The 115,343-nt window shown below is 66.7% G+C and carries 85 protein-coding genes; 46 read left to right on the forward strand and 39 right to left on the reverse strand.

The features are described 5' to 3' along the window. Nucleotides 1–5 precede the first annotated feature (5 nt). Nucleotides 6–683, reverse strand: a complete 678-nt coding sequence (locus ACLIMP_RS23665; RefSeq protein ID WP_324699275.1) for a response regulator transcription factor — start codon at nt 681–683, stop codon at nt 6–8. A gap of 148 nt (nt 684–831) precedes the next feature. Between ACLIMP_RS23665 and ACLIMP_RS23670 the strand changes: the two genes are divergently transcribed. Then, entirely contained in the window at nt 832–2,061 is a 1,230-nt protein-coding gene (locus ACLIMP_RS23670) for a CDP-glycerol glycerophosphotransferase family protein (protein WP_324699274.1), read from the forward strand. Between the two features lie 63 nt (nt 2,062–2,124). Here the strand turns inward: ACLIMP_RS23670 and ACLIMP_RS23675 are convergent, their stop codons facing one another. The 4 genes from ACLIMP_RS23675 to ACLIMP_RS23690 form a co-directional block, all read right to left on the reverse strand. Next, complete coding sequence (locus ACLIMP_RS23675) at nt 2,125–3,528, reverse strand: efflux transporter outer membrane subunit (RefSeq protein WP_324699273.1); 1,404 nt, start codon at nt 3,526–3,528, stop codon at nt 2,125–2,127. Further along, nucleotides 3,518–4,735 (reverse strand): efflux RND transporter periplasmic adaptor subunit, encoded by a 1,218-nt coding sequence (locus ACLIMP_RS23680; protein ID WP_054437337.1) that lies wholly within the window; start codon nt 4,733–4,735, stop codon nt 3,518–3,520. The genes ACLIMP_RS23675 and ACLIMP_RS23680 overlap by 11 nt, the downstream gene beginning before the upstream one ends. Continuing rightward, a complete protein-coding gene (locus tag ACLIMP_RS23685; RefSeq protein ID WP_324699272.1) occupies nt 4,728–7,925 on the reverse strand; it encodes an efflux RND transporter permease subunit in 3,198 nt (1,065 codons plus the stop codon). The genes ACLIMP_RS23680 and ACLIMP_RS23685 overlap by 8 nt, the downstream gene beginning before the upstream one ends. A gap of 260 nt (nt 7,926–8,185) precedes the next feature. Further along, on the reverse strand, nt 8,186–8,968 hold the full coding sequence (locus tag ACLIMP_RS23690; protein ID WP_443478483.1) for a helix-turn-helix domain-containing protein: 783 nt from the start codon (nt 8,966–8,968) through the stop codon (nt 8,186–8,188). An 82-nt stretch (nt 8,969–9,050) separates the two neighbouring features. Here ACLIMP_RS23690 and ACLIMP_RS23695 point away from each other — a divergent pair, with 82 nt between their 5' ends. Both ACLIMP_RS23695 and ACLIMP_RS23700 read left to right on the forward strand, forming a co-directional pair. Further along, nucleotides 9,051–9,836 (forward strand): class I SAM-dependent methyltransferase, encoded by a 786-nt coding sequence (locus ACLIMP_RS23695; RefSeq protein WP_443478484.1) that lies wholly within the window; start codon nt 9,051–9,053, stop codon nt 9,834–9,836. Between the two features lie 97 nt (nt 9,837–9,933). Continuing rightward, entirely contained in the window at nt 9,934–10,563 is a 630-nt protein-coding gene (locus ACLIMP_RS23700; RefSeq protein ID WP_132469516.1) for a LysE family translocator, read from the forward strand. Between the two features lie 44 nt (nt 10,564–10,607). Here ACLIMP_RS23700 and ACLIMP_RS23705 read toward each other — a convergent pair whose 3' ends face one another. Then, complete coding sequence (locus tag ACLIMP_RS23705; protein ID WP_324699269.1) at nt 10,608–12,245, reverse strand: Na+/H+ antiporter; 1,638 nt, start codon at nt 12,243–12,245, stop codon at nt 10,608–10,610. Between the two features lie 262 nt (nt 12,246–12,507). Here ACLIMP_RS23705 and ACLIMP_RS23710 point away from each other — a divergent pair, with 262 nt between their 5' ends. Next, on the forward strand, nt 12,508–13,212 hold the full coding sequence (locus ACLIMP_RS23710) for a glutamine amidotransferase (protein ID WP_292636528.1): 705 nt from the start codon (nt 12,508–12,510) through the stop codon (nt 13,210–13,212). On the opposite strand, the gene ACLIMP_RS23715 is transcribed toward ACLIMP_RS23710, so the two are convergent. The 3 genes from ACLIMP_RS23715 to ACLIMP_RS23725 form a co-directional block, all read right to left on the reverse strand. Beyond that, nucleotides 13,195–13,854 (reverse strand): OmpA family protein, encoded by a 660-nt coding sequence (locus ACLIMP_RS23715; RefSeq protein WP_324699268.1) that lies wholly within the window; start codon nt 13,852–13,854, stop codon nt 13,195–13,197. The genes ACLIMP_RS23710 and ACLIMP_RS23715 overlap by 18 nt on opposite strands. Beyond that, nucleotides 13,851–15,689 carry a cation:proton antiporter gene (locus ACLIMP_RS23720; protein ID WP_132469517.1) on the reverse strand — a complete coding sequence of 613 codons (1,839 nt, stop codon included), beginning with the start codon at nt 15,687–15,689 and terminating at the stop codon, nt 13,851–13,853. The genes ACLIMP_RS23715 and ACLIMP_RS23720 overlap by 4 nt, the downstream gene beginning before the upstream one ends. 84 nt (nt 15,690–15,773) lie before the next feature. Further along, a complete protein-coding gene (locus ACLIMP_RS23725; protein ID WP_443478485.1) occupies nt 15,774–16,643 on the reverse strand; it encodes a LysR family transcriptional regulator in 870 nt (289 codons plus the stop codon). 98 nt (nt 16,644–16,741) lie between these two features. On the opposite strand from ACLIMP_RS23725, the gene ACLIMP_RS23730 reads away from it, so the two are divergent. Beyond that, entirely contained in the window at nt 16,742–17,767 is a 1,026-nt protein-coding gene (locus tag ACLIMP_RS23730; protein ID WP_324699267.1) for a bile acid:sodium symporter family protein, read from the forward strand. On the opposite strand, the gene ACLIMP_RS23735 is transcribed toward ACLIMP_RS23730, so the two are convergent. From ACLIMP_RS23735 to ACLIMP_RS23750, 4 genes are read right to left on the reverse strand one after another with little or no spacing between them, the layout of a single operon-like run. Continuing rightward, complete coding sequence (locus ACLIMP_RS23735; protein WP_324699266.1) at nt 17,724–18,641, reverse strand: hypothetical protein; 918 nt, start codon at nt 18,639–18,641, stop codon at nt 17,724–17,726. The two genes, ACLIMP_RS23730 and ACLIMP_RS23735, sit on opposite strands and share 44 nt — an antisense overlap. Beyond that, nucleotides 18,638–19,993: a lipopolysaccharide biosynthesis protein gene (locus ACLIMP_RS23740; protein WP_443478486.1), complete on the reverse strand. Its 1,356-nt coding sequence runs from the start codon at nt 19,991–19,993 to the stop codon at nt 18,638–18,640. The genes ACLIMP_RS23735 and ACLIMP_RS23740 overlap by 4 nt, the downstream gene beginning before the upstream one ends. Then, a complete protein-coding gene (locus tag ACLIMP_RS23745) occupies nt 19,990–20,715 on the reverse strand; it encodes a nucleoside/nucleotide kinase family protein (protein WP_324699265.1) in 726 nt (241 codons plus the stop codon). Before ACLIMP_RS23745 ends, ACLIMP_RS23740 begins: the two co-directional genes overlap by 4 nt. Nucleotides 20,716–20,749: 34 nt before the next feature. Continuing rightward, nucleotides 20,750–21,523, reverse strand: a complete 774-nt coding sequence (locus tag ACLIMP_RS23750; RefSeq protein WP_324699264.1) for a nucleoside/nucleotide kinase family protein — start codon at nt 21,521–21,523, stop codon at nt 20,750–20,752. A gap of 237 nt (nt 21,524–21,760) precedes the next feature. On the opposite strand from ACLIMP_RS23750, the gene ACLIMP_RS23755 reads away from it, so the two are divergent. The 3 genes from ACLIMP_RS23755 to ACLIMP_RS23765 all read left to right on the forward strand — a co-directional run bounded on the left by ACLIMP_RS23755 (nt 21,761) and on the right by ACLIMP_RS23765 (nt 24,266). After that, nucleotides 21,761–22,429: a response regulator transcription factor gene (locus ACLIMP_RS23755; RefSeq protein WP_054437353.1), complete on the forward strand. Its 669-nt coding sequence runs from the start codon at nt 21,761–21,763 to the stop codon at nt 22,427–22,429. After that, on the forward strand, nt 22,426–23,799 hold the full coding sequence (locus ACLIMP_RS23760; RefSeq protein ID WP_324699263.1) for a sensor histidine kinase: 1,374 nt from the start codon (nt 22,426–22,428) through the stop codon (nt 23,797–23,799). The genes ACLIMP_RS23755 and ACLIMP_RS23760 overlap by 4 nt, the downstream gene beginning before the upstream one ends. 155 nt (nt 23,800–23,954) lie before the next feature. Then, the gene (locus ACLIMP_RS23765) at nt 23,955–24,266 is read left to right on the forward strand and encodes a hypothetical protein (protein ID WP_324699262.1); all 312 of its coding nucleotides are present in this window, start codon (nt 23,955–23,957) and stop codon (nt 24,264–24,266) included. Nucleotides 24,267–24,360: 94 nt separating this feature from the next. On the opposite strand, the gene ACLIMP_RS23770 is transcribed toward ACLIMP_RS23765, so the two are convergent. Further along, nucleotides 24,361–25,065, reverse strand: a complete 705-nt coding sequence (locus ACLIMP_RS23770) for a murein L,D-transpeptidase catalytic domain family protein (RefSeq protein WP_443478487.1) — start codon at nt 25,063–25,065, stop codon at nt 24,361–24,363. 108 nt (nt 25,066–25,173) lie between these two features. On the opposite strand from ACLIMP_RS23770, the gene ACLIMP_RS23775 reads away from it, so the two are divergent. After that, nucleotides 25,174–25,626, forward strand: coding sequence for a hypothetical protein (locus ACLIMP_RS23775; RefSeq protein WP_054437358.1), 453 nt, complete (start codon nt 25,174–25,176; stop codon nt 25,624–25,626). Nucleotides 25,627–25,765: 139 nt separating this feature from the next. Then, nucleotides 25,766–27,094: a replication-associated recombination protein A gene (locus ACLIMP_RS23780; RefSeq protein WP_324699259.1), complete on the forward strand. Its 1,329-nt coding sequence runs from the start codon at nt 25,766–25,768 to the stop codon at nt 27,092–27,094. 7 nt (nt 27,095–27,101) lie between these two features. Here ACLIMP_RS23780 and ACLIMP_RS23785 read toward each other — a convergent pair whose 3' ends face one another. Beyond that, the gene (locus tag ACLIMP_RS23785) at nt 27,102–30,395 is read right to left on the reverse strand and encodes a PAS domain S-box protein (RefSeq protein ID WP_443478488.1); all 3,294 of its coding nucleotides are present in this window, start codon (nt 30,393–30,395) and stop codon (nt 27,102–27,104) included. A gap of 290 nt (nt 30,396–30,685) precedes the next feature. On the opposite strand from ACLIMP_RS23785, the gene ACLIMP_RS23790 reads away from it, so the two are divergent. The 10 genes from ACLIMP_RS23790 (at nt 30,686) to ACLIMP_RS23835 (ending at nt 39,034) form a co-directional block, all read left to right on the forward strand. Beyond that, on the forward strand, nt 30,686–31,345 hold the full coding sequence (locus ACLIMP_RS23790; protein WP_054437360.1) for a TetR/AcrR family transcriptional regulator: 660 nt from the start codon (nt 30,686–30,688) through the stop codon (nt 31,343–31,345). Nucleotides 31,346–31,512: 167 nt separating this feature from the next. Further along, a complete protein-coding gene (locus tag ACLIMP_RS23795; RefSeq protein ID WP_324699258.1) occupies nt 31,513–31,971 on the forward strand; it encodes a c-type cytochrome in 459 nt (152 codons plus the stop codon). A gap of 1 nt (nt 31,972) precedes the next feature. Further along, nucleotides 31,973–32,803, forward strand: coding sequence for a COG4315 family predicted lipoprotein (locus ACLIMP_RS23800; protein ID WP_443478489.1), 831 nt, complete (start codon nt 31,973–31,975; stop codon nt 32,801–32,803). Then, nucleotides 32,800–33,996 carry a hypothetical protein gene (locus ACLIMP_RS23805; RefSeq protein WP_324699256.1) on the forward strand — a complete coding sequence of 399 codons (1,197 nt, stop codon included), beginning with the start codon at nt 32,800–32,802 and terminating at the stop codon, nt 33,994–33,996. Before ACLIMP_RS23800 ends, ACLIMP_RS23805 begins: the two co-directional genes overlap by 4 nt. Continuing rightward, nucleotides 33,993–35,684, forward strand: coding sequence for a DUF1588 domain-containing protein (locus ACLIMP_RS23810; protein WP_324699254.1), 1,692 nt, complete (start codon nt 33,993–33,995; stop codon nt 35,682–35,684). The genes ACLIMP_RS23805 and ACLIMP_RS23810 overlap by 4 nt, the downstream gene beginning before the upstream one ends. 15 nt (nt 35,685–35,699) lie before the next feature. Next, nucleotides 35,700–37,040: a DUF1552 domain-containing protein gene (locus ACLIMP_RS23815; protein ID WP_443478490.1), complete on the forward strand. Its 1,341-nt coding sequence runs from the start codon at nt 35,700–35,702 to the stop codon at nt 37,038–37,040. Next, nucleotides 37,037–37,528: a VOC family protein gene (locus ACLIMP_RS23820; protein ID WP_324699252.1), complete on the forward strand. Its 492-nt coding sequence runs from the start codon at nt 37,037–37,039 to the stop codon at nt 37,526–37,528. The genes ACLIMP_RS23815 and ACLIMP_RS23820 overlap by 4 nt, the downstream gene beginning before the upstream one ends. After that, on the forward strand, nt 37,525–37,848 hold the full coding sequence (locus tag ACLIMP_RS23825; protein ID WP_324699251.1) for a high-potential iron-sulfur protein: 324 nt from the start codon (nt 37,525–37,527) through the stop codon (nt 37,846–37,848). The genes ACLIMP_RS23820 and ACLIMP_RS23825 overlap by 4 nt, the downstream gene beginning before the upstream one ends. Further along, entirely contained in the window at nt 37,845–38,504 is a 660-nt protein-coding gene (locus tag ACLIMP_RS23830; protein WP_324699250.1) for a cytochrome b/b6 domain-containing protein, read from the forward strand. Before ACLIMP_RS23825 ends, ACLIMP_RS23830 begins: the two co-directional genes overlap by 4 nt. Further along, nucleotides 38,501–39,034, forward strand: a complete 534-nt coding sequence (locus tag ACLIMP_RS23835; RefSeq protein ID WP_185999318.1) for a MarR family winged helix-turn-helix transcriptional regulator — start codon at nt 38,501–38,503, stop codon at nt 39,032–39,034. Before ACLIMP_RS23830 ends, ACLIMP_RS23835 begins: the two co-directional genes overlap by 4 nt. Before the next feature lie 61 nt (nt 39,035–39,095). Here the strand turns inward: ACLIMP_RS23835 and ACLIMP_RS23840 are convergent, their stop codons facing one another. Next, nucleotides 39,096–41,516 carry a TonB-dependent receptor gene (locus ACLIMP_RS23840; RefSeq protein WP_324699249.1) on the reverse strand — a complete coding sequence of 807 codons (2,421 nt, stop codon included), beginning with the start codon at nt 41,514–41,516 and terminating at the stop codon, nt 39,096–39,098. 611 nt (nt 41,517–42,127) lie between these two features. On the opposite strand from ACLIMP_RS23840, the gene ACLIMP_RS23845 reads away from it, so the two are divergent. The 4 genes from ACLIMP_RS23845 to ACLIMP_RS23860 all read left to right on the forward strand — a co-directional run bounded on the left by ACLIMP_RS23845 (nt 42,128) and on the right by ACLIMP_RS23860 (nt 47,062). Continuing rightward, nucleotides 42,128–42,826: a DUF969 domain-containing protein gene (locus ACLIMP_RS23845; protein WP_443478491.1), complete on the forward strand. Its 699-nt coding sequence runs from the start codon at nt 42,128–42,130 to the stop codon at nt 42,824–42,826. After that, nucleotides 42,823–43,779 (forward strand): DUF979 domain-containing protein, encoded by a 957-nt coding sequence (locus ACLIMP_RS23850; protein WP_443478492.1) that lies wholly within the window; start codon nt 42,823–42,825, stop codon nt 43,777–43,779. The genes ACLIMP_RS23845 and ACLIMP_RS23850 overlap by 4 nt, the downstream gene beginning before the upstream one ends. Further along, nucleotides 43,776–44,795, forward strand: coding sequence for a DUF2891 domain-containing protein (locus tag ACLIMP_RS23855; protein WP_324699247.1), 1,020 nt, complete (start codon nt 43,776–43,778; stop codon nt 44,793–44,795). Before ACLIMP_RS23850 ends, ACLIMP_RS23855 begins: the two co-directional genes overlap by 4 nt. A 110-nt stretch (nt 44,796–44,905) precedes the next feature. Continuing rightward, entirely contained in the window at nt 44,906–47,062 is a 2,157-nt protein-coding gene (locus ACLIMP_RS23860; RefSeq protein ID WP_443478493.1) for a PKD domain-containing protein, read from the forward strand. A gap of 3 nt (nt 47,063–47,065) precedes the next feature. Here ACLIMP_RS23860 and ACLIMP_RS23865 read toward each other — a convergent pair whose 3' ends face one another. After that, nucleotides 47,066–47,899 (reverse strand): p-hydroxycinnamoyl CoA hydratase/lyase, encoded by an 834-nt coding sequence (locus tag ACLIMP_RS23865; protein ID WP_324699245.1) that lies wholly within the window; start codon nt 47,897–47,899, stop codon nt 47,066–47,068. Nucleotides 47,900–47,985: 86 nt separating this feature from the next. Here ACLIMP_RS23865 and ACLIMP_RS23870 point away from each other — a divergent pair, with 86 nt between their 5' ends. Continuing rightward, nucleotides 47,986–48,396: a MarR family winged helix-turn-helix transcriptional regulator gene (locus tag ACLIMP_RS23870; RefSeq protein WP_243692702.1), complete on the forward strand. Its 411-nt coding sequence runs from the start codon at nt 47,986–47,988 to the stop codon at nt 48,394–48,396. Between the two features lie 29 nt (nt 48,397–48,425). Here ACLIMP_RS23870 and ACLIMP_RS23875 read toward each other — a convergent pair whose 3' ends face one another. Beyond that, nucleotides 48,426–48,719, reverse strand: a complete 294-nt coding sequence (locus ACLIMP_RS23875) for a hypothetical protein (protein WP_054437377.1) — start codon at nt 48,717–48,719, stop codon at nt 48,426–48,428. Nucleotides 48,720–48,936: 217 nt separating this feature from the next. On the opposite strand from ACLIMP_RS23875, the gene ACLIMP_RS23880 reads away from it, so the two are divergent. Both ACLIMP_RS23880 and ACLIMP_RS23885 read left to right on the forward strand, forming a co-directional pair. Continuing rightward, nucleotides 48,937–49,770, forward strand: coding sequence for an SDR family oxidoreductase (locus ACLIMP_RS23880; RefSeq protein ID WP_221937383.1), 834 nt, complete (start codon nt 48,937–48,939; stop codon nt 49,768–49,770). A gap of 86 nt (nt 49,771–49,856) precedes the next feature. Next, a complete protein-coding gene (locus ACLIMP_RS23885) occupies nt 49,857–50,522 on the forward strand; it encodes a response regulator (protein ID WP_185999314.1) in 666 nt (221 codons plus the stop codon). Between the two features lie 36 nt (nt 50,523–50,558). Here the strand turns inward: ACLIMP_RS23885 and ACLIMP_RS23890 are convergent, their stop codons facing one another. Further along, entirely contained in the window at nt 50,559–51,893 is a 1,335-nt protein-coding gene (locus tag ACLIMP_RS23890) for a sensor histidine kinase (protein ID WP_324699244.1), read from the reverse strand. Nucleotides 51,894–52,269: 376 nt separating this feature from the next. Between ACLIMP_RS23890 and ACLIMP_RS23895 the strand changes: the two genes are divergently transcribed. The 6 genes from ACLIMP_RS23895 to ACLIMP_RS23920 all read left to right on the forward strand — a co-directional run bounded on the left by ACLIMP_RS23895 (nt 52,270) and on the right by ACLIMP_RS23920 (nt 59,760). After that, nucleotides 52,270–52,908, forward strand: a complete 639-nt coding sequence (locus tag ACLIMP_RS23895) for a type IV toxin-antitoxin system AbiEi family antitoxin domain-containing protein (protein WP_165913287.1) — start codon at nt 52,270–52,272, stop codon at nt 52,906–52,908. 243 nt (nt 52,909–53,151) lie between these two features. Continuing rightward, nucleotides 53,152–55,560: a TonB-dependent receptor gene (locus tag ACLIMP_RS23900; RefSeq protein ID WP_443478494.1), complete on the forward strand. Its 2,409-nt coding sequence runs from the start codon at nt 53,152–53,154 to the stop codon at nt 55,558–55,560. A 537-nt stretch (nt 55,561–56,097) separates the two neighbouring features. Beyond that, a complete protein-coding gene (locus ACLIMP_RS23905) occupies nt 56,098–57,198 on the forward strand; it encodes an MlaA family lipoprotein (RefSeq protein ID WP_324699241.1) in 1,101 nt (366 codons plus the stop codon). Between the two features lie 185 nt (nt 57,199–57,383). After that, the gene (locus ACLIMP_RS23910) at nt 57,384–58,184 is read left to right on the forward strand and encodes an SDR family NAD(P)-dependent oxidoreductase (protein WP_054437387.1); all 801 of its coding nucleotides are present in this window, start codon (nt 57,384–57,386) and stop codon (nt 58,182–58,184) included. Further along, nucleotides 58,181–58,732, forward strand: a complete 552-nt coding sequence (locus ACLIMP_RS23915; protein WP_324699240.1) for a nuclear transport factor 2 family protein — start codon at nt 58,181–58,183, stop codon at nt 58,730–58,732. The genes ACLIMP_RS23910 and ACLIMP_RS23915 overlap by 4 nt, the downstream gene beginning before the upstream one ends. Then, entirely contained in the window at nt 58,729–59,760 is a 1,032-nt protein-coding gene (locus ACLIMP_RS23920) for a zinc-binding dehydrogenase (RefSeq protein WP_132469527.1), read from the forward strand. The genes ACLIMP_RS23915 and ACLIMP_RS23920 overlap by 4 nt, the downstream gene beginning before the upstream one ends. Nucleotides 59,761–59,769: 9 nt before the next feature. On the opposite strand, the gene ACLIMP_RS23925 is transcribed toward ACLIMP_RS23920, so the two are convergent. Then, nucleotides 59,770–60,987 (reverse strand): MFS transporter, encoded by a 1,218-nt coding sequence (locus ACLIMP_RS23925; RefSeq protein ID WP_324699238.1) that lies wholly within the window; start codon nt 60,985–60,987, stop codon nt 59,770–59,772. 106 nt (nt 60,988–61,093) lie between these two features. Here ACLIMP_RS23925 and ACLIMP_RS23930 point away from each other — a divergent pair, with 106 nt between their 5' ends. Beyond that, entirely contained in the window at nt 61,094–61,858 is a 765-nt protein-coding gene (locus tag ACLIMP_RS23930) for an AraC family transcriptional regulator (RefSeq protein ID WP_054437391.1), read from the forward strand. 112 nt (nt 61,859–61,970) lie between these two features. Here the strand turns inward: ACLIMP_RS23930 and ACLIMP_RS23935 are convergent, their stop codons facing one another. From ACLIMP_RS23935 to ACLIMP_RS23970, 8 genes are all read right to left on the reverse strand, one after another. Continuing rightward, entirely contained in the window at nt 61,971–67,418 is a 5,448-nt protein-coding gene (locus ACLIMP_RS23935; protein WP_443478495.1) for a hypothetical protein, read from the reverse strand. A 105-nt stretch (nt 67,419–67,523) separates the two neighbouring features. Beyond that, nucleotides 67,524–85,550 (reverse strand): hypothetical protein, encoded by an 18,027-nt coding sequence (locus ACLIMP_RS23940; RefSeq protein ID WP_443478496.1) that lies wholly within the window; start codon nt 85,548–85,550, stop codon nt 67,524–67,526. Nucleotides 85,551–85,879: 329 nt separating this feature from the next. Continuing rightward, nucleotides 85,880–86,722, reverse strand: coding sequence for a SapC family protein (locus tag ACLIMP_RS23945; protein WP_324699235.1), 843 nt, complete (start codon nt 86,720–86,722; stop codon nt 85,880–85,882). A 348-nt stretch (nt 86,723–87,070) separates the two neighbouring features. After that, nucleotides 87,071–87,784 carry an SDR family NAD(P)-dependent oxidoreductase gene (locus ACLIMP_RS23950; protein WP_082370216.1) on the reverse strand — a complete coding sequence of 238 codons (714 nt, stop codon included), beginning with the start codon at nt 87,782–87,784 and terminating at the stop codon, nt 87,071–87,073. Next, entirely contained in the window at nt 87,777–88,991 is a 1,215-nt protein-coding gene (locus ACLIMP_RS23955) for an MFS transporter (RefSeq protein ID WP_324699234.1), read from the reverse strand. Before ACLIMP_RS23955 ends, ACLIMP_RS23950 begins: the two co-directional genes overlap by 8 nt. Before the next feature lie 55 nt (nt 88,992–89,046). Further along, on the reverse strand, nt 89,047–89,796 hold the full coding sequence (locus tag ACLIMP_RS23960) for an SDR family NAD(P)-dependent oxidoreductase (RefSeq protein ID WP_324699233.1): 750 nt from the start codon (nt 89,794–89,796) through the stop codon (nt 89,047–89,049). After that, nucleotides 89,796–90,344 carry a cupin domain-containing protein gene (locus tag ACLIMP_RS23965; protein ID WP_185999300.1) on the reverse strand — a complete coding sequence of 183 codons (549 nt, stop codon included), beginning with the start codon at nt 90,342–90,344 and terminating at the stop codon, nt 89,796–89,798. The genes ACLIMP_RS23960 and ACLIMP_RS23965 overlap by 1 nt, the downstream gene beginning before the upstream one ends. Continuing rightward, entirely contained in the window at nt 90,341–91,285 is a 945-nt protein-coding gene (locus ACLIMP_RS23970) for a fumarylacetoacetate hydrolase family protein (protein ID WP_324699231.1), read from the reverse strand. Before ACLIMP_RS23970 ends, ACLIMP_RS23965 begins: the two co-directional genes overlap by 4 nt. Nucleotides 91,286–91,458: 173 nt before the next feature. Between ACLIMP_RS23970 and hisD the strand changes: the two genes are divergently transcribed. From hisD to ACLIMP_RS23995, 5 genes are read left to right on the forward strand one after another with little or no spacing between them, the layout of a single operon-like run. Further along, nucleotides 91,459–92,790, forward strand: a complete 1,332-nt coding sequence (gene hisD, locus ACLIMP_RS23975) for a histidinol dehydrogenase (protein ID WP_443478497.1) — start codon at nt 91,459–91,461, stop codon at nt 92,788–92,790. Nucleotides 92,791–92,792: 2 nt separating this feature from the next. After that, nucleotides 92,793–93,548: an SDR family NAD(P)-dependent oxidoreductase gene (locus ACLIMP_RS23980; RefSeq protein WP_324699229.1), complete on the forward strand. Its 756-nt coding sequence runs from the start codon at nt 92,793–92,795 to the stop codon at nt 93,546–93,548. Between the two features lie 25 nt (nt 93,549–93,573). Next, a complete protein-coding gene (locus ACLIMP_RS23985; protein ID WP_324699228.1) occupies nt 93,574–94,725 on the forward strand; it encodes an alpha/beta hydrolase family protein in 1,152 nt (383 codons plus the stop codon). Between the two features lie 5 nt (nt 94,726–94,730). Beyond that, nucleotides 94,731–95,138, forward strand: a complete 408-nt coding sequence (locus ACLIMP_RS23990) for a VOC family protein (RefSeq protein ID WP_054436051.1) — start codon at nt 94,731–94,733, stop codon at nt 95,136–95,138. Continuing rightward, a complete protein-coding gene (locus tag ACLIMP_RS23995) occupies nt 95,135–95,425 on the forward strand; it encodes an antibiotic biosynthesis monooxygenase family protein (protein WP_054436050.1) in 291 nt (96 codons plus the stop codon). Before ACLIMP_RS23990 ends, ACLIMP_RS23995 begins: the two co-directional genes overlap by 4 nt. Before the next feature lie 8 nt (nt 95,426–95,433). Here ACLIMP_RS23995 and ACLIMP_RS24000 read toward each other — a convergent pair whose 3' ends face one another. The 5 genes from ACLIMP_RS24000 to ACLIMP_RS24020 all read right to left on the reverse strand — a co-directional run bounded on the left by ACLIMP_RS24000 (nt 95,434) and on the right by ACLIMP_RS24020 (nt 100,307). After that, the gene (locus tag ACLIMP_RS24000; protein WP_324699227.1) at nt 95,434–96,405 is read right to left on the reverse strand and encodes a nucleoside hydrolase; all 972 of its coding nucleotides are present in this window, start codon (nt 96,403–96,405) and stop codon (nt 95,434–95,436) included. 92 nt (nt 96,406–96,497) lie between these two features. Continuing rightward, on the reverse strand, nt 96,498–97,568 hold the full coding sequence (locus ACLIMP_RS24005; protein WP_443478498.1) for a VOC family protein: 1,071 nt from the start codon (nt 97,566–97,568) through the stop codon (nt 96,498–96,500). 110 nt (nt 97,569–97,678) lie between these two features. After that, nucleotides 97,679–97,915 carry a hypothetical protein gene (locus tag ACLIMP_RS24010; protein ID WP_054436047.1) on the reverse strand — a complete coding sequence of 79 codons (237 nt, stop codon included), beginning with the start codon at nt 97,913–97,915 and terminating at the stop codon, nt 97,679–97,681. Next, nucleotides 97,915–99,498 carry a phytoene desaturase family protein gene (locus ACLIMP_RS24015; RefSeq protein WP_443478499.1) on the reverse strand — a complete coding sequence of 528 codons (1,584 nt, stop codon included), beginning with the start codon at nt 99,496–99,498 and terminating at the stop codon, nt 97,915–97,917. The genes ACLIMP_RS24010 and ACLIMP_RS24015 overlap by 1 nt, the downstream gene beginning before the upstream one ends. Next, the gene (locus ACLIMP_RS24020) at nt 99,495–100,307 is read right to left on the reverse strand and encodes an SDR family NAD(P)-dependent oxidoreductase (RefSeq protein ID WP_324699225.1); all 813 of its coding nucleotides are present in this window, start codon (nt 100,305–100,307) and stop codon (nt 99,495–99,497) included. The genes ACLIMP_RS24015 and ACLIMP_RS24020 overlap by 4 nt, the downstream gene beginning before the upstream one ends. 104 nt (nt 100,308–100,411) lie before the next feature. Between ACLIMP_RS24020 and ACLIMP_RS24025 the strand changes: the two genes are divergently transcribed. Further along, the gene (locus ACLIMP_RS24025) at nt 100,412–100,858 is read left to right on the forward strand and encodes a winged helix-turn-helix transcriptional regulator (RefSeq protein ID WP_443478500.1); all 447 of its coding nucleotides are present in this window, start codon (nt 100,412–100,414) and stop codon (nt 100,856–100,858) included. A 20-nt stretch (nt 100,859–100,878) separates the two neighbouring features. On the opposite strand, the gene ACLIMP_RS24030 is transcribed toward ACLIMP_RS24025, so the two are convergent. Both ACLIMP_RS24030 and ACLIMP_RS24035 read right to left on the reverse strand, forming a co-directional pair. Continuing rightward, a complete protein-coding gene (locus ACLIMP_RS24030) occupies nt 100,879–101,781 on the reverse strand; it encodes an SDR family NAD(P)-dependent oxidoreductase (RefSeq protein ID WP_324699223.1) in 903 nt (300 codons plus the stop codon). 11 nt (nt 101,782–101,792) lie between these two features. Next, a complete protein-coding gene (locus ACLIMP_RS24035; protein WP_185999291.1) occupies nt 101,793–102,719 on the reverse strand; it encodes an SDR family NAD(P)-dependent oxidoreductase in 927 nt (308 codons plus the stop codon). Between the two features lie 137 nt (nt 102,720–102,856). Between ACLIMP_RS24035 and ACLIMP_RS24040 the strand changes: the two genes are divergently transcribed. The 5 genes from ACLIMP_RS24040 to ACLIMP_RS24060 all read left to right on the forward strand — a co-directional run bounded on the left by ACLIMP_RS24040 (nt 102,857) and on the right by ACLIMP_RS24060 (nt 109,330). After that, nucleotides 102,857–104,272, forward strand: a complete 1,416-nt coding sequence (locus ACLIMP_RS24040) for an MFS transporter (protein ID WP_185999290.1) — start codon at nt 102,857–102,859, stop codon at nt 104,270–104,272. A gap of 47 nt (nt 104,273–104,319) precedes the next feature. Further along, on the forward strand, nt 104,320–105,084 hold the full coding sequence (locus ACLIMP_RS24045; protein WP_054436042.1) for a nuclear transport factor 2 family protein: 765 nt from the start codon (nt 104,320–104,322) through the stop codon (nt 105,082–105,084). 82 nt (nt 105,085–105,166) lie between these two features. Then, on the forward strand, nt 105,167–106,597 hold the full coding sequence (locus ACLIMP_RS24050) for an NAD-dependent succinate-semialdehyde dehydrogenase (protein WP_185999289.1): 1,431 nt from the start codon (nt 105,167–105,169) through the stop codon (nt 106,595–106,597). A gap of 4 nt (nt 106,598–106,601) precedes the next feature. Beyond that, on the forward strand, nt 106,602–107,699 hold the full coding sequence (locus ACLIMP_RS24055) for an amidohydrolase family protein (RefSeq protein WP_231635705.1): 1,098 nt from the start codon (nt 106,602–106,604) through the stop codon (nt 107,697–107,699). Between the two features lie 8 nt (nt 107,700–107,707). Continuing rightward, nucleotides 107,708–109,330 carry an MFS transporter gene (locus ACLIMP_RS24060; RefSeq protein ID WP_443478501.1) on the forward strand — a complete coding sequence of 541 codons (1,623 nt, stop codon included), beginning with the start codon at nt 107,708–107,710 and terminating at the stop codon, nt 109,328–109,330. Nucleotides 109,331–109,434: 104 nt separating this feature from the next. Here ACLIMP_RS24060 and ACLIMP_RS24065 read toward each other — a convergent pair whose 3' ends face one another. Beyond that, complete coding sequence (locus ACLIMP_RS24065; protein ID WP_443478502.1) at nt 109,435–110,904, reverse strand: lignostilbene-alpha,beta-dioxygenase; 1,470 nt, start codon at nt 110,902–110,904, stop codon at nt 109,435–109,437. A gap of 105 nt (nt 110,905–111,009) precedes the next feature. Here ACLIMP_RS24065 and ACLIMP_RS24070 point away from each other — a divergent pair, with 105 nt between their 5' ends. After that, entirely contained in the window at nt 111,010–111,477 is a 468-nt protein-coding gene (locus tag ACLIMP_RS24070) for a MarR family winged helix-turn-helix transcriptional regulator (protein WP_054436039.1), read from the forward strand. 22 nt (nt 111,478–111,499) lie between these two features. Here the strand turns inward: ACLIMP_RS24070 and ACLIMP_RS24075 are convergent, their stop codons facing one another. The 3 genes from ACLIMP_RS24075 to ACLIMP_RS24085 all read right to left on the reverse strand — a co-directional run bounded on the left by ACLIMP_RS24075 (nt 111,500) and on the right by ACLIMP_RS24085 (nt 115,313). Then, complete coding sequence (locus ACLIMP_RS24075; protein ID WP_443478503.1) at nt 111,500–113,197, reverse strand: acyl-CoA dehydrogenase family protein; 1,698 nt, start codon at nt 113,195–113,197, stop codon at nt 111,500–111,502. Between the two features lie 13 nt (nt 113,198–113,210). Further along, a complete protein-coding gene (locus ACLIMP_RS24080) occupies nt 113,211–114,518 on the reverse strand; it encodes an MFS transporter (RefSeq protein WP_443478504.1) in 1,308 nt (435 codons plus the stop codon). Nucleotides 114,519–114,587: 69 nt separating this feature from the next. Further along, on the reverse strand, nt 114,588–115,313 hold the full coding sequence (locus tag ACLIMP_RS24085; RefSeq protein WP_054436037.1) for a nuclear transport factor 2 family protein: 726 nt from the start codon (nt 115,311–115,313) through the stop codon (nt 114,588–114,590). Between the last annotated feature and the right edge of the window lie 30 nt (nt 115,314–115,343).

The following is a 115,343-nucleotide window of genomic DNA, read 5'->3' on the forward strand; positions in this document are numbered from 1 at the left end:
TCTTGTCACTCCGGCCGCATGACGTAGCCAAGCCCGCGGATCGTGTGGATCAGCGGCGCCTCTTCGTCCTGCGCGATCTTCTGGCGCAGCTTGGAAATGTGCTGGTCGATGATGTTGGTCTGGGGATCGAAATTGTAGTCCCACACGTTCTCCAGCAGCATCGAACGGGTCACCACCCGCCCCGCATTCCGCGCGAGATAGGCGAGAATCCGCAGTTCGCGCAGGGTCAGGTTGATCCGCCGGCTGCCCCGGGAAACCACGTGAGCAACAAGATCGATCTCCAGGTCGGCCACCCGCAAGAAGTCGCTCGGCTCGGTGACGGCGGCGCCGCGGCGACCGAGGCTTTCCACCCGCGCCAGCAGTTCCGACATCGCGAAGGGCTTGGCCATGTAATCGTCGCCGCCCGCGCGCAGGCCGCGCACGCGCTCGTCCACATCGCCCAGGGCGCTGACGATCAGGACCGGCGTGGCGTTCTCCGTCGCGCGCAGCGCCGCCAGCAGCTTGAGCCCGTCCAGCGAGGGGAGCATCCGGTCCAACACGATGACGTCGTAGGTCTCGCAAGTGGCCTGGATCAGCCCTTCGCGCCCGTCCGCCCGATGCTCGACAATGTGCCCGGCCTCGCGAAGACCCGCCGCGACATGGGCAGCCAGACTGGCATCGTCTTCGACAAGCAGGATCTGCATATGCGGTTATCGTCGGCCCGTGATCGCAGGAACATGTGCTCGTACCGGCCCCGCGCGCCCAAGTCGAGTGCGGCGAGCCGAATGCAACATGGGCAAATCCAAATGTTTCCGCAATCATGGCGAGACACTGGCGCGGCATAGGCCGAGCATGAACGCAACTGTTGCAGCCGCATCGCAAGTCGTCCTCCCGCCTCCGGCCACCACCCTGAAGGGCGCCGCGCCGCGCCTGATCCATGTACTGGCGATCGGCGGCGCGCACCAGTTGCCGCATATCGTACCGGTGGCTTGCGAACTGGAACGGCGCCATCCCGGCAGCGTGACCATCTTCGTCCCCAAGGCCGCCGACGTGCAGGCCGTGCGCGATCTCGCGGCGAGAATGGGCCTGCCCCTGCCGGCGCTGGTGGAAATGCGCCTGCCTGCCCCGCTGAATGCACTCGTTCCCGGCTTCGCGCGAAAGATGGCGCGGCTGATCTACTGGTCGCCGCTGCTGCGCGATGCCGAACTGATCCTCTGCGCGGAACGCACCTCCACGATCCTGCCGCGCCTCTGGAAGCAGTGCCCGCCGCTGGTGCACATTCCCCATGGCGCCGGCGACCGGGCGGTCGGCTTCGAAAAACGCTTCGAACTGTTCGACCATGTGATCGTGGCGGGCGAAAAGGACCGCGACCGGTTGCTGGCTGCCGGGCTGGTGACGCCGCAACACTGCACCGCCGCCGGGCCGATCAAGCTGGCGGCGATGCTGCGCGCCGGGCTCCATCCCGCGCCGCTGTTCGACAATGGCCGCAAGACGATCCTCTACAACCCGCACTTCACCAAGAAGCTGAATTCCTTCGACGCCTTCGCTGCGAAACTGATCGATGCGGTGGTGCGTGACGGGCGCTACAACCTCGTGGTCGCGCCCCATGTGCGGATGGCGGCCCGTTGGTCTGCAAGCCGCCGACGCGAGTGGGAAGCGCTGGCAGTGCCGGGGCAAGTGATCGTCGACCTCGGCTCGCCGCGCTGCAACGACATGACATATACCTGCAGCGCCGATCTCTATCTCGGCGATGTCAGCAGCCAGGTCTACGAATTCCTGATCCGCCCGAGGCCGTGCCTCTTCGTCAACGCGCACGAAGCGCAGTGGCAGGACTGCGAGGACTACGCGATGTGGCACTTCGGCGATGTGGTGGCGCCGGACGCCGATCCCGTGGCGGCCATCGACCAGGCCTTCGCCGACCACCGCGCCTATGTGGCCTGGCAGAAGGAGCGCATGCGCTATTCGATCGGCGGGCTCGACTGGAAACCGGACGGCACGCCCTTCATCGCCTCCCAGGACCCGATCCGCCTTGCCGCGGACATCGTCTCCCGCGTCGCCGGGCTTTCACCGGCCCTGGCCTGACCGCAGCTTTCGCCGTCCTTGCGCGCGGCGCGCCGCACGCAAGGACGGTAAGTGTATGCGAACCTAGCTCATGCCGCCCATCGCCCGGACATAAGCGACATTGGCGCGCAGCCGCGCCGTCTGTACGCTGATCCACGAGCGCTGCGCGTCGAGCGCGTCAGTCTGGGCGGTGACCACTTCGAGATAGTCCGAAGCGCCGTCGCGGTAGCGCGACAGGGCGATCTCGCTGGTGCGCTGCGCGGCCTGCGCCGCATCGCGCTGGGCCCCGGCCTGCGTCTCCAGGTGGTGCATCGCCGCGATCGCATCCTCCACGTCCTGGAACGCGCCGAGCACGGTGGAACGGTAGCTGGCCGCCACTTCCTCGTACTCCGCGCGAGACATCTTCACTTGCGACTTGCGCGCGCCGCCGTCGAACAGCGTCAGCAGCGCCGAAACCGGGCCGAGCGACCAGAAGGTGTTGGGCGTCTTCAGCAGGTCGCCATTCGTGGTCTGCCAGCCCCCGGCCGCGCCGAGGCCGATCGAGGGGAACCACGCCGCCTTGGCCACGCCGATGCGGGCATTGGCGGCAAAGACCCTGCGCTCGGCTGCGGCGATGTCGGGACGGCGCTGGAGCAGTTCCGAAGGCACGCCCACGGCAACGTCCGGCACATCGAGCGGCTCGCTGCGCATCGGCAGCGAGAATTCCGACGGCACCACGCCGACCAGCGCCGCCAGTTCGTGCTCGGTCGCCGCACGCTCGTTGGCGATGGCCGAGACTTGCGCACGGGCATTACCCAGCACGGTGCGGGCGCGATTGACGTCGATGCCCGAGGCGATGCCGCCCGAATGCCGCGTGTCAGTGAGCTTGAGCGCGCGCTCGAACGCCTCGACCGAACGGTTTAGCAGGTCCGCCTGTGCATCGAGCCCCCGCAGCCGCAAGTAGGCATCCGCCACCGAGGCCTGGAGGCTGAGCCGCGCCGAGGCGAGATCGCCGCCGGATGCCACCGCCTCGGCATTGGCGGCTTTCACCGAATTGCGAACCCGGCCCCACAGGTCGAGTTCGTAGGACAGACTGCCGCCGACCACGTAGTTGTTATAGGTGCGTGCCGTACCCGTCGATAGCGGGCGGCCGGCCGAAACGCGGTCTCGCGATGCCTCCGCGCTGGCACCGACCGTCGGATAGAGATCCGAGGCGGTGACACCGGCGGCCGCGCGTGCCTGATCGTAGCGGGCGAGCGCGGCGGCCAGCGTGGGGCTGGCGGCTTCGGCCCGCTTTTCCAGATCGTCCAGTGTCGGGTCGCCGAACATCGTCCACCACTCGCCGCGCGCCTCGACATCGCGCGGGGCCGCCTGCGACCAGCCCGCCACTTCGCGGAAAGCCGGCGGTGCGGCGGTTTCGGGGGCGTGATAGTCGGGCGCCATCGAGCACCCGGCCATGGAACACCCGGCGAAAAGCAGCGCTGCGGCTGCGCGCAGCCTAGCCGCCATGAGCGGCGCCCTTTGCTGCCGCAGGAGCGGCAGGCTTCGGCGCGGCCTTCTGGATCTTCACCTGATCGCCGCTGCGCATCGAATCCGGCGGGCTGTCCACCACTCGGTCGCCCTGCCTGACGCCGACCGAAACCACCACCGTCTTGCCAAGATCGCGCGCAATGGTGACCGGGCGCACGGTAACGCGGTCGTTCGCGCCGACCACGGCCACGCTCGGGCCCTTGTCGGTATAGAGGATCGTGCTGCCCGGCAGGGTCAGGCCCTGCACGCCGCCCGCAACGTCGAAGTGGGCTTCCACGAAGGCGCCCGGCTTCAGCGCGCCTTCGCTGTTGTCGGCCTGGACCTCGACGAGGACCGCGCCGGACTGCGCATCGACGGCGCCCGCGCTGCGGGTAACGGTGCCGGGGAACTTGCGCCCCGGGAACTCGGGCAGTGTCAGATCGACGTTCACGCCCTGGATGACCTGCGCCGAATAGATCTGCGGCACCCGGACATAGACGCGCATGCGGTGCACGTCGGAAACGGTGAACAGCGGCTGCGCAGCGGCATTGCCCGCCACCACCAGCGCGCCGATCTGCGCCGAGCGGCTGGTCACGACACCCGCGAACGGGGCCGAGAGGCGGGTGAAGCCGCGCGTGGCTTCCAGTTCGCGAACGCTGGCGAGCGCGGCATTGGCGAGCGCGGTCTTCGCGGCGAGATCGCCCGCCTTCTCATCCACTTCCTGCTGCGAGACGGCGTCCTGCTTGAGCATGGCGCTCCAGCGCTTCGAGGTCGTGGCGGCGAGCCGCTGGTTGGCCAGCGCGGTCTGATAGTCCGCCTTGGCCTGCGCCAGCTGCTGGTCGACTTCGGGCGCATCGAGCACGGCGAGCGTCTGCCCGGCGCCCACCTTGTCGCCTATGTCGGCCTGCCAGCTGCGGACATAGCCGTTGGTGCGGGCATAGATCGCGGCGCTGTTGAACGCCTGCGCGGTGCCCGGCAGCGCAAGGCCGCCCGCGTCCGCCGCGCTCGCCGGGGTAACGACGGCGACGGTGGGCACGGCGGCATCCTCGGCCACGGCTTCGAGATCGCGCGTGGCGCTGAGGCGCGTGGCGATGCCCGCGCCGACCACGGCCAGCGCGATCACCGCGGCGCCGATGCCGACCCGCTTCAGCGTGCGGGTTTCCGGCCCCGTGGGCTGGGCGGCGAGTTCAGAGGTCGAATCATGCATGGGCGGCCTGCACTTCCTGGGGGGCAGCCTTCTCGCGGCGACGGCCGTGGACGAAGGCGAAGACGGTGGGAACGAAGAGGAGGGTTGCGATGGTCGCGCAGATCAGGCCGCCGACGACGGCACGGCCGAGCGGAGCGTTCTGCTCGCCGCCTTCGCCGAGGCCGAGCGCCATGGGGCCCATGCCGATGATCATCGCCAGCGCGGTCATCAGCACCGGGCGGAAGCGGACGAGGCCCGCCTCCATCGCCGCCTTCACCGGGTCTCCCAGCTCGGCGAGCTTTTCGCGCGCGAAGCTGACGACGAGGATCGAGTTGGCGGTGGCCACGCCCATGCACATGATCGCGCCTGTCAGCGCCGGGACCGACAGTGTGGTCCCGGTCGCGAAGAGCATCCAGACGATACCCGCGAGCGCGGCCGGAAGCGCGGTGATGATGACGAAGGGATCTAGCCAGGACTGGAAGTTGACCACGATCAGCAGGTAGATCAGCACGACCGCCGCCAGCAGGCCCCAGCCGAGGCCGGAGAACGCAGTATTCATCGTCTGGTACTGGCCGCGGATAGTGATCGTCGAGCCCTTGGGCGCTTCGGCCTTCAACTCGTCGATCGCCTTCTGCACGTCACCCGCCACGGCGCCGAGATCGCGGCCCTGCGGAGTGCCGTAGATGTCGATGACCGGGGCGATGTTGTAGTGCGAAACGACCGGAGCCGTGGTCGAGCGATTGACCGTCGCCAATGCGCCGAGCGGTTGCGGACGGGTTCCGGCGGCAGCGCCGGACACCGGGAGGTTCGACAGCTTGCTCATCGAATCCACCGCATATTCGGGCGCCTGTGCGACGACCGCGTACTGCACGCCGTTGTCGGGGTTCACGAAGAACACCGGCGCGGTCTGCGAGGTTCCCGCCAGCGAGTTGCCGAGGCTGGTGGTCACGTCGCGTTCGGTGAGGCCGTACTGGCCCGCGCGGGCGCGATCCACGTCGACATCGAGCTGCGGCGAATTGGCCGGCTGCTGGAGGCGCATGTCGGCAAGGCCGGGGATGCGGGCCATCTTGGCCATGAGCTTCTGGGCATAGACGCGCGAGCCTGCCAGGTCCTTGCCGGCGATCTGCACGTCGATCGGCGAAGGCGAACCGAAGTTCAGGATCTGGCTGGTGATGTCGGCAGGCAGGAACGAGAACTGGGTGCCGGGGAACAGGCGCGGCAATTCGCGGCGCAGCTTCTCGACGTAATCACCGGTCGGCGCGTGGTCCTTGTTCAGCGTGATCAGCATGTCGCCGTCCTGCGGGCCGATGGTGCCGCTGTTGTTGTAGACGGTGTTGATCGAGCTGACCGGCAGGCCGATGTTATCGGTGATCGAACCGACTTCGGTGCGGGGAATGAGCTTGCGCACTTCCGCCGAAATCCGTTCGAACCGCAGCGCCGTCTCGTCGATGCGGGTACCCACCGGCACGCGGACGTGCATGGCGATCTGGCCGGAATCGACGGTCGGGAAGAAGTTGCTCCCCAGGAACGGCATCAGCCCGAACGAGATGACGACGATCGCGAGGAAGCCCATCATGAAGGCCTTCTGGCCCTGCAATGCGCGGTGAAGAATGCCGAGGTAACCGTCGCGCAGCTTCTCGAAGCGGGCTTCGAAGCCGCGCTGGAACCGCACGAGGGGGTTGTGCGATTCCGGCGTTCCGGCGTTGTGCGGGTTCTCGTCGTCGGTCGCGTGCGGCTTCAACAGGTACATCGCCAGCGTCGGCACCAGCGTGCGCGACAGGACGAACGAGGCGATCATCGCGAAGACCACCGAAAGCGCCATCGGCACGAAGAGATAGCCCGCGACGCCCGGCAGGAAGAACATCGGCACGAAGACGATGCAGATGCAGAGCAGCGAGACGAACGCCGGGGTGACGATCTGGGCGGCGCCGTCAAGGATCGCCTCCATCACGCCCTTGCCCTGTTCGAGGTGCCAGTTGATGTTCTCGATGGTCACGGTCGCGTCGTCGACGAGGATGCCCACCGCCAGCGCCAATCCGCCCAGCGTCATCACGTTCAGCGTCTGCCCGAACACAGCCAGCATGGCGATCGCGGCCAGCACCGCAAGCGGGATCGACAGCGCGATGATGACGGTCGAACGCCAGGAACCAAGGAACAGCAGGATCATCAGCGAGGTCAGCGCGGCGGCGATGGCGCCTTCGTGGATCACCCCGTTGACCGCCGCCTTCACGAACAGCGACTGGTCGCCCACCGGCAGGATCTTGAGGCTGTCCGGTAGGGTCTCGGCGATCTTGGGCAGGGCTCCCTTCACGCCCTCGACGATGGAAAGCGTCGAGGTCGCGCCGTTCTTGAGCACGGTCAGCAGGGCCGAGCGGCGGCCTTCGACGTGGACAACGTTCTGCTGCTGGGCGCTGCCGTCGCGGACATAGGCCACGTCGCGCATGTAGATGGTCGCGCCGTTGACGACCTTGACCGGCAGTTCGTTCAGCGCCTCGATGGAATCCGGCGTATTGTTGAGCCGTACCGAGTACTGGGTCGCGCCGATCTTGACGAAGCCGGCCGGGTTGATCTGGTTCTGCGAGGCGATGGCATTGCCGACATCGACCGCGGAAAGACCCTTTGACTGAAGCGCCTGGGGATCGAGGTCGATCTGGACCTGGCGCTGGCGGCCGCCCGAGGGGAACGGCATGGCAAGGCCTGGAATGGTGACGAGGCCGGTGCGGATCTGGTTCTGGCCGATGTCGAACAGCTGCTGCTCGGTCATGCCCTCGCCCGACAGCGCGAGCTGGAGGATCGGCACGGTCGAGGCGCTGTAGTTCAGGATCAGCGGCGGGGTGATGCCCGGCGGCATCTGACGCAGCACCGTCTGCGAAACCGAGGTCACCTGCGCGGTGGCGGTGCGAATGTCGGCGCCCGGCTGGAAGTAGATCTTGACGATGCCGGTGCCCTGAAGGGACTGGCTCTCGATATGCTCGATATCGTTGACCGTGGTGGTCAGCACGCGCTCATAGGGCGTGACGATGCGGTCCGTCATGTCCTGCGGCGCAAGGCCCGCATAAGTCCAGGCGACGGCGATGACCGGCACCTTGATTTCGGGAAAAATGTCGACAGGCGTGCGGAAAGCCGCGAGCAAGCCGCCGATGGCGATGATGATGGCCATGACGATGAAGGTCAGGGGGCGGTGCAGCGCGGTCTTGACGATACCTAGCATCGAGAACTCCATAGGCCGCCCCGCACGCAAGACGCGCGCAGGACAGGCGAATTCCTCTCCGGTTCATTTTTTGGTTGGGTTTCCCCCGCTACGACCCTCTGCTGCACGTGACATCAGAAACGGACGGGAAATCCTGCTGGAATAGTTCAGCCCCTAACGACCTGATCCGCGTTAGAAAAATGCGCTGGACGGGATACTCTCATGAATCAATTTCATGATTGGCGGTCATGCATTCCTGGAAAGGGCGGGCCGGGTGAAGGTTATATGTGCTTTTCCGCCAGTTGCAGGAAGACAACCCGGAAATCGCCGCGCTCAACGTCCGCAAGGGTATGCTGGGTGAAGCGTATCATACCTTCATCGGGGTGGCGAAATGTTCGTGTTCCGCCTTCGCGCGCGAGCACGCTCTGCCCGTCCCACGATTCGCGAAAATCGGGACTGTTCTCCTGAAGCCATTCGACCACCCCGCGCACACGCGGATCGGCAAGGGCATGACTGTAATCCCGGCGGAATTCCGCCAGCAGGCGCGCCGCGCGCTCCTTCCAGTCCGGCAGCAGGACGCGGGCGGCGGGATGGGTGAAGACATAGCGCAGCAGGTTGGGGGCGGCATCGCCCTCGAACAGGCCCACGAACAGGCGCCGCGCCGCCTCGTTGGCCGCGCAGACCGCCCATGCCGGGTCGAGCGCATAGCAGGGCCAGTCCAGCCGCTCGACGAGCGCCGAAATGGCGAGCGGTGCGGCCTGCCGGGCATGGGCGAAGGGATCGACCGGATCATGCCTGCCAGCCAGCGCGAACAGATAGTCCCGCTCCGCCACCGAAAGACTGAGGCCCACCGCCAGCCGAGAGAGTGTTTCGGCGGAAGGGCGCACATCCCGGCCCTGTTCGATCCACGCCACCCATGTCGTGCCGATCGCGGCACGGGCGGCAAGCTCCTCCCGGCGCAGCCCCGGAGTGCGGCGGCGGCGGTCATGCCCTTCAGGCGCCATGCTCTCACGGCGGGTGCGAACGAAGGCGCCCAGTAAACGTCGCTGCTCATCGGTCTGCATGGTCAGCGTTATAACAGGATAACAATGTTCATTGTAACAGGCTATAATCCGGGCGAACGGGACTTCGCAAGGAGATTACCCCATGACCAACGACAATTCCCGCCAAACAGCGGCCCCGCAGGACCGGCACGAACTGGTCGAAAGCCAGTTCGGCACCACCGCCGCCGCTTATGTCACCAGCAAGGTCCACGCCTCGGGCGCCGACCTCGACTGGATCGCCGAGCGCGCCCGCGAGGCCGCGCCGCGCCATGCCCTCGACCTGGGCGCGGGCGGCGGCCATGCCGGATATGCCATCGCGCCCCATGCCGGAGCCGTGACCGCCAGCGACCTTTCGCCCCGGATGCTGGACGTGATCGCGGCCGAGGCGGCCCGGCGCGGGATTGCCAACATCGCGACCCACGCAGCTCCCGCCGAAGCCCTGCCTTTCGCGGACGACAGCTTCGACTTTCTCGCCTGCCGTTTTTCCACCCACCACTGGCGCGATGCCGAGGCAGGACTGCGCGAGGCCCGGCGCGTGCTGGCCCCCGGTTGCCCCGCGATCTTCATCGACGTGATCGCGCCCGCCGATCCCGCCGCCGATACGCATCTGCAGGCGGTCGAACTGCTGCGCGACCTCTCCCACGTGCGCGATTATGCGGCGGCGGAGTGGCTCGCGATGCTGGCACGCGCCGGGTTCGCCGCGAAACGGATGACCACGGCCCGCCTGCGCATGGATTTCGCGGACTGGACCGGGCGAATGCGCACCCCGCCGGAACAGGTGGCCGCGATCCGCGCCTTGCAAAGGGCCGCCAGCAGCGAGGTGTCCGCGCATTTCGAGATCGAAGCCGACGGCTCGTTCACGATCGACACGGTCCTCATCGAGACCTAGGCGGCGTAGACCGACAGGCTTGCGCGCCGCCAAAATCCGATTGCGATGGCGCCGCTCCGGACCTAAGCGAATTCTCCCTTTTAGGCCGAGACGAACGATGACGCTCCAGACCTGGTGGCTCTATGCCTTTGCCGTGTTCCTGCTGTCGGGAACGCCCGGCCCGAACATGCTCCACGTCATGACACGCAGCGTCGAGTTCGGCTTCCGCCGCGCCATGGCCGCGATGGCGGGATGCATGTTGGCGATCACGCTCGTGCTCGCCGCCTCGGCAGCCGGCCTTACCGCGCTGCTCAAGGCGATCCCCGGCGCCTTCGAGGTGCTGCGCTACCTCGGCGTCGCCTATCTCGTCTATCTCGGCATCAAGTCCTGGCGCTCCGACGTTTCCCAGATCGAAGAAGGCGATGACAGGATCGACCGGCGCAGTTCGCCCTGGGCGCTGTTCCGTGGCGGCTTCGCCATTGCGATCAGCAACCCCAAGCTGCTGCTCTTCGCCGCCGCCTTCTTCCCCCAGTTCATCAATCCAGCCGAGCCCAAGGCCCCGCAGTTCGCGGTGCTCGTCAGCACTTTCGCGGTGATCGAGATGCTCTGGTACTGCACTTACGCCATGGCCGGCGGTTCGCTCTCGCGGCACTTGCGCAAGCCCTCGGTGAAGCGCGTGTTCAACCGGGTGACCGGCTCCATCTTCGTCGGCTTCGGCGCCGCACTGCTCACTTCGCGAACGGCCTGAGTGAAAGCTTCGGCCGGTCCGCTAACCGAACCGGCCGAACCGCTTCAGCCCCGGTGACGCGCTTCGGCGAGATCGAGTTCGCGGGTCAGCTTGCGAATGGTCTCGCTGCCGACCCGGCGCTCGCGGATGAGTTCGGCCAGCGCGATCCGCTCCGCCTTGACGCCGACGAGGCGGAAATCGCGGAACAGCAGTTCCTGCGCACGGGCCGCGTCGCTTTCGTCCTCGCTCAACCCTTCGATGCGTTCGCGGTAGAAGTCCATGACGCGGCCACCGGCGGCGGCATAACGGTCGGCATCGCCGCGGTTTTCCGCCAGCGCGTGCGTGTGCCGCTCGATCGCGCAGATCGCCGCCTCGGCCGTGGCGATGCGCGCGGCATCCTCCTCCGCCTGCTTCGACGGTTCGGCCGGCATCGTCAGGTCCTTGAGCAGGACCGGCAGCGCCAGGCTGGCAACTACCAGCGAGACGATAATGACCCCCGCCGCCAGGAAGATCGCCAGATCGCGCGCCGGGAACGGGCTGCCATCGTTCAGCGCGAGCGGCAGGGTCAGTACGCCTGCCAGCGTGATCGCGCCGCGCACGCCCGCGAACGACATCGCCGCCACCAGCCGCCAGTTCGGGCTGCTCAAGCTCACGCTTTCACCCGCCTGACGCTTGCGCAGGATGGTGAACTTGAGCGAAAGCCACACCCAGGCGAAGCGCAGCGCCGCAAGGCCCAGCACGATCGCGACGACATAGAGCCCCAGCCAGCCCGGCTCGGTATGGCCGGTCATCGCGACGGTCCGCTTGGCGCCTGCGAGAATGGCGGGAAGCTGTTCGCCCAGCAGCACGAAGATGATGCCGTTCAAGGTGAACTGGATCGTGTCCCACACCGAGTTGCGGCGCATCCGCGTGACCGCCATGGCCTGGCGCGAGATTTCCGCGAACGTCATGGTCACGCCCGCCGCCACGGCGGCAAGGATGCCGGAGGCGTGGAAGTGCTCGGCCAGCATATAGGAACCGAAGGGGATGAGCAGGCTCACCAGGATCTGCGAGCCGGTATCCTCGCCCCAGCGGCGATTGACCCAGGTCTTCGCGCGCGAGACGACAACGGTGACGGCAACGCCGATCGCAAGACCTGCACCCGCCACCCACAGGAAGTTGAGCGCCGCTGCGCCGGCGGAGAACGTCCCGGTCAGCGCCGCCGCGATGGCGAAGCGAAGGCAGACCAGTCCCGAGGCGTCATTGAGCAGCGATTCCCCTTCGAGGATGTGCATCATGCGCTTGGGGATCGGCACGCGCGCAGCGATGGCCGAGACCGCGATCGGATCGGTCGGAGAAACCACTGCGGCCAGCGCAAAGGCAACAGCCAGCGGCATGGCCGGGATCATCCAGTGGATGAACAGGCCCATGCCGATCACCGTAGTGAGCACGAGCCCCAGCGCCAGTTCGACGACGGTGGAGACGTCCTTGAACAATTCGTCCTTGGGAATCCGCCAGCCATCCAGGAACAGCAGGGGCGGCAGGAACAGCAGCAGGAACAGTTCGGGATTGAGCGACACGCTGTAGGAGGTCGAGAGACCGATCACCCCGCCCAGCAGGATCTGCACCAGCGGTGTCGGCACCGACCATGGCAGCATCCTCGATATCGCGCCGCTGACGACAACTGCCAGCAGCAAGAAAAGTACGACCGAAACTGACTCCAAACCTTAATCCTTTCCTGTTTCTGCCGGGGACCATGGCGGCATGCGTTAAGGATTGCAAATCCTGCATCCGTCTTTTTGGCCCTCCGTGCGCCGCGGAAACGGTTTGAAACAAAGTTGCCGTAACCGCTTCCATCCGGGCGCCTTCGGCACTCGACGGGAATCGCGCGAGCATCTACTGCTCTGGAAAATGACATGCGCATGTCGCCGGGCCGCAAGGCCGGTGCGGCAGGCGCCAATGCCGGAACCCATACGAAAGCGCGCCGTGACGACGAAGACCGCCCTCATCATCCGGCACGTTCCCTATGAAGGCGTGGCCGGCTACCGGCAGCCGATCGAGGCCGCCGGCTACGACGTCGATCGCATCGACGTGACCGATCCGGCCTTCTCCTCGCTCGACCTGCGCGAGCCCGACCTGCTCATCATGATGGGCGGCCCCATGGGCGTCTACGAACAGGACACCCACCCCTGGATCGCCTGCCAGATGCGCCGTCTGGCGTTGCGACTGGAAGCCGGGCGGCCGACCCTGGGGGTCTGTTTCGGCGCCCAGATGATCGCGGCGGCCATGGGCGCGGATGTCTATGCCGGGCCGCACAAGGAAGTGGGCTTCCATAGCGTGACGGTTCACGAACACGTGCCTGACAGCCCGCTGCGCCATATCGCCGGCGTGCCCGTGCTGCACTGGCACGGGGACACCTTCTCGCTGCCGGACAACGTCGAACTGCTGGCCTCGAGCCACCTCTACGACCATCAGGCGTTTCGGCGCGGCCCGAACATCCTTGCGCTCCAGTTCCATGCCGAGATGGGCATGGACCCGCGTTTCGACGCCTGGATCGAGCAATGGCCGGAATCGGTGATCGAGGCGGGAGGAGACGAAGCCTCGCTCCGCGCCGCGCATGACAGCCTTGGCCCGAAGGCCGTGGCCGCCGGTCAGGGCATGATCGCGCAGTGGCTAGAAGGGCTGCGCTGAACCTGCCTCCGGCTGCGGGCCATCCGCGCCCTGCTCCTTGGGCGGCTCCGGCGGGCGAACCTCGATCTCCACGCGGCGGTTCCGGTTCCGCCCTTCGGGATCATCGCTCCCGTCCAGCTTGCGATTGGGCGCGATCGGCCGCGCTTCGCCCATCGCGATCACCATGATCCGCTTGCGATCGACACCCTTGCCCGCAAGGTAATCGCGCACCGCTTCCGCGCGGCGGCGCGATGCCGCCAGGTTCTCGGCGTCGGAGCCGCGCGAATCGCTGTGCCCCCAGAGAGTGACAGGCCCGCCGGCCTGGAAGGTCGGCGTGGCGAGCAGCCCATCGATGAGCGCGCGCCCGGCATCGTCCGGCTTCGCGCCCTTTGCCGGGAACGGCACGACAAGATGCACCGCTTCCAGCGGGGGCGCCTCGGTGGGGCCGACCGCCACATCGTCGCGGATGATCGATTTCTTCGCCTCGTCGGCCGCCTGCACGACGGCCTCGCTGGCGGTGGATTCGGAGATGAGGGCAGGACCGGCTTCATCCGTCCCGCTTGCTCCCGGTGTGCCTTCGCCCTGCCCGCACGCGGAAAGCGATGTGAGCAGCAGCGCCGGCAGGAGAGAGGGGAGGACCGGATACTTGGGCGCGATATTCATGCGACCGCCTCCTTGTCTTGAGTGCTTTCACGCGGCCCTTCCGGATCCCCGTGACGGGACGGGCCGTAGGAAATGATCGTGTCACCGGGCTGGGGAGTGGGACGCGATGCATGAGTGAAAAAGCGGATCTTGCCGTCCTTTCGCAGGAGGAACAGCATGTCCGCCTCGTCCGGCAGTGCAGCCTGGGCATCGGCGAAATCGAACTGCTCGCTGATCCGGGTCTTGCGGAAGGTCCAGCCCAGACGCTCGCGTTCCGCGATCTCGGCAACGCCGAGGCCGGAGGCGAACATGGCGCGCCCACGCAGCGCCTCGGGAAGGCTGCGGTGGTCCTCGTCATCCCCCATGCCGCCAAGCTGGTAGACGGAATCGCGGCCAATATCGGGCGCGAACTCACTGCAGACGAGCGCGTTGTAGGCTTCGCTGTCGGTCGTGGCGACGAGAACCTGGAACTGGGCCAGATCGAGCCGCTCCTCGGTCGATTCCGCCAGGATCTCGCCGTGATAGGTGGATATCCCGGCCTGTCGCGCCGCCGAAAGCCGCTGCCAGCTCGTATCCGCGATCATGACCGGCACGTCGAGCTGGCGAAGCTGGTCCGCCAGCGACAGGCTCCACGGCGTGCTGCCGACCACCAACAGCCCCTTCTTGGTCGCACCCGTGACCTTGAGCCAGCGCGCCACGAAACGGATGCTGAAACCATGCGCCACGATCGTCGCGACCACCACGGAGAACGACAGCGTCACCAGAATGCTGCCGTCGCCGTAGCCGAGTTGGTCCAGCCGGAGGGCAAAGAGGCCGGACATCGCAACCGCCACCACGCCGCGGGGCGCGATCCACGCCACCAGCAGGCGCTCGTTCCAGGGGATCTTGCTGAAAGACAGGCTGAGCAGCACGGTCGCCGGGCGAACCAGGAACAGCAGCGCCAGCAGGTAGGCGATGAAGCGCCACTCGAACTGGCGCAGCACACTGAAATCGAGCGAGGCCGAAAGCAGCACGAAAACGCCGGAAATGAGGAGAACGGTGACGTTTTCCTTGAACGGATGAATGTCGCGCAGGCTGTCGAGCCGCATGTTCGCTATCGCCACGCCCATCACCGTCACCGCGAGCAGGCCGGTTTCCTGCTGGATCAGGTTGGAGAGGACGAACGTGCCGATCACCGCCACCAGCAGGACCGGGGCCTTCAGGTACTCGGGCACATGGCCGCGCGGGAAGGCCCAGGCGATCGCGCGGGCAACGGCATAGCCGATCAGCCCGGCGACGACCGCCGCGGCCAGCAGCGCGGCAAGGACCGAAAGCAGGGTTCCCCCCTCGTCCACCCGGCGCAGATATTCGTAGGTTATGACGGCGCACAGCGCGCCGAACGGATCGTTGACGATAGCTTCCCACTTGAGGATCGCGCGGGGACGCGGCGCCACGTTGCTCTGGCGGAGCAAGGGGATGACCACGGTGGGGCCAGTGACCACGAGAATGCCCGCGAACAGGATCGCCACCGGCCAGACCAGCCCGGCCACGTAATAGCACGCCAGCGTCCCGAGGACCCAGCCGACCGGGATGCCTATGACCATGAGACGCGTCACCGCGCCCTCGGTCTTCCTGAGTTCGCGGAAATTGAGACTGAGGCCGCCTTCGAAAAGGATCAGCGCCACGGCGACGGAAACCATCGGTTCCAGCAGATCGCCAAATGTATGTTCGGGAACGACAAGGCCGGTGACGGGACCCGCAAGGACACCGGCGGCGAGCATGAGGGCGATGGCCGGCCAGCCGGTACGCCACGCGATCCATTGCGCGCCGATACCGAGAATGCCGATCAGCGCGAAGACAAGTGCTTGCTGCTGCATGGGTCCCTATAGACAGCCCCGAAGCCGCCGCGTCCACCCCCCTGTGTCCGAAAGCCTTTTCGAAACGCCGCGTCTTTCCCGCCGCTATACCCGCCCCGCGCTACCGCCCCAATGCAGGATCGTTGCGCAAAGGGCGTCTATCGCCGGGTTGGTCCCGCCCGGTCCGATCACCACGAACTCGATCAGGGGAAGCACGGGAAGGCGCTCGCGCGGCGCGAGGATGGACAGGCCCGGCGGCATCAGCCTGCCGGAATGCGGCATCAGGCCGATACCCGCGCGCGCCGCCGCGCTCAGTCCGGTGAGGCTGGCGCTGGTGAAGGCCACCCGCCAGCTTCGCCCCGACCGCTCCAGCACGTCCAGCGCCAGCGCGCGGGTTACGCTGGGTGGCGGATAGAGCAGGAGCGGCAGCGGCGCGTCCTGAACCAGAGGGAATTCGGGATGGCCCACCCAGACGATCGGCTCCTGCCATACCGAAGTGCCCCGCCGATCGCCCTGCCTCCGCTTGACGAAGATCAGGTCCAACTGGCCCGCGTCGAAAGCGTCGTAGAGATCGTCGCTCAGGCCCGCGCGCAGTTCGAGATCGACATCGGGATGGCGGCGCGCGAAGGCGGCCAGCACATCGGGCAGCGCCGAAAGGACGAAGTCCTCCGATGCGCCAAGGCGAAGGCGGCCCCTCAGCGGTGCGGCGGAAAGGTGGTTCTGCAGCCGCCGGTGCCCATCGAGGATCGCGCGGGCATGGGCGAGCAGCACTTCGCCTTCCGGCGTCAGCATGACCCGGTGCGTGGTGCGATCGATGCACCGCCGGCCCGCCCGCTGTTCAAGGCGCTGCACATGCTGGCTGACGGTGGACTGCCTGATCCCCAGCATCCGGGCAGCACCCGTGAAGCTGCCGAGTTCGGCAACGGCCACGAAAGTTTCCAGCAAGTCCACGGGGATCAGGTCCATAGTCATCATGATATATGATGACTGTTATCCATTCTATCGGAATTGTGAATTTAACAGGCCGTCCCTAGTTCGACCGGGCACTTCGATTCCTACGGAAAGACACGCCCATGACCACGATCCGCAAGGCGCTCTCCCGGCTGCCTGTCGACCGGTTCCTCCTGCTGCTGATTACCACCGTTGCGCTGGCCGCCCTGCTGCCGGCGCGGGGCAGCGCGGCGGGTCTGGTCGACAAGGGCGTGACCGGCGCCGTGGCGCTGCTCTTCCTGCTCTACGGTGCCCGCCTTGCGCCGCAGGCGATCTGGTCCGGCATGGCCAACTGGCGGTTGCAGGCCCTTGTCTTCGCCAGCACGTTCATCCTGTTTCCGCTGATCGGCCTCGGGGTCGGCCTGATCGCACGGGGCCATCTGCCGAACGATGTCGTCACCGGGCTGCTGTTCCTTTGCCTGCTGCCCTCGACGGTGCAGTCCTCCATCGCCTTCACCTCGATCGCCAGGGGCAACGTCCCTGCCGCGCTGTGCAGCGCGTCAGTTTCGAACCTGCTCGGCGTGGTGATCACCCCGCTCCTTGTCGCCCGCGTCCTGCCTGCCGCTACCGGTGGGTTCTCACCCAAGGCGCTGGAGGACATCGCACTCCAGATCCTGCTGCCGTTCCTGGCCGGGCAGGCGATCCGGCCATGGATCGCCGGCTGGCTGCAACGCCATCCCAGGCTGACGGCAGTGGTGGACCGGGGCTCGGTTCTGGTCGTGGTCTACGCCGCGTTCAGCGCCGGGATGGTCGCGGGAATCTGGAGCCAGCTTTCGGTCCCCGGCCTTGCGGCGATACTCGCCATCGACATCGCCGTGCTCGCGCTGGTCATCGCGCTGACCACGCTCGCCAGCCGCGCGCTTTCCTTCCCGGTGGAGGATGAGATCGCCATCGTCTTCTGCGGGTCGAAAAAGAGCATGGCGGGCGGAATTCCCATGGCCACCATCCTGTTCCCCGGGCACGCGGTGGGCATGATCGTGCTGCCGCTGATGCTGTTCCACCAGGCGCAGCTCTTCGTCTGCGCCACCCTTGCCCGGCGTTATGCGGCGCGGAGCAAGGCTCCGGTCATTCCGCCGGCTCCAGCGAAGGCATGCCCCGCGCCGCAATGACGGCGCCGGTCGGGCTTTCGCCCAGGCAGGCCGCCGTCAGTGCCTCAAGCCGGCGGCCGATATCCTCGGGCAGCGGGAAACGATCCCGGTGATAGTCCCGATGCCCGGCACCCGCCTGTTCGACGAGATCGTCGTGCATGCTGCCCATCAGCCCGTTGATCGCGCTCAGGAAGCGGGACATGCGGTAGAGGTTCTCCTCCGGTTCCAGCGTCCGGCGCGTATCGTAGTAGGAGACCTGCCGGCTGACGATCTTGCGCATGACGTGGAAGGCGTGCCCCGTTACCGGACCGCCCGCCAGGGCCCGGTCCAGCCGCGCGAACTCCCTGCGGCGGAAGGCAAGGAACCCGTCCGCATCGTCAAGCCGCACGCGCCGCAGTTCCCAAAGCACCGCCATCCACACGGGCCGAGCCATCATCAGGCGCAAGGCCATGCCGTAGCCCAGCACGGCAAGGCGCCTGCGGTTGCGGAAGGAATCCTGCAAGTGGCCCATCACCGCCACGGTGGAGCGGAACAGCAGCGGCGCCTTGTGCCTTCGGCCGTAAAGCACCAGCGCGAAACGCAATTGCTTGTAGCGCGCGCGGATATGCTTGTAGCGAACGCGGGCATCCTGCGGCAGGTCGCCCGTCAGCACGAGCGTTCCGGCAAGATCGCGCATGGCACCGCGATCGGTCCCCGCGCGCCAGAATTCCACGCAGAGCGAGAGGCAGCGCCGCATTTCCGCTTCCGTGCAATCCACCGGGATCGGATCGGGCAGGCTGACGACGGGATCGACCACATCGTCCATCTCGACCGCCTCGAACAGCGCCTCCAGCGTTTCGGGCGTAAACACCTCTTCCCGGTTCGTCGCCCGGCTCCTGATGGACCGCACCGTCATGCCTGCGCGCCCTGCGCCATGATATGCGAAAGGCGGTGCCGCTCCCGGTAGGCCCAGAGCGTGGGTATCAGCATGAACAGCGCCTTGAGGCATACCCCGGCGACATAGGCCAGGCCCGCCCCGGTAATGCCGAACATGTGGATCAGCGCGAAAAGAAGCACCGCATAGCCCAGCGCCGCACTGCCCTCCGCCACCAGCGAAGACCGCTGGCGCCCGGCCATGTAGAGCAGGGATTCGAGCGGGAAACTGGCCATCGTCACGATCAGCGAAATGGTCATAAGCTGGAGCAGGTCGTAAGCCTCGACATAGCGCTTGCCGAAAACCAGCCCGATCACCGGCTCGCCGCCAAGGATCACCACCAGCAGGATCAGGAAACCGATCGCGCCGGATATGGTCGCGCTGCGTATCGCCAGCTGCCACGGATGGCGGCTGGTCGGATCAAGACGCATGATCTCGGGATAGAAGCTGCGGGACAGCAGGTCGGCCGGCTTGCTGGCGGAATCGAAGAAGGTCGCCGCAATCTTGAACAGGCCCGCGCTCGTCGGGCCGAGCATGGCACCGACGATGAGATTGCTCACCGGACCCCACGCCGCCCAGATCGAGTGGGCGAAGTTCGTCGTCCACACGAAGTCCCAGGCCCCGGCAAGGCGGCGGCCGGGACCGAACAGGCCGGGACGCAGCGCACCGCGAATGCCCTTCCGACGCAGTTCCTGCACTGCCATGAACCACAGGCAGAGGTCGCCTGCGAGATCGGCGATGTACCAGGTGAGCACGAAGCCGGCGAAGCCGAAGTGCCCGAAATAGGAGATCGCACCGCCGACCGCACGCAGCAGCGGGGTCGCCAGTTGCTGCACGGCGATCTGGTCGAACCGGTCCAGCACGCGCAGGATGCCCGTGGGCGTCGCCGCCGTCATCGTCGGGATCAGCGTACAGTAAAGCATCGCGAGCCCGACATCGTCGGCGCCGATGCCGAACCATGCGGCAAGGAACGGCAGCAGGACCAGCCCGCCCGCAAGACCGACAAGCCCGCTGGCAAGGTCGAGCCCGAATGCGAAGCCGGTCACGTCGCGCAGTTCGTCCACGTCGCCCCGGCCCAGCGCCGGGGCGCCGTAGCGCACGATGAACTGCCAGGTCTGGAACTTCACCAGCGCGCCTACGCCATTGGCATAGGAATGGATCAGCACCAGCGTGCCGAACAGCGCCGGGCTCATGCCGCGCCCGGCGCAGGCCAGCGCAACGAGGCCGAGCAATGCGGCCACCAGCTTGCTGGAACCGAGGTAAGAGGCATTGCGGACGATGGTGCGGAACACCCCATCGGCAAACCATTGCTTCATGGGCAGGGTCCTGATCACGCCGCGCGCTCCTGCAACGGCGATGAGGAAGGCGCCTCGTTCCGGTCAAGGCGCTCCTCGATGGCGGCCTTGGCAAGCATGAGCACCTCGGCAAGGGGCTGCTCCGCATCGATCTCGACGATGGGAGCGCCCTCGAACGTCAGGAGCGGCACGTCCGCGATCTTGCGGGCGAGCGAGGACAGCCGGTGGTCCGGCTTGCGCGCCACCGCCACGTCGAGCGAGACGTTGAGACGGATCACGAGGTCGGGGCGGTTCACCACCATCGCCTCGTAGCGGCGGCGCTCCGAGCGGGCGAGCAAGCCCACGAGACCAGACCGGCCGGCACTGGCAAGTCCCAGCCCGTCCATCGGCCCGGGCACGCCCAATTGCGGAAAACGGTCGGCGATGATGGCATTGCCTTCCCGGCGCAGCCGCATCATCCGGCGGAAACGGCGCACGCGCCGCATCGAGAACGCATAGATCACCAGTGCCGCCAGCAGCCCGGGGCCCTTGTCGGTCTGGGCTTTCCGCGCCTTGGCATGGATCGACTTGTCGAGCTTACCGCCCAGCAGCGGCAGGCGCGCGATCCGGCGGCCGATATTGCCGGACTGCTTGCCGAGATGGCAGATCTGCACCGGTTGCCGCTCCTCCAGCCAGGCGCGCAGTGCTTCGGTCACGGTCGACTTGCCGGAACCATCGCAACCGATAACGGCGATGAGGGGCGGTAGAGTTGTCTTGTTCATCGTAAGGCCTGAATGAAAGATCGTCGGCAAAGGATCAGCTGTGCAGCCCGTACCGCCGCAACACGGCGAGAACGGTTTCCAGCACTTCGTGATAGGGGCGGGTCGCATCGACATCGACGATCTGCGCGCCGCCGAAACGCAGCGTGGGTACGACGGCCAGCTTCTTCTCCAGCATGTCGCGCTGGTGATCGGACTTGCGCGCAAGGGCAGTATCGACATCGACGTTGAGGCGGATCACCACGGTCGGCCGATAGGAGGCCATGTCGTCGTAAAGCGCCCGTTCCCGCGCGGCGAGACGTTCCACCACAGCCGAACCCCTGCGTTTCCACGAAAGCCCAGGGCCATCGAAGCTGCCGGGAACTTCCGCCTGCGGATAGCGGTCGGTAATGACCTGGACGCCGCCCCGGCGGTAGTCGAGCACCTTGCGGAACCGGCGGCCCCGCGCCAGCGAAAAGCCGAACATGGCCAGCGCCGTGGCAAGCCCGGGCAGGCGCTTGTCCGGCCCTTCGTGCGCCTTCTTTGCCTTACCTGTGAGAAACCGTTCGGCAAGCCGGCCGATCAACGGGAGTTCGCCGATCCGGCGCCCCAGATCGCCCGTGCCGAGCCCGAGATACATCGACCGCGTGGGAGACTGCCGGTCCAGCAGCGCAACGAGATCGCGCGCAAGCGTGGACTTGCCCGAACCGTCGCAGCCGATAAGGGCCACGCAGGGCGCCAGAGCGCCCCGGCTTCGCACCGGCACACTCCCGAAAGCGGATTCGAGGGAGGAATAGGACGCGATCTCTCGCGGGGACTTGTGTATCGTCATGTTTTCGTTAGCCGTTCCTGTCGCCGTCCGCAGCGTTTTCGCTTCCGGAAACGGCGCCTGCGTTCAGGTCGATCAGCGCCCCTAGGCCGCGAAGCTGATGCGAAGCTGATGGCGCAAAAAAGATCTCTCGCGGTTTGACGGGCGGCTGGAAGCTGGCGTAGTCCGGCGTTTCGCGAGCCAAGGCTCAAGCCTTGCCGGTCCCGTTGCCGGGCGTTCAATCTCGCTGGGAGCCGTGCCTTGCCCCGCCTGCTGGTTGCGGAAGACGATCTCGATCTCGGCGCCGCGATGAAGCGCGCTCTCGAACTCGACGGATACGTGGTCGATCACTTCATGCGCGGCGACGAGGTTCTCGCCGCCGCCAGCGTCAGCCCCTACGACGTGATCCTGCTCGACATCGGGCTGCCGCAAATGTCCGGCCTCGAAGTGCTCCGGCAGCTTCGCTCCGCCCGCAATACTGCCCCCGTCATCATCATCACCGCGTTCGACCGCACCCAGCACCGCGTCGCCGGGCTCGATGCCGGAGCGGACGACTACGTGGTGAAGCCGGTGGACCTCGAGGAACTCGCCGCGCGCATCCGTTCGCAGCTTCGCCGCAAGGACCGCCGGCAGGATAACAGCGTGAGCATCGGCGACGTCACGCTGGATTTCGCCGGACACGTTGCCTCGCTGGCAGGAGAGGACGTGGCGCTGACCGCCAAGGAATACCGTGTGCTGGCCCTGCTCATGCGGCGCAGCCGGCGTTTCGTGTCCAAGGCCGATCTCGAGGGCGAGCTTTACGACCAGGATCACTGGGTCGAATCCAACACGGTCGAAGTCGCCATCTCCTCCCTGCGGCGCAAGTTCGGGCGCGATTTCATCCGGACGGCGCGCGGCCTCGGCTACATGGTGGGGGGGCAGGAGACGTGAAGCGGCCCTCGCTCTCCACCCGGCTCTATCGCCGCGTGCTCCTGCTACTGGCGCTGACCGGACTGGGGATGGGCACCGTAATCTACACCGTGGCCAACCGGGAGATCGGCCGCGCATCCGACGCCCAGCTCGTGAACGCCTCCCGCCTGCTCTACATGATGATGCAGGACGAATTGACAGCAGGCGTGCTGGCCGCCCGGGGAACGGGGCTGGCGGACGACGATCCGCTGCTCTCGCCCGAAGAGCGCAAGGCGTTCCACGCATCCTACGACTGGTGCATGTTCGCCGTGTTCTGGGATGGCAGGCCGGTTGCCCAGTCCGGCTGGGGAGCGCCGGTCAGCCAGGTTCCCCGAGCCGCGGGGCTCCACGATTTCACCGCGGTCGGTGATCGCTGGCGCAGCTATGGCCTGCCCGGCCGCGACCCTCGCCTGCTCGTCGTCGTGGCAGAACGGGACGCCATGCGCGAATTCTCGATGGTGCCGGTCCTGCGCAAGCTGGCGCTGCCGCTGATCCTGCTGATCGGCGCGGGCATGGTGGTTCTCTGGTGGACCCTTCGCAAGAGCCTTTCTGAAGTGGAACGGCTGGCTTCCACACTCAATGCGCGCTCGCTCGCCGATCTCACGCCGCTGGTGCCGGATGACTGGTCGCGCGATCTCGGGCCGCTGATCATAGCGCTCAACAAGCTCTTCTCGCGGCTCGATCAGGCTTACGAACTGGAGCAGGCCTTCACCGACGACGTTGCCCACGAACTGCGCACCCCGCTCGCGGCGATCCGCGCGCAGGCGCAGATCCTGCGCAAGACCGCGCCCGCCGAACTGCGGGACGATACGGGACGGCTGCTGGGCGTCGTGGACCGGGCGAACGACCTGATAGACGGGATGCTCACGCTCGCCCGGCTCAATGCCACGGCAGTTTCAAGCCGCTCGGTCGATGTCCATGCGCTGGTGGCCGATGTCGTGGCGGAAACCCTGCTGCACCTGCCCGCCGATGCGATGGAATTCACGGTCACGCCCGATCACATCGTCCGCTGGCGGTGTGATGCGGCATCGCTCCAGATCGCGCTGTCCGCCGTGATCGACAATGGCGTGCGCCATGCCCGCGATGGTGGCCACATCGACATTGCGATCGTGCGCGGCGCGGATCGGCTGGTGGTGACCGTGGGGGACCGGGGCGACGGCGTTCCAGCGGCGGAGCGCGAACGCCTGCTCCGCCGCTTCGAGCGCGGCTCTTCGGCATTTCCCGGCAGCGGCCTTGGCTTGTCGATCGCGGTGAAGGCGATGAACCTTGCCGGCGGATCGATCCGGCTGGAGGACCGGCAGGACGGCCCAGGCCTGCTCGTCATCCTCACCCTTCCCGCCGCTTCGGAGTAGATGCCGCGCGCCCGGCACAAGAGGCGTTTACTGACGATCCCATGCCGCACCGGCGGATTTCCGCAAAAATGTGCAACGAAACACACGGTACAGCGTTCTTTATGGGCGCTGAAGTGATATGATCCGTTTTGGCAGTAATCAGCACGGGGACACGAATGCCCAAAGACGCAACGGTTTATTCGATCGATTCCACTAACGCACGGACCGCCGCGTCCAGAACGCCTTTAACCGATCAACTCAGTGCAATTCTCGCCAAGTTAAGTGAAGCCATGGTCGAAGCCGATGATATATCGCTCGATTTCAAGGGAAAACTTATGGTTCACCTCGATGTAAAGCGGGGCGAGGACCTTCCATTGGTCGAAGCGAAGCTTTCCGCTCTGGGTAACGGCATGTTCTCGCAGGTCAGCCGCGGCGCAACGCCGCATCATCCTTTTTCGCACCGCGTGACGGCGCTCGTCACGATCTGACGCGAAAACGCCGCAGGGCTGCGCCGATCGGCGGCCGCGCCGGTCGGCCGGGGATGCGCCGAACTCCCTTGGGGTGCGCTACCCCTGGGGGAAATCAACCGAGCTTGGCGGCGTAGATCAGGCGTCCTTCGCCGAGATGGTCGAATGCGCGGTTAAGCAGGCTGTCCCCCACCGCAAGGCAGCCCTGGCTACGGCCGAGCTTGCCATGCGCACCGATCATGTTCGGTTCGGCATACCAGGCCCCATGGACAACGATCGCGCGTTCGAGCGCATTGCTGTTGGTGGGATCAAGACCGACAAGCCGCTGTGAACGACCGTGCGCGCCAAAATAATAGTCCGAAGTGAGGAACGCGCCTTCGCTGCTCGCGTTTGACCCGGGCCGGTTCGAAAAACGCTGGAGCCAGCCGGTGTGCGCGGGATCGGACCCGCTGCCATGCGCGACATGCAGCGACGTGACCTTGCGGTTTTCAAGGTCAACCAGATGGAGACGCGGCTGCGAGGACGATGCCGAGAAATCGACGATGCCGATTCGGTCTCCCTTCACGCGCCCGCCATGCCGGTTCAGCGCCGCCATGGCGGCATGGAACAGCGGCGCTGCGACCGTTTCGGGTTGATAGGGCCCACGCGGCACGGGAAGCGCCGCAGGTGCGACGGGGGCCACGGAACCCGGGCGCGGAAGCACCAGCGAAGGGGCACGCGGCCTTTCCGGAATCGCGGTGGCAATGGCGCGGGCGGCAGAGGAGGAGGTCGCTGCGAACGCGGTCGCTGCAACGATCATGTTTCGGCGGCTGAATTTCATATCCACCTCGCCATATAGCGATTCTGTCGACAAAGTCTTGGCCAGTTTCGCATCCATCGTCACAAGCTGTTGCCCAGCCACCCCAAGGCGAGAAGGGAAGGATACATCATGACGGCAGGGCGTTCCGCACATCTTTCGAGTGAGGATTATCGCCAGGCGATTGCCCTCATCATTCGCAACATACAGAAATCCGGGGAATTATCCGATGGCCAACTGGCTACCCGTCTGGATTGCTCGAACGGCACGATCCGCAATGCGCGCAGCCGCGCCACCAGCCTCGATCCGCTGATCCTGGCCCGGATCGAACGCGAATTCGGCCCGGGCGCCATCGACCCTTTCCTCTCGCTCGCGCAAGTTCGGGCGGTTCCGCTGGCCACCGCCCGCCCGCAGATGGACCCGGTCCTCGCCATCGTCGAGGCGCTGCACCGAATCGTCGAGGCCCAGTCAGTGGACAGTGACGGCGGGTCGCGGATCACGCCGGTGGAACTGCGAAAAATCATCGAGGAACTGCGCCACGGCCGCTCCGCGCTCGACGCGCTGATCGCACGCGCCGAGGCCTGAAGGCTGTCCCGACGGGGCCGGTTCTTCAGGACAGGAGCGGTTCGTTTCAAGCGCCATCCCGCCATTCTTGCCATGGCCAGCCATCGCTCTATGAGGCGAAACCGCTAGCGCATGTGCCGAATACCCGGCGGATCGAGGGATGATGAGCGACCTGTTCGATACTGGAACCCGCCCGGGCCGGGTGCCGCTGGCAGCGCTGCTGCGACCGGCGACGCTTGACGAGGTGATCGGCCAGGGAGCGGTTGTCGGCCCCGGTTCGATCCTGCGGCGCCGGATCGCGGCGCGATCGCTGGGCAGCGTCATTCTCTATGGCCCGCCCGGCATCGGCAAGACCTCGATCGCGCGGGCCGTGGGCGCGATGCTGGGCAAGGAATTCCGCCCGCTCAACGCCACGCGCGCGGGTGTCTCCGACTTGCGCCGGATCGCCGACGAAGCGCGGATCAAGCCGGTGCTGATCTTCGTGGACGAGGTTCAGAGGTTCTCGGCAACGCAGGCGGACGATCTGCTGGCACTCTGCGAGGACGGCGTGGCCGACTTCATCGGCGCCACCACCGGCAATCCCTATCACGTCCTCACCCCGGCGCTGGTTTCCCGTTCGACTATCCTCAAGCTGGAGCCGCTCAGCATCGAGGAGATGGAGCGGGTGGTCCAGCGCGGGATCGACCATCTCGCGGGTGAAGGCATCGAAGTGTCGATGACGCCGGAGCAGCGCCGCATGGTCGCCGGGCGTTCCGGCGGCGATGCCCGCCGCGCGCTGACGACGCTCGAAAGCCTGGCGGTGGGGCACGAAGCGGATGGCCCGCTGCGGATCACGGACGAGATGCTGGCGGAAGCCTATGTCTCCGCTCCGATCAACCACGACCGTTCCGGCGATGCCCATTACGACATCGTTTCGGCCTTCATCAAATCGATGCGGGGTTCGGACCCCGACGCCACGCTCTACTGGCTCGCGCGCCTGATCCACGGCGGCGAGGATCCCCGTTTCATCGCACGGCGGATCATGATCCATGCGTCCGAGGACGTCGGCCTGGCCGACAATACCGCCCTCCAGACCGCCGTTGCCGCAGCGCAGGCGGTGGAAAAGATAGGCTATCCCGAAGCCCAGATCGTCCTGGCCCATGCCGCGCTGCACATCGCCCGCGCACCGAAATCGGGCTCGGTCACGCGCGGAATATCGCAGGCTCTGCATTTCGTCGGCTCGCAGCCGCCCGCAAGCGTGCCCCTTCATCTGCGCGATGCCCATTACAAGGGCGCCGCCGCCCTGGGCCATGTCGGCTACAGGTTCCCGCATGACGACCCGAGGGGCTGGGTCGAACAGGAATATGCGCCGGGCCTCGCCAGAGGCGCATTCTATCAGAGCGACGCCCGTAGCGCCCCCACCTTCGAGCGCCGGGCGGACGAATACTGGACCCGCACCACCGGTACGCCGCAGCCCCGCCGCCTTCCCGGCGACGATCCATCGGCCTGACAGGCGTTCACCCCCCCACGAGTTCCCGGATGCGGGCGGTGAGGGTTTCGACCGCGAAGGGCTTCGTCAGCACTCTCATCCCGGGTTCGAGATAACCGTTGCCGATCACGGAATTCTCCGCATAGCCGGTGATGAACAGCACTTTCAGGTCCGGGCGCACCACCCTGCCAGCGTCCGCCATCTGACGGCCGTTCATCCCACCCGGAAGGCCGACGTCGCTCACCAGCAGGTCGATCCGCACATCGGACTGGAGCACCTTCAGACCGGCGGCACTGTCCGCCGCCTCGATCACGGTATAGCCAAGGTCTTCCAGCACGTCGGTAATCAGCATCCGCACGCTGGGCTCGTCATCGACGAGCAGCACGGTCTCGCCCGCCTCTGCGCCTGGCAGCGGGGATTCGACAGCGCTGCCGCCCTCTTCCACCGCATCACCGTAATGGCGGGGAAGATAGATGCAGACGGTGGTTCCCTCTCCCACCTCGGAGTATATCCGCACTTGTCCGCCCGATTGCTTGGCGAAGCCATAGATCATCGAAAGACCAAGTCCGGTGCCTTGCCCGATCGGCTTGGTGGTGAAAAACGGATCGAACGCCTTGGCGATCACGTCAGGCGTCATGCCGGTGCCGGTGTCCGTGACGCATAGCGAAAGATACTGGCCTTCGGGCATGTCATGCGTGCGCGCGCCATTGCGGTCGAGCCACTTGTTCGCCGTCTCGATGGTGATCCTGCCGCCATCCGGCATCGCATCGCGAGCATTGATGCAGAGGTTCAGGACCGCATTCTCGAGCTGGCTCGGGTCTACCAGCGTCAGCCACAGCCCGGCTGCCCCCACCGTTTCGACCGCGATCGACGGCCCGACCGTGCGCTGGATGAGATCGGTCAGTCCGCTGACCAGGGCGTTCACGCTGGTCGGCCGGGGGTCGAGCGTCTGGCGGCGGGAGAAGGCCAGCAGCCGGTGCGTGAGCGCGGCGGCACGCCGCACCGAGCCCTGCGCCGCCACCACATATTTGTCCACGTCGGCAAGGCGCCCCTGCTTGAGGCGGATTCCGACCATTTCCAGCCCGCCGGAAACGCCGGCCAGCAGGTTGTTGAAATCATGGGCGAGGCCACCCGTGAGTTGCCCAACGGCCTCCATCTTCTGAGACTGGCGCAGTTGTTCCTCCGCCTTCATCAGTTCGGCCGAACGCTCGGCGACGCGCTGCTCAAGCGTTTCGTTCAACGCGCGCAGCGCCGCTGCGGCCCGGTCGCGCTCTTCCTCCACGGCGCGGCGCTGATCCACATCGAGCAGGACCCCCGGGAAGCTCAGCGGCGTGCCATCCGGCGCGTGATCGACCCGCCCGTTCGCTTCGATCCAGTAGTAGTGGCCATCGCTGCGCCGCACGCGGTACTGATGCGCATAGCCGCCGCCACGCGCGATCGCATCGCCGATGGCCTCGGCAAATCCGGCCCGGTCGTCAGGATGAACGGTAGCGGCCACTTGATCGAGGCTGAGCCCTTCGCGCGCCAGTTCCGGGTCCAGACCGACCGCGCGGGCGAAAGGTTCGTCCACCGTGAAGCGGTCGGTGGGCAAGTCCCACAGCCAGGTTCCGATGATCGCGCCCGCAGACAGCGCAAGCTGCACGCGTTCGATGTTCTCGCGGGCCAGTGCCTCGCTGGCCCGCATGGCCTGCTCGGCCCGCCTGCGTGCCTCGATATCGCGGAACAGCACGGACACCTGCTTGCGTTCCGGCGGCTCGACCCGCGCCGCCGAGACTTCGATGTGCCGCCCCGCCGCCGCGAAATATCGCTCGAAGCGCACGGGCTCGCCGGTCTCCAACACCCTGCCGTAAAGCTCCAGCCAGCCGTCCGCGCCGGTCGGGTCCACTTCGCGAAGCGTCATGCCCACCACGCCGGAAATGCCGGAGTGGCGCTCGTATCCGGGATTGGCCTCGACATGGACATAGTCGCTCATCGGGCCATGGGGCCCGTCGATGAACTCGATGATGCAGAAACCGTCGTCGATGGCTTCGAACAGGGCGCGGTACCGGTCCTCGCTGCGTCCCAGTGCAGCGATCGCCTGCCGCTTCGCGGTAATATCGCGCGCCACGCCCACAAAGCGAAGCGGCACACCGGCATCATCGAACTCCATGACCCCCTTGCGGGCAATCCAGCGCACATCCTCGCCTTCGGCCGCGCGCACGCGGTACTCCACTTCGCCCGAAGCCTCGCCGCGACTGCGCGATGCGGCCGTGGATGCGAGATGACGGTCTTGCGGCACGATCCGCGTCTCGATCACCGAGGCGGGATAGCGGTCCTGCACCGGCATTCCATAGAGACGGCAGAACTCGGGCGTGGGGATCAGCACATCCTCGGCGATCTCGACGGTGAAGAGGCCGATGCCTCCTGCCTCCTGCGCCTGCCGCAACCGCGTCTCGGCGGTAGCCAGATGCTGCGCGGCAAGGTGCTCCTCGGTCCGGTCCCTCAGAACCTTGACATAGCCGATGTGCCGTCCGGCCTCATCGCGCAGGGGCGACATCTCGCCGCTTCCCCAGAAACGTTCGCCGCCGCGTCTTTGATGCCAGCGCTCGTCCGAACCGCCGCCCCTGGTCGCCGCGTCGGCCATCTCGCGCTCCGGCACGCCGGCCTCGCGGTCCTCATCCGTGAAAACAGTCGCGATGGGCTGGCCCACGATCTCCCTCTCGGACCAGCCGAACAGGCTCTCGGCCCCGGCGCTCCAGTCGGTGATCATGCCCTGAAGGTCGGTCACGACGATTCCGAAATCGCGCGCACTGTCGACGATGGCGCGATGACGCGCCCGTTCGCCGTCGGCCTCGATCGCGGCCCGGCGCAGTTCCAGCGCGGTCATCGTTTGCCTTGCCAGCACCCGCAGTGCCTGTTCCTGCACCTCGTCCAGCGCCCGGGGCTCATAGTCGAGCACGCAGAGCGTTCCGATCGGCAACCCCTCCCCGGTCTTGAGCAGGGCGCCCGCATAGAACCGCAAGTGCGGCTCGCCGGTGACAAGGGGATTGCACTCGAACCTGGCGTCTCGCCGCGCATCGGGAACGAGGAGAAAGTCCTCTTCCAGCAGGGCCTTGGCGCAGAACGAGGTTTCCAGCGGGGTTTCCCGGACCCCAAGCCCGACCTCGGCCTTGAAGAACTGGCGCCCATCGCCGATGAAATTGACGACCGCGATCGGCGTCCCGCAGATCGCCGCCGCCAGGGACGCCATTTCATCGAACGCCTGTTCGCGGGGGCTATCGAGCACATCGTACCGGGCCAGAGCCGCCAGACGCATCAACTCTTGATCGGCAACTTCGTTCATGCGGCGTGGCTCTGGCGGTCCTGAGAGATAGGTAAAGTCGGGTCGTCGGCGCGCGATGTCCAATCGGCATCCGCAGGAAAACCTGCGGAAGGCCTGCTGGTTTCATCTCCGGCATAAAAACACGGCCCGAGGACCGAACGGCGGCATACCGCAAAAATCCATCCGTTCCCCATGACTTGAACGAAGGAGGATCGTCCGGCAATGCTCCTCAACCGAAGATTACCGGAATGTCGCTCGCGGCATGCCGGTTTAGGTGGTATCGATCATAAAAGAACCCAGGCCCGGAAAAAATGTCTTCCACTGCCGCTGCGAGCGCTAAAGATTCAAAGGCCCGCCCTACGGGCCGAGGCAGGCCCTCGCGCCAACAGTCCGCCGCGATCACCGATGCGATCATCCAGACCGCAACCGCGCTCTTCCTCAAGGAGGGCTTTGACGGCACCTCGATGGAAGCGGTGGCCCATGCCACGCAGATCCCCAAGACCACGCTTTACAAGCGTTACCCCGACAAGCTGGCGCTTCTGAACGCCGTGCTCGTCGCGCGGGTGGCGTCCTGGTCCGAAGTGACCTCGCGCGACAATGCACGTCTCGGCAACGATCTGCGCCAGCGTCTCATCCAGCACACCTCGACGATGCTGCTCTGGACCACCAAACCCGAAGTGCGCGCCTTCAGGCGGCTGGCGCTGAATGCCTTCGGCAGATCCGAAGGATCGATCACAGATTTCTTCGGATATACCGAAATGGTGGCTTATCTGGTCGCGGAGATCCGCGTCTACGGTCCGCCTTCGGGGATCGAGGCCAAGGCCCCGGAACGCATCGCGCAGGCCATAATGGCGATGGTAATCGGCTGGGTGAACACCCGCGCCGCCACCGGCCCGGTCACCGCGGCGGATGCCCGCGCGCAGGCACAGTTCATCATCGACGTGCTGATCGACGGGCACGCCCGCTGGTAAGGCCGATCGCCCGCTGCCCGTAGACCTGCACCGTTTAAGCCTCCTCCGAACGGCGCATTTCCGCCATTTTCGAACCATGGGCAAAAACTACGCAAAGTCGCGATTGACTAGTTCAAATTTTGAATCAATATTCTCTCCATAACAGAAAACAGTTGGGAGAAACTCCGATGAACGCCCTATGGCGCATTGGCGCGGTGGCTTTGGCGACAGCGGCGGTTGCCACGCCGCTGCTGGCTGCACCGGCCGACACGGTCCGCTCGCGCATCGCAGGTTACCGGGAACTCGGCGCGGCGTTCAAGGCAGTGAACGACGGCCTGCGAGGCGGCGAAGTGCAGACCGTGCTGATCGCCCAATCCGCTCGGGAAATCCGCAATGCCTCTCGCGGCCAGTACGAATGGTTTCCGGCCGGGAGCGGGCCGCAATCGGGCGCCAAAACCCGCGCCAAGGGCGAGATCTGGGCTCAGCCCGCCAAATTCAGGACCGCGCAGGACGCTTTCGCCAAGGCTGCCGACGATTTCCAGCGCGCGGTCGCCGGGAAGGACGTCGCGGCAATACGCACGGGCGCACAGAAACTTGGAGCTACGTGCAAGGGCTGCCATGACAGCTTCCGCGCGCCGGAGAGCTGAGATGGCGCCTCGCATCGCCTGCGGGCTCGCGATCGCGCTGCTTGCATTCGGCGCGGCGCCGACAGTTCATGCCCAGCCCGCCGACCTTCCGATTGCTCCCGCGGACGGTACGCCCTTGCCCAAGGGGGTGCGGGTGAAGAAGTCAGCGGACGGCAGTGTCTATGCAGATGCCCGCGGCCATACGCTTTATGGAATGGACATGCGCACCGTCCTGCGCTGGGCACCCGATCCCGCCCGCTTCTGCGCGCAGGACTGCACGCGCGAATGGGCACCCCTGCTCGCGCCGCGGGGAACCAAGCCGAACATCCGCTATCCGATGGGTTTCGAAAAAGCGGCAGAAATGCCCCCCGCCGAGGATCAGATCACCGATCCCCGCAAGGCGCCCGACTGGACAGTGATCGAGGGCGCCGCAGGTCCGCAATGGGTCTACAAGGGGTGGCATCTCGTCTTCACCCGGCGCGCGGCAGGCGGCAGCGCGCCGCCGCCGGACGACATGACGTGGAACACGCTCAAGTTCGTGCCGGCCCCACCGCGCATCGCCGCGCCGGGCCTTGTCGCCACCGCCTACTTCGGCGGCGCCTATGCCCTTACGGACCGGGACGGCCACGTCCTGTTCACCGGGCACTGCGCCGCGCCCTGCGCATGGCGCCCGCTTCCTGCGCCAATGGCCAGCGGCGGCTTGGGCGACTGGAAGGTCAGCCTTTCCGGCGACCGCGCGGAATGGACGTTCAAGGGTCAGCAGGTTTTCGTGAGCGAGGAATCCGATCCGCATGCCATCCCGCGCGGGGGCCGGATTCTGAGGCCGCAGACCAGCAGCGGAGAGAACCGATGAAACATGCGACGTCAAGGCGCGCACCGCTCCTCTGTACCGCAGCGCTGGCCTCCATCGCCGCGATCGGCATCGCCGCAGCCAGCATGTTGCAAGGCCCGGCCCTGGCGGAGGCTGTGCCGGCAAACCTGCCAGCTCCCCCACCGGGCGGCGTAATGGGCTTCGTGGTGCAGGACTTCGTTCCGCCGGTGATCCAGGGCAGTGACGCCTGCCCGAGCGGGGTGAGCCCCAAGATCCGGGAAGCCTATCTGGAATCGCTCCCGCCCGAGGAACATGCCCGGCTGGAACGCAAGGAAAACGAGCCGGAGTTGACCAGGCGCTGGCAGGCAACGGTGTTCGGCCCCGGCGGCACCAACATCTGTTCGCAACCGGACCAGTTCGACCGCCCGCTGCTACGCACCGTGCAAAGCATCCATGCCGGCGGCGTGGATCTGGACAATGACGCGCCCGGAGAAAGCTGCGCGCACGAGGAGTTCACTGCTCCCGACGGGCGAACCGGCATCGACAACCAGGAATACCGCGTCATGGGCTGCACCCTCGAATGGCGCGGGAAGGACGGCATCGGCGGCGATCAGCTTACCGGAATGCGTCAGTTCCATGCCTCCGGCGAATGGACGCAGGTGATCCTCCTGCGCGGTGTCGACAGTCTGGAGCATGACGAGGACGTGGAAGTGATCTACGCCAACACGTCGGACCGTCCCCAGCTCGACAATCGCGGCAATTTCCTGCCCGGCTACAGCTTCACCGTTTCCGACAAGGCGCCCCGGCACCGCAACGTCCTGCGCGGCCGCATAGAGAACGGGGTGCTGACCACCGAACCGCGCGACATCAGGCTGGCCCAGACCTGGGGCCAGGGCGGCGCCCGCGATATTCGCGGCGCCCGCACCGTTTACGATTTCCGCCATGCCAAGCTTCGCCTGGTCTTCCAGCCCGACGGGTCGCTGCGCGGGCTGGTCGGCGGATACCGGCCGGTGTTCGACGTGATCCAGAGCCCTGCGATCGGGGGTGCCGGCGCAGCGCTCGCCGCCGGCATCGATTGCGCGGGAACGCTCAAGACCCTCCGCAAATATGCCGACGGCATTCGCGATCCGAAGACGGGCAAGTGCTCCGGCGTCTCCAGCGCCATGGACCTGCGCGCCGTACCCGCCTTCGTGAACGACGTGCCATCCCCTGCTGCCGGGAGCCATGCCCTGTGACCCTCTTTCGCATAGCGCCGCTGGCGATCGCCGCGGCCACCCTTGCCGGTGTGGTCTCGCTGGCAGGCACGGCATCGACATCCGTGCCTGCCATGGCCGAAGCGAATGCCGCCCAGACCCTGTTGCAGGGCCCTCAGGTCGTTGGCATGCGCAGGCTGACCGAGGCCCAGTACCGCAATACGATCGCGGACATCTTCGGCAGCGACATCCGCGTTGCCGGCCGGTTCGAACCGATCGTCAGGCCTGCGCACCAGTTGATTGCCAGCGGCGCGCGCAGCGCGGCGATCACGCCTGCCGGGCTAGAACAGATGGACGGCATGGCGCGCGATATCGCCCGGCAGGTCTTCGAAGAGGCACACCGCGCCCAGTTCATGTCCTGCACGCCCGCCGATCCGGCCGCGGCCGATCCCGAATGCGCGCGCCGCATTCTCGCGCCGATCGGGCGCCTGCTGTTCCGGCGCCCGCTGACCGTGCAGGAAGAGGCGCTCTACGTGAAGATCGCCGGAGAAGGCGCTGCGCCTACGCGCTCCTTCACCAAGGGCCTTGAACTTGCGCTCGGATCGATGCTGGTCTCGCCGTGGTTCCTCTATGTGGTGGAGACGGCGGAGCCCGACCCGGACCATGCTGGCGGAATGCGGCTCGACAACGCCTCGCGCGCCGCGCGCCTCAGTTTCATGTTGTGGAACTCCAGCCCCAACGCCGCTTTGCTCGACGATGCGGCGGGCGGGCGGCTGACCGATCAGGCCCAGCTTGAAAAGGTGGTGACGGCGATGGTCGCCTCGCCCCGCTTCGAACAGGGGCTTCGGGCCTTCTTTTCCGACATGCTGCTGTTCGAGAAGTTCGACGAACTCGCCAAGGACCCGGTGATCTACCCCTATTTCAACCAGGACGTCCTTCAGGCGCTTCCCGAACAGATGCTGCGCACGATCACCACCCAGCTTCTCGATGGCGACGGCGATTACCGGGAACTGTTCACCACCCGAAAGACATGGATGAACCGACCGCTGGGCGCGCTCTACCAGGTGCCGGTGAGCAAGTCGCAAGGCTGGGTTCCCTATGAATTCTCGGCCGGTTCGGACCGTTCGGGCCTGCTCGGACTGGCCGGATTCCTCGCCATGTACTCGCACTCCGGCCGCAGTTCTCCGACCTTGCGCGGCCGGGCGATACGCGAGTTGCTGCTCTGCCAGCCGGTGCCGAACCCGCCGGGCAACGTGAACTTCACCGCCGTGCAGGACGTGACCAACAAGGCCATGCCCACTGCCCGCATCCGCCTTGATGCCCACACCACCGACCCCGTATGCGCAGGTTGCCACAAGATCACCGATCCGATCGGCCTGCCGCTGGAGAGGTTCGACGGCATCGGCGCCTTCCGCACCCGCGAGAATGACGCGGCGATCGATGTCGGCGGCTCGTTCGACGAGGCCAGCTTTTCCGGTGCCGACGGCCTGGGCAAGGCCATCGCGGCCAGCCAGGACGCGACGATGTGCGTCACCTCGCGGGCGCTCGAATATGCAACCGGCCGCCCCAGCGAGGATGGCGCGCTCGTCGAAACGCTGGAAAGCCGCTTCGCGGCGGACGGCTACCGCCTGCGCAAGCTGATCGAACGGGTCGCGACGATGCCGCAGGCCTATGAAATTCCGGGCGATCCACTGAAATCCGAGGCCACTCACGTGGCGACAAGACGCTAGCGAGAGGACCAACCCATGGCATTCGACCTGTCTCGGCGCACCGCGCTCAAGGGCATCATGAACGGCGCGGCGATCACCGTGGGCGTTCCCCTGCTCGATATCTTCCTGAACGGCAACGGCGAGGCGCTTGCCGCCACCGGCGCGCCGCTTCCGGTCCGTTTCGGCACCTGGTTCTGGGGGCTCGGCGTCAATCCCACCCGCTGGTTCCCCGACAACGCCGGTCCGGGATACGACCTGAAGCCGGAGCTGGAGATCATCAAGCCCTACGCGCACAAGATCAATATCCTGGGAAATTTCAACGTCATGCTCGATGGCGCACCGAACCTTCCCCACACCTCCGGAGGCCCGGCGATCCGCACCGGGCGCGCGCTCACCGCGGAAGGTGGCCTGCCGGGCGAAAGTTTCGACGTGACCATCGGCGACAGGATCGGCACGCGAACCCGCTTCCGCAGCCTGGAAACCTCCGCATCTGGCGACCCGCGCAATTCGCTCAGCGGGCGCGGCGGCGGCAACCTGAACCCTTCGGAAGGCTCGGCAGCCGGGCTCTATCGCCGTCTTTTCGGCACCGGCTTCAAGGACCCCAACGGCGCGACTTTCACGCCCGATCCGGAAGTCATGGCCCGCCGCAGCGTGCTTTCGGCCGTCAGCGAACAGCGCCAGTCGCTCGAAAGCGCAGTGGGCGCCGCCGACAGGCAGAAGCTGGACCAATATTTCACGTCCGTCCGGCAGTTGGAGAACCAGCTTGAAGTGGAGCTGAAGAAGCCTGAACCGCTACAGGCGTGCCTTGTCCCCAAGCCGGTCGAGGATCGCCCGGTCAATGCCGAGATCGAGAACGTCGTCACCAACCACGCGCTGATGACGGACCTGCTGGTCATGGCGCTCGCCTGCGACCAGACCCGCGTATTCAACATGATGTTCAACAACGGCGCCTCCTCGCTGACCCGAATCGGCAGCACGATCACGCATCACCAGCTCACCCATGAAGAAGCGCTCGACAACCGGCTGGGCTACCAGCCCGAGGCCACTTACTTCCTGAGCCGGATCTTCGAGGCCTGGACCTATTTCGTTGCCGCGCTCGACAAGGTGCAGGAGGGGCCGCGCACCCTGCTCGACAACACATTGGTCTTCGCCCATTCCGAAACCGAGTTCGCCAAGTTCCACACCATCGACAATATCCCGATGATGACCGCGGGCAGCGGCGGCGGTCGTATCAGGACGGGGATCTACGTCGACGGGCTCGGCTCTCCGGTCAGCCGCGTCGGCCTCACGCTCCAGCAGGTCATGGGGGTGCCCGTGGACAAGTGGGGGGCGAAGAGCATGGAGACCGGCAAGTCGATCGGCGAGATCGTCGCATGAAGGGCGCGTCGATCATGCTGGCGGCCTCGGTCCTGCTCGCCGCTCAGGCCGCACAGGCGGGCGAGCCTGCCGCCCTTCCCCCCGCGCGGCTGGTGGGCACGGTCCTCAACGCAGTGGCGATCGAACGCGAACTGGCGTTCTACGAGAACGCATTCGGGCTCAAGGTCGGCATGACGCTCGATCACGGCACCCGGCGCGAATACATGCTGCGGTTCTCGGCGGACCCGGGCGAAGCCGGGCTCATCATCGTGCATGACACCGCGCCGGAAGCGCCCGCACGGCTTGCACATGGGAACGCCTTCGATCGCATCGTGCTGCGGGTGAGCGACATGGATGCGCTGGTCCGCCGGCTCGACGCCTCCGGCACCGCGCACCAGCCTGTGCGCGCGGCTGCGCAGGGCTACCGGGTGCTACTGCTCCAAGACCCGGAAGGCTATCCGCTCGAAGTCATCCAGAGCAGCGCCGCCGCACGGGAGCCCGGCCAATGACCCCCTCGCGCAGACAGTTCCTCGGACGAGCGCTGACTTTCGCTTCGCTCGCCGCCGCAGGTTTGGTCGCATCGGGAGGAGCGCTGGCCCAGCCGCCGGCCGGTTCCTGCTACGATCCCGCCGCCCTGCCCTTCAGCCAGAAGAGCCGGCGCCGCGCGCTGGGCTATCTCGATGCATCGGCCGACCCTGCCCGGCGCTGCGGAAGCTGCGCCTTCTTCACGGCCGCCGCGCCGGGGTGCGGAACCTGCCAGATGCTGTCGGGCGGCCCTGTCAACGCAGGCGCCGTCTGCAACTCCTTCGCACCGAAGGCCGCGAAGTGAGCGCCCGCCCCGGCGTCCGGGTCTGGGACCTGCCCACCCGCCTGTTCCACTGGCTGCTCGCCGCGCTTTTCGCGTTCTCCTGGTGGAGCGCGGAAAACCGCGAGATGCAGTGGCATTTTCTGTCCGGGATCACATTGCTGGGGCTGCTCGGCTTTCGCCTGATCTGGGGTTTCGTGGGCGCCAGCACCGCACGTTTCGCAGGATTGCTCCGTTCCCCGCTGCGCATCGCGGAATACCTGCGCGGCCGGCACGCGAAGGAACCGGGCCACAACCCGCTCGGCGGCTACAGCGTCATCGCGCTGCTGCTCCTGCTGGGCACGCAAGTGGGCAGCGGGCTCTTCGCCACCGATGTGGACGGGCTTGAATCCGGCCCGCTGTCCTTCCTCGTCAGCTTCGACCAAGGCCGCATGGCGGCGGGAATCCACGCCATGAGCTTCAACGTGCTGCTTGCCCTCATCGCGCTGCACCTGATCGCGATCGTGTTCTACCTCGTCTTCCGCCGGCGCAATCTCGTAGGGCCGATGGTGACCGGCCGGGACCGGTCTCTTGACCGGGAAACCACGCCGATGCAGCCCGCGTCCCCCACGGCCTTTGTCATTGCCGCCGCTCTTGCTACCTTGCTCGCCTGGTCGGCCAGCAAGGGTTTCGGTTTGTGACGAGTACGACACGGGAAGAACTGCTCAGGCGGGCATTCTCGAAGCAGGAAGCGGATGATGCCGCAGAAGGCGATCTGCCCAGCGGGATCGAATGGGTGGATATCGCCCCGGTCATCGAGGGGCTCGTCTTTGCAGGACGCCCTATCGGAGCAGCCACCCAGAGCGTCACGGCACGGTACGACCTTGGCCCCCGCGGATGCTATATCCTCAGCGCCATTTCACGCGGCATCACTTATCCGCTCGACCTCGCCTCGTTGCTGAGGGTCGGCCGCAGCCTGGTGACGGCCGAACTGAACCGCCTCACCGCAGCCGGGCTCATCGAAGCCGTGCCGGGCAAGGACGATCGCCGCCGCAGCGAACTCAGCCTGACACCCGAAGGAGACCGCGCCTGCGTGGAAGTCCGCTCGGAACTGCACCGCCTCATCAGGGGCAATCTCTCCGGGTACACGGTCGAACATGTGCGGCTTTTCGCCCGGATGCTGGCCGACGTGTGCCGGACCGAACCGCCCGATCCCGGTAAGGATAGATAAAAAAGCGGGGCGGATGGTTGCCCATCCACCCCAGTCGGAGGGACGCGTTCCTTTCCGCGCCTTATCTTGAACCGAATGCGTAGCGCACGTTGATGCCGAATTCCCGCGGCGGGGTCATCGTCACGCCCGTGTAGGTGCTGGTATAGGTTTCCGCCGTCGGCCCGGTGAAGATCGGTCCGTTCGGCCCCATTCCGCCGAAGCCGAGCTGCCGGTAGCTGGTGCTGAGCGGCGTGGTCCGGCTCAGGGCCTTTTCCGTCTCGAACAGGTTCTTGGCGTAGAACGAAACCTCCCAGGCGCCGTTCGGATCGCGGATACCGGCATAGAGGTTGACCAGCGCATAGGCGCTCACATCGTCGTAGATATTGGTCGGATCGGTCTGCGACTTGCCATTGTAGGAGACCAGCCCGCGCAGATAGCCATCCACCCGGTCGGATACCGGCACGCGGTACTCGCTCTGGAGCGTGGCGGAGAACGGCGACTGGAACGCCGAACGCTGCGTGACCTGGCAGGCCGCAAGGTTGTCAGCCCCGACGGCGGCCTGCAATTCGCCCACCGTCGGCGCCGACGTCACGACATCGGGAACCCCGTCGCCGTTGAGGTCGTTGCAGGCGATCGTGCCGTCCTTGACCTTGCCGAGCGAGTAGCTGGCCACAAGGCCGAGGTTCCACCGATCCGAGATATCGAAGGAAAGATCGCCCTCGACACCGTTGACCTCGACCGGGACCGCGCCAACGAAGTTGAACTGCGCCACTTCCTGATGCGTGCCGATGACCTGACCCGAAGAATCGCGATCGGCGACGCGGTTGAGATAGTAGACCCCGCTGCCGGGCACGCGGTAGGGGAAGTTCTTGAACTTCTGGTGATAGCCGGAGACGTTGAAGCGCATCCGCCCATCGAGGAAGGTGCTCTTCAAGCCGATTTCATAGGACTTGGAGGTTTCCGCCGGAAGGTTGAGGAAGCTCTTCTCCAGCGCCGAAGGCGTGATGTTGAAGTCCCCCACGACATTGAGGCCCGGGCGCCACGAACTGCCGGTGCTGGCATAGAGCATCAGGTCGCGCGTGAAGTTGTGCTTCACCGATGCCGAATAGATCCACTTCTTGGCGGACTGCCCCTCGTCGGCGATCGTCTGGCCGCCCACGATAAGCTGGTTGTTCGACGTATAGTCGATATGGCGGACGCCGCCCGAAACTTCGGTCGCTTCGCCGAGATGGACCGTCAGGTTGCCGAAGAGCGACTGCTCGTGCGAGGTGCCCGTGCGCGAGATAGGGGTCTGCGCCACGGTGGCCAGCCCGCCGCCGAAGATCAGCGGAAGCCGGACGGGAGTAGGCCGCAGAAGATCGGTCGGCGGATCGTTCTTCGCGTCGAAGAAGCCCACCACATAGTCAAGCATGCCGAACAGGCGCGTCTCGTTCTGCAGGCGAACTTCGTGCGAGGTCGACTTGGTGCGGGAATCCGTCAACTGGCGAACATCGCCGCCGGGGAACAGGTTCGCCGGGTCCTGGGTGGTGCGGGACAGGACGTGCTGCGTGTAATGCTGCCCCTGGTAGATCAGCACCTGGCCCCACTGGCTCGCCTCTCCGCGCCAGTTGTAGACGTTGTAGACCTGATGGTTGGTGCGCGGGATCGTCTGGTTGGACAGGCGGTCCTTGGTCGAGATGAAGACCGGGCTGGGATCGGCGTCGGGATTGGCCTCGCTGAAGGACGCGACCTGATCCCAGGCCACGGCGTTGCGCTCCATGTGCTGGTAGACGCCTTCGAACTTCAGCCAGTCGGTCGGCTGGATGATGCCGCTGACGCGCCCGGCCCGGGTCCGTTCGAACGGATCGCGGCCGCCCGCGACGGGACGAACGCGATCGCCCTCGTTTTCGTCCCAGACACCCGCGACGCGAATGGCGGCGATGCCCTCGATCACCGGGACGTTGAACGCGCCCTTGAAGTTGAGCGTGCCGATCGTGTTGGCGGTCATGTCCACGGCGCCGCCGAAGGCGAACAGGTCAGGCTTGCGCGTGGTGACGGTGATCGAGCCGGAAGGCGAGGCGCGGCCGCGCAGCGTGCCCTGCGGACCGCGCAGGACTTCGATCTGGCCGATATCGAACATCTGCTGCAGCACCACGCCCGCCGTGATCGGCGCGTCGTTCATGTAGAATTCGACCGTGGAATTGAAGCCGCTGGCGTTGATGTCGAAGTTGACGCCGCGCAGCTTGGCGCTGCCGCCCACGCCGTTCGTCTCGGTCGCCAGCTGGAGGCCGGGAACCAGCGTCTGGACTTCCTTGAAATCGCGGATGTTCAGCTTGGCGACATCCTCGGAAGTGACGGTGTCCACCACCGCCGGAACGTCCTGCACGTCTTCGTCGCGGCGGCGTGCCTGGACGATGATGATGTTCGCGTTGTCGACGACCGTTTCGGCCTGCTGCGCGAACGCCGGCACCGATACGGAACCGGCGGCGGCCGAACAAAGCAGCATATATGCAGTGGTCTTCAAATCATCCTCCCATTTTGTTCAATTATTTTCTTTATTCCAGATGACATGCTGCCCCGCTCCGGGGACATCAGTAGAATCCGAGAACCTTTCCGCGCAGTGCATGATAAAATGCACAAGATCTGCCGCCCGCTGAACGCTTTCGTTCAACGCCAAGATACGCAGACCTTCGAAGTTTCGATTAGCCGGTTGCCCTCTTCATCCCATCATCTCCCTCACGGCCTCGATATTTTCGAGTGCCTTTGTTCGACGATATCACCGAAGCGAGATAAAGCAACGAAACGTCGCGCTAAGTTCCTGACCCATTACGGAACAATAGGATCGGAAATCCGCCATCCCGCGCAAGAATCCAACACGAAGAACGCTGCTGGATCAAAGTTTTACATCGCAGGTCAAGGGACATGTCATCCCCGATCATCTCCGCCCCCAGGAGGCAACCACGCAGGAAATCGCCGTGCCGATGTATCCTCCATCCCCGGACACGCAGAGAAATTTTCCTTGACCACCGGCCAGTTGGGGCAGCCCGCCGTACTTCGGCCGCCATCAACAAATTGACATTCCAGCCGAAAGGCAGCTTCTACGATCGCACTCGAAAACGTGGGATCTGATGAAAAATGCCGCAGTGGCAGATCGACTACTGGCCGCTTGCCGGCATTCTCGTCGTGGTGATCGGCTTCGCCATGCGGTTCAACCCGCTGCTCGTGGTGGCCGTGGCGGCGATCCTCACCGGACTGCTCGGCGGGATGGACCTCGTCGCGGTGGTTTCGCTGCTGGGCAAGGGCTTCAACGACAATCGCTTCGTCACCGTGGTCTACGTCGTGCTGCCGGTGATCGGCCTGCTCGAACGGTTCGGATTGCAGCAGCGCGCACGCGGCCTGATCGAATCCATGCGCGGGGCTACCGTGGGCCGGCTGCTGGTCGGATACCTCGCCTTCCGCCAGGGCCTTGCGGCGCTGGGCCTCGTTTCCGTGGCCGGACATCCGCAAACGGTTCGCCCGCTGCTGGCACCGATGGCCGAAGCCGCCGCGCGCAAGGAGAACCCCGACATTACCGATGACGATCTCGAAGAGGTCAAGGCCATGGCCGCGGCAACCGACAACGTCGGCGTGTTCTTCGGCGAGGATATCTTCATCGCCATCGGCTCGATCCTGCTGATCCAGGGCGTGCTGCGCGGCGAGGGCATCGAACTGGCGCCGATCCATCTCTCGCTCTGGGCGATCCCGACCGCGGTCTGCGCCTTTGCGATCCACGCCCTTCGCATCCGCCTGTTCGCCCGCCGCCTGCGCCGCAAGGCCCGGAGCGCGGCGGCATGATCGGCATCGCAGAACTCTACTTCGTCGCCGGGCTCGTCTTCGCGGCCTTTGCCATCGCCAGCGCCTTCGATCAGGCCAATCCGAAGCGCTGGGGCAATGCCGCGTTCTGGGGGCTTGTCGCGGTGAGCTTCCTGTTCGGCGACCTGCTGGGAGACTTCGGCAACGGCATCCTCGTACTGCTGCTGGTCGCTCTCGCCGGATTTCGCTGCCTCGGCCACGGCCGCCCGCACACGACATCCGCCGGAGAACGCGAAGTCTGGTCGGCGAAGCTCGGCTCGAAACTGTTCCTTCCCGCGCTGGTGATCCCGGTGACCGCCTTCGCCGGAACGCTGCTGTTCAGCTACTCTCCGCTCGGCAAGACCGGGCTGATCGATCCGCGCTGGGTGACGCTGGTACTCCTCGTCGCGGGCGTCGCCATCGCTCTTGCAGCAACGATGATCCGGCTCAAGCCCCCGCTTTCCGCGCCGGTCGAGGAAGGCCGACGCCTGATGGACTCCATCGGCTGGGCCGCACTGCTGCCGCAGATGCTGGCAGCGCTTGGCGCGGTATTCACGGCTGCCGGTGTCGGCAGCGCGGTGGGCGCGATGAGCCTGGCGGTGCTGCCGGAAGGCAACGTCTTCCTCGCGGTGGTGATTTTCGCGCTGGGCATGGCGCTGTTCACCATCATCATGGGCAATGCCTTTGCCGCCTTCCCTGTCATGGCCAGCGCCATCGGCGTGCCGATCCTGATCCGCGCGCATGGCGGCGATCCCGCGGTGGTCGGCGCGGTCGGCATGCTGGCGGGATTCTGCGGCACGCTGCTGACCCCGATGGCGGCGAACTTCAACATGGTCCCCGCCGCCCTGCTCGAACTCAAGGACGAATACGGCGTGATCCGCCGTCAGGTCGGCACGGCCCTGCCCCTGCTCGTCTGCAACATCCTCATCCTCTACATCGCCGGATTCCTGCTATGATCCTCACGCCCGAAACCGCCTCGCGTTTCATGCGCATTGCCCTCGGCCATGTCGGCCGGGAATATCCGCACAAGCTCGACCACGTGATGAACACCGATGCCGACGTGCTGCCGCCCCGTGCGCTGCATCCCGCGTTCCACGGCAGTTTCGACTGGCACAGCTGCGTCCACGGCTGGTGGACGCTTCTCACCTTGCGGCGGCTTCACGCCGACCTTCCGGAAGCCGCCATGGTGCGCGAACGCGCGGACGAGACCTTTGCCGAGGACAAGCTCGCCGCCGAACTGGCCTATCTGGACCGGCCCAACGCCGGCGGGTTCGAGCGGCCCTATGGCTGGGGCTGGCTGCTCTATCTTCATCTCGAAGCCTCGCGCCACGCAGACAGGCCCTGGGCCGCGCGCCTCGAACCGCTGGCCCGCGCCTTTGCCGCCCGGCTGGGCCACTACCTCGGCATCCTGACATATCCGATCCGCACGGGCACGCACTTCAACAGCAGCTTCGCCCTGACGCTGGCACTGGAGTGGGCAGACGCCTTCGACGGCGAACTCGCGGCACAAATCCGCGCCAGGGCGGCGGCATGGTTCGGCAAGGACGAGGACTGCCAGGCGTGGGAGCCGGGCGGCGACGAATTCCTCTCCTCCGCGCTCAGCGAGGCGCTGCTCATGCGGCGGTCGCTCGGCGATGCCGCTTTTGCGGATTGGTTCGCCCTGTTCCTGCCCCACATCGCCGAGCGCCGCCCGGCCAGCCTCTTCAGCCCGGCTCATGTCAGCGATCGCAGCGACGGCAAGATTGCCCATCTCGACGGGCTGAACCTCAGCCGCGCCTGGGCCTGGCGCCAGCTTGCCCCGGCCATCGGCGGCGGGGAAGGCGGGGGAAATGCCCGCGCCATCGCCGTCGACGCCGCCGAGCGGCATCTCGAAGCGGCAATGGCCCATGTCGAGGGGGACTACATGGGTGAGCACTGGCTGGCGAGCTTCGCGCTTCTGGCCCTGCTCGCGGCGCCTGAACCAGCCGGCTGAACGGACAACCGGAAATCGGTGGGGCGATAGGCAGACGCCTGCATATCGCCATCGACCGTGCCACAACGCCTCCCGACCGCCCGGACCAGAGGCGGGTCTCATTTGGGAGCATGTGGACGGTGATCTTGCAGAAGAACGCGGCGAAATGGGCGGTGTCCGCCGTGGTGCTGGCAACGTTCCTGTCGGCTGCGGCGCCGGGATCGGCTGAAGCTCCCACCGTGGCGGCAGCCGCCGCCGGTCTTTCCGTGCAGGGGTACGGCGATGAGGACGCTCTCTTTGCCCGCCCCTTCATCGACCGGGACGAACCGCGCACCAACAACGGCACCGCCTATCGCTACGTCCATGGCGGGTTCGAGGGTACCGACACGCGCTTCTCGTTCTATTTCCCGGCGGCCAGGTCATGGCAGGGGCGTTTCTTCCAGTACATCACCCCCGTGCCCGACAGCGAGACCCTTTCCCAGGGTCTGACCGGCGAGGAAGACCGCATCGGCGCCGCCATGACGAGCGGGGCCTACTTCATCGAAACCAACGGCGGCGGCGCCAAGGCGGCAGACCCGATGGGCGGTGGTGACCTGACCATCGGCGCCTTCCGGGCGAATGCCGCCTCGGCCCGGTTCTCGCGCTTCGTGGCGGCGCAGGTCTACGGCGCGCGCAAGCAAATCTACGGCTATGCCTATGGCGGCAGCGGCGGAGCCTATCGCACGCTGGGCTCGCTGGAGAACACGCGGGGCGTGTGGGACGGCGCGGTGCCCTATGTGCTCGGCTCGCCGATGGCGATCCCCAACATGTTCACCGTGCGCCTCAAGGCCATGCGCGTCCTGGGCGAGAAGCTCGACGGCGTGGTCGATGCGCTCGATGCGGGCGGCAGCGGAGATCCCTATTCCGGGCTGGACGACGAGCAGAAGGCAGCCTTGCGCGAAGTAACCGCCATGGGGTTCCAGCCCAGGTCATGGTACGCATGGCGCACGATGGGACCGCATGCCTTCGCCCTGCTGTTCGGCGGCATCCGCATGGCAGATGCCTCCTATTTCACCGATTTCTGGACCAAGCCGGGCTACGAGGGGCACGACAGCCCCGAACTCTACAAGGCGGACCGGGTGCAACTCGCCACCCGCGTTGTCGAAGTCATCAGCGCGGACAAGGCGAAGACGCTCGACATCGACCCTGGCCATACGCCCGGCACCGCCAAGGGCACGGCGGATCTGGCATGGCAGGCCATGGGGCTCCATTCGGCGGGCGAGATGCCGGTCGCGGTGCGGCTGGCCGACAGTTCCACTTCGAAGGCCCTGCTGCTGTCCGATCTCGTTCTCGCTTCGGGCAAGAAGGTGGTTCTTTCCGACGTGCACGGCGATCTGGCCATGCTCGGCATCAACGACCCGCGCCTGCTCGCGACGATAAGGGCGGGCGACCCGGTGCGGCTGGACAACAGCGACATCCTCGCGGTGCAAAGCTATCACAGCCACCAGGTGCCGGACCTTGCGGAGTACCCGGTCTGGAAGCAGTTCACCGATGCACAGGGCAAGCCGCTCCACGCCCAGCGCCCGATGCTGCTCGGCCCGCTGTTCACGAAGAACGCCGCCGGCTCGGTGCCGTCCGGCAAGTTCGACGGCAAGGTGATACTGGTGGAGAACCTGTGGGACCGCGAAGCCCTGCCCTGGCAGGGGGACTGGTATCGCTCGCGCGTGAAGGCATACGCCGGCGCGGCAGCGGATGAACGCTTCCGCATCTGGTACACCGACCGCGCACTGCACGGGGACCAGACCCGTCAGGACGATCCCTCGCGGGTGGTGTCCTATATCGGCATGCTGCAACAGGCCCTGCGCGATCTTGCCGCATGGGTCGAACAGGGCAAAGCCCCGCCCGCCTCCACCTCCTATCACATCGAGGACGGACAAGTGGTGACGCCCGCGTCCGCCGCGGCCCGCAAGGGCATCCAGCCCGTCATCACCCTTGCCGCGAACGGCGGGGCACTGGCCCGGATCAAGGCCGGCACTCCCGTCAGGCTCACTGCCACGATCGAAGTCCCGCCCGGCAGCGGATCGGTCGTCTCGGCAGAGTGGGACTTCGAGGGCGACGGCACATTCGAGGCTCCCGCCACGCTTCCCGCCGGCAACAAGGCGAAAGCCACCGTTTCGGCCACCCATGTCTACGACCGGGCCGGCACCTACTTCGCCGTGCTTCGCGCCGCGTCCCAGCGCGAAGGCGATCGCCAGACCGCCTTCGCGCGCATCCAGAACCTCGCCCGCGCCCGGATCGTCGTGGAGTGACGGTCAGCGCCTCTTGCTGACGTCGTAGGCGCCGAGGCCGGGCTTGAAGGACTTGTCGTCGATGAACTGCCGCGTCGCCTCCTTGCGCCCTTCGCCGTCGAAGTAGTTGGCGGCTTCCTGCGCACGGATCAGGTAATCCTCCGCGTTGTCGTAGCTCATTTCGCGCACGCGGCGGATCGCCCACTTGGTGGCACGCAGCGCCTCGGGGTTCTTGCCGAGCAGGACCTGCGCGATTTCGGTAACGCGGGCCTTGAGGCGGTCGGCGGGAACCGCTTCGTTGACGAGGCCCCATTCGGCCGCTTTCCTGCCGTCCACGTTCTCGCCCATCATGGCGTGATACATGGCGTTGCGGAAGCCGGTCAGTTCGGTGATGATCTTGCTGGCCCCGCCGCCGGGCAGGATGCCCCAGTTGATTTCCGAAAGGCCGAACTGCGCATCTTCCGCCGCCACCGCAAGGTCGCAGCCGAACAGCGGCCCATAGGCGCCGCCGAAGCACCAGCCGTTGACCATCGCCACGGTCGGCTTCTCATACCAGCGCAGGCGCTCCCACCAGCTGTAAGCCTCGCGCTGCGCCTCACGCGTGGCGCCAAGCCCCTTTTCCTCGTTCTCGCGGAAATATTCCTTGAGGTCCATTCCCGCAGACCAGGACGTGCCTTCGCCGGTAAGCACCAGCACGCCCACGTCATCCCGGAACTCCAGTTCCCTGAGAACCTCGCCCATGCGCCGGTTGAGCCTGGGGCTCATGCAATTGCGCTTTTCCGGCCGCGAGAAGGAGACCCATGCCACGCGGTTTTCGATAGTGTAGGAAACGGTATCGTGTTCACTGCGATCTTGCATGGCAATCCTCATCGGGTCATTGACGTGTTTGCTCTGTTTCATAACAAACAGATTGTTATCGTCAATAGCATTTGGAGAGACTTCCCTTGAATGACCTGCTCGCGACCTTCCCCGGTTATGCACTGCGCCGGGCGGCAAATGCGGTGATGGGTGAACTCGGCAACCTGCTGGAGCCGGAGAACCTGCGGGTCACCGAAGCGGCGGTGCTGGTGATGATTCAGGGACGTTCCGACCTGACCGCCAGCCAGATCGGCAAGGCGCTGGATATTCAGCGCGCCAATATGGTGCCCTTGCTCAACCGGCTCGAAAGTGCCGGGCTCATCCGCCGCCAGCCGATCGACGGCAAATCGCAGGCCGTCGTGCTCTCGGCCGAAGGGGAAGCGAAGATGACGGTCGTCGGCGCCCTGATCCAGCAGTTCGAGCAGGGACTGCTGGAAAGGGTTCCCCCAGAGCACCGGGATCACCTGCTCCCCGCACTCAATGCGATATGGAAATAGCGCTTCGCCGCAAAACGGGCATGCAGCGATCAGGCTTTCCCGCTCCGCCTGCGGGTATCCCACCCTTTCCGCGCCGCCGCCGAGCGTTGTTCGGCCGAGCCCGACTTGTGCGCCTTCCCCCCGCGTGAGGAGGAGGCATGGGTATCGGCCTTCCCGCGCCCGGAGCCGGACTTGTTGCCGCCGCCGGATTCCTTGTTCACGGTGGCCCATGCGCGTCGCTCCGCTTCTTCCGTGCTGACGCCGCGCTGCTCGTAGCTTTCCTCGATATGGGCGGCCTTGCGCTTCTGCTTGTCGGTATAGCTGCTCTTGTCACCTTGGGGCATTCGGCATCTCCCGCGAATGGCATGCCCATGCAATGACGCGGCCGCGCTCCGGGTTCCCGCCCGGACAGCCCTATCCCGCGGAAGACGCCGACTGGCCGACCCCGCGAACGGCCCGTCGCAGCACGATGGAATGGCGAAACTGCGAAGCCGTCCGCACGTTGGGTCCGGCGTGGAGGGTTCGAACCGAAAGGAGACCGCCGTGGCCGAAATCCAGGAAATGATCCACGAAGATGCCCTTCCGGGCGACGAAAACCAACTTCAGCCCCAGCCGGAGTGGCAACCCCGCTATCCCGGCTCAGCCCGCCTCCAGGACAGGGTTGCAATCGTCACCGGAGCGGACAGCGGGATCGGCCGGGCCGTGGCCGCACTTTTCGCGCGGGAGGGCGCCGACATCGCGATCCTCTATCTGAGCGAGGACGAGGACGCGGCGGAAACGAAGCGGATCGTCGAGGCGGAAGGCCGCCGCGCCATCACCATACGCGCCGATATCGGATCCCCCGATGCCTGCGAACTCGCGGTGCGCCAGACCATCGAGAGTTTCGGCCGGATCGACGTATTGGTCAACAACGCGGGAGAACAGCATCCCGACAAGGACATTACCGATATCACCGAGGAACAGCTACGCCGCACGTTCCAGACCAATATCTTCGGCATGTTCTTCATGACCCAGGCCGCGCGCCCACACCTCAAGGCCGGTGCGAGCATCGTCAACTGCACCAGCGTGACCATGTACAAGGGCAGCAGGGAACTTCTCGACTACAGCGCCACAAAGGGGGCGATCACCGCATTCACCCGTTCGCTTTCGGAAAACCTCGTCGGCGAAGGCATCCGCGTGAACGCAGTCGCGCCCGGTCCGATCTGGACGCCGCTCAACCCCTGCGGCGGCGCGAGCGAGGAGAAGCTGGAGCATTTCGGAGAGGATACGCCGATGGGCCGCCCCGGCCAGCCCAACGAAGTGGCGCCCTCGTTCCTGTTCCTGGCCTGCGAGGATGCAAGCTACATGAGCGGGCAGGTCCTTCACCCCAACGGCGGCATCATCGTCGGAAGCTGAAAGCGGCCTTCGCGCCAAATGCCACGGGAAATTCCTTGCCCGCCGTTGCACGGCGGGCCAAGGAGACCTTTCCGTGGAGGTAAGCAATGCGTGTCCTAGTCGTTGAAGACGATCAGCCTCTTGCCGAGGAGATTGCCCGGACGCTGCGCGCGGAAAACTTCGCCGTCGACATCGCCAACGATGGCGAGGACGGCCGCCATCTCGGCGCCACCGAACGCTATGACGCCGCCGTTCTCGACCTCGGCCTGCCCAAGGTGGACGGGATTACCGTGCTGCAGAACTGGCGCGCGGACGAACTGGACCTGCCGGTGCTGATCCTGACCGCCCGCGATGCCTGGTCGGAAAAGGTGGCCGGTTTCAAGGCCGGCGCCGACGACTATCTCATCAAGCCCTTCCGGGTGCAGGAACTGGTGATGCGGCTGCGCGCCCTCGTGCGCCGTTCGCGCGGCCATGCGGCCACGCGGATAAAATGCGGCTCGCTCACGTTCGACGTGCAACTCGGCCATTTCGAGATGGACGGGTTGCCCCTGCGCCTGACCGCTTTCGAATGGCGGGTTCTTTCGGCGCTCATGCTGCGCAAGGACATGGTCGTGGAACGCCGCGAACTGATCGACAAGGCCTACGAATACGACGCCGACGTCGATTCCAACTCGCTGGAGGTCATCATCGGACGCCTGCGCCGCAAGGTCGGGTCCGACATGATCCAGACCGTGCGCGGACGGGGCTACCGCCTCGGCCTGCCTGCCGCCTGACCGCTCGGCCCTGCCCTCGGCCCTGCCCTCGGACGCTCAGCCGGGAAGCGACAGGATCACCCGCAATCCGCCAAGCGGCGAAGCGCCGAGTTCAAGCGACCCTCCGTGCAATTCGGCCAGTTCGCGCGCGATCGGCAGCCCGAAGCCGTGGCCGTCCTCCCGCTCGTCCAGACGCCGCCCGGGGACAAGGGCCTGCTCGATCACCGCCTGGCCAAGGCCCGGGCCATCGTCGTCGATCCTCACCTGAACCTGCCCGCCGTTCCATTCGCCCGTCACCACGATCGTCGAGGCCGCCCACTTCGCCGCATTGTCCAGCAGGTTTCCAAGCATTTCGGTAAGGTCCTGCGGATCGCATTTCACCGTGAGATCGGATGCGATCCCGTTCTCGAATCTCACCCCGCGATCGGCATGGATCCGGCCCAGCGCATCGATCAGGTCCGCCACCGCCGGCGCCAGCAGGACGGCGATCCGCCCCGGCGCGCCGGGCGAGGCGGCGCGGGCGCGGCCAAGGTGATGCCGAATGGCGCCGTCGATCTGCGCGACGAGTTCGCCCAGTTTCCCGTCCGGATCGCGACCCAGATCGTTGAGCTTGACGGAAAGGGTGGCCAACGGGGTCTTTAGGCTATGCGCAAGATTGGCCACGTGCCCGCGCGCACGGGCCAGCGCGGCCTCGTTTTCATCCAGCAGGTCGTTGAGTTCGGCCACGAACGGGCGCAATTCCACCGGTTGGTCCACCGGAACGCGACCGACCCGCCCCGCCCGCACTTCGCCCAGCGCCTTCCTGAGGCGGGCCAGCGGCCTCAACCCGATGTGGGACTGCACCAGCGAAGCCAGAAGCAGCGCGATGCTCAGGCCGCCCAGCGTGACCAGCACCGGCATGATCGCGGCGCTTCGGAGCCGCTCGTACACAAGATGCGGCGCCGTCGCGGTTATCCTGATCCGACCGGCCGGCCTGTCTTCCTCGAGAATCCGCACATAGAACGGCCCGCTGCTCCCAGTCCGCAGAATCTCGGGCGGGGCGCCGAAATGCCCCTCTCGTCCGGTCGGCCCCTCTTCCCGGAAATCGATCTGGCCGATTTTCTCGGTCGAGGTGTAGACCTGCCTTGGTGTCTCGATCCGCCAGGCCCAACCCCTGCGATACTGGGTATAGGGCCCGATCTCCTGAAGCAGGGTCCGATCCACGGTACCATCCGCCCTTACGCTACGGGCGAGCAGCGCAATCTGGCCGTCCAGGCTCTGGTTGAGGCTGCGCCGGACATGCGTATCCAGCACGGCATCTATCGAGACAGTGGCCGCAACGAGCGCAATGCCCGTCAGCAAGAGACCGACGAGCAACAGCCGCCCGCGGATGGAACGCGGGATCAGCGTCATCGCCCCGTGCCAATCGATAGAGTCATGACATTCGCTTTCCCGCTTTCCGCCGCCCCTCGGCCGGCGCCATGCCTGATCGTGCCGGCACGCGGATTTGTCAAAGCTGCTCGCCATAAACTTCGGCCTCCGAACGGCTGGAACCCGAGCAGAACCGCAAGACGGCCCGGAAACCTAAACCGAACCTGAACGACAGGATTCAGCCTGCGTGTGGCTCCCGCGGGGTACTCGGCATTCCATGCTGCAATCAGCCGAAACGAATGGCCGGAAGGGAGGCCCTGCAACAACGGCACACCCTGCCCGCGGTTCGGGCCGATCGCGGCCGTCCATCGGCCAGGGGCTCAAGCAGCTTGGCAGCCTGGCTTTCCAGGAACGGCGAGTGATCCTGCTGCTGCGCGCCATGGCTGCTCCCGGAGATGCTCCTGCCGGTTCCGAACGGCATGCCTCCCCACAACCCGCGCTTCGCGAAGGCTTCGAACTTCTCGCCCGCGAAGCCATCGCCAACGGACTGTCGATCTTCGCACCGGGCTCGGCTTTCGTGAACGATGACGAACTGGCCATTCTCAGCAGGCTGACCCTGTTCCAGCGCCCGTCGCAGTCCGGCGAGTGGGAACTCGCCAACGATTTCCAGAAGGCGCTCAAGACCTGTGCGGATGAACTGGAAAACGAGGGCCGGAGGCTGCCGCCCCGCCCCCCGCTGCTTGAGGACTACACCGACCGCCACGCCTGCTTCCGCATCCGCTATGTGGACCGCGCGCTTTCCGCGAAATCCCGGGGCGATCTGCCTGTCAGGCGCCAGCCGCTGTGGGACGGACAACGTGAACCGGAACCCGGCACATTGCGCGCCAGGGCGCTCGAAATCGTGCGCCGCAACCCGATCTCCACGACGGCCCAGTTCCTGGCTGTCGGGATAACGCATCAATACCTGAGCACGCTGGGCAAGCAGGGCTACGTCGAAAAGATCGGACACGGCGTTTACCGCTACCCCAGCCGATTGAGGAAAAACGAGAAAGATTAATTAGAAACGGAGGAAACTAGCAGCCGAGAAAACCGGCTGCCGGTCGTTTTGAATTACCGCAATGAACAAGCGTCGCTGCCATATGGGTAACGGCGCCTTTTTTCGTTGCCAATTTCCATTTCCACTTCGGAAATCGGCGCGGCATTTATTTCCCCAGCAATACGATTCCCTCTTGTCAGTAACGCAAATCATTCGCATTAGCGCCCCGAACTGAAATGCATTGGCAACAAAAAGGGGGGTTTAGTGTCTCTGTCCCGTTTCCGTAACTCGACGTCCACCGCCGCGCCGGCCTATCTGGCTCTCAGCTGCGTGAGCCTCGCGGCCTCGCCCGCTCTCGCGCAGGAGGCCGGCACGGCCGCTTCCCCGCGTCTCGGCGGCGTCACCGTCACCGATACCGCGATCGAAGAAGGCAGCTACAAGACCGACAAGGCGGATTCGCCGAAGTACACCGCGCCGCTGGTGGATACGCCGCGCTCGATCACGGTGATCCCGGCACAGCTGCTCAAGGACACCGCCACCACCACCCTCGCCGATGCGCTGCGCACGGTGCCCGGCATCACGCTCGGCGCCGGTGAAGGCGGCAACCCGCTTGGCGATCGTCCGTTCATCCGCGGCTCCGACAGCCAGGCGAGCACTTATCTTGACGGCGTGCGCGATATCGGCGCCCAGAGCCGCGAAGTCTTCGCGATCGAGCAGATCGAAGTCGTCAAGGGCTCGGACAGCTCGATGGGCGGGCGCGGCAGCGCCGGTGGCTCGATCAACCTCGTCAGCAAGACGCCGGGACCGGACCGCTTCATCGCCGCTTCGGGCAGCCTCGGCAACGCCGACTACAAGCGCGCCACGATCGACATCAACCAGCCGCTGGGCGATCTCGTCGGCGTGCGTCTGGCCGCCATGTGGCATGACCAGGACGTTGCCGGCCGCGACGCCATCTGGTCCAAGCGCTGGGGCGTCGCACCGTCCATCAAGATCGGGCTCAACGGCCCGACCAGCGTGACGGCCAGCTACTACCACCTCGAAACCGACGAACTGCCGGATTCGGGCATTCCCTATTACTACACCATCAACAACGCCCCCTCCGACGTTACGGAAACCACCGGCGCCAAGGTCCGCCGGGGCGCGTACTACGGCCTCGTGGACCGCGATTTCCGCAAGACCAACGTCAACAACTTCACGGTTCGCGCCCAGCACGAATTCGGCAACGGCTTCACCCTGCGCAACACCACGCGCTACGGCGAGAGCAGCCAGGGCTACGTCTGGACCCAGCCTGACGACAGCCAGGGCAACGTCGCCAATTCCGGCAAGGTGTGGCGCCGCGTGAACTCGCGCTACAGCGAAACCACCGGCCTGCTGAACCAGACCGACCTGTCCGGCCAGTTCGAGGTCGGCGGCATCAAGAACAGCTTCGCGCTGAGCGCCGAATTCAGCGAGGAAAAGGCCAAGAACGGCAGCTACGTCTCCAACGCGGCAACCGGCGCGGCTATCGCTACCGGCACGACCGCAACGGGCGGCCGTTGCGGCACGGACTCGACCAACCGCTACAACTGCACCAGCCTGACCGATCCGAACCCGTCCGATCCCTGGGTCAGCTACGTTTCCGACGCGTCGAACGTCGTCGCCGGGATCGAGCGCAGCCTGCCCAAGACCTGGACCCTGTCGAAGACCACCACCAAGGCGGTCTCGCTGTTCGACACGATCACCATCACCGACTCGCTGCTCATCAACCTGGGCGGCCGCTTCGATCGCTACGAAACCCGCGTGAGCCCCGGTCTCGCCGTGAACGCGACCACGGACCGCAGCTGGTACGAGCGTAACGACTACCTGTGGACCTATCAGGCCGGCCTGATCTTCAAGCCCGCCTCGAACGGCAGCATCTACATCTCGACCTCGTCCGCAGCGACGCCTCCCGGCTCGTACCTGGCCAACGGTTCGGAGGGCAACGCCCTCAACACCAGCGGTTCGACCACCCAGACGCCCCAGGAACTGACGGACGCGCTCAAGATCGAGAAGACCAAGTCCTACGAAGTCGGCACCAAGTGGAACCTGTTCAGCGACAGCCTCGCGCTGACACTGGCCGCGTTCCAGACGGAAACCAAGAATGCCCGCGCCACGGACGCCAACGGCTTCGTGTCCTTCATCGGCGAACGCCGGATCAAGGGCATCGAACTGAGCTTCAACGGCAACATCACGCCCGAATGGAACGTCTTCGGCGGCTATACCTACATGGACTCCAAGATCGTTGACGGTGGCTTCACCGCAACGAGCGGCGTCTATGCGCCCAGCGTGAACACCGGGAAGCGCTTCCCCAACACGCCGGAGCACAGCTTCACCGCCTTCACCAACTACAAGGTCACATCAGCCTTCACCGTGGGTGGCGGCGCCATCTACATGGGCAAGGTCTACGGCGGCTATTCCGACAGCCGCAGCGTCCAGAACGGCGTGGTCGTGATCTCGAAGGAGCTGGCCCGCTACGCTCCGTCGTACTGGCGCTTCGACGGTAACGCCTCGTACAGCTTCAGCGAGAACTTCCAGCTTCAGGTGAACGTGCAGAACATGTTCAACAAGCGCTACTTCGACAAGGCCTATGCCTCGCACTACGTGAGCCAGGCAGCCGGTCGTACCGCGATTGCGACCCTGAACGTCAAGTTCTGATCTGGAACCGGGTCCGCTCCCATCGGGGCGGGCCCGGCCCCATTCTTTCGGCGGTCCAGTCGGACCGCTCGTTCCTGTTCTTCGGCCTGATCCGGCGCGGCGGCGCGCCCCGCATCGGCCTGCTGGCCCGCGAAGACAGCGATAACGATCGCATGGCCGGTGCCCGGCCGCGCGATGTGCGAGGCCCCGTAACACTTACCATACCCGCCGATGGCGGAGAGATGACCTTCAGCCAGGAGGCCGATGGCGAGGAACGGGCTTCGTCGGCACCGTGATCGGACCCGATGTTTCGGATCCCAGGGACAGGTACTGAACGCTCGTGGCGAAAATGCCACGAATGGCGTGGGTTGAGCGACAGGCGGCCCGCGCGAGAGGGTCTGATCAATTGACGAAAGCGGCAATCCCGCCTAGCCGCGAATGCAGCGGCAGTCATTGAATGCGCCAAATACCGGCGCCCCCTTGCGAAATCGCAAGTGCGCCGCGAAATCAGGATGGCCGCCCTGCCCCCCTCGCACGCGGCCCACGAAGGACTGTTGAATGAGCCTGTCGGCCGTAGCTGTGGCATTGATGTTTGGACAGGCAGCGCCTGATGCGCCCGCGAATGTCGCCGCTCTTCCCTCTTCCGATGTCGCAGTGGCCGGTTCCACTCAGCCGTCACCGGCCGAACCCGGTGCAACAGGCGCCGCCACAGCTCCCGCAGATCCGGCAGCTCCGACAATTCCCGCCACGCCGGCCGATGCGACCGGCGCAGCCCTTCCCGCACCCCCGGCTGGAAGCGAAGGCACTCCGCCCGGCGATGAAGAATCGACCATCGTCGTCACTGCAGGGTCAAACACGCCCGGAGACCCGCTGGAGCATCTCAACGCCCAGTCGTTCCAGGCCGTGCAGGCCGTTGACAAGGCGGTGGTCGAGCCGGTCGCGAAGGCTTACAACAAGGGCCTGCCGCGCCCCGTCCGCAAGGGTTTGCGCAACTTCTTCTCAAACCTGGGCGAGCCGGTGGTGTTCGCCGCCTACCTGTTGCAGTTCAAGCCCGGCAAGGCGGCGGAAACGGCGGGCCGCTTCGCGATCAACACCACGCTGGGAATCGCCGGCATCATGGACGTGGCGAAGCGCAAGCCGTTCAACCTGCCTTACCGGCCGAACGGCGTTGCCAATGTCCTGGGCTATTACGGCGTCGGGCCGGGGCCCTACATGTACCTGCCCATCGTCGGGCCAACCACGCTGCGCGACATCATCGGCGACACCGTGGACAAGTTGCTGCTGCCTGCCGCGGTGGGCAAGCCGTTCAACAAGCCTGCCTTCGTCATCCCCGCCACCGTGCTCGCGCAGCTCGGCGAGCGCGCGGCCTTTGATGAGACGATCGGCGAAATCCGCAAGGACGAAGATCCCTATACGACTTACCGCGACCTTTACCTGAGACAGCGCGCGGCCGAGATCGAGGCGCTGCACGGCCGCCACCTTCAGAACGTCGTTCCTGTCTACGGCCCGGCACTGCCCACGCCCGGCGGCAAGGAAAGCCCGGCGCCTGAAAAGGCACCCGAACCCGGCCCCGGGCAAACCCCGGCGCCTGCCAGCCCGCCCGTGCCGGCTCCTGACGCGAATCCGGCTCCGGCTGCGGCAGTTCCCCAGAACCAGTGAGCCCTTGCCGGCGCGGGGGAGTTCCTCCTCAACGCGCCGGCGATCTTCTTCCTGCCCGCATCGTTTCCACCCCATCCGATCCGCCGCATCCGATACCATCGCTGCGATAGGACGACAGAAAGGCGCACCGGCCGGCCTTGCACAGGCAGCCAGGAAAGCGCCCTGTAACGGGAGGAGCGAAAAGGTTGGACTTGCATGCACGCTATGGCCCCTGGGCCCTGATCGCCGGTGCCTCGGAGGGGACCGGCGCCGCCTTTGCCCGCCAGTTGGCGGCCCAGGGCTTCAACCTCATCCTCGTTGCCCGCAGGCTTGCGCCGCTGAACGAACTCGCTGAAACGATCCTGACGGAGCATGGCGTAACCTGCCTGACGGCCTCGATAGACCTGTCTTCCAACGACGCCGCCGACCGGCTGCTCGAACTGGCCGAAGACCGGGAAATCGGACTGCTGATCCTCAATGCCGGGGCCGACGCCAATGGCGCCCCGTTCCTCGACGGCGCGCTGGCCAACTGGGATGCCCTCGTCATGCGCAACGTGATGACCGTGATGCGCGCCTGCCATCACTTTGCCGCCCCGATGCGCGCGCGCGGGCGTGGCGGCGTGATCCTGTGCGGTTCCGGCGCCTGCTACGGCGGACTGCCCGGCATCGCCGCCTATGCGGGAAGCAAGGCCTTCGACCTCGTCTTCGGCGAAGCGCTGTGGGCCGAATTGCAGCCGCATGGGGTGGACGTGCTCAACCTCGTGATGGGCCGCACGGACACTCCGGCCCACCGCGAACTGCTGGCCCGTCAGGGAAAAACGCTCCCGGATGGCTGCGCCTCGCCTGAAGACGTGGCGGCACTGGGGCTCGCCCGCCTGCCTCATGGCCCGATCTGCAACTGGGGTCTCGCTGACGAGGACGCCGGCTATGCCGGAAGCTCCGCCGCGCAGCGCCGCAATCGTATCCGGCAGATCAGCGCCGCCATGGCCGGTCAGGAGGCAGAATGACCGACAGCGACGAACGGCTTCGCGAACTCGCGGACAAGGACGCAATCCGGGACCTGATCCATGCCTACTGCCGCGCGGTGGACCGTCTGGACATCCCTCTCGGCCACTCGATCTGGCACGAGAACGGCCATGCCGACTACGGCGCCGATTACTATCAGGGTCCGGGGCGGGGCGTGATAGACAGGATCTGCGCGGACCACCGCAACCTCCTGAGCCATTCCCATCAGGTCACGAACATCCTCGTCGCGCTGGCCGGAGACCGCGCCGGAAGCGAAGCCTATGTAAACGGCACAATGCGCACCGAGCGGGATGGAAAGCTCTACCAGATCGCGGTCTGGGGCCGCTATTGCGACAACTGGGAGAAGCGGCTGGGGAAATGGGGGCTGGTCCATCGCCAGGTCGTGTTCGAGCACGAGGAAATCCGCCCCGTCACCGCTTTGGGACACAGCAACCAGGGCCGCCGTGACGGTTCGGACCCCTCTTACGCCGCCCTGAAGCTCGACCCCGCACGCTTTCCGGCTTCCATCCATGAGGAGAACCAACGATGAGGGCCGCATTTATCGAAAACGGTCAGGTTCATGTCGGCGAAGTTCCCGACCCTGTTCCCGGCAAGGGGCAGGCGCTCGTCCGCACGCACAGTTGCGGCATGTGCGCATCCGAAGCGCATTTCCTCCATGCGGGCCAGAACGTCATCGACCTGTCGCGCCAGTTCGGCGGTCCCTATGCCCGCTTGGACCAGAGCAGGCCCTTCGTCCCCGGCCACGAATACGTCGGGGAAGTGATAGACTATGGTCCGGGCAGCGAACGCCGGATCAGAACCGGTCGCCGGGTGACTTCGGTACCGATCATGCGCACCGGCGGTGCCCATGCCGTAATCGGCTTCAGCCACGATTGCCCGGGCGGCTTCGGCGAACTGATGCTGCTCGATGAAGCCATGCTCCTCGAAGTGAGCGACAGCCTGGAAGACGATCTCGCCGCCATGATCGAGCCGCTGGCAGTGGGCTTGGAACATGCCCGGCGCGGCCGCCCGGAAAAAGGCGACGTCCCGCTCGTACTGGGCTGCGGCGCGATCGGGCTGGGGGTGATCGCCGGACTCAAGCTGGCCGGTATCGGACCGATCGTCGCGGCCGATTTCCACCCGGCCCGCCGCGAACTCGCCCTTCGGATGGGGGCGGACCTCGCGGTCGACCCGCGCGAAACCGATCCTTACGGCGCATTGCCGGGGCTGGGCGCTAGGCGGGTGAACCTCGTCTACGAAAATGTCGGGCAGAAGGGCATGCTGGCCCGGATCATCGCTTCTGCACCTTTCGACGGCCGGATCGTCATGGGCGGATACTGCATGGAGGAAGAGGCGCTCTTCGTTTTCGCCGCCCAGAACAAGCGCCTCAACATACAGTTCGCGGGCGGGGAGGAGCCTCAGGACATGGAGCTTGCCATGCGCGCCATCGCAGACGGCCGCATCGACGTGCGGCCGTGGCTGGGCGAGAAGATCGGCATCGGCGGGGTGGCGGATGCGCTTGCGGCGATGTCCGGCCCCGGTGCCCCTATCCGCACCGTGGTGGACCCTCGCCTCTAGGCGGCCGCGTCAGGCCGGGCGCCCTGCCTTGCCGGGATCGGGAAGCAATGCTGTAAGCAGCCCGATCGCCGGCAGGAAGGTACAGACCTGATAGACCGTGTCGATGTCGGTCCTGTCGGCAAGCCAGCCCAACGCCGCGGCGCCGATACCGCCCATCCCGAAGGAGAACCCGAAGAACAGGCCCGAAATCATGCCGACCTTACCGGGCACGAGTTCCTGGGCGAAAACCACGATTGCCGGGAATGCGGATGCCAGGATCAGCCCGATCGCCACGGTGATCGGCCCCGTCCAGAACAGGCTGGCGTGGGGCAGGAGCAGCGTGAACGGCAGCGCCCCCAGGATCGAGAACCAGATCACGTACTTTCGCCCGAAACGGTCGCCCAGCGGGCCTCCCAAGATCGTCCCCGCCGCCACGGCCGCGAGAAAGGCGAAGAGGTGGAACTGGGCGTTCTGCACGGAAAGGCCGAAGCGCTGGATCAGGTAGAAGGTGTAGTAGCTCGTCAGGCTGGCGAGATAGACATATTTCGAGAAGATCAGCGCGAGCAGGATCGCGATGCCGCGTGCGGCCTGCCCCTGCGGCAGGCTTACGCCCTCGGCGATCTTGCGGCTGGCAGCCAGACGCCCCAGCCCGTGATTGCGATACCAGGCCGCGACGTTCCACAGCACCGCGCCTGAAAGCAGCGCCAGCAGCGCAAAGAATGCCAGGCTGGACTGTCCCCACCGCACGACAACCAGCGCAGCCGCCAGCGGCCCCAGGGCCTGTCCGGCGTTACCGCCGACCTGGAACAGCGATTGGGCAAGACCATGGCGCTGCCCCGCCGCCATGCGAGCGACGCGGGAGGATTCCGGATGGAAGACCGAAGACCCCATGCCGAGCAGCGATGCGCCCACCAGCACCAGCCAATAGACATGTGCCGCCGAAAGAACCGTGAGACCCGCAAGCGAGAAGAGTGTCCCGCCCGGCAATGCCAGCGGCGTCGGCCGCTTGTCCGCATAGAGCCCCACCAGCGGCTGAAGGATCGATGCGGTGATCTGGTAGGCCAGCGTAACCAGCCCGATCTGCCCGAAACTGAGGTGCAGATCGGACTTGAGCGCCGGATAGATCGCGGGAAGCAGCGACTGCATCATATCGTTGAGGAGATGGCAGAAACTGATGGCGACGATGACGCCGAACACTGTTCCGTTCATGGGTTCTGCCGATCCGGTTGCCGGTCTGGTTGCCGCCATCCTCTTTCCTCTTCCCGTTTCATCTTGATCAAGGGATGCGCATAATCGCTTCCTGAATGTCCCGCTTCGACATATGGGTCATTCATCTTTGATTTCAGGACAACCGATGGAACAGCGGCATCCCGACGATTACGAGGACGTCCCGAGACAGGTCGTCGGCATCGGCAATGATTATCCGCCCTCGTTCGAGCTTGCGGAACATCGCCACCGGCGCGGCCAGTTTCTTTATGCCGCCAGCGGCGTCGTCGCCGTGAGCACGCCCGAAGGCGCCTGGGTTGCGCCGCCCGAACGCGCCGTCTGGATTCCGGGAGGAACACCCCATACCGTCCGCATGGTAGGCGCGGTGCAGACCCGCAGCGTCCTTATCGACCAGACCGCCAGCGCTACGCTGGCACGGACCTGCCGGGTCGTCGGCGTTTCCCCCCTGCTCCGGCAACTCCTTGTCGCCGCTTCGGAAGTGCCGATCGAGTATGAAGAAGACGCGCGCGACGGGCTGGTCATGCAACTGCTCGTCGCAGAGATCGCTCGCGCGCCGGTCATCCCGATCGTTGTGCCGTTTCCCCGTCATGCCGCGCTCGCCCAGCGATGCCACGCCTTCCTCGAAGCTCCCCGAGCAACCGTGACGATCGATGAATGGGCCGATGCCCTGGCCATGAACCGTCGGCGCTTCACGCGCCTGTTCCGAAGAGAAACGGGCATGAGTTTTGCCGAATGGCGGCAGCAGGCCTGCCTCTCGGCCGCGCTTCCGAGGCTTGCAGCGGGCGACGCCATAACCGTGATAGCACTGGACCTCGGCTACGACACGCCGGCCAATTTCTCGACGATGTTCAAACGCGTGCTGGGCATTCCACCAAGCCGCTATCGTCAATGAAGTCCGCTTCGGCGCCGACACGCTCCGGCGCGAGGACGGGGCCAAAGAAAGAGGGCCGAAGCAATGCCCCGGCCCTCCTTTCGTGCTCAGGCCGGGACAACCGGCATCCTGCTTACCAGCGAACGGAAACGCCCGCGCGCGCGGCAATGCCACTGGTTCCCGAGCCGGTCACGCCATCTACCTTCGCGAAAGCGGACAAGCCCTGCGAGGAGCCCTGGATACCGGCTTCGAAGCGTGCGCGTCCGCCTTCCGAGGCATCCCGGAAGAGCAGATTCTCGCCGCCAGACGACAGCGTCGCCTCCGGACGGCCGTTCATCTCGTCTTCCCAGTTCGCGCCGACATAGGGCTGCAACGTCCAGCCGCCCGCCTTCGTTTCCACGCCTGCGCGCAGGCCGGCGCGGCCGTAGAAGCTCTGGACATGGTCGAACCGGGCACCAACGCCGCTCTGCGCGCCGCTGAAGCCGTCGAGGTCGGCGTCGCTCCACGAAGCGCTGGCCGAAGGTTCGAAGAACACCGCACCGCTGCGGATGTGGTAGCCTGCCTCGACTTCGACCCCATAGCTCGTGCCGTTCGTCTTCGGCGCAGCGGCACCGTTGCCGAAATCGTACTTGATCGAATAGCGATCGAGCTTGGCCAGCGCATGGGCGAAGAACCCGTCCGCACTGCGATAGCGGGCGTAGAGGCCCACGTTGCCGCCATCGATCTTGATACGGTCACCGCTCGCCTTGACCTTGCCTTCCTGCGAAACATAGCCGCCGGTCACGCCAAGGCCCCAGCCGGTGCCATCGCTGCCCTTGCCCCAATCGAGGCCGAACTGGCCGCCCCACCAGCTGTCGCGCATGTCGAGGTTCGGCGCGAAGCTCGTGGCCGTGCCCAGCACGGTTTCCGAGTAGATCGGACGCGACCGGTTGGTTTCGCTGCCACCGAGGACCTGACCCCAGAGCGAAAGGCCATCCTGCCGCGCGAAGGCGCGCATCTGTTCCGACCAGGCGTCACCCGAACGGCGCCAATAATGACGCACCTCGGCACCCGTGCGGATGAGTTCGAAGGCTTCCGCGCTGGGAACGCCCACGAGATCGAGGTTGCCGTCGCCATCGGTCATGAGGCGGTAGTCGACGAAGCCCTTGTTGATGCTGCCGCCTTCCAGAACGAAGGCGCCATTCGCCACGGAATCCGCGTTCACCAGACGGATGCCGTCGAAGTTGAAGCGCGCTGCCGCCGTGCTGCTGAGGTCGGTAATGGACAGCGTGGTCGTTCCCGAAGCCGCACCGACCGTCAGCTGATCGGCGGACTGGGCCGCGCTTGACCCCACGGCAGCGATGCCGAGGTTGGCTTCGAGCACCACGCGCGAATTGCCGGAACCGACGAAGGCCGCGTCGCCAAGGTTCAGAACGTCACCGGTATGGCCGTTGACGAGGCTGATCGTGCCGGAATTGCGGAACGTGGTGAGGCCGGTCACGTTCATGGTTGCCGCTGCCGAAGCGGCGGCATTGACCTTGAAGGTGCCGCTGTTGATCAGCGTGGCATCGCCGGTGAAGGTCGTGTCTCCGCCGTGAGCGTTCCACGTACCGCTATTGGTCAGCGTGGTGGCGGCGGTATCGAAGGTCATGTAGCCGTCGACCGTGCCGCTGTTGGTCAGCGTTGCCGCACCGCCCGAAAGCGCGACGGCATGGTTGCTGTCCGCCCTGACCGTACCTGCAAGCACGACATCCTGGCCGCCTTCGGCATCGGAAGACAGACCGAACGTTCCGCCCTGGAGCACCGCATTGCTGCCCAGCACCACATCGGCGCTGCCGCCCGTGGTGATGACGAGACCCGCGCCCGTCCCGGAGACCGTGGAACCGGCACTTGCGAGGGTCGCCGCGATATCGCCGGTGGTTGACGTGAGGCTGATCGCATCGCCGGATACGGCCGAGACCTGTCCGCTCGTCAACGTGATCGCGCCGCTGTCTAAAACCGCGACGACACCGCGCGATCCTTCGCCCGAAGCCGTGACCGTCTGCAGCACCAGGGTCTGCGCCCCGCTGCCGGTCTGAACGCTGATGGCGTCCGAACCCGCGCCGCTTGTCGTCACGGCGACACTGCCGATGGAGATCGAGCCGGTGCCCGTCGCGGACGCCGCGATGCCGAGCGAATTCGCGCCCGTCGTCGAGATCGTGCCGAGGTTCGTGAGCGTGCCGGCGCCGTCGATGACGGTGAAGTCCACGGCATTCGAGTTATCGCCCTGGGTCGAAACGCCATTGGTCGTCTCATCGGCCGCCGCAAGCAGGAGGGCAGGCGCCGCGGATTGACCGAGAACGAGCGAAACCGCGCCCGACTGCGAACCCTGGACGGTAACGCCGGCGGCATCGTCGCCATCGGTGGTCACGCCGGCGATGACTGCGCCGATCGTGCCCGTTCCGTCAGCCGCCGTCTGCACGAGGCTCACGCCCTGGACACGATCGCCCGAGGCCCGCACGTCGGCCAGAGTGACATCGATGGCGCCATCGGACCCGGTGCCTTCCACCGAAACGGCAACACCGGTGCCGAACTGCGTTTCCGAAGCGATCACGCCGGTTCCCACCAGTTCGATCGATCCGGCTCCCGAAAGGCTGACGCCAACGGTATCGCCAAGCCGCGAGACCGTCGACACATTGCCAACCGTGACGCTCTGGTCGCCCGACATGCCGATCGAGCGAATGGCGTGAGCGTTGTACTCGCCCGATACGGAAACGTCTCCGAGATCCTCGATCAACAGGTTCGTGCCGTTCGTGGCCCAGATGCCGCCGGCACTGGTGAGCGAGCTGGAAACCGTGAGGCCTGCCGGAGCGCGCACCGTGGCCGTACCCGTGCCGTCGAACAGGTTGACGGCGTTCGCCTCGCGGGCTGCCGTTACCGTCACCGTATCGCCGAAGGTAATGGTCTGGTCCGTTCCGCCTACCGCGAGCACGCCCAGTGCCGCGCCATTGGCGCTCGTTGCCGAAACCGCACCGTTCGCCGCGAAGGTTACCGCACCGGAATCGCCGTAGAGTTCCACCGCGTTGGACTGGCCATCAGCCGAAACCGTAACCGGCCCTGCAACCTCGATCGACTGCGCGCCGGAAGCCTCGATGTAGATGCCCGTCGCCTCGCCGCCGGTCGCGGTGAGAGCGTTCGTCACGGTAAGCGCGCCGCCCAGCGAGATGTCAGCGTCGCCGTTCAGAGAGGCGGTCAGACCTTCGGCCGCGTCTCCCGCCGCCGAAACCGTCATGCCCTGAGCCAGAGATACGGTCGCATCGTTACCGGAAAGGTTGACACCATTGGCATAGTCCCGTGCCGCCACGTCGAACGCGCCGTCCACCACGAGGCTGGAACTTTCGTTCGCGTCGGCCTGCTGCACGCCATAGGCATAGCCATTCGGCGAGGAGAGCGAGAAATCGCCGCCGATCGCGATCGACTGGGTCTGCCCGCCCGACTGGATGACGCCATCCTGCAGGTTCGTGCCGGTGAAATCGCCGGCAAGTTCGAACGACACCGCGCCGGTCCCGTTGAACTGGACAAAGCCGTCACCGAAATTCGCGGCCGAAACAACCAGGTCGCCATCGAACCGGGCGCTCTGCGACGTGCCGCCGATCATGTAGCCGCCCAGAGCCGCTCCATCCGTGGCAGTGACTGCGAAATCCTCCGCCGAGGTCAGCGTGAGGGCGCCGGAGCCCTGCATCACGACACCGGCAGCCTCGCCCGATGCCTGAACCGAGAGCCCCTTCGAAAGAGCCACGGTTTCGTCCGTACCGGAACCGATGTAGATGCCGGTCAGATAGCGCCCTTCGCCCGTGCTGGTGACGCCGAAAGTGTCCTGCGCTGCGATGGAGACGCTGCCCTGCGCGCCTTCGGACCAAACGCCGCGCACATCGCCTTCGCTCGTCACCGTGAAGGCATCTTCCAGCGTGACCGCGTGGCTCGAACCGCCGCTCAGCAACACGCCGTCGGCATCTCCGATGCCGCCGTCAACCGAAAGCGCACCCGAGCTGGTCAGTGCGATTGCTCCCGAACCGTCCGTGAGCCGGACGCCCGTTGCACCGTCGGAGCCGGTAACCGTAGCGCCATAGGCCAGCGAAACCGTCTGATCCGTGCCGTCTGCCAGGGCGATGCCGTGTGCATCGCCGGCCGTGTTGGTGACACGGAACCCATCGCCCACGGCAACAGTCTGCGCGCCCGTCGCGCCCGAAGTCGCGATGCCCATGGCCGTGCCACCCGCTGCGGAAACCGCAAGCGTCGCGCCGCTGCCCAGTCCCGGCACCACGGAGATGCCGACCGTGCTGCCGCCTTCCACGGAGATGCCGGTGGCACCGCCGCCCGTGCTGCTGACCGAGAGACGCGCGCCCGTGAAGTCCACCGAAACGCCGCCCGTGGCGCCGCTAAGCAGCACCCCGGCGGCCTGGCCGCCCGCGTTTACCGCAACGTCGCCGGAATAACCGATTCCGCCGACGATCGCCGGTTCGAACGAAACATCCTGCGTCGTTCCGCCGGAAACCGACACACCGGTCGCATCGCCGGTCGCTGTTACCTGCACATATTGCCCGGTGCCCGAAACGCTTACCGCACCGCTCGCATCCGTCACTTCGAATCCGGTGGCGTCAGCGCCGGAAACGCTGAAGGTGCTGCCGGCACTGGCGCGGGTTGCCGCCATGGCGACATCGCTGCGCTGGGCAGCGGACATGCCGACGGCGGCCCCACCCTGCGACGTGACAGAAAGAACGCCGGTATTCGTCAGGCTGGTGGTGCCGACAGAGCCCGTACCCACGGCCACAAGGCCCGTCGCGCTACCCGTGCCGGACGAGACCGTCAGGTTGGCGTTGTTCGCGATTGCGAGGTTGCCGTCACTGGGGGGCGAGCCGATGCCGATGGCGTCACCGTCCGTCGCGGTCACCGTCACCTGGCTGGCGTTCGTCAGGGTGACGGTGCCTCCGCCAAGGCCCATGCCGCCGAGGCCGTAAGCGACCGATCCCGCTGCGCCCAAGGAATTCACGGTAACGATGCCCTGGTTCAGCACGTTGCCGTTCTGACCGGTTATGGCAAGGCCCGCAACTACGGGAACGGACGAACCCGACGGCTGCGTTACGGTGATCGTGCCGTCGCTGGCGTTCGTGATGGAGGCCATGCCCGTACCGCTCGCCAGGGCGGTCGCACCCAGTGCACCGGTTGTTACGCGGCCGTGATTCTCGATCACGGCATCGCCGGTTCCAAAAGTCTCTGCTTCCAGGCCGGTCCGGGAGGCATTGATCCGCGATCCGTTGCGCGCAGTGATCAGGGCATCATGATCGGCCGAACCGGAGACGCTTACGCCCGTGTCATTCGTCGTCGCATTGACCAGGACGGTCCCGTAGAGATCGACCTTGAGATCGGCAGCCGTCCCGTAGATCGACTGGTCGTAAGAGATTCCGTTCTGGAAATCGGTCGAATCCGAAATGCACGAAGCAACGTTCGGGCTGGCCGAAGTGTTCGGAACGCCGCATTCGCCGCTGGGCAGCGCCATCGCGACACCGGGTGCGATCATCACCAGAGTCAGCGCCGACGCGCCGGCCATGAGCTTGGTCTTCAAGGCAATTCTCCTGTTAGCGCAATTCTGTGGGGCAGGTCCGCGCGGACCTGCCCGAAATCGAGGGGAAGCTGGAAAGAGGGTTGGTGGCCGTGAGGGACATCGGGATCACAAGTGGAACCGGATGCCCGCCATGGCGGTCAGGTCGCTGTAGCCCTTGCCGAGGTTGGCCCCGACGCTGAACTGCAGGTCCACCTTGCGCATCTGCAGGGTGGAACGCAGGTCAATCCGGCCGCTGTCGCCCACCGCTTCCGCGCCTGCGGCGGTGAAGCGGTAGTCCTGCGCCCCGGCGAAGGCCGCGGTGACCGAGCGTTCGGTGTCGAAGTCATGCACCCAGGCTGCACGCAGCGTCGTAACCAGCGCCTTGCCTTTCGGCAGGTCTATGCGGCCAGCAACATTGGCGCCGAGCAGACTGCGCGCACGGGTCCAGTCCTTGCCGAAGAAGGCGAGACCAAGGGTCGCCGCCTCGCCATCGGCCTGGTGCTCGACATAGGCCGGCAGCGAAAGCCGGGTAACCTCGAGCGCACCGAAGGGCTGGAACACCAGGTTGCCCTGGCCGAACTGACGCGCGACCTGCGCCCGGCCCGACCAGGCGTGCATGGTGAAGTCGCCATGCGCCTGCACATTGCCGTCGGCATAGAGCCACATGTCACGCAGGTACGTCGTGTCGGCAGAACTGTGCAGCAGGTCCGCGCTGATCGTCCAAGCGCCTGGATGGAAGCCCGCATAGGCACCGAAGGTATAGACCTTCGCCTTGCCCGAGGTGCTCACGCCCGGAACCGAGAAGCTCTGCGGATCGTAGCCGAAGGTGGCGCCGATCACGCTGCGCGCGTCCGGGCGATAGTCCCATCCGCCCTGGATGACGTAACCGCTGGTGCGCGTATCGTGCGCCCCATCGGTGCCGTCGAGACGCTGGCGGCCGCCCTGGATCGCCATCCAGAGATTGCCCAGCGGTTCCTTGCGCCAGGCCGACGCAAAAGTCCCGACGCGGCTGACGATCTGGCTGTCGATGACGTCATGGTTGTTGCCGATCGCGGACAACGCCGCGCTCTGCGCCGCGGTGACGCCTTCACCGGTCAGGCTGTCGTAAACCGTGCCCAGCGCGCCAACCGTCGGGATCGAGATGATCGCCGCGGCTGTCGGTGCGAAGGCGTCGGTCGGCGTTTCCTGGATACGGTCGAGCACGTTGCCGATCACGGCCTGACGCTGGGTCAGCCCGGTCGGAGCGAACTCGATCGTGTAGCGGATCGACTGCTCGTTGATCGAAGGATAGCCGAGGCTGAAGCTCGCCACCGCCGAAGTCGGAGCGACCAGTTCGACCGCATCCTGTCCGGTGATACCGCCGGCTGCCTCCAGGATCACCGCCTCGTTGACGCCGCTCTTGGCGTAACCGAGGTTCAGCAGGTTCGTCGTCACGCGCCCGTTGAGCGCCGCAGCGCCGGAGACGACGACCTTGTCGGCCGTGTTGGTCCTGAAGTCGAGGTCGAGGTTGTACTCGCTCTGCGCCGTCAGGGTCAGGCCGCCGCTCACCGCAAGCTGCGACACGACGCCGCCACCACCCGGATTGAGGATGCCCGCGTTCACGAACGTACCCGAACCGACGTTGACCAGCGAACCGGCCAGGAAGATGCCGCCATCGACGTTGGTGAAGCTGTTGAAGCCTTCGCCGAGATCGATCGAGCCGACGATGGTGCCCGAGTTGACGATCGTGTTGTTGCCGCCCTCCGCGTAGATCACCAGGCCTTCCTGCCCGTCCATGGTCTGGAGCGTGCCGGCATTGGTTACGGTGTTGTCGGCGCCGCCAAGCAGCGAGACGGCATGGCCGCCCAGACCGCCGACGACATAGACATCGCCGATGTCGAGCATGATCGCGCCACCCCCGAGGCCGCCGGTGCTTTGCGCGACAAGCGCGCTCGAACCGGCCCCCGTGGTCACGACATCGGCATTGACGGTGAGGTTCACCGCATTGCCCGCGCCGGAACCGCCGAGCACGCTCGTTTCCGAGCCTACCGCGCCGCCGCCGCCGCCGACCGACTGAACGACCACGCCATTGGCATTGGCCCCGCTGGTGCGGATCGCTGCGTCTACCGTCACGTCTACCGTACCGGCATCCACCGAACCCGCGGCCACCGACATCAGGCGTGCCATGCGCAGCGGGCTTGCCGCACCGGCATCCACCACGTCGAGCGTCTGCACCTTGCCGTCAGCGCCAACGATCGAGGCCGCACCGCCGCCGCCACCGATCGACTGCACCAGAAGTGCGGTCGAACCGGCACCGGTGGTGGTGATCGTCTTGTTGATCGCCACCGACACGTTACCGCCGTTGCCGGTTGCACCGTTCGAAGTGCCGAGCGTCAGCGTGCCATCGGCATCGGCGCCCACGGCGCTGACATAGCCGCCGCCACCACCGATCGACTGCACGACGACACCCGCCGCACCTGCGCCAGTAGTCTGGACACGGCCATCGAGAGTGAAGTCGATGTTGCCGCCCGAGCCGCTCGCCGCGCCGCCAAGGTCCACATTCGTGACCGTGCCGGTGCCGCCGGTATTATCGAGCGTGGCAAGACCGCCGCCGCCGCCGATGGACTGCACGAGAACCGCGTTGGCGCCGGTGCCGCTGGTGACGACATCCGCCTTCTGGTCGAGCACGATGTTGCCGCCGTCACCGCCCGCACCGCCGGTCGATCCGGCTGCAAGGGTGATGTCGCCCAGCGCGCCGCCTTCCATGGAAGACAGGCTGGCCACGCCGCCGCCGCCGCCGATCGACTGGACGACCAGCGCCGAGGCGAGGTTGCCCGAAGTGCCGATGGCGCCGGTCGAGGTCGTGAAGGTCACGTCCCCGCCATTGCCCGCCGTGGTCTGCGAGCCGCCGAGGTTCAGCGAAGCGCCCGAAAGCGAACCATCGGCAAGGCCGAGCGCCATCGTGCCAAGGCCGCCGCCGCCGCCAACCGACTGTGCGAGCAGGCCGATGGCCCCGTCGCCCTCGGTGACGATGGTCGCGCTGTTGGCGATGGTGATCGCCGCGCCCGAACCGGCGGAATCTCCGCTGCCGCCGACATTGATCGCCCAGACCGCATCGCCGCTGCCCAGCACCACGTCGCCGGTGACACCCTCGGTGCCGCCGCCGCCGCCAATGGACTGCGCCGCGAAACCGACGGCGCCCGCGCCCTTGGTGTAAACCTCGTTCGCATTGGTCACGTCGATGACGTTGCCGTCACCCGCCACGCCGCCGGTGCTGCCCAGTTGCAGGGTCAGGCCGTTCGACCCGACTTCCAGCGGATCGGGCACGGAGAGCGCGACGTTACCGCCGCCCGCGCCGATGGCCTGGGCCAGCAACCCGTAAGAGAGCGCGCCTGCCGTCTGGAGCACGCCGCCCGAGAGGTTGACCACGACCTGCCCCTGCCGGCCGCTGATCCCTTCGCCCTGAGCGCCAAGGTTGAGGTTCACACCGTCGAAGGCACCCGCCTGCGCCGTGATGGCATAAGCAGACTGGCCGCCGCCGCCCGCGATGGACTGGGCGAGCACGGCGATGGAGTCGTCCGCCAGCGTCACGATGCTGCCGGTCGAGGTAACGGTAACGTCGCCGCCATCGCCGCCAGCGCCGCCGGTTGCGCCCACTTGCGTGTTCAGCGAACCGCCCGTGACCGCCAGCGAACCGGTAAAGCCACCCGCACCGCCGCCACCGCCGATCGACTGCGCCAGAATGCCGACCGAAGCCGCACCTTCCACAAGGATCGAGCCGGTATTGGTAACGGTGATGTCACCGCCGTTGCCGCCTGCACCGCCGGTGCCGCCGAGCGCGGAGGTCATGCCGCCAAGGCCCGTGCTGAGCGTGCCGGAAACGACCATGCCCGCCGTACCGCCGCCGCCGCCGATCGACTGCGCGAAGACACCATAGGACAGATCGCCCTTGGCATCGATCACGCCGCTGTTGCTGACCGTGATCGTGCCGCCGTCACCGCCGGCGCCGCCCGAACCGCCAAGGCTCGTCGTGGTGGAGCTGCCGGTGCTGAGCGAGCCCGAGATGGACATGCCGCCAAGGCCGCCGCCGCCGCCGATCGACTGCGCGAAGACGCCGATCGAGTTGGCTTCGAGCGTCTGGATCACGCCGCTGTTGGACACCGCGATATCGCCGCCATTGCCGCCGCCGGCACCTGCGCCGCCGATGGACTGGCTGATCGCGCCGCCCACGCCGACGGAGAGCCCGCCCGCGAAGCCGCCCGAACCGCCGCCACCGCCGACCGACTGGCCGAAGACCGCAACCGAGCCCGCGCCCTGCGCCAGCACGTTGCCGGCATTGGTCAGCGTGATCGCGCCGCCATTGCCGCCACCGCCGCCAGAACCAGCGCCGAGGGTCGAATTGACCGCGCCGCCGGTGGCGATGGTGCCGTCGACCGCGAAGCCGCCGGAACCGCCGCCACCACCGATGGACTGCGCGAAGACGCCGTATGACAGATCGCCATCGACCACGATGGTCGCGCCCGCGGCATTGGTGACGCTGATCGCGCCGCCATCACCACCGGCTCCGCCAGAACCGCCAAGCGTGTTGGAAAGGCTGGAAACCGCGCCGCTCGCCGCCAGCGAAAAGCCGCCGACACCGCCGCCGCCGCCCACGGACTGGGCGAAGACGCCTGCCGCATTGGCACCGGCCGCATGGATCTGGCCGCTGTTGCTGACGGCAATGTCACCGCCCTGGCTGGCATCGCCGCCGGCGCCGCCGATGGTCGAACCGAAGGCACCATCGCCCGATCCGGTGAGACCGCCCGCAAAGCCGCCGGCACCGCCGCCGCCACCGATGGACTGCGCGAAGACCGCAACGGCCCCGGCACCCAGCGTTTCGATGGTGCCGCTGTTGGTCAGCGTGATCGCGCCGCCAAGGCCGCCGCCACCGCCGGTTCCGCCGCCGATGGTCGACTGCGCATCGCCAGTGAGCGCCACGGTCGCACCGGCTGCGAAGCCACCGTTACCGCCGCCGCCGCCGATGGACTGCGCCTGGACACCGTAGGCGAAGGCGCCCTCGGTATAGACCGCGCCGCTGGTCTGGACAGTAATGTCACCGCCGATACCGCCTGCACCGCCGCTGCCGCCGATCGTGTCGGACATGGCATCGAGCTGCGAGGCCGCGCCGCCGACGGCAAAGCCGCCGACACCGCCGCCTCCGCCGACCGACTGGGCAAGGATCGCCACCGCCTGATCCCCAGCAGTCGCCACGAGGCCGCTGTTGGAGACAGTGATATTGCCGCCCGCGCCGCCATCGCCGCCGGCTCCGCCGACCGACGAACTGGCCGAAGCGCCCTCGGCCGAAAGACCGCCGCCTGCCGCGAAGGCACCTGCACCGCCGCCGCCGCCGACAGACTGCGCGAAGATCGCGATCGAGGCGTCGCCCAGCGTTACGACCTGGCCTGCGTTGCCGATCGCAATCGTGCCGCCAAGGCCGCCAGCACCGCCGATGCCGCCACCGACGCCGTTCTCCACGTCATCGCCCAGCGCCAGCGCGCCGCCGGCCGCAAAGCCGCCTGCACCGCCGCCGCCGCCGACAGACTGCGCGAATACGCCGTAGGCAATGGCGCCGTCGGTTTCGATCTTGCCGCCGACTGCATTGCTGACGGTGATGTCACCGCCATCGCCTGCCGAGCCGCCGTCTCCGCCAACCGTCTGCGAAACCGCACCGGCCTGCGAAGCGGCGCCGCCGGTCGAGAAGCCGGCGACACCGCCGCCGCCGCCTACGGACTGCGCGAAGAGCGCGGTCGCATTGCTGCCCAGCGTCAGGATCGATCCGCCGTTCTCCAGCGTGATCGTACCGCCCGAACCGCCTGCGCCGCCCGAACCGCCAACCGTGTTGGAAGTCGCGCCGCCCTCGGCCGAGAGGCCGCCGCCCGCTGCGAAGCCGCCGGCACCGCCGCCGCCGCCGATGGACTGGGCAAAGACCGCAATCGCGCCCTCACCCGCCGTCTGGATCGCGCCGATACTGGTCAGCGTGACATTGCCGCCGATACCGCCGCCGCTGCCCGAACCGCCGCCGACGCTGGATTCCACGTCGCCTTCAAGGCTGAGCGCGCCGCCGGCCGCAAATGCGCCCGAACCGCCGCCACCGCCGACCGACTGCGCGAAGACCGCGTAGGAGAAGTCTCCCAGCGTGGTGATCGAACCACCGGCGCCGTTGTCGATGGAAACTTCGCCGCCGTCACCGCCGGCGCCGCCGCTGCCGCCAACCGTGTTCGAGGCGCTGTCCGCCTTCGAAGCGCTGGCGCCGACCGAGAAGCCGCCGGCACCGCCGCCGCCGCCCACCGACTGGGCATAGACCGCCATGGCATTGGCGCCCTCGGTACGGATCGAGCCGGTGTTGACCAGCGAAACCACGCCGCCGGCACCGCCCGCTCCGCCTGCGCCGCCAACCGAGTTGGACGCCGCGCCGCCCTCGATGGTGAGGCCGCCGCCCGCCGCGAAGCCGCCGGCGCCGCCGCCGCCGCCCACGGACTGGGCGAAGACTGCGATGGAGCCGTCTCCGGCCGTACCGATCTTGCCCGCATTGCTCAGCGAAACAACGCCGCCGATGCCACCGCCGGCACCAAGGCCCGCGCCGACCGACGAATTCGCATCGCCCTCAAGGCTCAGCGCTCCGCCAGCCGAGAATCCGCCCTGACCGCCGCCGCCGCCGACCGACTGCGCGAAGACCGCGTAAGACAGCGTGCCCAGCGTGACGACCGCGCCGTCCGCGCCATTGGCCACGGAGACTTCGCCGCCGTCACCGCCCGCGCCGCCGCTGCCGCCGACCACGGTCGAGGCGCTGTCTGCCTTCGATGCAGAGGCACCCACGGCAAAGCCGCCCTTGCCGCCGCCGCCGCCGACAGACTGCGCGAAGATCGCAGTCGCATTGGCGCCTTCCGTCTGGACCAGGCCATCGGTCGTGATCGAGACCACGCCGCCAGCACCGCCAGCACCGCCCGAACCGCCAACGCTGTCCGAAGCAGAGCCGCCTTGTGCGGTCAGGCCAGCGCCCACCGCGAAGCCGCCGGCACCGCCGCCGCCGCCCACGGACTGTGCGAAGACCGCGACCGAGCCTGCACCCTTGGTTGCAATCGTGCCGGTGTTGTCGAGGCTGACGAGGCCGCCTGCGCCGCCGCCGCCACCGCTGCCGCCGCCCACGGCGGATTCCGCATCGCCTTCGAGGCTGAGACCCGCGCCGGCCGCAAAGCCGCCCGAACCGCCGCCGCCGCCGACAGACTGCGCATAGACCGCGTAGGACAAGTCGCCATCGGTGGTGATCGTGCCGCCGTTATTGGCGATCGTGACGTCACCGCCCGCACCTGCCGCGCCGCCGCTGCCGCCGACGAGGTTGGATGCCGCATCGGCGCTGGCCGCTGCCACACCGGCGGAGAACCCGCCTGCGCCGCCGCCGCCGCCCACCGACTGGGCCAGGATCGCGGTTGCATTGGCGCCCAGCGTCTGGATCGTGCCGCTGCTGGTGACCGAAACGAGGCCGCCGTCACCGCCGCCCGCGCCTTGTCCGCCCACGGCATTGCTGGCAGCGCCGCCCTGCACGCTGAGGCCGCCCGAGACGGCAAAGCCGCCCGAACCGCCGCCGCCGCCGATCGACTGTGCCAGCACCGCCAGCGAGCCATCGCCGCGCGTGCCGATATCGCCCGCGTTATTGATCGAAACCACGCCGGCCGAACCGCCCGCGCCGCCCGATCCCGCGCCCACGGTCGAGCTGGCATCGCCTTCAAGGGCAAGGCCCGCGCCGACCGAGAAGCCGCCCGAACCGCCGCCGCCACCGATCGACTGCGCCTGGATGGCGATGGACATCGCGCCTTCGGTGACGATCGTGGCGTTCGCCGTGTTGACCAGCGTGACGTCGCCCGCCGAACCGGCCGTGCCGCCGTCTCCGCCGATGGAGCTGTTCGCCGCGCCGCCCTTGGCCAGCGCGCCGCTGACCGCGAAGGCGCCGTTGCCGCCACCGCCGCCGATGGACTGCATCAGCACCGCCGTTGCGTTGGCGCCCTGCGTCAGGATTGTACCGTCGTTATAGAGCGAGACCGTGCCCGCCGAACCGCCAGTGCCCGCACCGCCGCCGATGGCATTGGAAAGCGTGCTGTCGCTGCCGCCGGCAAGGCCCGCGCCGACCGCAAAGCCGCCCGAGCCGCCACCGCCGCCGATCGACTGCGCGAAGACCGCCACGGCGCCGTCGCCGCTGGTCTGGATCAGGCTGTAGTTGTTGACGCCGACATTGCCGCCATCACCCGCCGCGCCGCCGGCTCCGCCGCCGACCGAGGAACTTGCGCCTTCGGACAGCGAGAGCGCGCCGCCCGTGGCGAACCCGCCCGAACCGCCGCCGCCGCCGATCGACTGCGCAAGGATCGCGTAGCCGAAGTTGCCGGTAGTCACGACCGTGCCGGTCGAGCCGTTGGCGACTTCGACCGTGCCGCCGTCACCGCCTGCGCCGCCCGAGCCGCCGACCGCGTCGCTTGCCGAAGCGGCCTGCGAGGCAGAGGCACCCAGCGAGAAGCCGGCCGAGCCGCCGCCGCCGCCGATCGACTGCGCGACGATAGCCATCGAGCGATCGCCCAGGACCTGGATATCGCCGGTGGTCACGACCTTGACCGCACCGGCATTGCCACCAACGCCGCCCGAACCGCCGAGGCTGTTGGTCACGGCTTCCGAAGTCGACGAAATCGTCAGCGAGCCGGCGAAGCCGCCGTTTCCGCCGCCGCCGCCGATCGACTGGGCAACCACGCCATTGGACGATGCACCGAAGGTGTAGATATCGCCGGTGTTCTGCACGGTGACCAGGCCGGCATCCTGACCGGAACCGCCAGCACCGCCCGTGGCACTGGAAGCCGCCTTCTCGCCGAGCGCCAGCGTACCGGCTACGGCGAAGCCGCCCGAGCCGCCGCCGCCGCCGATCGACTGCGCCAGAACGCCATCGGAAAGCGCACCGTGGGTCTGGATGAGTGCGCTGGTGGAAACGAGAACATTGCCGCCGACGCCGCCATCGCCGCCCGAGCCGCCGGTGACCGCGCTGGCGCCTTCGCCGTTGGAAGCCGCCGCAAGGCCGAGCGAGAAACCGCCCACGCCGCCGCCGCCGCCGATGGACTGCGCAACGACCGCTGCCGAGCCATTGCCCAGCGTGCCGAGCGCGCCGCTCAGCGTCAGATCCACGTTGCCCGCATCGGAACCGATGCCGCCCGCGCCGCCAACCGAGCTGACCGCCGAACCGCCGCCCAGCGCTGCCGCAAGGCTGCCCGAGAAGCCGCCCGCGCCGCCGCCGCCGCCGATGGACTGAGCCAGAACCGCATTGGTGGCATCGCCTGCCGTCAGGATCTGACCCTGAGAAACGACAGTGACATTGCCCGCCGCATTACCGGCGCCGCCAGCGCCGCCGACACTGTCGGACGCGCCCGCACCCTTGGTGGCAATGGCGCCGGAAACCGAGAAGCCGCCGGTACCGCCGCCGCCGCCGATCGACTGCGCCACGATGCCGCGGCTGTGATCGCCCTCGACCTTGATATTGCCAATGGAGGTCACGGACACGTCGTCGGCCGAGCCGGACGAACCACCCGCGCCGCCGGTAGAGCTGGAAACCGCATCCGCGCCCGAAAGAGCAAGACCTGCCGAGACCGAGAAGCCGCCGTTTCCGCCGCCGCCGCCGATCGACTGGGCGACAATGCCGGTGGAGTTGGCGCCGTGAGTATAGATGTCGCCGGTGTTGGCCACGTCCACGGTGCCGGCATTGCCTGCCGAACCGCCCGCGCCGCCGCCGATGGTGGAGTTCGCCTCGCCCTCAACGCTCAGCGCGCCGCCGACCGAGAAGCCGCCCGAACCGCCGCCGCCGCCGATGGACTGCGCCAGGATCGCGCCCGATTGCGCGCCGAAAGTCTCGATACCGCCCGTGTGCGTGACGGAAACGTCGCCCGCATCGCCTGCCGAGCCGCCGTCGCCGCCGGTCGACTCCGCCGTGGCGCCGCCGCTGCTGGACAGCGCCGCGCCCACCGCAAAGCCGCCCGCGCCGCCGCCGCCACCAATCGACTGCGCGAGCAGCGCTACGGATGCCGCCCCCTTGGTGACGACATTGCCGTTCACATCGACGCTGACGTCCCCTGCGTTGCCCGAGGAGCCACCGGCACCGCCGCCGGTCGCCGATTCCGCATCGCCTTCGATTGATGCAGCCGCGCCAACCGCGAAGCCGCCCGAGCCGCCGCCGCCGCCGATGGACTGGGCAACCACGCCGCGCGCCTGCGCACCGTCGGTCTGGATATCGCCATCGACCGACACGCTGACCGACCCGGCATCACCCGAGGAACCGCCGGAACCGCCGGTCGAATCCGAAGCCGCACCGCCCGAGGAGGACAAGGCCGCCGAGACCGAGAATCCGCCGACGCCGCCGCCGCCGCCGATGGACTGGGCCAGCACGCCATTGGCCGCCGCGCCCGAGGTTATGATGGTACCGGTCTGGTCTACGGTAACGTCCGAAGCCGAACCGGCCGCGCCGCCCGCGCCGCCGCCGACGCTGGACTTGGCGTCCGAATCCATCGACGCGCCAAGGCCCACGGCAAAGCCGCCGACACCGCCGCCGCCGCCCACGGACTGCGCAAAGATGCCGTTGGCCGATGCGCCCGTGGTCTGGATATCGCCGTCATGGCTGACGGAAACCGTGCCCGCGCTACCGCCCGCGCCGGCCGAACCGCCGACGCTGGTGCTGGTCGCCCCGCCTTCGAGGCTGAAGCCCGCGCCGACCGAGAAGCCGCCCGAACCGCCGCCGCCGCCCACGGACTGCGCAAAGATGCCGTTCGAGTTGGTGCCGCTGGTGACGATCGTTCCCACGTCGGACACGAACACGTCCGCGCCGTCACCGGCCGTGCCGCCTTCGCCGCCGCCCACGCTGGAGGTCGCATCGCCCTTCATGGAGGCGCCAAGGCCCACGGCGAAGCCGCCGTTGCCGCCGCCGCCGCCCACCGATTGGGCCAGGATTCCGTTCGAATTGGCGCCGCTGGTGCCGATGTCGCCCACGCGGTCCACCGTGACGGTGCCGGCGCTGCCGCCGCCGCCGCCAGAGCCGCCGACGCTGTCGCTGGTCGCCTCGCCGTCAAGGCTGAGGCCCGCGCCGACCGAGAAGCCGCCGTTGCCGCCGCCGCCGCCGACAGACTGCGCGAAGACGCCGTTGGCCTGATCGCCCAGAGTGACGATCGTGCCAGTGCCGGTCACGGTTACATCGCCGGCATTCGAGCCGGTGCCCGCGCCGCCGCCGCCGACCGAGGATTCGGCGTCGCCCTTGATCGAGACGCCAAGGCCCACGGCGAAGCCGCCGTTACCACCGCCGCCGCCGATCGACTGGGCGAGGATGCCGTTCGATCCGGTGCCCTTGGTCTGGATGTCGCTATCGGCATGGACGGTGACGTTGCCCGCCGTCGCGCCGCCCGCGCCGGCCCCGCCGACGCTGGTGGAGGACGAACCGCCCTCGCTGGAGAAGCCCGCGCCGACCGAGAAGCCGCCGTTGCCGCCGCCACCGCCGACCGACTGCGCAAAGATGCCCGCTGCCGCTGCGCCTTCGGTCCAGATCGTGCCTTCGGTGGTGACCGAAACGTCGCCCGCCGTGCCGCCCAGCGAACCCTCGCCGCCGCCAACGTTCGATTCCGCATCGCCCTTCAGCGAAACGCCGAGGCCCACGGCAAAGCCGCCCGAGCCGCCGCCGCCGCCAACTGACTGCGCGAAGACGCCGTTGGAACCGTCACCCTTGGTGGTGATGCCCTCACGCGCCACGACCGTGACGTTGCCGGCGTTGCCGCCCGAACCGCCGCCACCGCCAACGCTGTCGCTGGTGGAATCGCCTTCCGCGCTGAAGCCCGCGCTGACCGAGAAACCGCCGGTGCCGCCGCCGCCGCCGACCGACTGGGCAAGCACGCCGTTGGACGCCGCGCCTTCGGTGTAGATCGAACCGGTAGTGTCTACGCTGACATCGTCGGAATTGCCCGCCGCGCCGCCTTCACCGCCGCCGACGCTTGATTCCGCATCGCCCTTGATCGAAACACCGGCGCCGACCGAGAAGCCGCCGTTGCCGCCGCCACCGCCAACCGACTGCGCGAAGATGCCGTTGGCGATATTGCCGGTGGTCTGGATCTTGCCGACATTGACGACATCGACGGTCGAGGCGTTACCGCCCGCGCCGCCGCTGCCGCCAACCTGGTTGGAGGCGGCATCGCCTTCACCCGAGAACGCCCCGCCGACCGAGAAACCGCCGGAGCCGCCGCCGCCGCCAACAGACTGGGCAAGGATACCGTTCGAACCCGTTCCCGATGTGACGACCGAATAGCCTTCGATGGCCGCATTGGCACCGGCCGTGGCCGAGACGCTGACCATGCCCGCATCGTTGCCGGTACCGCCATTGCCGCCAACGCTCTGCGTATCGGAATCGCCCTTGGCCGAAAGGCTGGCGGAAACCGAGAAGCCGCCATTGCCGCCGCCGCCGCCGACCGATTGCGCGAAGATGCCGTTAGCCAGTTCGCCCGTGGTCTGCACGGTTCCAAGGCTGGTCACGTCGACATTGCCGGCCAGACCGCCGCTGCCGCCGGTGCCACCGCTGCTGTTGCCGATGGACTGACCCTCGACCGTGGCCGAGGCGGTCAAGCTGAAGCCGCCGTTACCGCCGCCGCCGCCGATCGACTGGGCCTGGATGCCCGCCGCGAGGTTGCCCGTGGTGGAAACGTTGCCGGTTGATCCCAGCGAAACGTTGCCCGCCGTATTGCCGGTGCCGCCCGAACCGCCGATGCCCACGGCCACGGCATTGCCCACCGACAGCGAAAGCGCGCCCGCGAAACCGCCATTGCCGCCGCCGCCGCCCACCGACTGGGCGAAGAGGCCGACCGAACTGGCGCCGCTCGTCGAAATGTCGCCGGTGCTGACGAGCGAAACGTCGCCCGCCTCGCCGCCGGAGCCGCCCTTGCCGCCGATCGCGACCGAGGCCGAAACGCCGTCACTGCTGGCGGTCAGGGTGCCGGAAATGGCGAAGCCGCCATTACCGCCGCCGCCGCCGATCGACTGCGCCAGAATGCCGTCCGCCTGATCGCCCAGCGTGGTGATGTTGCCGGTCGAGACGACCGAGACCGCCTTGCCCGCACCGCCCGATCCGCCCGATCCGCCCAGCGCCAGCGCCGCCGAGGCATATTGCGCGCCCGCGACCGCGACGGAGAATCCGCCGTTGCCGCCGCCGCCGCCCACGGATTGCGCGAAGATGCCGTTCGAAAGCGTGCCTTCGGTGTAGATGTCGCCGGTGTTGGCCAGCGTAACCGTTCCCGCGTCGTTACCCGTGCCGCCGGTGCCGCCGAACGAGAGCGCCGCCGCGCCGTACTGGGCGCCCGCAACGCTGGCGGAGAAGCCGCCATTGCCGCCGCCGCCGCCGATGGACTGCGCCACGAGGCCGCTCGACTGGTCCCCGGTCGTGGCGATCTGGCCGGTCGAAGTGAGCGTAACATCGCCCGCCGTACCGCCCGCGCCGCCGCTGCCGCCGAAGCCGATCGCGACAGCGCCATACTGGCCGCCTGCCGCGCTGACGCTCCAGCCGCCGTTGCCGCCGCCGCCCCCGATCGACTGGACCTGCGCGCCCGCGCTGAAATCACCCAGGGTGACGATGTCGCCGGTATTGGTGAGGTCCGCATTGCCCGCCGCACCGCCGGTGCCGCCCTTGCCGCCGAAGCCGATGGCAGCAGCGCCGTATTGCGCACCCGAAGCGCTGACCGAGAAACCGCCGTTACCACCGCCGCCGCCGACAGACTGGGCGAACAGCCCCTGCGAGTAATTGCCCTCGGTCCAGATATCGCCGGTCGAGACCAGCGTTACGTTGCCTGCCGCGCCGCCCGTGCCGCCGTTGCCGCCGAAGGAGAGCGAAACGGCGCCGAACTGAGCGCCTGCCGCAGAGATCGCGAAGCCGCCGTTACCGCCGCCGCCGCCGATCGATTGCGCACGCACGCCAGCCGAGAAGTCGCCCGAAGTCGTCAGGTCGCCATCGGAGATGACCCCAACGTCACCCGAAGAGCCGCCGCGGCCGCCGGTGCCGCCCATCGAGAGGCTGACCGCGCCGAACTGGCCGCCCGAGGCGGAAATGGCAAAACCGCCGTTGCCGCCGCCGCCGCCGAGCGACTGCGCGAAGATCGCATCGGCATTGTCGCCGAGCGTCTGGATGTCGCCGGTGCTGTCGATGTTGACTGCGCCCGAGGAGCCGCCATTGCCGCCATCACCGCCGAACGACGCGGAGATGCCGCCACCCTGGCCGCCTGCAACAGCGATCGCACCGCCGCCGTTGCCGCCGCCACCGCCCACCGACTGCGCGAACAGGCCCTGGGAGCTGTCGCCTTCGGTCAGGATATTGCCGTTGCTGACCAGAGTGACCTTGCCGCCGGTGCCGCCGTTGCCCGCGCCCCCGCCGAAGGCGAGCGATGCACCGCCCGCCCAGCCGCCGCTGGCGGAGATCGCGAGACCGCCATTGCCGCCGCCGCCGCCGACAGACTGCGCGAGAATGCCGGCCGAGGCCGCGCCCTGCGTCCAGATACCACCGTTAGAGGTGACCGAGACTTCGTCGCCATCGCCGCCGTTGGCGCCCGCGCCGCCCATCGAAAGGCCTGCCGCGCCGATGCCGCCGCCCGAAACGGCTGCCGAGAAGCCGCCGTTACCACCGCCGCCGCCGACAGACTGCGCGAGGATGCCGTTGGAAAGATCGCCGACCGTCGTGATCGTACCGGTGCTGCCGACCGTGACCTTGCCGCCATTGCCGCCATTCGCGCCGCTGCCGCCGAAGGCCGCGGACATTGCGCCGGCGCCGCCGACCGAGCCGGAAACCGCGAAGCCGCCATTGCCGCCGCCGCCGCCGACGGACTGCGCAAAGATACCGTTGGAGCTGAGCCCCTCGGTGGAAAGATCGCCGGTCGAGGAGACGAAGACGTCGTCACCCGATCCGCCGTTGCCGCCGCCGCCGCCGAACGTGAGGCTGACCGCGCCGGCCGCACCGCCGGCAAGGCCGACCGCGAAGCCGCCGTTACCGCCGCCGCCGCCAACGCTCTCCGCGAAGATCGCGTCGGACTGGATGCCTTTGGTCGAGATGGTGCCGACCGAGACTAGCGTGACAGTCGAACCATCCGACCCCGCGCCGCCCGCGCCGCCGAAGGTCGAGGTGATCGCACCAAGGCCGATCGCGGCACTTGCCGAGAAGCCGCCATTGCCGCCGCCGCCGCCGACGGACTGCGCAAAGATGCCGCGCGACTGGTCGCCTTCGGTGGAGATGTCCGTTGCGCTTTCAACGTCGACCAGTCCACCGGCACCGCCCACGCCGCCGGCGCCGCCGTAGCTCATCGTCAGCGATCCGCCGAGCGATGCGCCCGCCGCTACCGAGAAGCCGCCGTTACCGCCGCCGCCGCCCACCGAGCTGGCGAAAATGCCGTCCGAAAGATCGCCCTTGGTCGCGATATAGCCCTGAAGGCCCACGCGCACCGCACCGCCCGAACCACCCGATCCGCCTGAGCCGCCAAAGGCGATCGAGGCGGTGGCACCGAGACCCGCCGAGGCCGAGAGCGCGAAGCCGCCGTTGCCGCCGCCGCCGCCGACAGACTGCGCGAAGAGGCCGCTCGAACGGTCTCCGAAGGTTTCGATATAGGCCGAGCCCATGCTTGCGCTGGCCGTGGTGCACGAAGAGTTGGTGTTGACGCAGATGTCGCCGCCTGCACCGCCGCCGCCGCCCTTGCCGCCGAAGGCCGCGCTGACAAAGAGACCTGCAGAAACTGCCGAGCCGCCGTTGCCGCCGCCGCCGCCGATCGACTGGACGAAGATCGCCGTTGCATCGTCACCCGAAGTAGAAACGAGGCCGGTCTGGTTGAGGACGACCTTGCCGCCCTTGCCGCCGTTACCGCCCGCACCGCCGATAGCGAGCACGCCGGTGCTCGATCCGCCATTGCCGCCGCCGCCACCGATCGACTGGGCGATGATGCCCAGTGCCTGGTCTCCCTTGGTGGTGATCGTTCCGCTGTTGGTGACGGTGACGATACCACCGGCACCGCCGCCGCCGCCGGACCCGCCGATGGAAATGAGGCCGGTGGACGTACCGCCGTCACCACCGCCGCCGCCGACCGACTGGGCCTGGATGCCGATCGAACGTTCGCCGGAGGTCGAGATCGAGCCGCCGTTCGTGACGGTGACATTGCCGCCCGGGCTCGTTCCCGAACCGCTGCCGCCGATACCGACAAGGCCGGTCGAATTGCCGCCTGCACCGCCGCCGCCGCCGACAGACTGCGCAAAAATGCCACGGGCGTAATCGCCCGTGGTCTTCAGTGCGCCTTCGTTGTCGACGATCACCGTACCGCCGAGGCCGCCCGTGGCGCCCGATCCGCCAAGGCCGACGAGACCGACCGAACCGGAGCCCGAGCCGCCGCCGCCGCCTACGGACTGGGCGAAGATCGCGTCGGACCAGTCTCCCCCGGTCGTGACCGAGCCGGCCGAGGTCTGCGTAACCTGGACCAGACCGCCATTACCGCCGCCCGCGCCCGAACCGCCCAGCGCAACCAGGCCGCCCGAACCCGAAGCGTTGCCGCCGCCGCCGCCGATGGACTGCGCGAAGATGCCCTTGCCCGCCTCGCCCGTTGTCACAAGCGTCGCGCCGGAAGTCACGAGCACGGTGCCGCCGTTGCCGCCACCTTCGCCCGAGCCGCCCAGCGCGGCGAGGCCGCCGGTAACACCGGCGCTGCCGCCGCCGCCGCCGACCGACTGTGCCAGCACCGCGTAAGAGCCGGTGCCGGAGGTCGAGGCATAGGCACCGGCTGCAAGATTCACGATCACGGAGCCCGCGTCGCTGCCCTGGCTGCCCGCGCTGCCGAGCGCCACCAGACCCACCGTGGTGCCGCCGTTGCCGCCGCCGCCGCCGATGGACTGCGCGAAGAAGGCATGGGCGAAATCGCCGGAAGTCTTGGTGGACGAATTGCTGCCGGCCGTGATCGTCGCGTCGCCGCCCGGACCGCCGGCGCCGCCGTTGCTGCCGTCAGCGAACAGGCCACCGCCGCTGCCGCCATCGCCGCCCGAACCGCCGATGGATTCCGCGAGCACGCCGTGCGCGCCCTCGCCCTCGGTCTGGACCACACCGTTCTGGTTGACCCGGACGTCACCTCCCTTGCCGCCGTAGCTGCCGCCGCCGCTCGACGAGACGAGGCCCCAGCTACCGCCGCCGTCACCGGCCGAACCGCCGAGGCTCTGTGCGAGAATACCGATCGAGCCCGCACCCTGCGTGGCCACCGTGCCGTTGTTCGTGGCCGTGGCGTCTCCGCCTACGCCCGGAGACCCGCCGCCCGAACCGCCGCCCGACAGGAAGCCGGAACCACCCGCGCCGCCCTTGCCCGACGAACTGCTGACGAGAATACCGTAGCTGTTGCTGCCGGTGGTCAGGACCTGGGCATTGCTGACGAGGTTGACGTCTCCGCCGACGCCGGCGTTGCCGCCCGAACCGCCGTCCGAACCAAGATAGCCGTTGCCGCCCTTGCCGCCGTCACCGCCGATGCTCTGCACGATGACGGCCGCCAGATTGTTGGACCGCGAGGTATAGGACCCCGAAATCGTCTGGTTGATGTCATCGCCCTTGGCGCCGGAACCACCGTCCCCCGCGGAAATGAACAGTGCGCCGATATGGCCATTGCCGCCGTTCCGCCCGCGCAGGACCTTGCGGTAGATGCTGTCGTTGATGCCTGACTGGAACTGCACCTCGTCCGCGCCGGTGGCATTGGTGGCAGGCGCAATCGAGGTGACGGCGTCAGTCGTGCTGATCGTGTTGTCGGCAGAGCTTTCCAGCGAAACCGCGGTCACGGCGCCGCCCGCATCCGTGGTGACCGCGGTGACCGTGTAGGTCGTGCCCGAAACGTCGAACGTCTGTCCGACCTCGTCCGCGAGCAGGATGACGTTGTTGCCGTCCGTCTGCACCTGCATCGGCGGCAATTGCTTGGTGACGGTCTCGAACTCGCCGGTCACCGGGTTGAGGACCTGCGCGCCGACCGGCGGCATGACGATCGGGGACGGCGTGGGGGCAGGCGCGGGGGATGGCGTCGGGGTTGGAGCGGCAGAAGCCTGAACCGGCAGGACACCGCCGAATACCATCATCGCTGCAAGCGTCGCCACGGACGCGCTCGAACGCCAGGAACGGGACGGGCGGTCCTGCGCCGTGCTCGCGGTGGAACGGCCAGCGAAAGGTTCAGAAGTGTACAAGGTATGCCCCCCGGATGCCTGGTCGGCAAGTTGCCCGGCCCGCCCCCGGGGCGGGATTTCGCAGCTGTACGACACGGGATCGCCAGCGGGGAATCCGGGACAACACTTAGAAATGAAGAGGAAAAATTTCTTACTTATCAGATTGTTAAGAAATTTTTTCCGGTTTGATTACGCGCACGCGAGTCAACGCCGCCCTCCCCGCTCCCACCGGGAGCAGGCAAGGCGGTGCCGGTCGGTCGGTGTCAGGTGTCGCGCGCGACGGCAGCCAGGGCGTCCCACTTCGCTTGCGAAGCGATCTGCGCATGGATCGCGGGCAGCGCTCCCGCTTCGCGCAGCCGCAGGAACTGTTCGGAATCCAGCCCCTCGAACCGAGCGCGGTTCACGGTCACATATTCCACCAGCAGGCTAGGCTCGGTCGAATTCGGCGCCGTGTAATGGACCCGCTTGGGCTCGAACAGGTCGAGTTCGTCCAGCAGGGCAATGAGAACGCGGGTGCGTGCCTGAGCCGCTTCGTAATTCTCGCAGAAGCGCAGTGCCTGCAGCGTCAGTTCGGTAGGTTCGCCCTTTTCGAAAAGGACGACCGAATCTTCATCGCCCCTGTTCGCAACGCGGCCCGACGCGTGGTCGAGGCAGAGGATCAGGCGATCGCTTCCCTCGTCACGGGCGAAGACGAAGGGATAGCGGCGCAGGTAGGCCGGAATGTAGGCCCCTGCCTGATAGCGCCCTTCCGAAACGAAAAGGTTCCGCTCGGCTTCGAGGCCGGTAACGACGTAGGGCTGACGATCTTCGCCGAAGAACAGGATCGGATAGTCGAGTGCCGCGCGCTCGAACTCATCAACAGTGAGCTGGATCATCGGTGCGGTAGCGGCAAAGCCGAAATCGGTCGGCGCGACGACGACAGCTGCATCGGCGTGCGTGACGCTGTGTACAGGCCGCGGTTCGCGGTAGAGCGGCAGACTGCCGTTCACCTGCGGCTCAGCCACGGCCCCACCCGCGACAGCGCCTGCAACGGTGCCACCGACAGCGGCGTCAACACCGGCCGCCACATCGACGGCCTTGCGATTCTTTTGCTTAATTTCGGTCATGCCCCACCAAACTATAATGCCCCAAAATCACCCCCCGACAGATCGCACCCCAATCGCGCTATCCATCGGAATTCAGTGACTTATACAGTTTGCGGCCTAGGGAAAGGTAAACAAAACCGCAAGGATGAATTCTATCGGACACACCAATCCGCGGTGCAATCCGGACATTTACCTATTGGCTAATATAGGAGGTAAACGGCCCCTGCGATTTCGCGGCGCCGAAATTGTGCGCGACACGGGCAATTGGGGGCTTCAAACCCTAACGCGGAGGGCACTGGTCCGGATGTTTCGGGGCAGAAAACACCGCCGGCACGATAGGCGGGCACGATAAGCCGCCCCTGGCCGCTGTCACCAACCCGTGGCGCCGGCATCGATCGCGATATCTGCAGCGGTGACGTACCGGGCCTCGTCGCTTGCGAGCCAGGTGGCGGCCCATGCGATGTCCTCGGGCTCGCCGAGTCGCTTGAGCATGTTCTTCGCCAGAACCTGCTGCTCGAAGGCCGGGTCCGCCTCAAGGTGGCGCGCGGTGGCCGCAGTGCGGATGAAACCGGGCGCGATGGTGTTGGCGCGGATCCCATGCGGAGCGCCTTCCATCGCGAGCTGCCGCGTCATGGCCAGTACGCCTCCCTTGCCCGCACAATGCGCCAGCGCAGGAGAACCTTCAAGGGCATGACGGGCATTGGCCGAGGCGAAGTTGACGATGCTGGCCCTGCCGCTTGCCCTGAGCCACGGCCAGGCCGCGCGGGTCGCCAGATAGACGATGTCGAGTTCGCCGGTCAGCGTTTTCCGCCAGTCGGCATAACCAAGGTCCTCTATCCAGCCGAACACCGCAAAGGCCGCCGCGTTCACAAGTATGTCGATGCGCCCGCACGAAGCGCCGATTTCCGCAAATAGTGCGTTCGTGGCCGCTTCGTCAGTGAGGTCGCAGTTCCGATCCGTTCCCGAAAGGTCGACACCGATCACCGCGGCGCCCTCCTTGCGGAACATGTCCGCCACGCCTTCTCCGATGCCGTTCGCCGCACCCGTGACGACCGCGATCTTGTCGTTCAGACGCTCAGCCATGCGCCATCGCTCCGTTCCTGCCATGAGACGCGCGCGCAGCCAGCAAGGCGACGATCACGCCGCCCAGCGCCGCTATCGAGAGCACCGAGAAAGCGCCGAGCAGCCCCCCGGTGCGCTGGCCCGCGAAGGTCACCACGATGGGCGAAAGGAACTGGCCGAAAGCGAAAGCCGATTGCCAGAAGCCGGTTCCGCGTCCACGGAATTCGAACTTCAGGATCGACATGGACCACACCAGCAAGGTCGGCAGAAGCAGGCCCGCGCCTACCTGGTTGACGAAGCACCCGGCGAGAAAGCCCGGCACCGCGCCAGACCGGGCCATCAGCATGAAGCCCATCGAGAGCAGCGCGAATTCAAGGAGCAGCAGCCTGCCGACAGACCACTTACGGCCCAGCCGCGAATAGAGGAAGGTGCCCAGCGGCACGCCGATCGAAGCGATCGAGGTCAGGAAACCTCGCTCGGCCGGGCTGGCGAGGCCCAGTTCGGCAAGCCCGCTCGGTGCCTGAATCTGCACCGTATAGAAGAACACCGAACCGTAGACGGTAATGGCAACGATCATCGCCATCCTTGCCCAGGGGAACCCCTCCCAAGAGCGGTTATGCGGCGCTGTATCGGCGCCCTCTTCCCCGGAGCCGTCCCCCGAGGGCTCCCAGGTGAACTTCCAGACCAGGACAAACATCCCCAGCGCCGAGGCATAGGCCCAGAACGGCGTGCGCCAGCCACCCTCGCCCATGATACCGCCGAGGTTGAAGAAGAGCAGCGCCGACATCGAGGCGAAGGCGGTCTGCGCCGCCAGCCATTTGTCCCGCGAGGCACCCTTGTAATAGTCGCCGATCATCGTCGTCGAAAGAACGTAGATCAGCGCTTCGGCAATCCCCACGCCCACGCGCGAGATCAGGATATGCGTGAGGTCGGTCAGGAAGACCGGCATGACGCCAACAACCGCATAGAGCAGGAATGCGGCCAACAGGAGGCGCCGCCGGCCGAACCAGTCGCCCAGCATCCCTGCGAGCGGACAGAGCAGCGCCACGCAGAGCGAAGGCAACGTCAGGACCATCGGCACCCAGTATTCGTGTCCGGGTACCGTGCGGTAATGCGCCATCAGATCGGGGATGATCGGCGTCAACAGCACGATCGCCATCGTTGTCAGCGTGATCGGCAGCAGCAGCGAGATGCCGGTCAGCATGCCCGGCTCATGATGGCGTGTCATTCTCTCCCTTTCCTTCGGCCGGTTCTCTTTCCGGCCTGATATCAAAGCGCTTTTTTCAGCTACCGTCGGTTATCAGCGTGCCGCCGTCCACCACGAGGTTGTGCCCGGTGACGAAAGCCCCTGCGTCGGAAGCCAGGAACACGGCAGCGCCTGCGACCTCCTGCGGCATGCCGGGGCGGCGAAGCGGCGTCATCGCCATGCGGCGGGCCATGAAGGCCTCGTCCGCCAGCAAAGGTCCTGACAGTTCGGTTGCGATGAAACCGGGCGAGATCGCATTCACGCGCACCCCGCGCGGCCCCCACTCCACCGCCAGATTACGCGCCAGTTGCGCAACACCCGCCTTGGCGAGAGCATAAGCGTTGATTCGCCCGTTGCCCCTCAGCCCCGAAAGGCTGGAAACCAGCACCGCAACCCCGCCGCCGCGCTCCGCGATTTTCGGCAGGGCCAGATTGCAGAGCGCGACCTGACTGGTAAGATTGATCGCCATGACACGGGCATAGTCGGCCATGTCGAGATCGGCGAAAGGCCCCGCCCTGCCGGTGATCCCGGCATTGCAGACAAGCACGTCCAGCCCGCCGAATTCAGCCACCGCGCGATCCACCAAAGCGACCAGCGCCGCATCGTCGGTCACATCGCAAGGCTGGCCCGGCATCTCGAGTTCGGCAGCGACGCGTGCGGTGTCCTGCGCATCCTCGCTGGAGATCACCACGCGCGCGCCTTGTGCGATCAGCCCCTCGGCAATGGCACGCCCGATCCCGCGTGTGGAGCCGGTGACGATCGCGCTTTTGCCGGAGAGGTCGAACATCAGCCCTTGTCCGCCGCCGCGTTGTAGACCGGATCGACCTGCTCGGGCTTGGCCTCGTCCAGCGGCACGCCGTTGTGGAGATAGGCCGGTGCCTCGATCAGGATGAAGGCGATCCGGCAAACCTCTGCGGTAGTATTGCGCCAGAGATGGTTGGTCCCGCGCTGGACGATGATGCCGCCTTCGCGCACAATCGTCTTGCGGCCGTCTTCCAGCTCCAGTTCGATCGCGCCCTTCAGCACGATGCCGTAGTCGATCGAGTTGGTGCGGTGCATAGGGCTCTGCTTGCCCGGCAGCATATCGACCACGCGGATCACCGATCCACCTTCGAGCGTGGTGCCGGTGGGGCGTTCGCGGCCTTCGGTCTCGTCGTTGTTGTCCGCAGGTACAGTGGCGGTGGTCCAGATCGTCAGGAACGAGGCATCGCCCGAGGGGATCATCTTCGTTGGCGTCACGTCCTCAGAGCGGAACACCGCGCGGCCTTGCGCATCATGCCCGGTAACGACGCGCTGGATCGGCGGCAGGCCGGAATCGGAAAGAACTTCACTCATGCCTTTACGACCTTCTGTTCGATGACGCCGAACGGCGCGCGGCCATCGGCAAGGGTTCCCTGCATCCGCACGGTGTCGCCAAAGCGCATGAATTCGGTGCGGGGCTCTCCGAAATCGACCAGTTCGATCCCGCGCCGCTCGGCGATGCAGGAGGAGCCGATCTCGCGGTAATTCTCATTGGAAACGGTGCCCGATCCGATCACCGTGCCCGCCACCAGATCGCGCGTGGCACAGGCGTGGGCGACCAGCTCGTGGAAACCATGCCCCATCGGCTCGCCATTGGCGGCGCCAAAGCGCTGGCCGTTCCAGTCCACCAAGAGGTCCATGCAGACGCGGCCATTGCGCCACGCACCGCCCAGTTCTTCCGGCGTGACCGCGAAGGGCGCCATCGAACAGGGCGGCTTGGCCTGAACCCAGCCGAAGCCGGTCTTCATCTCCGGCCCGGCCAGTTTGCGCAGCGACCAGTCGTTGATCTGCACGATCAGGCGGATGTGCTTCATGCAGTCTTCGGCGGAGGTCCCCATCGGCACGGCGTCGACGATCACGCCGAACTCGCCTTCGAAATCGATGCCGTTCTCTTCGCTGAGGAAACGCACGTCCTCGGCAGGGCCGTAGAACTTGTCGGAAGTACCCTGATACATCAGCGGCTTGCCGGTCTTCACCGGCACCACGCCGAGTGCCTTGTCCATCAGTTCGCCGTGGCAGGCGAAGGCCGAGCCATCGAGCCACTGCCACGCACGCGGCAGCGGCGCGCGCAGCAGCGCGGCATCCAGCGCTTCGGGAAATTCCGAAATCTCGGCCAGCACGGGTGCGACGAAGGCCCAGCTTTCCATCGTCTGTTGCAGCGTATCCACAGGCGCAGGCGCGAAACGGTCGCCCTCGGGCGAAACGACGACGAGGCGCCCGTCGGGGGTGCCGTCATCGAGAGTGGCGAGGCGCATTGTTCCTTGTTCTCCCGGAATGCTCTTTGCTTGGAAGAACGGCTAGCGAAGCCCCCCTGCGGCAACAACGGCATAGGATCGATAGCAAGCCATCGATAACATGCGATGGTCCCCGCTCGCCCGCCGGCGCTAGGTCCGATGAAAATCACGTCACACCGGATCGGGAGAATACAATGGCCACCTGGCTGAAGCGCGGCGCCACTGCCGAGGCAAAGGCAGACGCGGATCGCAAGGTTCGCGACATCGTCGAGGCGGCGCTTGCCGATATCGAGAAGCGCGGCGACGAAGCGGTGCGCGAGATGTCCATCAAGTTCGACGGCTGGGACCGCGACGACTATCGCCTTTCGCAGGCCGAGATCGACGCCTGCGTCGACAGCCTGAGCCCGCAGGAACGCAAGGACATCGAGTTCGCGCAGGCACAAGTGAAGAACTTCGCACAGATCCAGCGAGATTCGATGAAGGACGTAGAAGTCGAGACGCTGCCCGGCGTCGTGCTGGGCCACAGGAACATTCCGCTCGGTTCGGCCGGCTGCTACGTGCCCGGCGGCAAGTATCCGCTGCTCGCCTCCGCACACATGTCGGTGATCACCGCTAAGGTCGCGGGGGTAAAGCGCGTCGTGACCTGCGCCCCGCCGTTCCAGGGCAAGCCGGCGCGCGCCATTGTCGCAGCCCAAGCCATGGCCGGGGCCGATGCGATCTATGCGCTGGGCGGCATTCAGGCCGTCGGCGCGATGGCGATCGGCACGCAGAGCATCGATCCGGTCGATATCCTCGTCGGCCCCGGCAATGCCTTCGTCGCCGAAGCCAAGCGCCAGCTTTTCGGCCGCGTCGGCATCGACCTCTTCGCCGGGCCGACCGAAACGCTGATCATTGCCGACGAGATCGGCTGCGACCCCGAAATCGCCGCCACCGATATCCTCGGGCAAGTCGAGCACGGGCCTGACAGCCCCGGCGTGCTGCTGACCAATTCCGAGAAGTTCGCCCGCGCCACCATGGCCGAGATCGAGCGACTGCTCCAGATCCTCCCCACCGCCGATCATGCCCGCAAGGCCTGGGAGAACTTCGGCGAAGTGATCGTGGCCGACAGCTACGAGGAGATGGTCAACATCGCCGACGAGATCGCCAGCGAGCACGTGCAGGTGATGACCGCCGATCCGGACTACTTCCTCCAGAACATGACCAATTACGGCGCGCTGTTCCTGGGGAGCCGCACCAATGTCAGCTTCGGCGACAAGGTGATCGGCACCAACCACACGCTGCCGACGAAGAAGTCCGCGCGCTACACGGGAGGCTTGTGGGTCGGCAAATTCCTGAAGACCTGCACCTACCAGCGCGTCACCACCGATGAGGCTTCGGCGCTGATCGGCGAATATTGCTCGCGCCTCTGTGCGCTGGAGGGCTTCGCGGGGCACGGCGAGCAGGCGAATATCCGCGTGCGCCGCTTTGGCGGGCGCAACGTGCCTTATGCCGGTCAGGCCGAACCGACGCCCGAAACGGCAGCCTGACCATGGCGATCCCGCAAACGCCAAGCCTGCGCCTTGACGGGCGGCGGGCTCTGGTGACCGGGGCGGGCCGGGGCATCGGCCTTGGCGCCGCGGCCGCACTGGCGGCAGCGGGCGCGGAGGTCACCCTGGTCGCCCGCACCTCGGCAGAGATCGACGCGGCTGCCGCCGAGATCGGAAATGGCGCCAAGGCCGCGACGCTCGACGTTTCGGACCTCGGCGCCGTTGCAGCATTCTTCGCGGACCGCGCGCCGTTCCACGTCCTCGTCAACAATGCCGGCACCAACCGCCCCAAGCCGATGTGGGAGGTGAGCGAGGACGATTACGACGCCGTGCTCGACCTCAATCTCAAGTCCGCCTTCTTCGTGGCGCAGGCCTGCGTGACGCGGATGATCGATACCGGCACGCCGGGCAGCCTGATCCACATGGGCAGCCAGATGGGGCACGTGGGCGGACCGAACCGCACGCTTTACTGCGCCAGCAAATGGGCGCTGGAGGGCATGAACAAGGCCATGGCGCTGGACCTTGCCCCGCACGGCATCCGCTCCAACACGATCGCGCCCACTTTCATCGAAACCCCGCTGACCCGGCCGTTCTTCCAGGATGAGGCGTTCAAAGCCAGCGTGCTTTCCAAAATCAAGCTCGGCCGCATCGGTCAGGTGGAGGATCTGATGGGCGCGGTGCTGTTCCTCGCCTCCGACGCTTCCGCGCTGATGACCGGCACCAGCCTTGTCGTCGATGGCGGCTGGACCGCCGAATAATCATCTGAAAATCGCAGGATAAATCATGTTCGAACCGTTCCCCGGAAACTACGTCTGGAACCTCGCCACCAACCTCGCGCTCGCCTGTGGCGGCAATTATGGTGAGATCGACGAGGCCAACCGCCCGATCATGGAAGCGAGCAAGGCCGGCGCCGATGCCGGTTCCGCGCAGATGTTCGATAGCTGGATCGCCGTCGCCGATCAGGTCACGGCCAATGCGGAAGGCGACGAGGCCGCCGGTTACCTGCTCTCCGCCGGCACCAAGTACTTGCGCGCCTCCGGCTACTACCTCGCTGCCGAACGGATGCAGAGCCGCGACTATGCCCCGCGCTGGGCGGCCTATGACAAGGGTCTGGAGCTGTTCCACAGGGGCGCGAAGCTGCGCGGGCTGCATGTCGACAAAGTGGAAATTCCCTACGAGGACGGCGCCTACACCGCCATTTTCGTCCACGACGGTTCGGGCACGCCGCGCCCCACGCTGGTCTCGGTCAACGGGCTCGATTCGATGAAGGAGCAGGTCTGCATGGCGGGCCATGGCCAGTCGAACCTGGAGCGGGGGATGAACACCCTGTTCGTGGACCAGCCCGGCACCGGCGAGGCAATCCGCAAGCGCCGCCTTCCCGCCGTGTTCGACGGTGAGCGCTGGGGCACGCCCGCGCTCGAATACCTGCTGACGCGCAGCGATGTGATCCACGACCGGATCGGCATTTTCGGCCTCTCCTTCGGCGGCTATCACGCGCCGCGCATCGCCGCCAACGAGCCGCGCTATGCGCTCTGCGCGGTGATGGGCGCCAACCACGTCTGGGGCCGCCGCCAGCGCGAGCGCCTCGCCAACGAGGGCGAGAACCCGGTGCCGCACTACTGGGATCACGTCATGTGGGTCTTCGGCATCGAAGACCGCGACGCTTTCCTCGAATATGCCGACCAGATCACGCTCGACGGGCAGGTGGAGAAAATCCGCGTGCCCTTCCTCGTCACCCACGGCGAGAACGACCGCCAGATCCCCGCCTTCAACGCGCAGCTCAGCTACGATCAGGCGGTGAACAGCCCCAGGCGCACGCTCCGCATCTTCACCAGGAAGGATTTCGAGGTAGAGCACTGCGGCGCCGACAACGGCACCGGCATGCGCGACTATATCGCCGACTGGTGTGCCGAAACCTTCTCGGAAATGGGCTGATCCAGATGGCCGAATTCACCTTCCACCACGGCGGCGTTTCCGTCCCCAGCCTTGACGAGGCGATCGACTGGTACGGCCGCGTGCTCGGCTTCGAGGTCGAGAAAAAGTTCTATATCGAGGCGGCGAAATCCCGCACCGCCATGGTCCGCAAGGGCCCGCTGCGGTTCGAGATCTTCGAGGTGGAAGGTGCCGCCGCCCTCCCCGAAGACCGCCGCTTCCCCCCGCGCGATCTCAAGACCCATGGCAACAAGCACGTTGCCTTCCGGGTGGAAGACCTCGAAGTGTTCCTGACGGAAATGGCGGAAAAGCACGCGGACGTGGCATTCGTGGTGCGGGAGGCCTTCGGCAAGGGCTGCTTCATCCGCGACTGCGCGGGCAACCTGATCGAATTCGTCGAGGAGCCGAGCCTGTGATCCACGAAATCGCCACCCTCACCATCGACCCGGCGCGCGCCGCCACCTTCGAGGCGGCCGTTGCCAAGGCCCGCCCGCATTTCGAAGCGGCCAAGGGCTTCGTCTCCTTCGCACTGCACCGCTCGGTGGAGAATCCCGCGCGCTATCACCTCGTGGTCGGCTGGGAGAGCGTAGAGGCCCACATGGTCGATTTCCGCGAGTCCGAAGGTTTTCAGGCCTGGCGCGCGCTGGCAGGACCCTTCTTCGTCGAAGCCCCCTCGGTCGAGCATTTCGTGCAGGCCTGCTGAGCTAAACTTCACCTGCGCGCGTGGAGCCGCATCAGGGCAAAGAAATCTCCGAACGTAAGCCGCGCATCCAGCGTTCGGAACACGCGCAAGGTCCGGCCCGCGATTTCCTCGCCATACGTGCAGTCCGCCTTGATCCGCCGGGCTTGCAGATCGACATGCAGGCTGCTCTCCTGCGAAATCGCGCTGAGCAACACGGTCGGGCTGTCGCCGAGCGGCCAGCTTCCGCCCACATCGACGAACGACGGCGGCGTCGTGAAACGGTCGTAGAGCCATTCGCCGAAGGGCGAGATCGGCCGAAGCTGCTCGGCCAGTTCCGCGACCGAGAACTGCATCTGCCGATAGGCATCCTGCGGAATCTGCCAGACCGGCACTTTCGACTGCTCGATCACGATCTGTGCGGCGGCGATGTCGGCGGAAAGATTGTATTCCCAGCCGCCCGCCGGATAGGCGCCGCCGCCGATCCAGATCACCGTCATGCGTCCGGCGATCTTCGGTTCAAGGCGCAGCGCCGCCGCAAGGTTGGTGAGCGGGCCGCCGCAAGTGAAGTAGAGCGGCAGGGGATCGTCGCGCATGGCCTCGGCCACAATGGCCCGCGCCGCAGCGCTCGCCTCGGGCTGGACGGCGCCCAGCAGTTCCGATCCGGCCATCACCGGCGGCGCCTTTGCGACCCCCGCGCGGCGGATGAGTTCCTTCGCCACGGCGCGTCCGGCAGCAGCCGTGGTTCCGGCAGGTGCATCGCCCAGCAGCTTCGGATCGAGCGCGGACGCAGTGACAAGCACGGTATGGGTACGGGGCGACAGTAACTGGTGCGCCAGCGCGACCAGACCGTCCGGATCGCCGGCGAAATCGTTGTCCACGATGACCCGTGCCGACGCCTTCTGCGGGATCCGGCGATAGGTTTCCGCACGGCCGAGACCCGGAAGCAGCGCGCTCCCCACCATCACCCCGCAGGACGCGACGAAACTGCGACGTGATGGCACGCACCTCTCCCATTCAAGAATTATCATTCCAATTTATACGGCTGAGGCCGGCATGCAAGTCGCAAGCCGGCCGATCCGTCAGCCCCGCACCGTCAAAGCGCGTGCTCGTCGTCCTCGGTCAGTTCGTTCAGCTTGCCATGGACCGGGAGCTTGCCGGGCCGGGTCTTGCGAAACGGCGCGAAACTGGCGCGATCGGCGTCGAACGCCATGTCCCAGGGAATATTGTCGCCCCGGAAGATCGGCGGGGCATTGTTCGACCAGAGCAGCGAGCCGAAGCGGAAATCCCAGGCGCGCGGCACCCAGTTGTCGTCCAGATAGTCGGTATCGGCGTGGTACTCCGCCTCGCCCGCCTTTCCGGGCATGTCGCAGTAATAGTAGATCGCGCTGGAAATGCGGTGGCGGGATATGCCGCCCGAACTGTTCATGCTCTCGTTCTTCCAGCCCTTTCGCTCCATGATGTTGGCGCCCAGCATGACTTCGTCGATGTCGTCCATGCCAAAGGCGATGTGCATGAATTTGAAGTGGTCGGGCGCGATAGGCAGGTCGCAGTTCACCCAGAAGATCGAATGATGCTCATACGTGCCGTCCGCCCGCGCGAAGATGCCCGAGCCCTTCGAATGATCGACATAACGGAAGCCGAAATGGCGTTCGTAGAATTCGAAGCTGCCGACATAATCGGGAGAGAAGAACACGACGTGATTGATCGTCTTGGGTCTCGCTGCCCGGCGCCAGATGCGGTGCTGGTTGAAGCGCGGATAGCTGGTGGGAGTGTTTACCGGGCTCGCTTCGGAATGGAACACCCGCTTGGCCCACACGCGCAGCGCAATCGGCTGGCCATCGGGGCAGACAGCGTGGACGGCGCCGTCCGCATCGCGGGAAACGGCAACGTCGCGCGCCAGGCTGACGGCAATCGCTTCGAGGCTGTCGGCCGTGTCCACGCCCCAGACGGTTTCCTTGAGGCCGTCTCCGGGAAACGGATCGGGGCTCGGCAGGCGCGCATCGCCGTGGCGCAGGAGGATGACCCTGCTGCCCGATGCGAGGCGGAACACCGTTTCGTCCGCTCCTGCGCTTTCCAGCGGCAGGCCGAAATCGGTCCAGAACCGCGTATGTTCCGCCAGGTCCGTCACCCCGAACAGAACGCTCTCAACTCCCAGAATGCTCATGCTTGTTTCAATCCTGACTGCTCCGGAGTCCCCTTATGGGGGGCCGGAGCAGCCTGGAAAAACGCATGGAATCGGATCGCTGCTATCGAGCCCGCCGATGCCCCGCGCTGTCAGCGGCTCCTGCGAAACAGCAGGCTCAGCAGGAACAGCACCGTCTTCGCGTCAAGCAGTCGGAGCGCCGCGCGTGCCTCCTGCGGCGTGACTTTCGCCACCATCGGCATGGCGCCGAAGATCTTGCCGCGAATGACCAGATTGTCGCCGTCCCGCTCGATCCGGCGCACGGCCATCAGTTCCTTGTCCTGCGCATCGAGGATGCGCATCACCGGAGCCTTCTTCCTGTCCACCATCACACCGCTCCCGCGCAGACCTTGTCGAATTCGATATCGAGGTCATCCATCATCTGGATCGCCGTTGCCCGGCCCGCGCCGAACACCCCGCCGCCCGGATGCATGAACGGCCCGACGAGATAGAGCCCCTCGATCCCCGGAACCCTGAGCGAACCGAGGTCCGGCGTGGGCCGGTGCGCGACGGACTGGTAGAAGAACGGCGCACAGCCATGGATATCGCCCTTGAGGAAGCTGGCCGGGCTGTCCCGCTCATGATCGACGGGGGAGCGGATCAGGCGGCCGGTGATGTTGCCGTCATCGAGGTTCGCGTAGAATTTCCGGTACTGCGCCAGCGCGCGGTCGGCGATCTCCTCCTTGCGTTCGTCCCAAGAACCCGGACCGCCGGGCCAGAGATCATAGGGCGCGAAGTTCACCCCGTAGAACACGCCTGCACCTTCGGGGGCACGGCTGGGGTCGAAGATCGTGTTGTCCCCGCCCGCGATCAGCCGTTCGGACACTTCGCCGCGCCGCAGCTTGTCGTACTCCAGCAGCATGTCGCGCATGGTGTAGAAGTCCATCAGCTCGGTCATCATGGCATTGGTTTCATTGCCGACCTTCAGCCGCAGCCGCTCCTTCAGGGTCAGGTGCGTGAGGTTGATCGAGAAGGTGGACTGGGTGACCCGCTCCGCCCGCTGGAGCACCGGCTCGGGCGTTTCGGCCACGAACTTGCGCAGGACATGCGGATGAATCGCGCCGATCACGCCGTCCTTGGCGGTAAAGGTTTCGCCATCCACCAGTTCGAGGCCGACCGCCTTGCCGCCCGAGACGACGACCCGGCGCACTTCGGCATTGCACCGCACTTCGCCGCCGAAATGCTCGATCGCGCGGACCAGCGCGTGGGAAAGCTGGCCGGAACCGCCCCTGGGCATCGAACAGCCATAGGCGTGGATGATCCCCGGCATCAGGAAAGCACCCATGCCGGTGCCCAGTTCATCGGGCATCTGGAGGTTCTCGGTGACCATGCGCACGATGTGGATGCGCAGGAGGTCGCTTTCGAAGTACTGGTTCACCACGTCGAGCGCCGAACGCTGCATGACATCGAGGAGGAAACGCCCCTCGTCCGACTGGTCCATCATCGCCACGAAGGCCCCCATCGGGAACGGCGGGGCATAGAGGCCGGACATGAACATGGGCAGCGCCGCCATCGAGGCGGTGGCGAACTTGCGATAGGCCTCCGCGTCCCTTGGCGAGAACATGGCGATTTCCTCGCAAGTCCGGTCGAGATCGCGCCACGAGCGCACGATCGTGCCGTCTTCCCAGATCGAGGCATGGGGCAGTTCGGGATAGATGTATTCGAGACCGAACTTGCCCAAGAGGCCCAAATCGTCCTCGCGCAGCATCGGGTTGCCCTGAATCATGATGTGCACGTTGGAGTGTTCGTCATGCCAGAAGCCGGGCTGGATCAGCTCACGCGTGGAAACGCCGCCGCCGTAGTGGGGCTTGCGTTCGAGCACGATCACCTTCTTGCCCGCCTTGGCCATGTAGGCGGCGGCAACGAGGCCGTTGTGCCCTCCGCCCATGACGACGATATCGTATTGGCTCATGCCTCGCCTCCCGCAAGAAAGGCGCGGAACGGGGCGATTCCGGGGACATGGCTTGCGCAGCCGCCATCGGCGACGAGCACCTGGCCCGTGATGTTGCGCGCCGCTTCCGAAGCGAGGAAGGCCACCGCTTCGGCGATGTCGCCGGGCTCGCCCAGCCGATCCCGCAGGGTCTCGTCCTCCACCATCTTGCGAAGCGGCGGGGGGAAGGCTTCCCGCAGGGCGGGCGTCATCGTCATGCCCGGCGCAACGGCATTGCAGCGTATGCCGTGGATGCCGTGGCTGGCCGCGATGGATCGCGTCATCTGGATGACCGCCGCCTTGGAAGAGGCATAGGCGGCCTGGATGACATGGCCCTGCAATGCCAGATTGGTGACCGTGTTGACCACGTTGCCCCGGCTTTCCCGCAAGTGCGGCAGCGCGGCGCGGCAGGCGATCATGGTTCCGCGCACATTGATCCGGTAGGTCCGCTCCCACAGCGCGGTATCCATGCCCTCGATATCGCCATCGTCCCGCGCGATTTCGGGACCGAGCAGCGCAGCATTGTTGTGCAGCACATCGAGCTGTCCGAAGTGGCGCAAGGTGGCGGCGATCATCGTCTCGATCGAGCCTTCGTCCTCGAGATCGAGCGGCACCGCGATCGCACCGGGCAATTCCTCCGCCAGCGCGGTCGCCGCGTCGAAGGCGATGTCGGCAATGGCGACCCTGGCCCCCCGCGCGGTCATGAGGCGCGCGGTGGCGGAACCGATCCCGCCGGCACCGCCGGTTACGATGGCGACTTTTCCGTCGAGGCGGATGGCGTCAATGGCCATGTTTCTCTCCCATGATTGATCTTGCCCGCAAAGGTCATAAAGTGTCGGAAGGCAGCAGGAAGAAGGCACTTTTTTGTGCCCTCGCGATGATGGATGCAGGTAAATTGGAAAGCGGGGAGCAGGGGCGCGGGGAGCAGGAGCGCGGGGGCATCGCCGAACTCGCGGCGGACATGCAGGCGCATGGCACCGCGCGCGACGCCCCGGTGCGCAGCGTCATGGGCCTGCTGGGCGATCGCTGGTCGACGCTGATCCTGCTGGTGCTCAGGACCGGCGAAAGACGCCACGCCGACCTGCGACGCACGCTTTGCGACCTTTCCGAAGAAGGCGACATTTCGCAGCGCGTGCTGACGCTCAAGCTGCGCACGCTCGAACGCGACGGCTTTGCCGAACGAACGGTGAGCGAGGACATACCGCCGCGCGTGACTTATGCCCTCACCCCGCTCGGCGAGGAACTGAGCGACCGGGCGCGCGGCATGATCGACTGGGTGAACCAGCGCCAGCAGGTCATTCGCAGCGCCCGCCTTCGTTTCGACGCGCGCGAGGCGGACTGACACATTCAGCCGCCTCCGCCTTACACCGGCTGCCGGGCCGCCTCCCGCGCCTCCCTGTAGCGCGCACGGCGGCCTTCCTCGATCTTCATGCGCGCGTCGAAGCCGGGATCGGCGGGATAATCCCTGAACTCGCTGATGACCTCGGCAAAGACCTCCGCCAGTTCCTCGCGAAATTCGGGATGGGAAAACACGTAGAACCGGTTCTCCTTCACCGCATCGATGGTGCGCCGCGCGATTACTTCCGGCTCCATGCCAGCCTGATGGACCTGTTCGAGCTGGCCGACGAAGGCCGTGTTCACCGCCTTGGCCCCTGCCTTGAGCGCTTCGGGGCGGATCTCGTCGCTGGCATAGATATGCGTCTTCACCAGACCGGGGCAAAGCATCGAAACTCCGATCCCGTGCGGCGCGAGGCTGTAGCGCAGGGATTCGCTGAGCCCGCGCACCGCGAACTTGGTGGTGTTGTAGATGCCCGGCACCCCGCTGCCGAGGAATGCTGCCATCGAGGCCGTGTTGCAGACATGCCCGCCCTGCCCGCGCTCCTTCATGCGCGGAACGAACGTCGCCACGCCGTTGATCACGCCGTGCAGGTTCACGCCCAGCAGCCAGTCCCAGTCGTCGTAGGAAGATTCGTCGATCGACTGGAACAGGTTCACCCCCGCATTGTTGAACAGCAGGCTCACCGGCCCAAGCTCGCGCTCCACCCGGTCCGCCGCCTCGGCGAAGCCCCCGCGCGAGGACACGTCGAGCGGCACGCCGATCACGGGCTGGTTCTCCAGCGTCTTCAGCGCCTCGGCAATCGCATCCTCGCGCACATCGGCGATGGCCACCTTGCAGCCCTCGGCCAGCAGCGTCCGTGCGAGGCCAAGGCCGACGCCGTTGGCCCCGCCGGTGACGAATGCGGTTCTTCCCGCCAGATCCTTCATCGGCGTCCTCCTCAGGCTTCGGCGCGCTGGTCCGCGCGGAGGCGGTTCTGGCGCGCGATCTCATCGGTGATGGCCGGATTGCGGAACAGAATTGCGAAGGTACGCTTATATTCTTCGTTATCCGGAAGCTGGGTCTGGACTGCTGCCGTGGTGGCTTCCCCGCGCTCGCGCACACCCACCAGGAACTCTCCGTGCGTGAGGATGTAAAGCTCGTCGTTGAGAATGCCCTCCAGCACCCGCTGCCCCACTTCCTCCTTGGTCTGGTAGAGGTGGAAGAACTGCCCGCCCGCCTGGCGGCCCTTGTCGGCCTCGGCATAACCGGTCTCCCCAAGCGCGTCGGGGCGGGTCTGGCTGGCCTGCGCGATGTTGGACTGGACCGCGCCGGGACAGAACGCCGAACAGATCACTCCGCGGGATTCCAGTTCGGGTCTCATGCATTCCATCATGGAGGCGACCGCCGCCTTGCCGGAGGAGTAGATCGTCGTCCCCGGAGCCGGCACGAGCGCCGACATCGAAGCCGTGTTGACGATATGCCCACCTTCGCCATGTGACAGGATTCTGGGCAAAATCGTGACGATTCCGTTGACCGTGCCGCCCAGGTTGACGCCCATTACCCAGTCCCAGTCGGCAAACGTGGCAACGTCGGTCGGGCCGACGACAGCGACGCCGGCATTGTTGCAAAGCAGGTGAATCCTGCCGAACCTGGCCTCTGCCCGATCCGCCGCCGCGGCAAAGGCGGCACGGTCGGTCACGTCCAGCCGGATCGCCAGAACCCGCTCGCCCCCGTCCAGTTCGGCCACCGCTTCGTCAAGATGGTCCTGCCGGATATCGGCGATGGTCACGTTCATGCCCGCGCCCAGCAGCGCCTTCGCAATTCCCAGTCCGATGCCGCTGGCCCCGCCCGTCACGAAAGCGGTCTTCCCCGGAAGATCCTGCATGCCCTCTCTCCTCTCTCGATGTGCTTTTTTCGAATCTGATCTCTTTTGTTCACCATCGAGAGATTGTATGCAAGGCTAACAATCACGAATGAGCCTATGCCGAACACGACAGGGCGAGAGGATGGATGGGAGAGGCCATGGCGGTAGCAGCAGCCAGTATCGCGCCAATCGAGGAACCGGCGCCCGGAACCGCCCCGCAGGGCGCGGAAGAACGCAATTGGCCGGGTTCGGCCTCGGCCTACTGGGCGCTGACGGTGATCGTCCTTGCCACCTTCCTGACCTTCTTCGACCAGGTCGTGTTCGGCATGCTGGCGGAGCGAATCAAGACCGACTTCGGCCTCACCGATTCGCAGCTCGGCTTCCTGGCCGGGCCCGCCAGCATCATCTGCTATCTCTTCGTCGGCATCCCGCTGGCCCGGCTCGCCGATATCTGGCCGCGCAAATATGTGCTGGCAGGCGGGGTCACGGTGATCGGGTTCGTCACGATGCTGGGCGGGATCGCGCAGACCTTCACCCAGTTCGTCGGCAGCCGCGTGTTCCTGGCGGCAGGCGGATCGGCCCATGCGCCCTCGTCCTATTCGCTGATCGCGGACATGTTCCCGCCCAAAAAGATCACCCGCGCCTTCGCGATCCTGCAATTCGGCTTCATCGGCGGATCGACGCTCGGCCCACTGGTGGGCGGCCAGCTCATCGCCCTGACCGCGCACTGGGCGCCGACCGACCTCGGGCCGCTGCGCATCCTGGGCTGGCAGTGGATACTGGTGTGGATCGGGATGCCCGCCTTTCTCATCGCCCTGCTGTTCCTGACCGTGCGTGAGCCGCAGCGGCTGGTCCGTCACGACATCGCATCGCAGATCCCCGAGGGGGCGACGCTCGCCCGCCGCGTCATGACCTTCACCGGCCTCGATGCCGCCAAGGCGATCCGCGCCAACCGCCGGGTCTATTATCCGCTGTTCCTCGGCCTTGCGCTCAGCGCGCTGGAGAGCTTCGGCCTCGCCTTCTGGCGCGTGCCGTTCCTGATCCGCACTTATGGCTGGAACGAGGCGCAGATCGGCGCGGTAACGTCCGTGACCGTGCTGGTTTCCTCGCTGCTCGGGCTGCTGCTGGGCGGTACTTTCGTCGAATGGCTGGCCAGGCGCCACAAGGACGCCAACGTGCGCGCCGCCTTCATCTGCTTTGCGGTGGTGACGGTCTGCTCGATCCTGGCGCCGCTGATGCCAACCGGGCTGCTCTCGATCCTCGTCATGTCCTTCGGCGCGATGTTCGGGATTGCCGGGGCGGTGCCGCAGAACGCCGCGATCCAGCGCGTGGCGCCCAATGCCATGCGCGGCCAGGTGACGGCGATCTACCTGTTCATGTTCACGTTCTTCGGGGCGATGGGCAGCTTCGTGATCGGTCTGGTCGCGCAATACATCGTGGTCGATCCGGCGAAGCTCTGGCTGGCGCTGGAGATCACCGCCGTGGTCCTGCTGCCGCTGGCAACGTTGTGCATCTACCGCGCCATCCGCCCCTATCGCGAGGAGATCGAGCGGCTCGAAGCGCTTGGAATGTAACGATCCTGCCAATTGAAAACCAACAGGACGACAAGGAGAGAACCGAAATGGCCGACACTGACCGGATCAACGCGCTGGAAGCGCAAGTGGCTGAACTGGCGCGCCGCCTCACCGTGCGCGAGGACGAGCTTGACGTGCGCAAGCTCCAGCATCTCTACGGCTACCTGATCGACAAGTGCATGTACAACGAGGTGATCGACCTGTTCACCGAAGATGGCGAAGTGCGCTTCTTCGGCGGCGTGTGGAAGGGCCGGGAGGGCGTGCACCGCCTCTATGTCGAACGGTTCCAGAAGCGTTTCACGCACGGCAACAACGGCCCGATCGACGGCTTCCTGCTCGACCATCCGCAGCTGCAGGACATCGTCACCATCGAGGCGGACGGCGTAACCGCCCATGCCCGCGCCCGCTCGATGATGCAGGCCGGCCGGCACCGCGACTATACCGACCCCTCCAACCCCCTCACCGCCAATGCGCGCCAGTGGTGGGAAGGCGGCATTTACGAGAACACCTACAAGAAGGTGGACGGCGTCTGGCGCATCCATGTGCTCAACTACTTCCCGCACTGGCACGCCGATTTCGACAAGGGCTGGGCCTTCACCGAGGCCGAATACGTGCCCTTCCCCAAGACCCTCTACCCGGAGGACCCCAGCGGCCCCGATGCCCTGATCGAGGATCACTGGCTGTGGCCGACGCACAAGCTGCTGCCGTTCCACCTGCCTCACCCGGTTACCGGAAAGCCCATGGTGGCGGAGCGCTGGCAGGGCGACATCGATCGCGAGAACGCGCGCAGCGCCGCCGTTCCCGCCGAGTAGAGACGCGCAGCGCGCGTCCGCCTGTCCGCCGGGGCTCCCTCCCCGGCGGACAGGCTCCCCATTCCTCCGGTCCAGGTGAGGCATGATCCAGTACCCCGCGCTTTCCATGATCATCGACGGCGAACGCGTATCCGGCGGCACGCGCCGCACGCACGCCGTGCTCAATCCCGCCACCGGCGAAGTGCTGGGCCAGCTCCCGCTTGCCGACGCCGCCGATCTCGACCGCGCGCTGGAGGTGGCCGCCGCCGGCTTCCGCCTCTGGCGAAGATCCACGCCGCAGCAGCGCGCCGATGTGCTGCAGGGCGCCGCGCGGCTGATGCGCGAGCGGTGCGAGGAGATCGCCCATGTCGCCGTGCTCGAACAGGGCAAGACCCTGAGCGAGGCCCGCGTGGAAGTGGGCATGAACATCGGCCTGTTCGAATTCTACGCCGGAGAGTGCTTCCGCCTTTACGGCCGCGCGCTGGTGCGCCCGGAAGGGATGCGCTCTACCGTGGTCCATGAACCGGTAGGCCCGGTCGCCGCATTCGCGCCGTGGAACTTTCCCATCGGCAACCCCGGCCGCAAGCTTGGCGCACCGATCGCGGCGGGGTGCTCGGTCATCCTGAAGGCGGCGGAGGAAACCCCGGCCTCGGCGCTCGCGGTGCTGCAGTGCCTGCTCGACGCGGGCCTTCCGCCGGCGGCGGCGCAAGCCGTGTTCGGCGTGCCGGACGAAGTGAGCCGCCACCTGCTGGCCAGCCCGGTGATCCGCAAGCTCTCCTTCACGGGATCGACCACGGTGGGCCGCCACCTTGCGAAACTCGCCGCAGACGACCTCAAGCGCACGACCATGGAACTGGGCGGGCACGGCCCGGTGCTGGTCTTCGCCGACGTGGACCTCGACCGCGTGCTCGATACCGTGGTGAGCCACAAGTATCGCAACGCCGGGCAGGTCTGCGTCTCGCCCACCCGCTTCATCGTCGAGGATGCGGTGTTCGAGGATTTCCGCGAAGGCTTCGCCCGCCGCGCGCGCGGGTTGAAAGTGGGAGACGGCCTTGCGCCGGAGAGCCAGGTCGGCCCGCTCGCCAATCCGCGGCGGGTCGAGGCCATCGACGCACTCGTGCGCGAGGCGGTGGCGGCGGGCGCCCGGCTTGAGGCAGGCGGCGAGCGGATCGGCAACCGCGGCTTCTTCTATGCCCCCACCGTGCTGTCCGACACGCCCCTCTCCGCGCGGATCATGAACGAGGAGCCGTTCGGCCCCGTCGCGCTCATCAACCGCTTCTCCGGGGAGGAGGCAATGATCGAGGAGGCCAACCGCCTGCCCTATGGGCTCGCCGCCTATGCCTGGACCGGCGACGGGGCACGGCAGAAACGCCTCGCCGCGCAGATCGAAACCGGAATGCTCGGCATCAACACCACCATGATCGGCGGCGCCGATGCGCCGTTCGGCGGGGTCAAATGGTCGGGACATGGGCACGAGGACGGACCGGAAGGCGTCATGGCCTGCCTCGTCACCAAGGCCGTCCACGAAGGATAAGAGGATGGGATCGCAGATGATCGACGAATTGCCGGCCACCACGCCCGAAACCGGCGCCCTCAGGACCGGCGGCAGGCAGGGCTACCTGCGCATCGCCACCGAGGAAGCCTTCGCCACGCGCGAACAGATCGACGTCTACTTGCGCATGGTGCGCGACGGCACGGCGGACCGGGGCATGACCTCGCTCTGGGGGTTCTATGCCCAGAGCCCCAGCGAACGCGCGATGCAGATCATCGAGCGCCTGCTCGATCTCGGCGAGCGCCGCATCGCCGACATGGACGCGACCGGCATCGACAAGGCCGTGCTCGCGCTCACTTCGCCGGGCGTCCAGCCCCTGCTCGACCTGGACGAGGCGCGCGGCATCGCGCTTTCCGCCAACGACCTGCTGGCCGAACGCTGCGAGGCCCACCCGGATCGCTTCATCGGCATGACCGCCGTGGCGCCGCAGGACCCGGAATGGTCCGCCCGCGAAATCCGGCGCGGCGCTTTCGAGCTGGGTTTCCGGGGCGTGCAGATCAACAGCCACACGCAAGGCCGCTATCTCGACGATCCTGCCTTCGACCCGATCTTCCGCGCGCTGGCCGATACCGACCAGCCGCTTTACATCCATCCCGGCACGCCGCCCGACGCGATGATCGGACCGCTGCTCGAATCCGGGCTGGACGGCGCGATCTACGGCTTCGGCGTGGAAACCGGGATGCACCTGCTGCGGCTCATCACCATCGGCATCTTCGACCGCTATCCCGACCTCCAGATCATGGTCGGCCACATGGGCGAGGCGCTGCCATACTGGCTCTACCGGCTGGACTACATGCACCAGGCCGGAATCCGCTCCCAGCGCTACGAACGGATGAAGCCGCTCAACAAGACCATCGCCGAATACTTCCGCAGCAACGTGCTGGTGACGTGCAGCGGGATGGCCTGGGAACCGGCGATCCGTTTCGCCCAGCAGGTCATGGGCGAGGACCGGGTGATGTACGCCATGGACTATCCCTATCAGTACGAAGCCGGAGAGGTCCGCGCGCTCGATGCCATGGACATGGCTCCGGAGGTGAAGCGCAAGTTCTTCCAGACCAACGCCGAACGCTGGTTCGCCCTGTGAAGGCAGACGTGAAACCGCCGGTCGGACAGGTCGCGACGGGTCCGGCCCGCCATGTCGCGCGCGGCGGATGGTACGCGCTGGCGCTGATCGCCCTGACCAATGCGATGAGCCTGCTGGACCGCCAGATCCTCGCGATCCTGGCCCCGGCGATCAAACAGGACCTCGGTATCGGCGATGCCGAGATGGGCCTGCTGTTCGGCACCGTCTTCGCACTGTTCTACGCGCTGTTCTCGCTGCCGGTCGGCCGCCTTGCCGATGGCTGGCTGCGCGGGCGGCTGCTGTCGCTGAGCATCCTGTTCTGGTCGGCCGCCACCGCCATGGCGGGGATGACCTCCAGCTTCGCCATGCTGGCTGCGTCCCGGCTCTGCGTCGGCATCGGCGAAGCGGCGACGCAGCCTGCGGGCACCTCGCTGATCTACGATTACTGGCCGCGCCACCGGCGGGGCTTCGTGATGGCGGTGATGGCCTCGGCCATTGCGCTGGGGCTGGGCGGATCGCTGGTGCTGGGCGGACTGGCCGCGCAGATGTGGAGCGACGCCTTCGTGCCGGGCACCGCGCCGCTGGGCCTGAAGGGCTGGCAATTCGCCTTCCTCGTGGCCGCCGCGCCCGGCTTCGTGCTTTCGATCTTCCTCTGGCGCCTGCGCGAACCCGAACGCGGCGTGATGGACGGCATCGCCACGCCGCCCGATCCGCATCCCTTCCGTGCCAGCCTCTCGCTGCTGGGCGCGGTGACGCCGGGCTGCCACTGGGTGGCCATGGCGCTGCGCCGGGCAAGCCTGCGCAGCGTGGCCATCAACTTTGCCGCACTCGCCCTGATCGTGGTGGCGGGAACCGTGCTGGCGCGGATCGGCATGGCCCGGTCACCGCGCCCGCCGCTCGGCTTCGGCGCCTTCGCGATCGATCCGCACGTCCTGCAATGGCTGGTGATCGGCATTGGCCTGCTGGTCGTCGTCAACCTCCTGCAAGGGGTGAAGGCCAGCGACCGGCAGGCCTTCCGCGTGATCGCCGGATCGCCGACCCTCATCATGGCGATTGCCGTGGGCACGCTGCAATCGACGATCAACTACGGAATGATGGCCTTCAACCCCAGCTTCCTGATCCGCACCTACCACCTCTCGCTGGCCGACACCGCCTTGCAGTTCGGCCTGCTCTCGGCCGCGACCGGCATCGTCGGCCCGCTGATCTGGGGGCCGGTGTCCGACCGGCTGCACCAGCGGTTTCCCGGCGGCGGCCGGGCGGGAATCGCGCTGATGTCGATGGGCCTGTCGCCGCTGCTGTCGTTCTGGGTCTACTGGGCACCTTCGCCCGGGGACTTCTACTTGCGCTTCGTGGTCTACAGCATCGTGCTGACAGGATGGATGCCGCCGCTCTACGCGATCCTCTACGATCAGGTCCTGCCGCGCATGAGGGGGCTCACCGCCAGCCTCTACCTGCTGGTCATGACGATACTCGGCATGGGCGTGGGCCCTTATGTGGTCGGGCTGATATCCGACATCACCGGCGATCTGCGCACGGCGATGCTGAGCATCAACGTGGTCGCCGTGCCCATCGTGGTGCTGATCCTGCTTGTTTCCCGCCGCGCCGCCCGGGATGAGGCGAACCTCAAGGCCCGCGCCGGCATCGCGGACTGAATTCCGCCGAACCCATCCGCCTTTTCGGCCCGCAACCGCCGGAAGCTTGGGAGAAGCCGCCTGCCCCGGCAGCGGCTTCTCCCCTTTTTTGCGGGCCTTCCTCCTCAGGCCGCAAGCCCGATCGCACCGGCATCGGCCCAGTTGCCGTGGAGCCCGAAGCGCAGCCGGATCGGAACGTGGATGGTCGCCACCGGCCCCTTCTCGATATCGAGCGCATCGAAGATCAGCAGGTCGCTGCGGTGGTCCTCCAGCCGGTTGCAGACCTGCACGATCCAGCCGTCTCCCTCGGGCGCATCGGCGGAGCGGGGCACGAAGCACGGTTCCTGCAAGCTGGACACCGGCCCGCACCACCAGTGCTGCTCGCGCCCGGTTTCGAGGTCCTTGAGGAACAGGCAGTTCATCAGCAGCCCGCCCGCGCTGCCGCCACGCAGCTCCACCGGGCGGCGCATGTCCATCTCCAGCATCCAGCCGTAACGCGTCTTGCGCCCGGTGAAGCGGTCGTCGATGCGGGGAAACTCGGCGGCGGTATCGGACAGGCGGCTGATCGCCTCGAAGCTATCGCCGTTGGAGGCCATGTCCACGGTCCAGTCGGTCAGATAGCTCATCGCCTCCATGCCGTTGAACGGGGCGCCGTGGACGTCCGGGAAGAACGGGAACATGTTGTTCTTCGCCTCGGCAGTGAGGAAGTGGACCCGCGATCCCTCCTGCCATGCGTTCAGGACATGGCTGGCGAAGCAATTGTCGCGGCGGAACCAGCGGATCTCCTCGCCCGTCACCCCTTCACGGCGCGGCAGCACGCCCAGATAGACCGGCAGGCTCGTGTCGAACCCGAAGTGCGGAAGGCCCTTATCGAGCCGGTCCCAGCTTCCCACGGAGGGCACGATGTGGATCACCAAATAGTCCCGGGTGATCGCGAAATCGTGCATCATGCAATAGTAGGGCGCCTTGAACCACACCTCGCGCAGCAGCGCGCCATCGGTGCCGACCTCGTAATAGGCCACGTCGTCGGTGCAGAGCCCCGAGGCGGCATAGCCGATCGCCACCATGTTGCCGGTGACCGGATCGACCTTGGGATGCGCGGTGAAGGTCTGCCCGCGCATGGCTCCGCCGAAGGTCTCGAAACCGATGGTCTCCATCGTCGCCGGGTCCATCAGCAGCGCCGGGCTGTCCTCCTTCATCGCCCAGAGCTTGCCCGCGTAGATCCAGGCATTGGTGTTCGCAGTGGAGCGGAACCGGCCCTCCACCGCGGGATCGTCCGTCAACGGATTGCGATAGGCGCCGAACAGCCCCTTTCCGGCTTCGCGTTCCAGCTTCCACTTGTCGGTATGGGCCCAGCGCTGGCGCAAGTCGCACCGGCCGTCGTGGATATGGAACCGCGTGATCATGCCGTCGCCGTTGAAGGCGATATCGTCGCCAAGGCGCGGCGGGAACTGCGGATCGGGCTGGACGCGGAAGAACGCACCGTTCAGTTCGGGCGGAATCGTGCCCTCATGCGCAAGGTCGGCGATATCCGCCTCGATCCGCGATGGGGTGTTGAACCCGGTAAAGCTCGGGGTTTCCGGGAAATGGGCCATAACCTCTCCAGTCTTATATTGTCGTCGCGATATTGTATGCTTCACTGACAATTATTTTCCAAGCCATCGCTTGACGATTCCCGCAAACGCTCGCAACAGGACGTGATGAGAGACGCCGAAACATTCGCGGGACTGACAGCCGGTCGCACGCTAGATCACGTTCTGGACCTGCACCTGCGCCTGGCCCAAAGCGCCACGCAGCGCCGTTTTTCGGAGATCTTCAGCGATCTGGGCATTACCCAGACCCAGCTTACCGCGATGCTCCTGATCGCCGAGAATCCCGGCACCTCGCAAGCCGACATCGGCCGAACGCTCCAGATGGACCGCGCCACGGTGATGGGCATCATCAACCGTCTGGAAGGCCGCGAACTGATCGTGCGCGGGCAATCCACCGAGGATCGCCGCCGCCAGACGCTGGAAATCACCGAGCAGGGCGTGGCCATGCTTTCCGCCGCGCATGAGCGCAGCGGCGAACTCGGACTATGGCTGCGCGAACGCTTCTCCGATGCCGAGTTCCACATGCTCGCAGCCCTCCTGAAGCGCATTCACGACGTCGATATCGGCGGCCTCTGAGAGCGGCGCCACCGAAAGCCCGCTAATCGAGAAGCGCGGCAATCCCCTCCAGCCGCTCCGCGCCAAGGCGCGCCAGCCCGGCCTGCGCTTCGGCGCGAACGGGCAATTCGGCGAGATGAAAACGCGCCGCCGCCTTCATGCGCCTGCCCACCGCATCGTCGCCCGCGCGGTGGACCAGGCGTAGCGCCATCCAGCCGCAGGCGGCCATGCCGCACAAGTCCAGGAAGGCTGTCGCGCCGGCCTCTGCCCCTCGCGCCGCGCCCCGCATGGCCGAAAGATCGGCGGCGGTCCGCTCCAGCAGGTCCAGCACTTGCGCCAGTTGGCGGGAGGGCTCGCCATCCCGCAATTCGCCGCGCGCCCATGCAAGGAAGCGCGCCAGCCCCTCGCCCTCCTCGCGCCAGAGGCGGCGGTGAAGCATGTCGATGGCCTGAATGCCGCTGGTCCCTTCGAACACGGAGAAGACCCGCGCATCGCGCAGCCGCTGCTCGACGGGCCATTCGCAGGTATAGCCGGCCCCGCCCAGCACCTGCAGCGCCTCGCTCGCCACGTCGAAGGCGAGCCGCGCCGCGCCGTCCTTTACGATGGGCAACAGGAATTGCGCGAGCGACAGCCACTGCGCCCGCGCGTCCCCGTCCGCAGCGCGGCTGCCGAGTTCCAGCGCCGTCGCACAGGCCAGCGCCAGTCCGCGCGCGGTCTCGATCCTGCCCGCCATGCCCAGCAGCATCCGCTGTACATCGGCATGAGCGGCAATGGGCACGGGCGGTGCATCGGGGGCGCCGCCCTGTCGCCGCTCCTGCGCATAGCGCAGAGCGGTTTCGAAGGCTCCGCTGGCCACCCCGATCCCCTGCGGACCGCAGGAAAGCCGCATACGCAGCATCATGTGGAACAGGGTCTGGAGCCCGCGGCCCTCCTGCCCGATCAGCACGGCGGGCGCATTCTCGAAGCCGAGCACGCAAGTCGGCGAGCCATGAAGGCCGAGCTTCTCCTCGATCCGGCGCAGGAACACGCCGCCACGCGCGCCCTCCCCGTCGCCGTCAGGCACGAGGAACAGGCCGAGCCCGCGAACGCCCTGCCCTTCGCCAGACCGGGCCAGCATGAAGTGCCCGATCCGCCCGGCAAGATCATGGTCGCCATAGGAAATCCAGCATTTCTCGCCAGTCACGCGCCATGCGCCGTCTTCGCCCTTTACCGCCCGCGTGCGGATGCGACCGACGTCCGAGCCGGCGTCAGGTTCGGAAATGCAGATAGTGGCGGCCCATTCGCCCGAAAGCAGGCGCGGCACCCATTCCCCGGCCAGCTCTTCCGCCGCGCTTTCCAGCAGCAGCTCCGCCGCCGTGCGGCCCGGGGTGGCCAGCATGGCAAAGGCGGGCGAGGCGCGGTTGAGCAGTTCCTCGCAGGCGCCCTGCAGGAGCAACGGCAACCCCATGCCGCCCATCGCTTCCGGCAGCGGCAGCCCGAGCCAGCCGTCCTGCGCATAGCGCGCCCAGGCCTCGCGGTGGCCGGGCGCGGTCCGCACGCGGCCGCACGCCACCTGAGCGCCCTGCCGGTCCAGCACCGGATCGAGCGGCGCTACCAGCTCTTCCGCCATGCGCCCGGCCTGCGTGACGACGTGCCCCCAGGTTTCGGGATCGACCTCCACGCCCGCCTCGGCAAGGTCCGAAAGGAAGGGCGTGATCTCCAGATGCCGGACAAGGGCATCGACATGCGACTGGTATTGCAAGACGAACCTCCAATCAGCCGCGCACGCGCAGCTTGAGGCAGGACAGGGCGATTGCCGCGAGGAACGAGCCGCCGGCAATCAGCGTGGAAACCATGGCCAGCGGCAGGCCCGCCTCGAAGAGCATGCCTGCCACGATGGGAGACAGCGCCGCGCCGCCGCGCCCGACGCCGATGGCAAAGCCGGTGCCGGTCGCCCGGACATGGGTGGGGAAGGCCCGCGCGAAGATCGTGTAGAGCCCGGACACCGCGCTGTTGGTGAACAGGCCCGAGGCGAAGGCGAGCGCGGAGAGCCCGGCCAGCGTGTTCACGCCGAGCGCGCCGAACAACGCCACCATCACGGACGACCCAAGCAGCACCGCCACCGTCGCGCCCTTCAGCGGCAATCGCTGCACCGCCACGCCGAACAGCGCCCCGCCGATCGCCCCGCCAAGGTTCGCCCACACCAGCACACCGGCCGCTTCGGGCGGAGGAAAGCCGATGTCGACAACGATCTTCGGCACCCATTTCAGGATGAAGTAGAAGCTCACGACATGGGCGAAGTAAGCAAATGTGACCAGCAGCGTCGTGCCGATCAGGCCGGGGCGCAGGATGTCCGCGATGGAGGCGGCGGATTCCTCCACGGTGGGCGGCGGCAGCGCCGAAACCGGAGAATGGCCGCAGCGGGCCAGCACGGCATTGACCCGCGCCAGCGTGCCCGGACCGCGCCGCACCAGCAGGAACTGCACCGGCTCCGGCACCAGGAACCACACCAGCGGGATGAACGCCGCCGTCGCGAGGCAGCCGAACCAGAAGATCGCGTGCCAGTCGAACAGGGTCAGCAGCCAGGCGGCAGCGAGCCCGCCGATCACCGCGCCCAGCGGATAGCCGATCACCATCACCGCCAGCGCCAGGTTGCGGCGACGGGCATTGGCGAATTCCGCGGTCACCGCGTTGATCGCCGCCAGCATCCCGCCGATGCCGAGCCCGGTGAGCACGCGCCAGACCGAAAGCGTCGCCACGCCCGTCGCCTGCGTCGCCATCGCCATGCCCAGCGCCATGACGCAGAGACAGCCGAGGATCGTGCGCCGCCGCCCGACCCGGTCCGCGACGCTGCCGAGCACCACCGAACCGATGGCCATGCCGATCAGTTCCATCGACAGCACGACCCCCAGCGCCACCCGGTCGATCCCCCAGTCCGCCGCGATGCCGGGCGCGGCGAAGCTGATCGACAGCACATCGAACCCGTCAAGCGCATTGAGCCCGACCATGATCGCCACGGTCGCCACTTGCGCCCGTGACATCGGGGCACGCTCGATGATCTCACGCGGATCTGTTGCCGGCACGCTTTCCCTTTCTTTTATCGTCTTTTTTGCGAGGCTAGCGGCTCTCCCCGCCGCTGTCCCGGCGGATTTTCAGCCCACTTCCTGACCAGCCAGAACATTGCCGAACCGGGGATGGGCGAAATGCATCGGCACGTCGTGGCGATAGGGCCAGGTGGGCCGGTGGGCGCTTTGCGGCAGCAGGCGATCGGGGCCGATCGGATCCTCGGGGAACGTCAGCGCGGCGGGCTGGAGATGCGAGGTGGTGTGCGCCCAACCTTGCTCATAATCGCCCTGCCACTGCATCATGTAGTCCAGCCGCTTGATCTTCCACACGCCGTCCTCGCGCACGTAATCGTTCTCGTAGATGCCGGCTTCCATGAACTGCTGCGGCATGATCTCCTCGCGCGTGTCCTGGAAATCGTCGTGCCAGCCGCCGAACAGCATGCCGCGAAAGCGCCCCTTGGCGGTCTGGCGATCGGGCGCGACGGTGATCACGTCCTGCATCTGGAAATGATCGAGCAGCAACCCGTTCACCGGCCCCGGCTTTCCGCCGGTGAAGCGCTGCTGGATCCAGTCGCCGTAAAGGCGCTTCACCCCTGCATGGCCGACGTACTCGCCCGACAGGAACACGACCACGCCGTCCTCGGCGAAGAGTTCGGCAACCTGATCCGGCAGGTTGAAATCGATGTAATAGCCATAGGCCCAGTGCAGGCGGCGAATGGCATTCACATCCTCCAGTTCGCCCACCCGGTGCTCCAGCGCATCGAGACGGGCTTCGAGATGGGCGGGAGGCAGGTTCGAATCAGGCTCTGGCATCTCGATCTCTCCTCGATTATTGATTTGCTA

The sequence above is a fragment of the Novosphingobium aeonii genome, assembly GCF_052279045.1.
Taxonomy (GTDB): domain Bacteria; phylum Pseudomonadota; class Alphaproteobacteria; order Sphingomonadales; family Sphingomonadaceae; genus Novosphingobium.

What these genes read in the sequence shown, in the direction of transcription:
- ACLIMP_RS23665 (WP_324699275.1), bottom strand. Translation starts at nt 683, where the DNA reads ATGCAGATCCTGCTTGTCGAAGACGATGCCAGTCTGGCTGCCCATGTC.
- ACLIMP_RS23670 (WP_324699274.1), top strand. Translation starts at nt 832, where the DNA reads ATGAACGCAACTGTTGCAGCCGCATCGCAAGTCGTCCTCCCGCCTCCG.
- ACLIMP_RS23675 (WP_324699273.1), bottom strand. Translation starts at nt 3,528, where the DNA reads ATGGCGGCTAGGCTGCGCGCAGCCGCAGCGCTGCTTTTCGCCGGGTGT.
- ACLIMP_RS23680 (WP_054437337.1), bottom strand. Translation starts at nt 4,735, where the DNA reads ATGCATGATTCGACCTCTGAACTCGCCGCCCAGCCCACGGGGCCGGAA.
- ACLIMP_RS23685 (WP_324699272.1), bottom strand. Translation starts at nt 7,925, where the DNA reads ATGCTAGGTATCGTCAAGACCGCGCTGCACCGCCCCCTGACCTTCATC.
- ACLIMP_RS23690 (WP_443478483.1), bottom strand. Translation starts at nt 8,968, where the DNA reads ATGCAGACCGATGAGCAGCGACGTTTACTGGGCGCCTTCGTTCGCACC.
- ACLIMP_RS23695 (WP_443478484.1), top strand. Translation starts at nt 9,051, where the DNA reads ATGACCAACGACAATTCCCGCCAAACAGCGGCCCCGCAGGACCGGCAC.
- ACLIMP_RS23700 (WP_132469516.1), top strand. Translation starts at nt 9,934, where the DNA reads ATGACGCTCCAGACCTGGTGGCTCTATGCCTTTGCCGTGTTCCTGCTG.
- ACLIMP_RS23715 (WP_324699268.1), bottom strand. Translation starts at nt 13,854, where the DNA reads ATGAATATCGCGCCCAAGTATCCGGTCCTCCCCTCTCTCCTGCCGGCG.
- ACLIMP_RS23720 (WP_132469517.1), bottom strand. Translation starts at nt 15,689, where the DNA reads ATGCAGCAGCAAGCACTTGTCTTCGCGCTGATCGGCATTCTCGGTATC.
- ACLIMP_RS23725 (WP_443478485.1), bottom strand. Translation starts at nt 16,643, where the DNA reads ATGATGACTATGGACCTGATCCCCGTGGACTTGCTGGAAACTTTCGTG.
- ACLIMP_RS23730 (WP_324699267.1), top strand. Translation starts at nt 16,742, where the DNA reads ATGACCACGATCCGCAAGGCGCTCTCCCGGCTGCCTGTCGACCGGTTC.
- ACLIMP_RS23735 (WP_324699266.1), bottom strand. Translation starts at nt 18,641, where the DNA reads ATGACGGTGCGGTCCATCAGGAGCCGGGCGACGAACCGGGAAGAGGTG.
- ACLIMP_RS23745 (WP_324699265.1), bottom strand. Translation starts at nt 20,715, where the DNA reads ATGAACAAGACAACTCTACCGCCCCTCATCGCCGTTATCGGTTGCGAT.
- ACLIMP_RS23750 (WP_324699264.1), bottom strand. Translation starts at nt 21,523, where the DNA reads ATGACGATACACAAGTCCCCGCGAGAGATCGCGTCCTATTCCTCCCTC.
- ACLIMP_RS23765 (WP_324699262.1), top strand. Translation starts at nt 23,955, where the DNA reads ATGCCCAAAGACGCAACGGTTTATTCGATCGATTCCACTAACGCACGG.
- ACLIMP_RS23770 (WP_443478487.1), bottom strand. Translation starts at nt 25,065, where the DNA reads ATGAAATTCAGCCGCCGAAACATGATCGTTGCAGCGACCGCGTTCGCA.
- ACLIMP_RS23775 (WP_054437358.1), top strand. Translation starts at nt 25,174, where the DNA reads ATGACGGCAGGGCGTTCCGCACATCTTTCGAGTGAGGATTATCGCCAG.
- ACLIMP_RS23780 (WP_324699259.1), top strand. Translation starts at nt 25,766, where the DNA reads ATGATGAGCGACCTGTTCGATACTGGAACCCGCCCGGGCCGGGTGCCG.
- ACLIMP_RS23785 (WP_443478488.1), bottom strand. Translation starts at nt 30,395, where the DNA reads ATGAACGAAGTTGCCGATCAAGAGTTGATGCGTCTGGCGGCTCTGGCC.
- ACLIMP_RS23790 (WP_054437360.1), top strand. Translation starts at nt 30,686, where the DNA reads ATGTCTTCCACTGCCGCTGCGAGCGCTAAAGATTCAAAGGCCCGCCCT.
- ACLIMP_RS23795 (WP_324699258.1), top strand. Translation starts at nt 31,513, where the DNA reads ATGAACGCCCTATGGCGCATTGGCGCGGTGGCTTTGGCGACAGCGGCG.
- ACLIMP_RS23800 (WP_443478489.1), top strand. Translation starts at nt 31,973, where the DNA reads ATGGCGCCTCGCATCGCCTGCGGGCTCGCGATCGCGCTGCTTGCATTC.
- ACLIMP_RS23805 (WP_324699256.1), top strand. Translation starts at nt 32,800, where the DNA reads ATGAAACATGCGACGTCAAGGCGCGCACCGCTCCTCTGTACCGCAGCG.
- ACLIMP_RS23815 (WP_443478490.1), top strand. Translation starts at nt 35,700, where the DNA reads ATGGCATTCGACCTGTCTCGGCGCACCGCGCTCAAGGGCATCATGAAC.
- ACLIMP_RS23820 (WP_324699252.1), top strand. Translation starts at nt 37,037, where the DNA reads ATGAAGGGCGCGTCGATCATGCTGGCGGCCTCGGTCCTGCTCGCCGCT.
- ACLIMP_RS23825 (WP_324699251.1), top strand. Translation starts at nt 37,525, where the DNA reads ATGACCCCCTCGCGCAGACAGTTCCTCGGACGAGCGCTGACTTTCGCT.
- ACLIMP_RS23845 (WP_443478491.1), top strand. Translation starts at nt 42,128, where the DNA reads ATGCCGCAGTGGCAGATCGACTACTGGCCGCTTGCCGGCATTCTCGTC.
- ACLIMP_RS23850 (WP_443478492.1), top strand. Translation starts at nt 42,823, where the DNA reads ATGATCGGCATCGCAGAACTCTACTTCGTCGCCGGGCTCGTCTTCGCG.
- ACLIMP_RS23855 (WP_324699247.1), top strand. Translation starts at nt 43,776, where the DNA reads ATGATCCTCACGCCCGAAACCGCCTCGCGTTTCATGCGCATTGCCCTC.
- ACLIMP_RS23860 (WP_443478493.1), top strand. Translation starts at nt 44,906, where the DNA reads ATGTGGACGGTGATCTTGCAGAAGAACGCGGCGAAATGGGCGGTGTCC.
- ACLIMP_RS23865 (WP_324699245.1), bottom strand. Translation starts at nt 47,899, where the DNA reads ATGCAAGATCGCAGTGAACACGATACCGTTTCCTACACTATCGAAAAC.
- ACLIMP_RS23875 (WP_054437377.1), bottom strand. Translation starts at nt 48,719, where the DNA reads ATGCCCCAAGGTGACAAGAGCAGCTATACCGACAAGCAGAAGCGCAAG.
- ACLIMP_RS23880 (WP_221937383.1), top strand. Translation starts at nt 48,937, where the DNA reads ATGATCCACGAAGATGCCCTTCCGGGCGACGAAAACCAACTTCAGCCC.
- ACLIMP_RS23885 (WP_185999314.1), top strand. Translation starts at nt 49,857, where the DNA reads ATGCGTGTCCTAGTCGTTGAAGACGATCAGCCTCTTGCCGAGGAGATT.
- ACLIMP_RS23890 (WP_324699244.1), bottom strand. Translation starts at nt 51,893, where the DNA reads ATGACGCTGATCCCGCGTTCCATCCGCGGGCGGCTGTTGCTCGTCGGT.
- ACLIMP_RS23905 (WP_324699241.1), top strand. Translation starts at nt 56,098, where the DNA reads ATGAGCCTGTCGGCCGTAGCTGTGGCATTGATGTTTGGACAGGCAGCG.
- ACLIMP_RS23915 (WP_324699240.1), top strand. Translation starts at nt 58,181, where the DNA reads ATGACCGACAGCGACGAACGGCTTCGCGAACTCGCGGACAAGGACGCA.
- ACLIMP_RS23920 (WP_132469527.1), top strand. Translation starts at nt 58,729, where the DNA reads ATGAGGGCCGCATTTATCGAAAACGGTCAGGTTCATGTCGGCGAAGTT.
- ACLIMP_RS23925 (WP_324699238.1), bottom strand. Translation starts at nt 60,987, where the DNA reads ATGGCGGCAACCAGACCGGCAACCGGATCGGCAGAACCCATGAACGGA.
- ACLIMP_RS23930 (WP_054437391.1), top strand. Translation starts at nt 61,094, where the DNA reads ATGGAACAGCGGCATCCCGACGATTACGAGGACGTCCCGAGACAGGTC.
- ACLIMP_RS23945 (WP_324699235.1), bottom strand. Translation starts at nt 86,722, where the DNA reads ATGACCGAAATTAAGCAAAAGAATCGCAAGGCCGTCGATGTGGCGGCC.
- ACLIMP_RS23950 (WP_082370216.1), bottom strand. Translation starts at nt 87,784, where the DNA reads ATGGCTGAGCGTCTGAACGACAAGATCGCGGTCGTCACGGGTGCGGCG.
- ACLIMP_RS23955 (WP_324699234.1), bottom strand. Translation starts at nt 88,991, where the DNA reads ATGACACGCCATCATGAGCCGGGCATGCTGACCGGCATCTCGCTGCTG.
- ACLIMP_RS23960 (WP_324699233.1), bottom strand. Translation starts at nt 89,796, where the DNA reads ATGTTCGACCTCTCCGGCAAAAGCGCGATCGTCACCGGCTCCACACGC.
- ACLIMP_RS23965 (WP_185999300.1), bottom strand. Translation starts at nt 90,344, where the DNA reads ATGAGTGAAGTTCTTTCCGATTCCGGCCTGCCGCCGATCCAGCGCGTC.
- ACLIMP_RS23970 (WP_324699231.1), bottom strand. Translation starts at nt 91,285, where the DNA reads ATGCGCCTCGCCACTCTCGATGACGGCACCCCCGACGGGCGCCTCGTC.
- hisD (WP_443478497.1), top strand. Translation starts at nt 91,459, where the DNA reads ATGGCCACCTGGCTGAAGCGCGGCGCCACTGCCGAGGCAAAGGCAGAC.
- ACLIMP_RS23980 (WP_324699229.1), top strand. Translation starts at nt 92,793, where the DNA reads ATGGCGATCCCGCAAACGCCAAGCCTGCGCCTTGACGGGCGGCGGGCT.
- ACLIMP_RS23985 (WP_324699228.1), top strand. Translation starts at nt 93,574, where the DNA reads ATGTTCGAACCGTTCCCCGGAAACTACGTCTGGAACCTCGCCACCAAC.
- ACLIMP_RS23990 (WP_054436051.1), top strand. Translation starts at nt 94,731, where the DNA reads ATGGCCGAATTCACCTTCCACCACGGCGGCGTTTCCGTCCCCAGCCTT.
- ACLIMP_RS24005 (WP_443478498.1), bottom strand. Translation starts at nt 97,568, where the DNA reads ATGAGCATTCTGGGAGTTGAGAGCGTTCTGTTCGGGGTGACGGACCTG.
- ACLIMP_RS24010 (WP_054436047.1), bottom strand. Translation starts at nt 97,915, where the DNA reads ATGGTGGACAGGAAGAAGGCTCCGGTGATGCGCATCCTCGATGCGCAG.
- ACLIMP_RS24015 (WP_443478499.1), bottom strand. Translation starts at nt 99,498, where the DNA reads ATGAGCCAATACGATATCGTCGTCATGGGCGGAGGGCACAACGGCCTC.
- ACLIMP_RS24020 (WP_324699225.1), bottom strand. Translation starts at nt 100,307, where the DNA reads ATGGCCATTGACGCCATCCGCCTCGACGGAAAAGTCGCCATCGTAACC.
- ACLIMP_RS24030 (WP_324699223.1), bottom strand. Translation starts at nt 101,781, where the DNA reads ATGAAGGATCTGGCGGGAAGAACCGCATTCGTCACCGGCGGGGCCAAC.
- ACLIMP_RS24035 (WP_185999291.1), bottom strand. Translation starts at nt 102,719, where the DNA reads ATGCAGGATCTTCCGGGGAAGACCGCTTTCGTGACGGGCGGGGCCAGC.
- ACLIMP_RS24040 (WP_185999290.1), top strand. Translation starts at nt 102,857, where the DNA reads ATGGCGGTAGCAGCAGCCAGTATCGCGCCAATCGAGGAACCGGCGCCC.
- ACLIMP_RS24045 (WP_054436042.1), top strand. Translation starts at nt 104,320, where the DNA reads ATGGCCGACACTGACCGGATCAACGCGCTGGAAGCGCAAGTGGCTGAA.
- ACLIMP_RS24050 (WP_185999289.1), top strand. Translation starts at nt 105,167, where the DNA reads ATGATCCAGTACCCCGCGCTTTCCATGATCATCGACGGCGAACGCGTA.
- ACLIMP_RS24055 (WP_231635705.1), top strand. Translation starts at nt 106,602, where the DNA reads ATGGGATCGCAGATGATCGACGAATTGCCGGCCACCACGCCCGAAACC.
- ACLIMP_RS24065 (WP_443478502.1), bottom strand. Translation starts at nt 110,904, where the DNA reads ATGGCCCATTTCCCGGAAACCCCGAGCTTTACCGGGTTCAACACCCCA.
- ACLIMP_RS24070 (WP_054436039.1), top strand. Translation starts at nt 111,010, where the DNA reads ATGAGAGACGCCGAAACATTCGCGGGACTGACAGCCGGTCGCACGCTA.
- ACLIMP_RS24085 (WP_054436037.1), bottom strand. Translation starts at nt 115,313, where the DNA reads ATGCCAGAGCCTGATTCGAACCTGCCTCCCGCCCATCTCGAAGCCCGT.